At 37.4% G+C, this 115,343-nt stretch carries 105 protein-coding genes, 1 pseudogene and 1 riboswitch (1 of these 107 cut by a window edge); of the genes and pseudogenes, 29 read left to right on the top strand and 77 right to left on the bottom strand.

The features are described 5' to 3' along the window. Window positions 1-302 precede the first annotated feature (302 nt). The 4 genes from ACZ11_RS20225 to ACZ11_RS20210 all read right to left on the bottom strand — a co-directional run bounded on the left by ACZ11_RS20225 (window position 303) and on the right by ACZ11_RS20210 (window position 2,453). Window positions 303-680, bottom strand: coding sequence for a transcriptional regulator (locus ACZ11_RS20225; RefSeq protein WP_049668330.1), 378 nt, complete (start codon window positions 678-680; stop codon window positions 303-305). A 110-nt stretch (window positions 681-790) separates the two neighbouring features. Next, window positions 791-1,558, bottom strand: a complete 768-nt coding sequence (locus ACZ11_RS20220; protein ID WP_049668329.1) for an enoyl-CoA hydratase/isomerase family protein — start codon at window positions 1,556-1,558, stop codon at window positions 791-793. Window positions 1,559-1,721: 163 nt separating this feature from the next. Next, window positions 1,722-1,895 (bottom strand): 50S ribosomal protein L32, encoded by a 174-nt coding sequence (gene rpmF, locus ACZ11_RS20215; protein ID WP_010858320.1) that lies wholly within the window; start codon window positions 1,893-1,895, stop codon window positions 1,722-1,724. A gap of 24 nt (window positions 1,896-1,919) precedes the next feature. Beyond that, on the bottom strand, window positions 1,920-2,453 hold the full coding sequence (locus ACZ11_RS20210) for a YceD family protein (RefSeq protein WP_049668328.1): 534 nt from the start codon (window positions 2,451-2,453) through the stop codon (window positions 1,920-1,922). 198 nt (window positions 2,454-2,651) lie between these two features. On the opposite strand from ACZ11_RS20210, the gene ACZ11_RS20205 reads away from it, so the two are divergent. Beyond that, window positions 2,652-3,863: a nucleotidyltransferase gene (locus tag ACZ11_RS20205; RefSeq protein ID WP_049668327.1), complete on the top strand. Its 1,212-nt coding sequence runs from the start codon at window positions 2,652-2,654 to the stop codon at window positions 3,861-3,863. Between the two features lie 612 nt (window positions 3,864-4,475). On the opposite strand, the gene ACZ11_RS20200 is transcribed toward ACZ11_RS20205, so the two are convergent. Beyond that, window positions 4,476-5,522 carry a SepM family pheromone-processing serine protease gene (locus tag ACZ11_RS20200; RefSeq protein ID WP_082172853.1) on the bottom strand — a complete coding sequence of 349 codons (1,047 nt, stop codon included), beginning with the start codon at window positions 5,520-5,522 and terminating at the stop codon, window positions 4,476-4,478. Between the two features lie 118 nt (window positions 5,523-5,640). Here ACZ11_RS20200 and ACZ11_RS20195 point away from each other — a divergent pair, with 118 nt between their 5' ends. Next, complete coding sequence (locus tag ACZ11_RS20195) at window positions 5,641-6,540, top strand: hypothetical protein (RefSeq protein WP_236690913.1); 900 nt, start codon at window positions 5,641-5,643, stop codon at window positions 6,538-6,540. Between the two features lie 305 nt (window positions 6,541-6,845). Here the strand turns inward: ACZ11_RS20195 and coaD are convergent, their stop codons facing one another. From coaD to ACZ11_RS20175, 3 genes are all read right to left on the bottom strand, one after another. Further along, window positions 6,846-7,337 carry a pantetheine-phosphate adenylyltransferase gene (gene coaD / locus ACZ11_RS20185; protein WP_049668323.1) on the bottom strand — a complete coding sequence of 164 codons (492 nt, stop codon included), beginning with the start codon at window positions 7,335-7,337 and terminating at the stop codon, window positions 6,846-6,848. 47 nt (window positions 7,338-7,384) lie between these two features. After that, window positions 7,385-7,945, bottom strand: coding sequence for a 16S rRNA (guanine(966)-N(2))-methyltransferase RsmD (rsmD, locus tag ACZ11_RS20180; RefSeq protein ID WP_049668742.1), 561 nt, complete (start codon window positions 7,943-7,945; stop codon window positions 7,385-7,387). A gap of 125 nt (window positions 7,946-8,070) precedes the next feature. Beyond that, entirely contained in the window at window positions 8,071-9,498 is a 1,428-nt protein-coding gene (locus ACZ11_RS20175) for a hypothetical protein (RefSeq protein WP_049668322.1), read from the bottom strand. Window positions 9,499-9,554: 56 nt separating this feature from the next. Between ACZ11_RS20175 and ACZ11_RS20170 the strand changes: the two genes are divergently transcribed. Next, window positions 9,555-9,944, top strand: coding sequence for a DUF7147 family protein (locus ACZ11_RS20170; protein ID WP_049668321.1), 390 nt, complete (start codon window positions 9,555-9,557; stop codon window positions 9,942-9,944). 2 nt (window positions 9,945-9,946) lie between these two features. Here the strand turns inward: ACZ11_RS20170 and ACZ11_RS20165 are convergent, their stop codons facing one another. After that, window positions 9,947-10,225, bottom strand: coding sequence for a YlbG family protein (locus ACZ11_RS20165; RefSeq protein ID WP_049668320.1), 279 nt, complete (start codon window positions 10,223-10,225; stop codon window positions 9,947-9,949). Window positions 10,226-10,475: 250 nt separating this feature from the next. Here ACZ11_RS20165 and ACZ11_RS20160 point away from each other — a divergent pair, with 250 nt between their 5' ends. After that, window positions 10,476-11,375 carry a glycerophosphodiester phosphodiesterase gene (locus tag ACZ11_RS20160; RefSeq protein WP_049668319.1) on the top strand — a complete coding sequence of 300 codons (900 nt, stop codon included), beginning with the start codon at window positions 10,476-10,478 and terminating at the stop codon, window positions 11,373-11,375. Window positions 11,376-11,583: 208 nt separating this feature from the next. Here ACZ11_RS20160 and ACZ11_RS20155 read toward each other — a convergent pair whose 3' ends face one another. Together ACZ11_RS20155 and ACZ11_RS20150 are read right to left on the bottom strand one after the other, a co-directional pair. After that, on the bottom strand, window positions 11,584-12,636 hold the full coding sequence (locus ACZ11_RS20155) for a tartrate dehydrogenase (protein ID WP_049668318.1): 1,053 nt from the start codon (window positions 12,634-12,636) through the stop codon (window positions 11,584-11,586). A gap of 162 nt (window positions 12,637-12,798) precedes the next feature. After that, a complete protein-coding gene (locus ACZ11_RS20150) occupies window positions 12,799-13,245 on the bottom strand; it encodes a YlbF family regulator (RefSeq protein WP_049668317.1) in 447 nt (148 codons plus the stop codon). A gap of 87 nt (window positions 13,246-13,332) precedes the next feature. Here ACZ11_RS20150 and ACZ11_RS20145 point away from each other — a divergent pair, with 87 nt between their 5' ends. Then, complete coding sequence (locus ACZ11_RS20145) at window positions 13,333-13,833, top strand: PaaI family thioesterase (protein WP_049668316.1); 501 nt, start codon at window positions 13,333-13,335, stop codon at window positions 13,831-13,833. Here ACZ11_RS20145 and ACZ11_RS20140 read toward each other — a convergent pair. Together ACZ11_RS20140 and ACZ11_RS20135 are read right to left on the bottom strand one after the other, a co-directional pair. Further along, a complete protein-coding gene (locus ACZ11_RS20140) occupies window positions 13,814-15,289 on the bottom strand; it encodes a UDP-N-acetylmuramoyl-L-alanyl-D-glutamate--2,6-diaminopimelate ligase (protein WP_049668315.1) in 1,476 nt (491 codons plus the stop codon). The two genes, ACZ11_RS20145 and ACZ11_RS20140, sit on opposite strands and share 20 nt — an antisense overlap. 217 nt (window positions 15,290-15,506) lie before the next feature. Continuing rightward, a complete protein-coding gene (locus ACZ11_RS20135; protein ID WP_049668314.1) occupies window positions 15,507-16,628 on the bottom strand; it encodes a CAP domain-containing protein in 1,122 nt (373 codons plus the stop codon). Between the two features lie 145 nt (window positions 16,629-16,773). Between ACZ11_RS20135 and ACZ11_RS20130 the strand changes: the two genes are divergently transcribed. Both ACZ11_RS20130 and ytvI read left to right on the top strand, forming a co-directional pair. Further along, entirely contained in the window at window positions 16,774-17,139 is a 366-nt protein-coding gene (locus ACZ11_RS20130) for a YugN family protein (RefSeq protein ID WP_049668313.1), read from the top strand. Window positions 17,140-17,345: 206 nt separating this feature from the next. Next, on the top strand, window positions 17,346-18,410 hold the full coding sequence (ytvI, locus tag ACZ11_RS20125) for a sporulation integral membrane protein YtvI (protein WP_082172852.1): 1,065 nt from the start codon (window positions 17,346-17,348) through the stop codon (window positions 18,408-18,410). A 99-nt stretch (window positions 18,411-18,509) separates the two neighbouring features. On the opposite strand, the gene ACZ11_RS20120 is transcribed toward ytvI, so the two are convergent. The 7 genes from ACZ11_RS20120 to cyoE all read right to left on the bottom strand — a co-directional run bounded on the left by ACZ11_RS20120 (window position 18,510) and on the right by cyoE (window position 25,871). Then, on the bottom strand, window positions 18,510-18,971 hold the full coding sequence (locus tag ACZ11_RS20120) for a DUF420 domain-containing protein (RefSeq protein ID WP_049668312.1): 462 nt from the start codon (window positions 18,969-18,971) through the stop codon (window positions 18,510-18,512). 34 nt (window positions 18,972-19,005) lie between these two features. Beyond that, the gene (gene ctaG / locus ACZ11_RS20115; RefSeq protein WP_049668311.1) at window positions 19,006-19,935 is read right to left on the bottom strand and encodes a cytochrome c oxidase assembly factor CtaG; all 930 of its coding nucleotides are present in this window, start codon (window positions 19,933-19,935) and stop codon (window positions 19,006-19,008) included. Between the two features lie 932 nt (window positions 19,936-20,867). After that, entirely contained in the window at window positions 20,868-21,212 is a 345-nt protein-coding gene (locus ACZ11_RS20110; protein ID WP_049668310.1) for a cytochrome C oxidase subunit IV family protein, read from the bottom strand. Window position 21,213: 1 nt separating this feature from the next. Further along, window positions 21,214-21,840 (bottom strand): cytochrome c oxidase subunit 3, encoded by a 627-nt coding sequence (locus tag ACZ11_RS20105; protein ID WP_049668309.1) that lies wholly within the window; start codon window positions 21,838-21,840, stop codon window positions 21,214-21,216. Then, entirely contained in the window at window positions 21,840-23,723 is a 1,884-nt protein-coding gene (gene ctaD, locus ACZ11_RS20100; protein ID WP_049668308.1) for a cytochrome c oxidase subunit I, read from the bottom strand. The genes ACZ11_RS20105 and ctaD overlap by 1 nt, the downstream gene beginning before the upstream one ends. Window positions 23,724-23,764: 41 nt before the next feature. Beyond that, on the bottom strand, window positions 23,765-24,853 hold the full coding sequence (gene coxB, locus ACZ11_RS20095) for a cytochrome c oxidase subunit II (RefSeq protein WP_049668307.1): 1,089 nt from the start codon (window positions 24,851-24,853) through the stop codon (window positions 23,765-23,767). A 100-nt stretch (window positions 24,854-24,953) separates the two neighbouring features. Then, entirely contained in the window at window positions 24,954-25,871 is a 918-nt protein-coding gene (gene cyoE / locus ACZ11_RS20090) for a heme o synthase (protein WP_049668306.1), read from the bottom strand. A gap of 337 nt (window positions 25,872-26,208) precedes the next feature. Between cyoE and ACZ11_RS20085 the strand changes: the two genes are divergently transcribed. Then, the gene (locus ACZ11_RS20085) at window positions 26,209-27,132 is read left to right on the top strand and encodes a COX15/CtaA family protein (RefSeq protein WP_049668305.1); all 924 of its coding nucleotides are present in this window, start codon (window positions 26,209-26,211) and stop codon (window positions 27,130-27,132) included. Window positions 27,133-27,411: 279 nt separating this feature from the next. Here the strand turns inward: ACZ11_RS20085 and pyc are convergent, their stop codons facing one another. Genes pyc through ACZ11_RS20070 form a run of 3 tightly spaced genes read right to left on the bottom strand, consistent with a single transcriptional unit; the run spans window position 27,412 to window position 32,385 of the window. Next, window positions 27,412-30,846 carry a pyruvate carboxylase gene (pyc, locus tag ACZ11_RS20080; protein ID WP_049668304.1) on the bottom strand — a complete coding sequence of 1,145 codons (3,435 nt, stop codon included), beginning with the start codon at window positions 30,844-30,846 and terminating at the stop codon, window positions 27,412-27,414. A gap of 12 nt (window positions 30,847-30,858) precedes the next feature. Beyond that, window positions 30,859-32,043 (bottom strand): FtsW/RodA/SpoVE family cell cycle protein, encoded by a 1,185-nt coding sequence (locus ACZ11_RS20075; RefSeq protein ID WP_049668303.1) that lies wholly within the window; start codon window positions 32,041-32,043, stop codon window positions 30,859-30,861. Window positions 32,044-32,103: 60 nt separating this feature from the next. Continuing rightward, a complete protein-coding gene (locus tag ACZ11_RS20070) occupies window positions 32,104-32,385 on the bottom strand; it encodes a YlaN family protein (protein ID WP_049668302.1) in 282 nt (93 codons plus the stop codon). 182 nt (window positions 32,386-32,567) lie between these two features. Between ACZ11_RS20070 and ACZ11_RS20065 the strand changes: the two genes are divergently transcribed. Both ACZ11_RS20065 and ACZ11_RS20060 read left to right on the top strand, forming a co-directional pair. Next, window positions 32,568-33,068 (top strand): molybdopterin-binding protein, encoded by a 501-nt coding sequence (locus tag ACZ11_RS20065; protein ID WP_049668301.1) that lies wholly within the window; start codon window positions 32,568-32,570, stop codon window positions 33,066-33,068. A gap of 11 nt (window positions 33,069-33,079) precedes the next feature. Continuing rightward, entirely contained in the window at window positions 33,080-33,283 is a 204-nt protein-coding gene (locus tag ACZ11_RS20060; protein WP_049668300.1) for a YlaI family protein, read from the top strand. 348 nt (window positions 33,284-33,631) lie between these two features. Here ACZ11_RS20060 and ACZ11_RS20055 read toward each other — a convergent pair whose 3' ends face one another. The 5 genes from ACZ11_RS20055 to typA all read right to left on the bottom strand — a co-directional run bounded on the left by ACZ11_RS20055 (window position 33,632) and on the right by typA (window position 38,716). Continuing rightward, window positions 33,632-34,426 (bottom strand): ABC transporter permease, encoded by a 795-nt coding sequence (locus tag ACZ11_RS20055; protein WP_049668299.1) that lies wholly within the window; start codon window positions 34,424-34,426, stop codon window positions 33,632-33,634. After that, window positions 34,419-35,186: an ABC transporter ATP-binding protein gene (locus tag ACZ11_RS20050; protein ID WP_049668298.1), complete on the bottom strand. Its 768-nt coding sequence runs from the start codon at window positions 35,184-35,186 to the stop codon at window positions 34,419-34,421. Before ACZ11_RS20050 ends, ACZ11_RS20055 begins: the two co-directional genes overlap by 8 nt. Before the next feature lies 1 nt (window position 35,187). Beyond that, window positions 35,188-36,180, bottom strand: a complete 993-nt coding sequence (locus ACZ11_RS20045) for an ABC transporter substrate-binding protein (RefSeq protein ID WP_049668297.1) — start codon at window positions 36,178-36,180, stop codon at window positions 35,188-35,190. Between the two features lie 262 nt (window positions 36,181-36,442). Then, window positions 36,443-36,841 carry a YlaH-like family protein gene (locus ACZ11_RS20040; protein ID WP_082172851.1) on the bottom strand — a complete coding sequence of 133 codons (399 nt, stop codon included), beginning with the start codon at window positions 36,839-36,841 and terminating at the stop codon, window positions 36,443-36,445. A gap of 30 nt (window positions 36,842-36,871) precedes the next feature. Beyond that, on the bottom strand, window positions 36,872-38,716 hold the full coding sequence (typA, locus tag ACZ11_RS20035) for a translational GTPase TypA (RefSeq protein WP_049668295.1): 1,845 nt from the start codon (window positions 38,714-38,716) through the stop codon (window positions 36,872-36,874). Window positions 38,717-38,855: 139 nt separating this feature from the next. Here typA and ACZ11_RS20030 point away from each other — a divergent pair, with 139 nt between their 5' ends. Continuing rightward, window positions 38,856-39,041 (top strand): DUF5325 family protein, encoded by a 186-nt coding sequence (locus tag ACZ11_RS20030; protein WP_049668294.1) that lies wholly within the window; start codon window positions 38,856-38,858, stop codon window positions 39,039-39,041. A 55-nt stretch (window positions 39,042-39,096) separates the two neighbouring features. Here ACZ11_RS20030 and ACZ11_RS20025 read toward each other — a convergent pair whose 3' ends face one another. After that, on the bottom strand, window positions 39,097-39,891 hold the full coding sequence (locus ACZ11_RS20025) for an inositol monophosphatase family protein (RefSeq protein ID WP_049668293.1): 795 nt from the start codon (window positions 39,889-39,891) through the stop codon (window positions 39,097-39,099). 206 nt (window positions 39,892-40,097) lie between these two features. Continuing rightward, window positions 40,098-40,295, bottom strand: a complete 198-nt coding sequence (locus ACZ11_RS20020) for a hypothetical protein (RefSeq protein WP_049668292.1) — start codon at window positions 40,293-40,295, stop codon at window positions 40,098-40,100. Window positions 40,296-40,416: 121 nt separating this feature from the next. Here ACZ11_RS20020 and ACZ11_RS20015 point away from each other — a divergent pair, with 121 nt between their 5' ends. Beyond that, window positions 40,417-41,043 carry a YktB family protein gene (locus ACZ11_RS20015; RefSeq protein ID WP_049668291.1) on the top strand — a complete coding sequence of 209 codons (627 nt, stop codon included), beginning with the start codon at window positions 40,417-40,419 and terminating at the stop codon, window positions 41,041-41,043. A 301-nt stretch (window positions 41,044-41,344) separates the two neighbouring features. Here the strand turns inward: ACZ11_RS20015 and ACZ11_RS20010 are convergent, their stop codons facing one another. Then, on the bottom strand, window positions 41,345-41,632 hold the full coding sequence (locus ACZ11_RS20010) for a UPF0223 family protein (protein WP_049668290.1): 288 nt from the start codon (window positions 41,630-41,632) through the stop codon (window positions 41,345-41,347). A gap of 139 nt (window positions 41,633-41,771) precedes the next feature. Next, a complete protein-coding gene (locus ACZ11_RS20005) occupies window positions 41,772-42,728 on the bottom strand; it encodes an NAD(P)H-dependent flavin oxidoreductase (RefSeq protein WP_049668289.1) in 957 nt (318 codons plus the stop codon). A 151-nt stretch (window positions 42,729-42,879) separates the two neighbouring features. Here ACZ11_RS20005 and ACZ11_RS20000 point away from each other — a divergent pair, with 151 nt between their 5' ends. Then, complete coding sequence (locus tag ACZ11_RS20000) at window positions 42,880-44,349, top strand: aminotransferase class I/II-fold pyridoxal phosphate-dependent enzyme (RefSeq protein ID WP_049668288.1); 1,470 nt, start codon at window positions 42,880-42,882, stop codon at window positions 44,347-44,349. Between the two features lie 37 nt (window positions 44,350-44,386). Here ACZ11_RS20000 and ACZ11_RS19995 read toward each other — a convergent pair whose 3' ends face one another. Next, window positions 44,387-44,728 (bottom strand): helix-turn-helix transcriptional regulator, encoded by a 342-nt coding sequence (locus ACZ11_RS19995; protein ID WP_049668287.1) that lies wholly within the window; start codon window positions 44,726-44,728, stop codon window positions 44,387-44,389. A 173-nt stretch (window positions 44,729-44,901) separates the two neighbouring features. Between ACZ11_RS19995 and ACZ11_RS19990 the strand changes: the two genes are divergently transcribed. Beyond that, entirely contained in the window at window positions 44,902-45,498 is a 597-nt protein-coding gene (locus ACZ11_RS19990; RefSeq protein ID WP_049668286.1) for a class I SAM-dependent methyltransferase, read from the top strand. 37 nt (window positions 45,499-45,535) lie between these two features. On the opposite strand, the gene ACZ11_RS19985 is transcribed toward ACZ11_RS19990, so the two are convergent. The 7 genes from ACZ11_RS19985 to pdhA form a co-directional block, all read right to left on the bottom strand. Next, complete coding sequence (locus ACZ11_RS19985; RefSeq protein WP_049668285.1) at window positions 45,536-46,213, bottom strand: LrgB family protein; 678 nt, start codon at window positions 46,211-46,213, stop codon at window positions 45,536-45,538. After that, the gene (locus tag ACZ11_RS19980; RefSeq protein WP_049668284.1) at window positions 46,206-46,649 is read right to left on the bottom strand and encodes a CidA/LrgA family protein; all 444 of its coding nucleotides are present in this window, start codon (window positions 46,647-46,649) and stop codon (window positions 46,206-46,208) included. Before ACZ11_RS19980 ends, ACZ11_RS19985 begins: the two co-directional genes overlap by 8 nt. 210 nt (window positions 46,650-46,859) lie before the next feature. Next, window positions 46,860-47,642, bottom strand: coding sequence for an SDR family NAD(P)-dependent oxidoreductase (locus tag ACZ11_RS19975; protein ID WP_049668283.1), 783 nt, complete (start codon window positions 47,640-47,642; stop codon window positions 46,860-46,862). Window positions 47,643-47,909: 267 nt separating this feature from the next. Further along, window positions 47,910-49,325, bottom strand: a complete 1,416-nt coding sequence (gene lpdA, locus ACZ11_RS19970) for a dihydrolipoyl dehydrogenase (RefSeq protein WP_049668282.1) — start codon at window positions 49,323-49,325, stop codon at window positions 47,910-47,912. A 5-nt stretch (window positions 49,326-49,330) separates the two neighbouring features. Then, window positions 49,331-50,671, bottom strand: a complete 1,341-nt coding sequence (locus ACZ11_RS19965; RefSeq protein WP_049668281.1) for a dihydrolipoamide acetyltransferase family protein — start codon at window positions 50,669-50,671, stop codon at window positions 49,331-49,333. A 43-nt stretch (window positions 50,672-50,714) separates the two neighbouring features. Next, the gene (locus ACZ11_RS19960) at window positions 50,715-51,692 is read right to left on the bottom strand and encodes an alpha-ketoacid dehydrogenase subunit beta (RefSeq protein ID WP_049668280.1); all 978 of its coding nucleotides are present in this window, start codon (window positions 51,690-51,692) and stop codon (window positions 50,715-50,717) included. Window positions 51,693-51,695: 3 nt separating this feature from the next. Next, complete coding sequence (gene pdhA, locus ACZ11_RS19955; RefSeq protein ID WP_049668279.1) at window positions 51,696-52,811, bottom strand: pyruvate dehydrogenase (acetyl-transferring) E1 component subunit alpha; 1,116 nt, start codon at window positions 52,809-52,811, stop codon at window positions 51,696-51,698. Window positions 52,812-53,205: 394 nt separating this feature from the next. Here pdhA and def point away from each other — a divergent pair, with 394 nt between their 5' ends. Further along, window positions 53,206-53,763 (top strand): peptide deformylase, encoded by a 558-nt coding sequence (gene def / locus ACZ11_RS19950; protein ID WP_049668278.1) that lies wholly within the window; start codon window positions 53,206-53,208, stop codon window positions 53,761-53,763. 116 nt (window positions 53,764-53,879) lie between these two features. Here the strand turns inward: def and phnX are convergent. Then, window positions 53,880-54,666: pseudogene (phnX, locus tag ACZ11_RS19945) on the bottom strand (phosphonoacetaldehyde hydrolase). Here phnX and ACZ11_RS19940 point away from each other — a divergent pair. Beyond that, a complete protein-coding gene (locus ACZ11_RS19940; RefSeq protein ID WP_236690912.1) occupies window positions 54,645-55,193 on the top strand; it encodes a DeoR/GlpR family DNA-binding transcription regulator in 549 nt (182 codons plus the stop codon). The pseudogene phnX and the gene ACZ11_RS19940 overlap by 22 nt on opposite strands. A 401-nt stretch (window positions 55,194-55,594) precedes the next feature. Here ACZ11_RS19940 and ACZ11_RS19935 read toward each other — a convergent pair whose 3' ends face one another. Further along, complete coding sequence (locus ACZ11_RS19935; protein WP_049668277.1) at window positions 55,595-56,365, bottom strand: Cof-type HAD-IIB family hydrolase; 771 nt, start codon at window positions 56,363-56,365, stop codon at window positions 55,595-55,597. A gap of 447 nt (window positions 56,366-56,812) precedes the next feature. Between ACZ11_RS19935 and ACZ11_RS19930 the strand changes: the two genes are divergently transcribed. Then, a complete protein-coding gene (locus ACZ11_RS19930) occupies window positions 56,813-57,022 on the top strand; it encodes a DNA-dependent RNA polymerase subunit epsilon (RefSeq protein ID WP_049668276.1) in 210 nt (69 codons plus the stop codon). A 5-nt stretch (window positions 57,023-57,027) separates the two neighbouring features. Beyond that, a complete protein-coding gene (gene rnjA, locus ACZ11_RS19925) occupies window positions 57,028-58,695 on the top strand; it encodes a ribonuclease J1 (RefSeq protein ID WP_049668275.1) in 1,668 nt (555 codons plus the stop codon). A gap of 383 nt (window positions 58,696-59,078) precedes the next feature. On the opposite strand, the gene ACZ11_RS19920 is transcribed toward rnjA, so the two are convergent. Beyond that, window positions 59,079-59,912 carry a TetR/AcrR family transcriptional regulator gene (locus ACZ11_RS19920; protein ID WP_049668274.1) on the bottom strand — a complete coding sequence of 278 codons (834 nt, stop codon included), beginning with the start codon at window positions 59,910-59,912 and terminating at the stop codon, window positions 59,079-59,081. A 99-nt stretch (window positions 59,913-60,011) separates the two neighbouring features. Between ACZ11_RS19920 and ACZ11_RS19915 the strand changes: the two genes are divergently transcribed. Beyond that, the gene (locus tag ACZ11_RS19915) at window positions 60,012-63,101 is read left to right on the top strand and encodes an efflux RND transporter permease subunit (RefSeq protein WP_049668273.1); all 3,090 of its coding nucleotides are present in this window, start codon (window positions 60,012-60,014) and stop codon (window positions 63,099-63,101) included. 333 nt (window positions 63,102-63,434) lie between these two features. Further along, window positions 63,435-64,895, top strand: a complete 1,461-nt coding sequence (locus ACZ11_RS19910) for an IS1182 family transposase (RefSeq protein WP_049663941.1) — start codon at window positions 63,435-63,437, stop codon at window positions 64,893-64,895. 254 nt (window positions 64,896-65,149) lie between these two features. Here the strand turns inward: ACZ11_RS19910 and ACZ11_RS19905 are convergent, their stop codons facing one another. From ACZ11_RS19905 to ACZ11_RS19875, 8 genes are all read right to left on the bottom strand, one after another. After that, window positions 65,150-65,398, bottom strand: coding sequence for an LD-carboxypeptidase (locus ACZ11_RS19905; RefSeq protein ID WP_049668739.1), 249 nt, complete (start codon window positions 65,396-65,398; stop codon window positions 65,150-65,152). A gap of 18 nt (window positions 65,399-65,416) precedes the next feature. Next, a complete protein-coding gene (locus ACZ11_RS19900; protein ID WP_049668272.1) occupies window positions 65,417-65,914 on the bottom strand; it encodes a GNAT family N-acetyltransferase in 498 nt (165 codons plus the stop codon). A 324-nt stretch (window positions 65,915-66,238) separates the two neighbouring features. Further along, on the bottom strand, window positions 66,239-66,406 hold the full coding sequence (locus tag ACZ11_RS25370) for a hypothetical protein (RefSeq protein WP_236690911.1): 168 nt from the start codon (window positions 66,404-66,406) through the stop codon (window positions 66,239-66,241). A 55-nt stretch (window positions 66,407-66,461) separates the two neighbouring features. After that, on the bottom strand, window positions 66,462-67,256 hold the full coding sequence (locus tag ACZ11_RS19895; protein WP_049668271.1) for an alpha/beta fold hydrolase: 795 nt from the start codon (window positions 67,254-67,256) through the stop codon (window positions 66,462-66,464). Window positions 67,257-67,688: 432 nt separating this feature from the next. Beyond that, window positions 67,689-70,211 (bottom strand): bifunctional lysylphosphatidylglycerol flippase/synthetase MprF, encoded by a 2,523-nt coding sequence (mprF, locus tag ACZ11_RS19890; RefSeq protein ID WP_049668270.1) that lies wholly within the window; start codon window positions 70,209-70,211, stop codon window positions 67,689-67,691. Window positions 70,212-71,021: 810 nt separating this feature from the next. Continuing rightward, complete coding sequence (locus ACZ11_RS19885) at window positions 71,022-71,447, bottom strand: hypothetical protein (protein WP_049668269.1); 426 nt, start codon at window positions 71,445-71,447, stop codon at window positions 71,022-71,024. Between the two features lie 203 nt (window positions 71,448-71,650). Further along, complete coding sequence (locus ACZ11_RS19880; RefSeq protein ID WP_049668268.1) at window positions 71,651-72,355, bottom strand: response regulator; 705 nt, start codon at window positions 72,353-72,355, stop codon at window positions 71,651-71,653. Continuing rightward, window positions 72,356-73,957: an ATP-binding protein gene (locus ACZ11_RS19875; protein ID WP_049668267.1), complete on the bottom strand. Its 1,602-nt coding sequence runs from the start codon at window positions 73,955-73,957 to the stop codon at window positions 72,356-72,358. A 431-nt stretch (window positions 73,958-74,388) separates the two neighbouring features. Here ACZ11_RS19875 and ACZ11_RS19870 point away from each other — a divergent pair, with 431 nt between their 5' ends. Then, window positions 74,389-75,651, top strand: coding sequence for a dicarboxylate/amino acid:cation symporter (locus ACZ11_RS19870; protein ID WP_049668266.1), 1,263 nt, complete (start codon window positions 74,389-74,391; stop codon window positions 75,649-75,651). Between the two features lie 225 nt (window positions 75,652-75,876). Here the strand turns inward: ACZ11_RS19870 and ACZ11_RS19865 are convergent, their stop codons facing one another. From ACZ11_RS19865 to ACZ11_RS19850, 4 genes are all read right to left on the bottom strand, one after another. Beyond that, a complete protein-coding gene (locus ACZ11_RS19865) occupies window positions 75,877-76,356 on the bottom strand; it encodes a hypothetical protein (protein ID WP_049668265.1) in 480 nt (159 codons plus the stop codon). 6 nt (window positions 76,357-76,362) lie between these two features. Then, entirely contained in the window at window positions 76,363-77,025 is a 663-nt protein-coding gene (locus tag ACZ11_RS19860; RefSeq protein WP_049668738.1) for a potassium channel family protein, read from the bottom strand. A gap of 459 nt (window positions 77,026-77,484) precedes the next feature. Further along, window positions 77,485-77,937, bottom strand: coding sequence for a TlpA family protein disulfide reductase (locus ACZ11_RS19855; protein WP_049668264.1), 453 nt, complete (start codon window positions 77,935-77,937; stop codon window positions 77,485-77,487). Between the two features lie 461 nt (window positions 77,938-78,398). Further along, the gene (locus ACZ11_RS19850; RefSeq protein WP_049668263.1) at window positions 78,399-78,941 is read right to left on the bottom strand and encodes a peroxiredoxin; all 543 of its coding nucleotides are present in this window, start codon (window positions 78,939-78,941) and stop codon (window positions 78,399-78,401) included. 406 nt (window positions 78,942-79,347) lie between these two features. Here ACZ11_RS19850 and ACZ11_RS19845 point away from each other — a divergent pair, with 406 nt between their 5' ends. From ACZ11_RS19845 to thiW, 7 genes are all read left to right on the top strand, one after another. Next, the gene (locus tag ACZ11_RS19845) at window positions 79,348-79,890 is read left to right on the top strand and encodes a helix-turn-helix domain-containing protein (RefSeq protein ID WP_049668262.1); all 543 of its coding nucleotides are present in this window, start codon (window positions 79,348-79,350) and stop codon (window positions 79,888-79,890) included. A 17-nt stretch (window positions 79,891-79,907) separates the two neighbouring features. Next, window positions 79,908-81,014, top strand: a complete 1,107-nt coding sequence (locus tag ACZ11_RS19840; protein WP_049668261.1) for an ABC transporter ATP-binding protein — start codon at window positions 79,908-79,910, stop codon at window positions 81,012-81,014. Then, window positions 81,004-81,816, top strand: coding sequence for an ABC transporter permease (locus tag ACZ11_RS19835; RefSeq protein WP_049668260.1), 813 nt, complete (start codon window positions 81,004-81,006; stop codon window positions 81,814-81,816). The genes ACZ11_RS19840 and ACZ11_RS19835 overlap by 11 nt, the downstream gene beginning before the upstream one ends. Next, window positions 81,813-82,610: an ABC transporter permease gene (locus ACZ11_RS19830; RefSeq protein WP_049668259.1), complete on the top strand. Its 798-nt coding sequence runs from the start codon at window positions 81,813-81,815 to the stop codon at window positions 82,608-82,610. The genes ACZ11_RS19835 and ACZ11_RS19830 overlap by 4 nt, the downstream gene beginning before the upstream one ends. Continuing rightward, entirely contained in the window at window positions 82,607-83,680 is a 1,074-nt protein-coding gene (locus tag ACZ11_RS19825) for an ABC transporter substrate-binding protein (RefSeq protein WP_049668258.1), read from the top strand. The genes ACZ11_RS19830 and ACZ11_RS19825 overlap by 4 nt, the downstream gene beginning before the upstream one ends. A gap of 192 nt (window positions 83,681-83,872) precedes the next feature. Further along, window positions 83,873-85,069, top strand: coding sequence for an MFS transporter (locus ACZ11_RS19820; protein WP_049668257.1), 1,197 nt, complete (start codon window positions 83,873-83,875; stop codon window positions 85,067-85,069). Window positions 85,070-85,133: 64 nt separating this feature from the next. Then, window positions 85,134-85,241: riboswitch (TPP riboswitch) on the top strand. 101 nt (window positions 85,242-85,342) lie between these two features. Further along, window positions 85,343-85,840: an energy coupling factor transporter S component ThiW gene (gene thiW / locus ACZ11_RS19810; RefSeq protein ID WP_049668255.1), complete on the top strand. Its 498-nt coding sequence runs from the start codon at window positions 85,343-85,345 to the stop codon at window positions 85,838-85,840. 253 nt (window positions 85,841-86,093) lie between these two features. Here thiW and ACZ11_RS19805 read toward each other — a convergent pair whose 3' ends face one another. The 19 genes from ACZ11_RS19805 to ACZ11_RS19715 all read right to left on the bottom strand — a co-directional run bounded on the left by ACZ11_RS19805 (window position 86,094) and on the right by ACZ11_RS19715 (window position 108,769). Then, window positions 86,094-88,691: a VWA domain-containing protein gene (locus tag ACZ11_RS19805; RefSeq protein WP_049668254.1), complete on the bottom strand. Its 2,598-nt coding sequence runs from the start codon at window positions 88,689-88,691 to the stop codon at window positions 86,094-86,096. Continuing rightward, complete coding sequence (locus ACZ11_RS19800; protein WP_049668253.1) at window positions 88,675-90,420, bottom strand: vWA domain-containing protein; 1,746 nt, start codon at window positions 90,418-90,420, stop codon at window positions 88,675-88,677. The genes ACZ11_RS19805 and ACZ11_RS19800 overlap by 17 nt, the downstream gene beginning before the upstream one ends. Before the next feature lie 11 nt (window positions 90,421-90,431). Further along, window positions 90,432-91,307 (bottom strand): DUF58 domain-containing protein, encoded by an 876-nt coding sequence (locus ACZ11_RS19795; RefSeq protein ID WP_049668252.1) that lies wholly within the window; start codon window positions 91,305-91,307, stop codon window positions 90,432-90,434. After that, complete coding sequence (locus ACZ11_RS19790) at window positions 91,304-92,299, bottom strand: AAA family ATPase (protein WP_049668251.1); 996 nt, start codon at window positions 92,297-92,299, stop codon at window positions 91,304-91,306. The genes ACZ11_RS19795 and ACZ11_RS19790 overlap by 4 nt, the downstream gene beginning before the upstream one ends. 11 nt (window positions 92,300-92,310) lie before the next feature. Then, on the bottom strand, window positions 92,311-93,723 hold the full coding sequence (locus ACZ11_RS19785) for a hypothetical protein (protein WP_049668250.1): 1,413 nt from the start codon (window positions 93,721-93,723) through the stop codon (window positions 92,311-92,313). 11 nt (window positions 93,724-93,734) lie between these two features. After that, window positions 93,735-94,580 (bottom strand): ABC transporter permease, encoded by an 846-nt coding sequence (locus ACZ11_RS19780; protein ID WP_049668249.1) that lies wholly within the window; start codon window positions 94,578-94,580, stop codon window positions 93,735-93,737. After that, a complete protein-coding gene (locus ACZ11_RS19775) occupies window positions 94,577-95,512 on the bottom strand; it encodes an ABC transporter ATP-binding protein (RefSeq protein WP_049668248.1) in 936 nt (311 codons plus the stop codon). Before ACZ11_RS19775 ends, ACZ11_RS19780 begins: the two co-directional genes overlap by 4 nt. Then, window positions 95,512-97,905 (bottom strand): DUF7408 domain-containing protein, encoded by a 2,394-nt coding sequence (locus ACZ11_RS19770; RefSeq protein WP_049668247.1) that lies wholly within the window; start codon window positions 97,903-97,905, stop codon window positions 95,512-95,514. The genes ACZ11_RS19775 and ACZ11_RS19770 overlap by 1 nt, the downstream gene beginning before the upstream one ends. A gap of 635 nt (window positions 97,906-98,540) precedes the next feature. Further along, window positions 98,541-99,428 carry a LysR family transcriptional regulator gene (locus tag ACZ11_RS19765; protein WP_049668246.1) on the bottom strand — a complete coding sequence of 296 codons (888 nt, stop codon included), beginning with the start codon at window positions 99,426-99,428 and terminating at the stop codon, window positions 98,541-98,543. A 68-nt stretch (window positions 99,429-99,496) separates the two neighbouring features. After that, a complete protein-coding gene (cbpB, locus tag ACZ11_RS19760) occupies window positions 99,497-99,937 on the bottom strand; it encodes a cyclic-di-AMP-binding protein CbpB (RefSeq protein WP_049668245.1) in 441 nt (146 codons plus the stop codon). 251 nt (window positions 99,938-100,188) lie between these two features. Further along, window positions 100,189-100,428: a hypothetical protein gene (locus tag ACZ11_RS19755; RefSeq protein WP_049668244.1), complete on the bottom strand. Its 240-nt coding sequence runs from the start codon at window positions 100,426-100,428 to the stop codon at window positions 100,189-100,191. A 162-nt stretch (window positions 100,429-100,590) separates the two neighbouring features. After that, on the bottom strand, window positions 100,591-101,358 hold the full coding sequence (gene fadH / locus ACZ11_RS19750; RefSeq protein ID WP_049668243.1) for a 2,4-dienoyl-CoA reductase: 768 nt from the start codon (window positions 101,356-101,358) through the stop codon (window positions 100,591-100,593). Window positions 101,359-101,585: 227 nt separating this feature from the next. After that, window positions 101,586-102,398 (bottom strand): protein phosphatase 2C domain-containing protein, encoded by an 813-nt coding sequence (locus tag ACZ11_RS19745; RefSeq protein ID WP_049668242.1) that lies wholly within the window; start codon window positions 102,396-102,398, stop codon window positions 101,586-101,588. Next, window positions 102,391-102,843: an HIT family protein gene (locus tag ACZ11_RS19740; protein WP_049668241.1), complete on the bottom strand. Its 453-nt coding sequence runs from the start codon at window positions 102,841-102,843 to the stop codon at window positions 102,391-102,393. Before ACZ11_RS19740 ends, ACZ11_RS19745 begins: the two co-directional genes overlap by 8 nt. 141 nt (window positions 102,844-102,984) lie before the next feature. Further along, the gene (locus ACZ11_RS19735) at window positions 102,985-104,169 is read right to left on the bottom strand and encodes an iron-containing alcohol dehydrogenase (RefSeq protein ID WP_049668240.1); all 1,185 of its coding nucleotides are present in this window, start codon (window positions 104,167-104,169) and stop codon (window positions 102,985-102,987) included. A gap of 16 nt (window positions 104,170-104,185) precedes the next feature. Beyond that, window positions 104,186-104,947: a 3-hydroxybutyrate dehydrogenase gene (locus ACZ11_RS19730; protein WP_049668239.1), complete on the bottom strand. Its 762-nt coding sequence runs from the start codon at window positions 104,945-104,947 to the stop codon at window positions 104,186-104,188. Between the two features lie 11 nt (window positions 104,948-104,958). Further along, on the bottom strand, window positions 104,959-106,275 hold the full coding sequence (locus tag ACZ11_RS19725) for a GntP family permease (RefSeq protein WP_049668238.1): 1,317 nt from the start codon (window positions 106,273-106,275) through the stop codon (window positions 104,959-104,961). 64 nt (window positions 106,276-106,339) lie between these two features. Further along, window positions 106,340-107,860, bottom strand: a complete 1,521-nt coding sequence (locus tag ACZ11_RS19720; RefSeq protein WP_049668237.1) for a CoA-acylating methylmalonate-semialdehyde dehydrogenase — start codon at window positions 107,858-107,860, stop codon at window positions 106,340-106,342. Between the two features lie 15 nt (window positions 107,861-107,875). Next, entirely contained in the window at window positions 107,876-108,769 is an 894-nt protein-coding gene (locus ACZ11_RS19715) for an NAD(P)-dependent oxidoreductase (protein ID WP_049668236.1), read from the bottom strand. A 224-nt stretch (window positions 108,770-108,993) separates the two neighbouring features. Between ACZ11_RS19715 and ACZ11_RS19710 the strand changes: the two genes are divergently transcribed. Beyond that, a complete protein-coding gene (locus ACZ11_RS19710; protein ID WP_049668235.1) occupies window positions 108,994-109,608 on the top strand; it encodes a TetR/AcrR family transcriptional regulator in 615 nt (204 codons plus the stop codon). A 173-nt stretch (window positions 109,609-109,781) separates the two neighbouring features. Here the strand turns inward: ACZ11_RS19710 and ACZ11_RS19705 are convergent, their stop codons facing one another. The 3 genes in view from ACZ11_RS19705 to ACZ11_RS19695 are tightly spaced (at most 29 nt apart) and all read right to left on the bottom strand, a layout consistent with a single transcriptional unit that may run on beyond the window. Continuing rightward, entirely contained in the window at window positions 109,782-111,782 is a 2,001-nt protein-coding gene (locus tag ACZ11_RS19705) for an EAL domain-containing protein (RefSeq protein ID WP_049668234.1), read from the bottom strand. A 29-nt stretch (window positions 111,783-111,811) separates the two neighbouring features. Next, window positions 111,812-113,968 (bottom strand): RNA degradosome polyphosphate kinase, encoded by a 2,157-nt coding sequence (locus ACZ11_RS19700; RefSeq protein WP_049668233.1) that lies wholly within the window; start codon window positions 113,966-113,968, stop codon window positions 111,812-111,814. Next, window positions 113,958-115,343: the 3' portion of a Ppx/GppA phosphatase family protein gene (locus ACZ11_RS19695; protein ID WP_049668232.1), read on the bottom strand. Its footprint extends 168 nt past the window's final position; only the last 1,386 of its 1,554 coding nucleotides appear in the window; the start codon falls outside the window, past its right edge — the gene reads right to left on this strand; its stop codon occupies window positions 113,958-113,960. Before ACZ11_RS19695 ends, ACZ11_RS19700 begins: the two co-directional genes overlap by 11 nt.

Raw genomic sequence — 115,343 nt, 5'->3', positions numbered from 1 at the left:
GGATTGACTAAGTGTTTACGATAATATAAAAACCGAAACTTTAATCAGTGGTTTTTTGCCCATTGATTATCAGTCTTCACCAATCGGGTTTTTACAGACCGTTAATCTCACACCTAACTTATTTGCTATCACTAAATTTCAAGGTAGGAGCTTTGTAAGCTTTGTACCTGACGCTTCGCTTTCGGTACAGATAAATAATCGTCGAAACACTCAGTGCGGCATTATGTTTTCGTTCTAGTTTACATTTTCTTTTCTAAGTACTTCACTCTACAGCACTTTTAACTTTCGTCAGCTTCCTTATTTTAATCTTTCATTAAAGAATACCCTTGTTGCAACCATTTCACTAGTTTTTCATGCTCATTTTGTAATTCACGATGTCTTACTTCGAGACTTTGATACGCTTCTGTTAATTCATCAAAACTTGTTAATGCCAGTTTCAAATGACTTCGCATAGATTGTTGCGGCTGATTTCGCACAGCTAGTAGTGACTGACTATATTGACTACGTAATGTTTTATTCCAACGGAAACCACATGCTTGTTTTGTACGACCTAGTTCAGTAGCAGCCAACTCAAAAGCTTCTAGCTGTGTTTTGCCATTTTGCACATTATGCAACACGATTTCTGCTAATCTTTCATCGTCTTCCTTTGTCCATTGATCTTTTCTTTTTTTCAATTCCATAATCTATCACCCTCGCATTTTTTACTACTATATGCATGGGCGAGCAAAATAGAATCATCGAATTAAAAAAGACAGTGACTATGTTTTGTTATAATCACTGCCGTTATACATTATTTATTGTTTTTCTTCGTTAGGAAATTAGCAACTGCCTCGTGGTGAGCTTCACTTTCCCACAATTTCGCACATGTACGAACTTCCTCCATAACACGTTCATACATATTACGTTCGCGCCACTTACGAAGCTCAATTTCTTTATAAGCCTTATGAACAGAAGGATGAATTTTACGCATATGTTCGATAAAATCATTCAATGCCACTTCTTTTGAACCTTCAAAAACGCGCATTGCCCAACCAATCTCATATAGTAATTCTGCTGGATAAGGCTTCGCATCGACTAGCATCTTCATCGCACGATCATGGCGTAATCCTCGTTCAAATAAGTATGTACCGCCTCCCCAGCCGCTCGTAATTGCTAATGTCCCCTGTATAAAACCACACTTCGCATGATTTGCCACTAGACGAAAATCGCAAGCTGTTGCAATTTCACAGCCTCCACCAACCGCCGTTCCGTTAATTAACGCAATCGTCGGCACAGGCAATGTTGCAAGGTCGTATAGTATTTCACCCATCTTGCCCAACATCCCAAACGCCTCATCCTCTGTTTCAAGCAAATGGAATTCAGATAAATCGCCTCCCGAGCAAAATGATTTATCCCCTACACCCGTTACGACTAAAAAACGTACATCATCATGATTTCGAATATATGTAATGACTTCTTGTAACCCATCCATAACCTCATCATTCACTGCATTCCGTTTTTCTTCACGATTAATCGTAAACGTCATAGTGCCTTCTTTGTTATCAATTATATAAGCCATACTATTTCCCCCTTTGTCCCGATGGATAAATTGTATCATACAATTATTATAGTACTATATATCTTTTCGTAATTGCCCAAAGATTCCGTCTTTTATAAGCAACAAAAAGGCTAGTAAAGAGCCATGGTCTCTCTACTAGCCTTTTAAGTAAGCAAACACTGTATTATTTGCTAACTACTTCTTTACCTTTGTATTGTCCGCAAGCTTTGCAAACACGGTGTGATAATTTTGCTTCCCCACAGTTTGGGCAAGCTACCATACCAGGTACAGATAGTTTGAAATGCGTACGACGCTTTCTTTTTGCAGTTTTAGAAGTTCTTCTAAATGGTACAGCCATTGATGGCACCTCCTTACAGATCGTCTATTCGTCTGTTTGATCAAAATACTTAGCTAAATTAGCTAGTCTTGGATCCACTTTTTGTTCGTCAGCTTTTTTGTGTAGCTCAACGTCTTCATCCGTTGCGTAAGACCAGTTTTTGCCACCTTGCATTTGCCCTTCGGTATTTCCCTTAAACACTTGCATAGGTACTTCAAGAAGCACTAACTCCTCGAGAACCGGCTTCATGTCGATTACATCACCATCAATATAGTGAATATCTCCGTCATCTTCCCCTCGTTTTTCCTCGTCAATCCAGCTGAAAACTTCAACTGTCTCAACTTCGATAGGAAACTCAACATCTTCCCACGTGCGTGCACATGGCAATGTTAACGTCGCTGTCACAGTTAGCTGACATGTCATTTGCGATGCACCGAAAGTACATAGCCCTTTTACATGAACGGGCGAAATTGCTCGAATATCCTGGTTTCGCTCCATCACCTCGTCCAGTTGGACAAAGGCATCGATTGGCATCCCGTTTTGGCGGTATTTAGATAATTGATGAATTGACCATTTCATTCGTTTAATCACCTCGAGACAACAATGTTGATTATATAATGTGTAAAAATAGATGTCAAGATAATTTCTTGTCACCACAATAAAACCCACCTATAATTAAATATTATAAAAAGTGTATTTGCTCCAAACCGTTCTATATAAGAAAAAGGCGCCAAATAAGAACGAGAAGCAAATGATATTGATAAAGGGGGCTTAAATTTGCAAGCAGTCGGAATAGTTGTTGAATACAATCCTTTTCACAACGGACATGCCTATCATTTGGAACAGGCAAAAAAAGTAGCACAAGCGGATATTGTCATCGCAGTCATGAGTGGGGATTTTCTGCAGCGTGGTGAACCAGCCATGGTCGATAAATGGACACGCACAAAAATGGCTCTCGCAGGTGGTGTTGATATAGTCATTGAACTCCCCTACGTTTATAGTACCGCACCGGCAACTGATTTTGCAAAAGGTGCAATTTCGTTACTATCTGCAATCGGTTGCGATTCTTTTGCCTTTGGAAGCGAAGATGGTTCCATTCAACCCTTTATGAATACGTTTCAGCTCATTAATAGTCATCGCACTGAATATAACGCTCTTATTAAAGAAAGCCTTAAAACCGGTGCAAGCTATCCTAAAAGTCTACATTACGCCTATGAACAGCTTTCTCAAAAATTCCCTGCAACATACATTGACTTGGGCCAACCAAACAATATACTTGGTTTTCATTATATTGAGGCTGCTATAGCTCTAGGTAGTAACATTAAACCTTTAACGATCCCTCGCATTGTTGCAGGTTACCATGACGCTTTGCAAGAAGGTGCAACCATTGCTAGTGCCACAGGAATACGTAAGGCTCTAGCAACAACCAACACTCTACAAAGCGTGCAAGATTTTCTCCCTAAATCTTCGTTTGAGTATATAGCTGATTGGCATGGAACATATGGTGAATTTGCAAGTTGGGAAAGTTTTTGGCCTTTTTTACAGTTTACACTTATTCGCCACACACCACATGAACTTACACGCTACGCTGAAGTATCAGAAGGCATTGAGAATGCTCTAATCAAAGCAGCGAAAACGAGTCATTCATTCAGTAGCTTTATGGAGAAAATTAAATCAAAACGCTATACTTGGACGCGACTTCAACGTATGCTCACACACATTTATACTGGGTTTACAAAGGAACAGTTGCAAAGCTTTGACGCCCCATCTAGTATACGTTTACTTGGTATGAGTAAGAAGGGACAAGCCTATTTAGGAATGCATAAAAAAGACATACCTTTACCTTTAATCAGTCGTGTAGCAGCTATTGATGACGCTATGCTTGCTGTAGATATTCATGCAGCAGAGGTATACAATTTAAGTGTAGAACACGGAACAAAAGAGTATAGTCTTCCTAAAGATTATCAAACACCACCGATTCGTTTTTAAGTAACGAAAAAGGATGCCAGAAATTCTTCTAGCATCCTTTTTTGCTGTTGAAAAACAATTATGTCAATGAAATTAGTTAGCGGGCAAAGCGAAGGTTGAGTTCCGTTCGGGCAGACGCTTCCCTGGGGGCGTACGATGAGCCGCTTCGCTTCGCGACAGATCTCGGGCCAGGAGATGTTTTTTGCGCGAAAGCGAAGCGCTAACGTAGCGTCAGAGGCACGATGTTGGGCACCCAGTCATTGCCACTGGACGTGGCGTTCTTAGACGGAGTTCCTCTATAGCGGATGTTGGGACCGCCGAAAGAAGTTAATCGATAAACATTCACGTTTTATCAACCAACTTCAGAATTTTATCGACTAACTTTTGAATTTTATCGACTAACTTTCACGTTTTATCACCCAATTTTAAGTTTTTATCTACATCCACCTTCCAAAGAGCAAAAAAAAGGATTCATACACAAAACTATGTGTGAATCCTTTTACTTTGTTATGTCGCCAAGGATATCACCCTAATTATTAGGGTGTTTATTCCTGCGAAAGCGCGGAGGAAGCGATTCGACGCTCGCTCACAGGAAAGCAACGGAAATCAACCCCACATTACGATGATAAAACTTTATTTCGGCTGTAACTGTTTTAAATATTTGATTGCATCATCAACTGTTTTAACCGGAACTATTTTCATTTTTGTTCCAATATCTTTAGCAGTCTTTACTGCTGTAGCATAATTTGATTCCAGTTCAGGATATTTAGCTTTCATTTCTGGAGTAATTTCATCATCTGGTGCAAAAAAGATTTCCATACCATCGCGATCAGCAGCAATGACTTTATAGTCTATTCCACCAATTCTTCCAACAGAGCCATCAGCAAGCATTTCTCCTGTCCCTGCAATAGCATAGCCTTTCGTTAAATCTTCTTCGAGAAGTTGGTCTAAAATTTCTAAGGTAAACATTAGCCCAGCAGATGGACCTCCGATATCTTCAGTTTTCATAGACACATTTGGATTTGTTTCAATAGATTTACTTTCAGTATAAGTAATACCTAACCCTGCCCTTTTCTCTTCTGATTCAGGGATTTCCTTTAAGGTAATCGTTACTTCTTGTTCTTTTGTATCACGTATAAATTTAATTGTCACCTTATCTCCTAGTTGCTTCGGCTTTAAAAGATCAACCAGCATTTGTTGGTCTTTAATTTGTTGTCCATCAACTTCAATAATTTCATCACCAGCTTTTAATAAATTATCTGAAGCACCACTTTCTAGGACATTTAATACAAAAACACCGTTAAACAGAATTTTTGTTTGAAGGCCAGCCCTCTGAAAAGCAACATACTTTGCATTAAATTGAGAATCAGACATTAATTTAAACTGTCGAACATTATATTCCTCTTCGTCCTCCAATGGATTTCGAACTTGGTCAATATCCATTAGTTTTTGATATTTTTGAGTCTTCGCCCACAGATATGAAAAAGGCGTAGCTTGCTGCATAGCCACCGTCATTAAACTCAAGGATCCTTTATCATCGGTGTGGCTATTTTCAACGTTAACAAATTTACTAACATCATAAGCACTTCCTGGCTTCATGATATAAGCGTCTAGTCGGTACAACATAAAAAAACAAATCACGACTAATAACACTGCATAAATACTAATTTTTTTCTTCAAAGAAAAACACCTCCTAGGACGCTCGCAAAACCATACGTTCATGTTTTTGCCTTTTTTACATATATTGATTTTAGCATTTGCCTATGTGAATGACAAAAAGTTGAAACGAGATGATAACATGTATGCGATAATTCAAATAGCGATTTGCATAGTTCTTATTCTATTACTCTTGTTATTCCCACAAACTGCTCATAACGGTACTGATTTAGGTTTAAATCTTTTTATGGAAGCCCTTTTCCCGTATTTATTACCTTACCTTATTTTAACGCAGTGGCTTCTCCGTTTAACAGCTCCTATGCGAACGAAAACAAAAAGAGCTTCTATATACGTACAAGCCTACATTATTAGCGCACTCGGGGGATATCCATCTGGAGCAACAACAATTGTTTACTTAAAAAACAGTGGGCAACTACATCCAAAAGAAGCAAATTTTTTATTAGCCGTATGTCACGCACCAAGTCCTCTTTTCGTGCTAGGCTTTGTAAGCCTTGATTTATTAAACAGTAATACGTTTGGATGGATGTTTTTATGTTTACTACATAGTTTTAATATTTGTTGTTTAATAACTGGTTACTTCTTATTTCGTAAAACTGATCCTCCTAGCATCTCCATACACAATACGCCTTTGCATACAGCACCTTTTTCTGAAAGTATTAAAGAAACAGCACCGACAATACTATTAGTTGGAACTACAATTATTTTTTTCACTACCATCCAGACGATTGTCCAGCAAGGCTTAGATTCACTGCTACCTAAACTTCCCTATACAGCTGAGCTTTCTATAGCTGCAATTCTTGAGGTTACAAATGGTCTTAAAATGACCGTCTCAGCTTTTCCTAATCTTCCATATTTACCGTTACTAGTTGTTATGTTGTTAACAATGCAAAGTATAAGTATCCACTTACAAATTTTCGTAATTGCGAAATCAGCCAAGCTTTCCGTTCGACCATATCTAAAATTCCGCCTACTTAGCATAATCATTGTACCCACTATTTATGCTCTTTTTTTCTTAAAATAAATAATCACCTTTAGAGTAAAGATACGGTTAAGCATTTTATATTTTTTGATTAGAGTGAAACGAAAAGACTGGATTTAGGAGTAAGCATAGCAGAGGAACTCAATCCAATTCCTACTCCTATAACTTTCCTCAGATGTAACCAATAGCAGAAAATATTATGATAATTCTTAAATCCATTTTTTGTCAAATAAATAAAACCAGAACAAAATTCCACATTAAAAAAGCGCGAGAAATCAACATTTCTAAAATTGATTTTCTCGCGCTTTTGATGGCTTTGATCAGTTTTGCACCCAGCCTCTATTTTTTTATTTGTTAAAACCATACTTTTCTTTTAAAGCTTCTACAACACAAGCAGGAACAAGCTCGCTAACATCACTACCGTATTTCGCAACCTCTTTAACAATGCTTGAGCTTAAGAATGAATATTGATTTTTTGTCATGATGAAAAACGTTTCAATCGTTTCATCAAGAAAACGGTTCATCGAAGTAATTTGCATTTCGTATTCAAAATCCGAAACAGCACGTAAACCACGAACAATCGCTTTTGCTTTTTTTTCCTTAGCATAGTCTATTAATAGCCCCGATGAACTTTCAATACGTACATTAGGCAATGCCTTAGTAACTTCCGCCATTAAAGCCATACGCTCTTCTACCGAAAATAACGGTTGCTTGGATGAATTATTTAAAACAGCAACATAAACTGTGTCAAATACATCTGCCGCCCGTTTAATAATATCTAAGTGACCAAATGTCACCGGATCAAAACTTCCAGGAACTACAGCAATTTTCTCTGACAACTTGTTCTCCCTCTTCCTCTATGCAACGATTAATTTTCAGAGGGTGTTTAGACACCCTCTGAATGAAGATAAACGGATATAATCGTTCCGCCATATGTTTCTTGTCTTTTTAATACAAAGTCCCCAAATCTCTGTGGTAATTCTACTTCTTTTGCATGCTCACATAAAATAATGCCATCATGTTGAATTTTATCATTGTCGACAAGAACCTGCACTAAGTCATAATATTCTTTGTGATGATATGGTGGATCTAAAAATACTAATTTAAACGTAACATCACGTTTTAATAACGCTTTCACAGCACGCTTTGCATCTATACGAAAAAGCTCAGAGTAATCCTCGTAACGACATTTTTTTATGTTTTCCTGTAGTACTTGGAACGCCTTTGCATCCTTTTCAATAAAAACGGCGTGCTCAGCCCCTCTACTTAAAGATTCGATGCCTAAGCCACCGCTCCCTGCAAATAAATCGAGCGCTATCCCTCCATCAAAAAATGGACCAATAATATTAAATATAGATTCCTTTACTTTATCGGTTGTAGGTCTCGTCGTGTTCCCTGCAATTGCCTTTAAAGGCATCCCTTTACGTTCTCCTGCTACAACTCTCATAGGCAAATCACCGTGCTTTCTTTTTCCATAAATCAATTGCGCATTGGCGTAATTGTTGTTGCTGTTGTTGATTGAAGATAAAAGCATTTTTGCAGCGAAAGACGAACCTCCGCTGCAAAAAAAATTTATTCTTGTTCTTGTGTTAACATCTTAATATTGATACGACCATCACTTTTTTGTAATTCTACTAAAAATAATCGTTGTAGCCAAGCTTCTTCAACATAATAATTATTGGCAATTTTTATAATCGGTTCTGAAATTGTCGAATATCTATGTTGATTAAATACATAAAAACCTGGTTCTTTCGGGAATCGGAATGTGCGATTATCACTATTGATATAATATCCATTTTTACCTTCACCAGCAGTATAGCCTAGATAAGGTAACAATTTATCAGCATTATATAATACTTGCCCTTCATAAAGTATTACATGAACATCTTCTCTCACAACGTCATTCACATAAACACTTCGTTCATCCTCAAATAATAGTGGATATGTGCCATTTTCTTGGGCAGTATTCAACTTAAAATAGGACGTTTTTGCATTTAATACCTCAGATAAAAGATCGTCCATTGACGCAGGAGAAATCGGCTCTTCCCCAAGTTTATTCAAAGCTTCCTGCCATTCCGCATCTTGAGCAGTTGTCATATATTCTTTTAGCGTCTTCACGATTTTCTTCGCTTTATCTGAGCCAATCGTATCCTTCACTAAATAAGATGCCACCACTTCCGGTAACCATGTTGGTGAATCTTTAAACTTATATTGCGACTTTATTTGTGACAGTATAACTTCTTGTTCAACAGCTTGTTCAGTTAACTCTGGTAAAAATAAAAGTCGGTCATCATGTTCTTTCACTGGATTCTTTTCTTGAATAATAGCAATATGTTGATCATTCAAAAACTTAAAATTCTCCAATGATTTCAAGAAATTCTTCGAAATAGCTCCCGAGGCATAAATAGATAACACAGGAGTTTGCTCTTGTGCTTTTAAATTACCCGTTTGCCAGTAAATATCACGAACTGTACCATACCCACTAAACATTGTATAGTTAACAAGTGATAGTTTTTGCTGACCTACTAAAGGCAACCCCGTTATCCACTGACCAACAATTTTACTATCAGCTGAAATATGTACAACAGAATAAGATGATTCACCATTCGTTAATGTGGCGAAAACATTTTGGATGAGCATTTTATCTTTTAAGCCACCCTTAATCGGAATTATGTATGAAACAGATTGTGATTTAGTCTCTCCTTTATTAAAATATGAGACTTCTTTTGATAAGCGATCACAGCTTTTTTCGTTGTCGATAAAGCAACTTGGATTTACCGCATTTTCCGGCCACTTTATCTCCACTTTTTGGTTGGGTAAATTTTTAAAATGTTGACGAATATCCAAGCTATTTTCTCGATAGACAATTTCTATCTCTTGTGAATAATGGAATTCGCCATTGCCTGTTTCTAAGTCAGACGAATAAGCATGGTATTGAAAAAATAACGTTCCGGTAATGATTAGTGCTAGAATGGAAAAAAAACTCATTGCAAATTTCATGTGCTTGACCTCCCGCAGCATGATACTATGTGTATTGGAAAGGATGTGCAGTTTTTATGCCACAACAATTTATAGAATTAGGTGAGGGCTATGGTGATGTTTATGAGCTACTCGAAATCGTGAGAACCAATCAAGATCGCTTCCACCAAGCCTTTATACTAACATCCACTAAAGAAGAAAAAAAGGTTGCCTCTTTAGCAGTCGCTTTAAAACCAGTCGGCGAAAGTAAATTTATGCCGATTTATATTTGTCGAGAAGGCATCCCTTTTAATGAAGAGCAGCCTTCACAGCGACAAAAATTGTTTGAAGAAAGTATTAAACGACTAGATAGAAAAGCGGTTGTTGTAGAAATAAAGCACTCTTCTATATTTTCGGAATCAAAACTATTTTATCAATACTTAATTGGAATAATGAGACTTCATCACTATATTCCAGCGTTGACATAATATTAAAGACCTGCTTTATAGTCATAGTCATATTCTTTCGCTTTATCTGGTTTTGCATTTTCATACTCAGTTTTTACAAATGGACGATAAGACTTTACAACGTCTTTCACGAATGGAAGGCGTTGTAGTTTTGTTGTCATTGATTCAATTTCCTCTCGCTCGCAATAAATCACTACATATTTTTGCCTCCGAGAAATATAAAGAACATGACCATACTTTCGAAGAGACTTCGCATGTTTTAATTGATGGACGTAAACGATTAGTCCTTGGCGTTCGTTCATATTATTCCCCTCATTTCTTACATAAAAGAATACCATAGACCGGAAAATGATAGCAACAGAGTTTAGCTGACAGAACGCTCAATTTTCCGTTATAATGGAAAAGCATACAACGTTAACTAAGAGTTTTACATTCACTTATGCAAGCTATAGAATACTAGTTTAAGTTAGAACTTTTTGTTTGCTAACTGAAAATTAAAGTGTGAAATTGCCGGTACTATTTATATTAATTTAATTGTTAAGGAGGACGAATATGGGTAAGAAAACAAAGATTGCGCTTGCAATCGCAGCGGCAAGTGCAGCTGCTTGGGCAGGTAGTAAAGCTATTTCTAAACCTCAACAGCGAGAAGGTAAACAAGCATTACAATTTGATCACCCAATTATTCTCGCACATCGTGGCGGTGCTCATTTAGCACCTGAACATACAATGCCTGCTTTTGAAAAAGCCGCACAGTTAGGTGTTGACGGCTTTGAAATAGATATTCGCTTAACCAAAGATGAGGAAATTATCGTTTTCCACGATGATACTGTTGATCGTACAACAGATGGCTATGGACTTGTTGCAGACATGACTTTAGCAGAAATAAATGCATTAAACCACGGTTATCAATTTGAAGATTTAGATGGGGAATTCCCTTATCGAGATGAAAAAGTAGACGTTGTCACATTACGTGAATTACTAGAAACTTATCCGAATATGTTAGTAAATATTGACATTAAAGATGCACCGGATACGTATGAAGGAAGTTTAATGCCTTCTAAACTATGGCGTTTAATTGAGGAACTTGGGACTGAGAATCGAGTAGTTGTCACAAGCTTTTATGGTGAACAAATCGATCGCTTTAATTTATATGCACAAAATCAAGTAGCACTCGGTGCAGGTGAATCAGATGTTCGTAAAGCATTTGCTTCTTTCTCAAGCCAATTTGGACACTTATATCATCCAAAGGTAGATGTATTCCAGTTACCACCTAAATCAGGAGTAATCACACTAGAATCTCCGAAATTTATCCAGTTTTTAAACAACTTAAACATCCCTGTTCATTATTGGACTATCAATGACGTAGCAACAATGAACAAATTAATTCACAACGGTGCAAAAGGTATTATTACAGATCGACCTGATATTGCTGTAGAATTACTACAAAAATAAGAATAACGGAATGGAGCCTAATCTTCATTTTACACATTGATTGGTAAGGGCCTTCTACTAACAGCCCTTATCTTTCGTTTTTATATTTTATAATTTCTCTACCTATAAAATTAGCAGGTACCTCAGCGGATGTTTAGACGCTTAACCGCATTCACATCACCACCTATAGAGGCGGGAGACTTCCATAGAGAGAAGTTACTATTTCACATTATTGTAAATGACGTAATAACGCATCTGTTACATCACGTAATGTCGCTTTTCCTCCCAAATCGCCTGTTTTAATACCTTCTGCTAATGTTGCTTCTATCGCATTTAGCACTTTTGTACCAAGCTCATGATAGCCTAAGAAATCAAGCATCATTTTACCTGTCCAAATTTGTCCAAGTGGATTTGCTATCCCTTGTCCTGCAATATCAGGAGCAGAGCCATGAACTGGTTCAAACATTGATGGGTATTGTCGTTCTATATTTAAATTTGCAGCTGGGGCAATTCCGATACTCCCCATAATTGCACCACCTAAGTCGGTTAAAATATCCCCAAATAAATTTGACGCAACAATGACATCAAAGTTTTCTGGCTTCATCACTAAAAAGGCAGCTAAAGCATCAATATGATTAGATATTTGTTCTATGTTCTTGTAATCTTTACCAACTTCAGCAAATATTTCATCCCAAAAAGGCATACTGTACGTTATTCCATTAGATTTTGTGGCACTTGTAACATGCTGGCGTCGAGTTTTCGCCATTTCAAATGCATATCGCATTGCACGTTCTGTTCCCTTCCTTGTAAAAATAGCATTTTGGATAGCAACCTCATCCTGCCCACTATGTATTCTGCCACCACTCTCAGCATACTCTCCCTCTGAGTTTTCACGTACAACTACAAAATCAAAGCCATTTGGGTTACGTAAAGGTGAAGGCAAACCTTGAAGTAACTTTGCTGGACGCACATTAATAGATTGCTTCATCTCACGGCGGATTTTAATAAGTAGTCCCCATAATGAAATGTGATCTGGTACTAAATCTGGCATGCCTACAGCACCTAAAAAGATTTGATCGTAACCTTTTAAAATTTCAATACCATTATCAGGCATCATTTTACCTGTCTCTAAATAATAATCACAACCCCACGGGAATTCTGTCCATTCAAATTCAAAGCTGCCATCTAATTGAGCGGCTTTATTAAGAACTTCTATCGCCGCTGGTACAACCTCTTTACCAATCCCATCTCCTGGTATAACAGCAATTCTATACGTCTTCATTTGTTAATCCTCCTTTAATTTCTATAACGCCTATGCAATTACTATACAATTTTTCCTTAGTAATTACACCCTGAGGTTTATTACTGTCGTTAGTACAGTAAAAAAAGACTGTATAGAAACTCATCCGAGTTTGCATACAGTCTAAAAAAAGTATTACCTTGTTTATGCAGAGCAAGAGCAAGAACCGCCTGAGCCACATCCTCCACCACATGAAGAACCTGATGCAAAGAATGGATTACTTACAGGAACTTTTACCGCTTCTGAAACAGTTTTCCCTATAAGTAAGCTTATTTGATCAAGTAAATCTTGAAAATCGTTCTCAGCAATTCTTAAAGCTGAAACCTTTTCATTTAAATCGAGTGCGCGCTTTTGCTGACGAATCGATTTCATTATTGTATGATAGTCCGGATGATATTTTCCGAATCGTTGTACATCTTCGTACTGCTCTTTCATGCGATTAAATGCAAAAATAGCTTCGACTATTTGAACATCGCTATATACAGCATCATATGCTTGCTGTAGCATTTTCGCAGGCTCAGAGGAAACAATCATCTCACAAAGCTCATCGGCCTCATCTAAAATGATTGCCCAGTCAGAGGTCATCATCATTTTTAATTCCCCCAATCTCTTTCCCATCATAACAGATTTTATGGTAATTTTACATTATTGATATTTTTAAATGAAGGAGTTTTTTAATTGGTACCATCGTCTAAAGAAGAAATAGAACAATTACTTGCAGAGATTTTACAACATAGTACAGTTGAAGATGAGGAAGTTTTACTACATTTATTGTCTGGCCTTCGCGATAAACAACAAGGTATACATCGGCGTTATATTAATGCTGCCTTACACATGGTTGGCAAATTTGAGCCTGAAGTTAGTGAAGTTCGTATCCCCATTACACCAGTTATCCATAATACCATTAAGGTACCACACGGTGGAATTATTGCAACAATTGCGGATGCAGCAATGGGAGGACTTGCTTCGCGTTCAGTACCAGAAGGCTCTAATGTTGTCACAACAAATATGAATATTTCTTATATTGCTACAACAACCAACAAAGAACTAATTGCTCGTGGACGTTTCGTGCATAAAGGGCGTCAGACACTTGTGATGGAATGTGATATCGAGGATGAGACTGGACGAAAACTTGCTATTGCAACTGGTTCTTTCTTTGTCATTCAACGCCGTCCTTAGACATAAGATTTAAAAAGTAATCTCGAATACATTGTTGATCGGAAAAAGGGAGTTTTTGATTTTTTATTTGTTGGGTCTGTTCATGCCCTTTTCCGGCAACAAGTACAATATCACCTTTTTCCGCCTTCGCTAATGCTTGATGAATTGCAACTTTCCGATCTAGATAGATTTCATAATATTGCTGCTCAGTAAAACCAGCAATAATACTTTCATTAATTAAAATCGGATCTTCATCACGAGGATTATCAGTTGTTAAAAAAATAACATTCGCATACTTACTAGCTACTGCTCCCATTGCAAAACGTTTCGCCTTATCTCGATTTCCTCCACAGCTAAATACAAGGTAAAGGTTTTTCGAGCGATCCAAGGTTTGCAGAACAGCCTGTAATGCCTCTGCAGTATGTGCGTAATCTACGTACACATCAATACCAAATGGATTGTCTATTTTCTCAAGTCTTCCTTCTGGTAGCTTTAACAACCACATATGCTCTGCTATCTCTTCAATTGAGAAACCTAAGCGCCATAAAGTCATCAATGCAGCTACAGCATTTTGCACATGATATTTACCAACAAAAGGGATTTCCATAATATGCTCACTCGATGACGTTTGTAAACAAATTACTGTTTTCCCCAATGATTCACTGACAATTTGGATATGTAAATCATTATGATTATCAAAGCCAAATGAGCAGGATTTTTTCTTATCATATATACCAACAGAACGGCAAAAATTATCATCTCCATTTAGCACTAGTTTTTTCGATAAATCTGCTAATCTTTTTTTCGCACGCTTATATGCCTCAAGTCCTCCGTGATCTTCTAAATGGTCCTCCGATAAATTTAAAAAAACGCCACAATCGATATCACAATGATCAAGTCTATTTTGCTGTAATCCCATTGATGAAGCTTCTAAAACAACATGTGTAACACCATTTCGTACACATTGCTTTAAAATCGGATGTAACTCTTTTGCCTGTAATGTAGTTAATTGCTCATACACTGTTTGTTGTTTCTGCTCGTTGATGAAAAATCCTACAGTTCCAATAACTGCAACATTTTTATGTAGGGCTCTTAATAATTGGCTCACAAAATGACTCACTGTTGTTTTACCATTTGTACCTGTAATCGCAATGACTGTTAATGCTTCTGCGGGAAATGCTGAAAGCTTTGCACTCGCATACGATAAAAATAGAGATGTATTCGGAACCCAAACAAAAGGAATACTTTGATCGGTAATAGGCATTGAAATACTTTCCTCCGATACTACAGCGACAGCACCCCGAGCTAATGCTTCTTTTACAAAACGACTTCCCGATGTTTTCTTACCCTTACGTACAATAAAAATATCCCCAGGTTTAATTGCCTGAGCATAATCCTCGACGCCTGTAATCGTTGTGCGAATAGATCCCCCGGTTACGCTACATGGCCAGTCTTTTAATAGCTCAGCTAATTGCAAGCTTCATTCCCCCTTTCGGTTCTCTATCATATGACGGCGTATGTAACGGTGTGACGAAAAATGTAGGCGGTTATTATGCTTATCTTTGTCGTATCAATTATGCCTTTACCTCGGCATAATTGTAGCTGTCGCTACCAAAACACTTGGAAGTTAAAAATGAAAAAGACTGAAGATACACTTGATTTCGCCAAGTATATCTTCAGTCTTAAATTTCTATTTATTGTGATGATTCATCAATATTTTCTACTGGCTCCTCAGAGTCTTTATTCTCACTATCCAGCTCCTGAGAAGAAGCTTCTAAAAATATTTGCGTATAATAGTTTAAAAATACTCCAGATCCCACTGTCGTATATTTTTCATTTAAAATGACATTTCGATGCTCAGGTGAATTAAGCCAGCCATGCATTGCTTCGATCGCATCAAAATAATCGGTCGCAAGATTTTCATTCGCCTCACTATATTCGATTCCCTGTGTTTCTAATCTCTTTTTTAAATCTCCATTTGTTGGTGATTCATGAGCAAGGAAGTTATGAACCTTCATATCTTCACTGTGCACTTTTGCAACTTTCTCTAATGATTCATCAATCTTTAATGGAGTTAAATCATGTTGAACTCTTGTTACATTTATTAAATCGTCAAGCTGTTCAGCACTTGCTGCATTAATTTCCTGCTGTAAAAAGGAAGATGGTGGTGTTGGTATAACTAGCTCACCTTGATATGTCATTTCATACGGTTGATGGAGAACAAGGGTTTTACTATTAGTAAAGCGTATTCCTTGTAGCTCACCCGTTTCTCTATCTATATAAAGTTGTGCAAAAAGCCCATCAAATTTTACAAGCAGTCGTGTCTGCATATCTTCCTCACTCATCGAGAAAACGAAAATATTTTTACCGACATTCGCAGTTACTTCATAATCAATAATTGTCATTCGGTATATATCATCGCGCTTCTGACCAACCTTAAAAGGAGAAGCATCTAAATCTTCACCAGCAATGTAAACTTGCGTCACAATATTATTGTCAACACCTACCATGAAAAACTTGGAAGAATCGGAATTATAAATCCACCATTCATATCCAAAAGAGGAAGGTTCCTTACGTACCGGTTCACCATATTTCTCCAAAACTACCTTAGCTTCTTGACCGATTAATGTCGACATCCCGTCTTTTGGACGTGTCGTTGCTCCCATTTCAGGCTGCTTTAATTCGTTTTTGGGAATAATATTTGAATTAGCATTCGGGCCTTTTAGTGGCTCGTTTTCACGCGGTGTATTAAAAAACATAAAGCCAATTAACGCAATTGCACCACATACCATAAAAATGCGAAATAAAGCTTTCATAGATGACTCCTTCTTATCACATTATTCTATTTATTATATCAATTGTAATTGGGTTGACACAATGTTGTCATTGCAACAATGTCGAATATGCTCTATTATAAAAATGAGCGTATACTTTGTACGAGAACCTAAAGGAGGATTATAGATGTATTTCGAAAATACTAACCTTGAAAATTTAACAGCTGATCAAGAACTTATTGTAAGCGTCATGAAAAAAAATGGCTTAGAATGTGATGGCGGCTGGGATTACGAGCGTATGACATTTGATAAGCGTTTCGATACTCGTGAAGGTCGTTATTACCTACGTGTATTCTCATATGCTAAATCTGGTGATGTTGGTGCACACGATGCGATCTTAACACTAATGAAACCAGTACTTGGTAAGTACTACTATCCACACGGCGTTGAGTATGGTGATGATGAAGTTTATCCAGCTCATCTTGTAAAAAAATGTGAAGAAATCTTAAAAAAGGTTAAATTAGACCTAGAAGCTTTTAAAATTCATGCATAATTTTAGATAGTTATTTCACTTTGCATACATGTCGATTAAACATCGAAATTATTTTATTTTTTATTAAGGTTAACAGCAAATTGGCAACAGCATGCAGTGCAATAGCTAAATCTGAAAAGACTGGTAGTCCAGTCTTTTTTATTTTGAGTAAAAATCTTATTTCTTCTCATACTAACTATATCTTTTACATGATGTAGGTGAGATAAATGTTACAATTTTTCAAACACCCCTTTTTTCGCCATCCGATCATCGTTATAGCTATCGGAATTGCAATTCTCTGGTTTATATCCCTGTCATTACCCATACTGCTTGCCTACGTAACTGCATTATTATTGGAACCTGTCATCATACGAATTAGTAAACGGTTCCGAAAAAAACGCAAAATAGTCGCATCTATTTTTTTCTTGCTCTTCTCAAGCATGACATTACTATTATGTATTCTCATTATATTTATAAGCTGGAAACAATTTTCAACATTTATCGTTCATATTCCAGAGTACCTTAATCAGCTATCAGCACTATGGATTCAAATACAATCCAAGCTTTCCAACTTTACTTATCATTTACCCTTAGATCTTGTTATACAAATTCAACTTATGATAGCACGGGCTCTATCTTCAATCGAGAAATATGCTCTTTCTTTAACAAATTTGAATGTTTGGTCATCTTCACTTACGTATATAACTTCTCGTTTGTTTGATATTTTTGTTTATTGGATTGTATTATATATGTTTCTTTTAGAATTACCGAGTATTAACCGTAAAATATTTGCACCTATTTCGTTTCATTATCATCAAAAAATACTATTTATTGGAGAGCGAGTAAAACTTGCTTTATTTGGTTTTGTAAAAGCACAATTTTTAGTGGGTATTTGCATTTTTGTTGTAGCTTTTGGAACCTTTTATTTTCTTAAAACACCATTCCCACTTATTTTAGCACTTTTACTAGTCATTTTAGATTTCGTTCCTTTTTTAGATTCATTTATTTTACTTCTTCCTTGGGCTATATACAAAGCCTTTACAGGTGATTATATCTATGCTGTTGCGCTAGTCGCACTTACAATCATACAATTTTTAGTTCGACGTATGATTGAGCCCAGAGTTATTGGAAATAAAGTTGGACTCTCCTCACTAACAACTTTTATTGCAATGTTTATCGGTTTTGAAATGTTTGGATTTCCCGGTATTTTAATTGGTCCTTTACTCGTTGTTGTTTTCGTTTCCCTATTTAAACAAACATCCATAAAAAATCTCCCACCTTCTCAAAAATAAGGAGGGAGATTTTTTTTTATCAATTATGACTCGGCATAATTGCGTCCGGAATCGGCTTGTATTTAGGCCTGCGGATGTTTGTCCACCCACTAAAAATAGTTAAAATCCTAAAATTGCTTTAATGACAGATGTTGTTTCACCTGGTTCAAACATTATATACAGTAAAATGTATACTAAAACTCCGGTAATAGCTACGAAGAACCAGATAATACTTGTAATCGGTCCAATACGACGGTGAAGCTTTAGATTAGTTTTCAAACCAGAAATAATACTAACAATTCCAAATACTGCTCCAGTTGTTGCGAGAGTAATGTGGAAAATTAAGAAGAAAGTGTAATAAGGCTTTAAATCTTCTCCTCCACCAAACGCTGTGTTACCAATAAAGACTGTACGTGAAGCGTATATAATAAAGAAGATAAGTGCTGCAACTCCTGCTGCAAGCATTACTTTTTTATGTGCCTCAACTTTTCTTTTTATAATTAAGCCCCAACCAATAGCTACAAGTACTGCACTAATAACGATGAATGATGTACTTATAGTAGGCAAAATTTGCAATTCCATTTACAAAACCCCTTATACAAATTAAAATTTCTTTTTATAACTGATGTTGTTGTTGACTTTCCCATTTCTTTTGATGTTCTTTTAACGCATCAGCAGTAATTTTATCAGGATCCTTTTGTTCTGAACGATACCAATTAATAAAGATTGATCCAAGTAATACACCAAAAATAAGCTCTTGTAAAATCTTCATTAAAACACCGCCTAGTTGCTGATCGGCAACAGGTGTCATATTTGTAAAGAGCTCTGGTCCTGATAGAGATAAACTAGATAGTGTGGAAACCGGTACACAAAGTTCCATTGCTTTTAGCCACGCTTCACCATTTGTATATGTTTCATACATTGCATTTGGTGCAAATATAATTAATGCACACGCAGGTGTAATTAATACCGCATTAGCAATGATATAGGCTAGCTTATGCAAAGGTTTCATTTGCGAACTATTAGGCATCTTTTGTATCAAAGGCCAGTACATTAAAACTGCTGAAACAAATAATACAAATGTATATGTACCATGTAAAGTTTCGTTTAATTTAATGTAGTCTAGTACTGCAGGTAAATGGTAGAAAGAAAATAAACCAATAAACACAAATACCGCAACGACAGGGAGTGTAAGTACTTTAAATAAAGATTTAACAACTGGTGCTTCAATCGCAACTTTCCATAACCACCAAGGAATCCCCTTAATTAAGAAAATCGGTACAAGTAACAATAAAATAGCCATTTGCACCATATGCATCGTAAACATAATGTGCGCCATTAAATCTATTGGTGATCCTTTAATAATATAAATCGTTACCATTGCCAGTACAAAATAAATAGCCTCTTCTTTTTTCAAAGGCTCACTTACTTTAAAATCCTTGCGCCACTTTGTTGTGACTAGAAAATAGATGACTGTTATGAAAACAAGAACCCCTATTAAGTATGGGCTCCATAAAGCTTGGAAACCAAATATACTAAGTGGCATACAGAACGCACTCCTTTAACTTCAGTACTCCTATTATAGAACGCTTATACTTATTCTGCAATGAACGAAAGGTGAACAAATTACTATCTATAGTTTACCTTTCTTACAGGATTATCGTATCTATAGAAAAAATATTCAAAGTATATAAACCCAACATGAATTATATTATTTCTTGCTAGCTCATCATCATAACGTAGAGGTGATTTCCGTTCCAGGCTACTCGCTTTCCTGTGGGCGAGCGTCGAGCCGCTTCCTCCGCTGTTGTTGCTGCCGCTACGTTAGCACTACGCTTTCGCACAGAAAACATCCGCTCCGTGCAGGGTCTCGCCTGTCTCGCTTTCCCACGGGAGTCGAGTAGCCTTCCACTCCAATCAACAGTAGCGTAGAATTTTTATTAATTTTATCATTTTAAAAGTGGACGCTATGACAACGCACTATAATTGAAACAGAATATATTTATAACAGAGAGGTAATTGACATTGTTGCCGCTGACACTTTGTTTTCGCGCAGAAAACATTTGTTACTGTTGCTGCTTTCGCACAGATAAAACCCTTTTGCTAAAGTTGCGTTTTATCACTTAAATTAAACCGACATGTCAAAGAATACATGCTATGTGAATTAGTTGATTGGAGTGGAGACTGGGCGACTCCTCGGGGATCAGCGAAAAGAGGAACGAAGGCTAAAATCATCACATCCTGTGATAACGCCTTCGTGACCAACATCGTGTTGGCCCGAGACCCTGCAGCGAAGCGAAGCGGCTCATCGGACGCCCCCAGGAAAGCGCCCAGTCGGAACGGAAATCAACCACTCATTTTGCTCAAGAACCATAATGTGATGCCTTGGTTCTTACCTGCTCATCACTATATCCGTGAATTGAACCCAAAAAGAAAAGCACGTTCCTACGCTAGGTAGAGAACGTGCTTTTTTGGTGATTACCACCAAATAATTGTTAAAAATGCTAAGAAGAATGTAAATGCGATTAGTATACCCATCCACATGAAGAAACCAATTACACCACCGAAGTGTGTTTTTTTGTCTTCTAAGTGCATGAAAGAGTAAAGTTGAAGAACAACTTGTACGCCAGCAAGCAATAAGATGAGCGGTAAAATTAAGTATTTAGAAAAATCTGCTGCAACTACTGCGAATGCGATAAACGTAAAGAAAATCATAATCGCAAAGTTAATTACTTGTTTACGCATATGAACGGCATTATGGTGACGATCATACTCGTATTGCGCCTGAGACTTAGCAACTATAGATGTATCGTGTGATGACATATTATCCGATCACTCCCATCAAGTATACTACTGTAAAGATGAATACCCAAACTACGTCGATAAAGTGCCAGTATAAAGCAGCCACGAAGAATTTAGGTGCATTGTATAAGTTAAGACCACGTTTAGCATTACGAAGCATTAACGTAGTAATCCACACAAGACCTAATGTTACGTGGAAACCATGTGTACCAACTAATGAATAAAACGAAGTTGAGAATGCAGATTGGTTAAATGTAAAGCCAAGACCTACATAATGATTGAATTCATAAATTTCCAGACCTAAGAATCCAAGACCTAAAAGTACTGTTATACCCAACCAAGTTTGCATAGCTTTAAAATTAAAGTTACGCATATGGTAAATTGCATAAACAGATGTTAGTGAAGATGTTAATAATAACATCGTCATTGCGAAAGCTAAAGGTAATTCAAATAAACTTTGTGTTGTGAACTCCATGCCAGCAGGCCCTTTGTTCTTAAGCGCTAGGTAAGTAGCGAATAAACTTGCGAAAAGTACAACTTCACAGGCAAGGAAAATCCAGAAACCAACAACTTTATTTTTCCCTTCCATCGTAGCCTGTTCAGGATGATCTGGCCAAGTATGAGGAGTAAATTTAGTATTGAAATCCATTATTTATTTCCTCCTTTGCCGTAAAGATGTTCTTCAATTTCAAGAATTTCTTCTTTGTGTAAGTGGAAGCCGTGATCGTCCTTAACAGAACGGAAAATCATAGCACCAAATGTAATTGCAAGACCTGCAATTAAAACATAAATTGACCAAGGTTTATCTGCATCTGGATTATAAAGAGCACCGAATGCCGCGATAAACATACCTATAGAAATAACAAATGGGATAGCTGAGTTATTTGGCATATGAATATCACCGACTGGCTCAGCAAATGTAATTTCTTTATTACCTTCTTGTTTTTCAATCCACCAAGGATCTAAACCACGAACAAGTGGTGTTTGACGGAAGTTATAGAATGGGATTGGTTGTGGAATTGACCATTCTAATGTACGTCCATCGCCCCATGGATCGCGACCTGCTGGTTTGCCTTTGATTGACATTAAGCAGTTGATTACCATTAAGATAACCCCTACACCCATCATTAATGCACCGATTGTAGAGATATAGTTGAACTGATCCCAACCTTGACCTTCCATGTAAGTGAATACGCGACGTGGCATACCCATTAAACCTAAGAAGTGTTGAACGAAGAACGTTAAATGGAATCCAATAAAGAATACCCAGAAAGTAATTTTACCAAGTGTTTCGTTTAACATACGGTTGAAGAAAATTGGCCAGTAGAAGTGCGCTGAACCAAATAACGCTGTTACGATACCACCAACGATTACATAGTGGAAGTGAGCAACGATAAAGTAAGAATCGTGTAATTGATAGTCAAGAGGTGCAGATGCTTGCATTACCCCTGTAACACCACCCGCAACGAATGACGGGATGAAACCAAGTGCATAAAGCATTGGTGTTGTAACTTTAATAGATCCGCCCCAAATAGTTAAGATCCAGTTAAATACTTTCATACCTGTTGGAACGGCAATTGCCATTGTTGCAACAGCAAAGATTGCGTTAGCTGTTGGCCCAAGACCAACTGTAAACATGTGGTGAGCCCAAACCATGAACCCTAAGAAACCGATTAAAATTGTTGCGAATACCATTGAAGAGTATCCAAATAAACGCTTACGAGAGAACGCTGGAATAATCTCAGAGAATAAACCAAACGCTGGTAATACTAAGATATAAACCTCTGGGTGTCCGAAGATCCAGAATAAGTGTTCCCAAATAATTGTGTTACCACCCATTGTATGGTCAAAGAAGTTACCACCGAACATACGGTCAAATAACATCATTAATAAACCAATTGTTAATGGAGGGAATGCGAATAAAATTAATGCACTTGATACAAGTGCAGTCCAAGTGAATAATGGCATACGCATGAATGTCATACCTGGAGCACGCATTGTAATAATCGTAACAATAAAGTTAAGACCTGATATTAATGTACCTGCCCCTGATATTTGTAAACCGAGAACATAGAAATCAATACCATGTCCTGGGGAATATAAAGATAATGATGCATAAGACGTCCAGCCCGCATCAGGTGCGCCACCCATAAAGAATGATAGGTGAAGGAATAATGCACCTAGGAAGAATAACCAGAACCCTAAAGAGTTAAGGAACGGGAATGCTACGTCACGCGCACCAATTTGTAATGGTACAAGCATGTTCATAAATGCGAATAGTAATGGAGTCGCAGCTAGGAATAACATTGTTGTTCCGTGCATTGTTAATAATTCATTGAAAAAACCAGCTGAGATGAAATCGTTATTTGGTTTCATTAATTGAATACGCATTAATAACGCTTCAAAACCAGCGATAGCGAAGAACAATGTACCGGCTAATAAATACATTACTGCTAACTTTTTATGGTCAACAGTTGTAATGTAGTCCCAGACAGTTGCTCCAAAGCCCTTTTTCTGTGTGTATGAGCTCACAACTTTTACCTCCCTCAAAGTTTGTTACATAAAACTTAAAATTATTTCTCAACAGATAATCCCATGATATAAGTTGCTAGAGCTTGAATTTCTTCGTCAGTTAAGTCGCCATAAATTGGAGCAGTACCTTCTGCGTTCATCATTAAGTTACCTGGTTTGAATTGCCCAGGATCCTTAATCCAAGCTTTTAAGTTTTCTTCATTATGTTCTAAGAAACCAGCAACACGGTTACGGTCACCAAATGCAGTTAAGTTAGGGCCTTTTGAACCTGGACCGCTTGTACCAGATACAGCATGACAACCCATACAGCTCTGAGCAAATGTTGCTTCCCCAAGATCCGCTGAAGTTTTGTCAGGCATTTTTCCATCTGTTGCTTTCATTGAAGCTACCCATGTATCGAATGCATCTGGGCTTAATGCTTTAACTTTGAAGTCCATTAAAGCATGTGAAGGACCACATAACTCAGCACATTTACCATAGAATACGCCGTCTTTAAGGTCTTTTGATTCTTTATCGAATTCTAGATAGAACTTGTTTAAGTTATCTACGTTCGTATCCATTTTACCGCCTATAGCAGGAATCCAGAATGAGTGCTTAACATCGGCAGCTTTTAAGTTAAAGTAAACTTTTTGACCTGTTGGTACAACTAACTCTTGTGCAGTTACAATACCTTGGTTAGGGTATTCAAACTCCCACCAATATAATTTAGCAGTTACATTTACTGTAAGTGCTGTTTTGTCACCGTTTTCATCTACTTCGTCCATCGCAGCAACATCTGCAAATTTGTAAGTAGCAGTAACAACTGGTACAGCTAAGATTAGTAATAAAATAATTGGAATAACTGTCCAAATTATTTCAAGAGTGTGACTTCCTTCTACTTGCTTAGGAATAACGTTCTCGCCAACTTTTGAACGGCGGAATTTTAAGAATGCAAGTAAATAGATAACGGATACTATTACTACAACTAACGTCATAATCCCAGTAGCTAGCATTAATAGATTGAATTGTTCTTTACCTACTTGACCAGATGGTTTCAGTGTAGAAATATAATCTTCACCACAACCAGAAAGGAAAACCATCATCACTGCTAGTAGTGAAAAAAGACGCCACTTTTTAAGCCCTTTCATCATAGCTTAATTAAACCCCTCTTTCTTTGTTGTATTTTCATGTGTACCTAGGAAATAAGTTCTGTCTATATGAATTCTTTAGGAAAAGAAAGAATTCCTAAATTTAGCTAAACAACGCAAAAATTATGATGGATACAAATAGTATGGTCATATGATTCAACGAATAGATAAACATTTTATTTGCCCATTTCATATCATCTTTTGTGGTAAAGCCTTTAAAAGCTAGAATCAACCAGCCCAAGTTCAATGCAGTGGCAAGAATTAAGAAGCCAACCCCAAGCTCTGGTAAAAGGAATGGTAATGGTAATAATAAAAGAATCCAGAATAACATTGAGTACTTTGTACGTTTAAATCCTTTTACTACAGGTAGCATTGGTATATTAGCTGCACGATATTCCTCAGTACGCTTCATAGCAAGTGCATAAAAATGCGGTGGTTGCCATGCAAACATGATGAGGAATAAGGCAAGTGCTCCAGGACCTAATGCAGGTTCAACAGCTGCAAACCCAATAACTGGTGGAATCGCCCCTGAAATACTTCCTACAACCGTGTTACTAACATGCTTCCTCTTTGACCACATTGAGTACAGAACAACATAAGCAAATATCCCTAATAGTCCCCACATGCCGGCCGCAAACGATGCCGCAAATAACAAAATTTCACCTACAATTAAAAATGAGAGGGCAATGGTCAATACAAAATTCGGCTTAAATCTACCCGTTACTGTCGGTCTACCCTTCGTTCTTTTCATGATTGGATCAATATCCTGATCAATAAAGTTATTCATTGCGCCTGAGCCACCTATAATTAATGCTGCACCCAGCATGGTGAACAATATGACATCGAGCTCTTGCAAGAAGTGTCTACTAGTAAATTGAAATGCCAGCCACATCCCTGTAAACGTAGTGACAAGATTCGAGTTAACGATTCCAATTTTTATTAGTGCTAAGAAATCTTTTACAACAGATGTTGATGCTGGTCCACTATTTCTAGTAGCCGTCAGTGCACGACCGTTTGACATGATACCTTCTCCTTTCATTTTTGTAAGCATATTCCGCTACCAATTACTATAGCGAAATTTGCGATTGATTTCTAGACATTAAGTGAAATTTAGATGAAGTTGTAAAAATTAGCTTTGTCTAGAAAAATAATTAAAAACAACATATCTATAGTAAATCATTTTCTAAAATGAATTGTGAAGGTTAGAGTACGAAATTATGAACAATTTGTGAAATGGAATCAACATCTAATACTACCTACTCTTTACAAGTTGTTTTTTACCTGTATTTTCGATATCATCTAGTAGCAGAAACATTACTTTCATGTAATGTTCATAGACAAAGTAGGTGACTCATTTTATGCAACACAACAGGTATATGAAATGGTTTGCTGTTGCCGCTACAGTTGGAATGCTCCTTATTTTACTAGGTGGAGCACTTGTTACCAAAACAGATAGTGGCTTAGGCTGTGGTCGAAACTGGCCTGATTGCAATGGTTCTCTTATTCCAAAAGAAATTACACCAGCAGTCTTAATTGAATTTTCACATCGTCTTGTAACTGGGGTCGTATCTATTTCAATTCTTGCGTTAACAGTTTGGACATGGCGTAAACTCGGTCATATTCGCGAAGTAAAATTATTAGGTTTCTTAGCGATGTTTTTCTTAATCGCACAAGCTCTTATTGGGGCGGCTCAAGTGTTGTGGGGACAAGGTGATTTCATATTAGCGCTCCACTTTGGGATTTCTCTTATTTCCTTTGCTTCTGTTCTCCTTCTTTCTATGATTGTATTTGAAGTCGATCGGAAATTTGATGCCGATAACGTTTTTATTGGAAAAAAATTACGTTGGCATACGATTGCTGTCACAATTTATTCTTATTTAGTAGTTTATACAGGGGCGCTTGTTCGCCATACAGATTCTAGCTTAATATGTCCTGACTGGCCATTTTGCAATAACGAAACTCCATTCGCAGCTTTTAATAATATGTATGAATGGGTGCAAATGGGACATCGTCTAGCTGTTCTTACCTTTTTCATTTGGATTGCATACATAACTTGGCACGCTGTAAAAGAATATAAAAATCAACGTGTTATTTACTTCGGCTGGATTATTGCCTTTACTATAGTAATTTTACAAGTAATTGCTGGTATGTTAGTAGTCCTAACTAAATTGAATTTAATAGTCGCATTACTTCATTCATTATTCATTTCAATTCTATTTGGTCTACTTTGCTATATGGTAATGCTAGTTGCACGTAGCAATTATAATGAAAAAAACAAATAATAGTAGAAAAAGATTCGCCATATTTTTCGATGGCGAATCTTTTTATTTCCAAACGCTTCTACCTAATTAATATGTCAAAATATCGACAAGTTTATTATTAAAAAATAGTAATATTAATAGGTACATTCTCAAAATTTAAGAATGACATTTGTTAACACCTATGCCATGTAAATATGTTGATTGGGGTGACCCTACATTATAGTAAAGAGCCAATATAGCAAAATAAAAAAGGTTATTAGTGTGCTATAAAAGCCATCTAATAACCTTCTTTTTTATCAATTATTCAATTTCAATTAACAAATCACCTGTTGAAATGGCGTCGCCCGCACTTGCGTATACTTCTTTCACGATACCGTCTTTCGGTGCTTGGACAGTCGTTTCCATTTTCATCGCTTCGGTAATTAATAAGTGATCCCCACGTTTTACAGGGCTTCCTTTCGATACGACTACCTTTAATACCGTACCTGGCATCGTTGCGCCAATTTGATTTGGATTGCTTGGATCCGCTTTTAATGCCAGGGTACCATCTACTTCGACAGTCATATCTTGAATGACTAATTCACGGGATTGACCGTTTAGCTCAAAGTAAATAACACGCGTTCCATCGTGCTGTGGTTCACCAATGGAAACAAGTTTAATAATCAGTGTTTTTCCTTTTTCGATCTCAACTTCGATTTCTTCGCCTAGTTTTAACCCGTACAGGAATGTTGGCGTATCTAATACCGAAATATTGCCGAAGGAGTTCACTGTTTTTCCATACTCTTCAAACACTTTTGGATACAATGCAAACGCTAGCACATCCTGTTTCGTCACGGCACGATTTAATTTTTCCTCTAGTACTGCCTCTAATTGCTCGAAATTCACAGGCTCCAATAGCTCGCCGGGACGTACCGTAATTGCTTCGCGATCCTTTAGCACAACCTTTTGCAGTTCCTCTGGGAAGCCACCATGCGGTTGTCCTAAATAACCCTGGAAGAACTCAATCACAGAATCTGGGAAGTCGATAGTTTTCCCTCTTGTCAGTACAGAGTTTTCATCTAAATCATTTTGTACCATAAATAACGCCATATCCCCAACGACTTTCGATGATGGGGTTACTTTGACAATATCACCAAATAGAAGGTTTACGCGGGAATACATGTGCTTCACTTCTTCCCATCTGTCCCCAAGGCCCACTGCTTTGGCCTGTTGCTGCAAGTTACTGTATTGGCCACCCGGCATCTCGTGGACATAAATTTCAGAGTGTGGGCTAATCATGCCGCTTTCAAAATCCTTATAATACTTACGTACATCTTCCCAATAGTACGATAACTTTTCAAGAGCATCGATATCGGCACGAACCTCACGCTTACTTCCCTTCATTGCATAATACAATGAGTTTGCACTTGGCTGAGACGTTAAACCTGCCATCGAACCTAGCGCTGTATCAATGATGTCTACTCCTGCCTCGATCGCCTTGGCATATAAATAAATACCATTGCCACTTGTATCATGCGTATGCAGATGGATTGGTAGACTTGTCGTCTCTTTCAACTCGGAAATTAAACGATATGCTGCTTCTGGTTTCAATAATCCAGCCATATCTTTTATCGCTAAAATATGCGCACCTGCTGCTTCTAGCTCCTTTGCCATTTCCTTGTAGTATTGAACTGAATATTTTGCTCTTGTTTCATCAAAAATATCTCCTGTGTAACAGATCGCAGCTTCAGCAATTTTACCTGATTGACGTGCAGCATCAATGGCTACTTCCATACCTTTAATCCAGTTCAAGCTATCGAAAATGCGGAAAACATCAATGCCTGATGCCGCTGATTCAGCGATAAACTCACGAATTAAATTATCTGGGTAGTTTGTGTAGCCGACTGCATTCGCACCACGCAATAACATTTGGAATAGCACATTCGGTACTTGTTCACGCAGCTTGGCAAGGCGCTCCCATGGGTCTTCTTTTAAGAAACGATACGCCACATCAAACGTCGCGCCTCCCCACATTTCGAGTGAGAAGAAATCATGCATCATGCGCGCTGTCGCATCTGCAATTTCGAACATATCCTGTGAACGTACTCGTGTCGCAAGAAGTGATTGGTGTGCATCTCGGAAAGTTGTATCCGTTAATAGCACGTCTTCTTGCTCTAGAATCCATTTCACAAGCCCATCTGCTCCTTGGGCATCTAAAATTTGCTTTGTCCCCGCCGGAGGAACGATTAATTTATCGACTTTTGGGATACTCGGCTGTACAAAAATTGGTTTTGCCTTCTGCTCTACTCCAGGGAAGCCATTTAGCGTCACATTGCCAATATAGCTTAAGAGCTTTGTCCCACGGTCCTTGCGCTCAGGGAAAATAAATAGTTCAGGTATTGTATCGATAAAGCTTGTATCAAATTCACCCGTTAAAAATTTCTCGTGCGTCACGACATTATTTAAGAATGGGATATTCGTTTTCACCCCACGAATACGGAACTCTTTTAAATTTCGGTCCATTTTTGCTGCGGCTTCTTTAAACGTCATCCCTGTCGTTGAAATTTTCACTAGTAATGAATCATAGTACGGTGTTACTACAGCCCCTTGGAAGCCATTACCAGCATCTAATCGAACGCCGAAGCCACCGCTTGAACGATACACCATGAGCTTCCCTGTATCTGGCATAAAGTCATTAGCTGGGTCTTCCGTTGTGACACGTGCTTGAATCGCATAGCCGATCATTGGAACATCCGCCTGTTGTGGAATATGGATTTCCGCACTATGCAGACCGTGGCCTGCTGCCACTTTAATTTGGGCGTGCACAATATCGACACCCGTAATCATTTCAGTAATTGTATGCTCTACTTGAATACGAGGGTTGACCTCGATGAAATAAAAATCCTCGCCTGCAACTAAAAACTCTACTGTCCCCGCGTTTATGTATGAGACATTTTTCATTAATTGAACCGCCGCATCGCAAATTCGGCCTCTTAAATCTTCCGAAATTGAATTAGAGGGTGCGATTTCAACAACCTTTTGATGACGACGTTGAATCGAACAATCACGTTCATATAAATGAATGATATTGCCCTGTTGATCGCCAATAATTTGGACTTCAATGTGCTTTGGCTTAATAATAGCCTTTTCTACATATACCTCATCAGAGCCAAATGCTGCCTTCGCCTCTGATTTTGCACGTTCATAAGAGGAAGCTAGCTCCTTTTCTGTATGAACAAGGCGCATTCCACGACCACCGCCGCCTAGCGCTGCCTTAATCATAATTGGATAATTATACGCGCTAGCAAAAGCCTCTACCTCTGCTAGATTTTCTACTGGACCATCTGTACCAGGAATAACAGGAATGCCTGCAGCAACTGCTTGTTCACGCGCCTTCACCTTATCTCCAAACATATCTAAATGCTTGGAAGTCGGCCCAATGAAGACAATCCCCTCTTCTTCACATCGACGTGCAAATTCTACGTTTTCCGATAAAAAACCATAACCCGGATGAATCGCATCAACATTAGCATCTTTGGCAATCGAAATAATGCCCTCAATATCTAAATAAGCATCAATTGGTTTCTTGCCAGCTCCTACTAAATAGGCCTCATCTGCTTTAAAGCGATGGAAAGCCCCACTGTCCTCCCGCGAATAAATGGCTACTGTTTGGATATTCAACTCCGTACATGCACGGAAAATACGAATTGCAATTTCTCCTCGATTGGCTACGAGAATTTTTTTGATTGACTCCATTGATATCCCCCTTTATGATTGTGTCTTTTTCCTTTCTACCTTTTCAAACATAGAAACATTGATTAATATTCCCATTGCTAAAGATAGAATAATTATAGATGTCCCGCCATAGCTAATAAAAGGTAACGTTACACCGGTTAACGGGATTAACCCAGTTACACCCCCAAGATTGATAAACGATTGCCAACCAATCCAGCTCGCAATACCAGCCGCAATCATACGTGCTAGTGGATCTTTCGTACGCAACGCAATCGAAAATCCTTTATATACAATAAATCCTAAACCACCTAATACGATAAGAACTCCCCATATTCCTAGTTCCTCCATAATAATCGCCATAATAAAATCGGTTTGTGGTTCAGGCAAATACCCTAATTTTTGAATCGACTGACCGAGACCTCTTCCTTCTAAACCGCCTCCGCCAATTGCATAATAGCTATTGACAACTTGATGACCACTACCTTCTTCATAATTAAAAGGGTTTATGTATGATAGAATACGGCCTTGACGATTTTTTGTTAAAATATTTCCTTTAAACAACAATAGTATACCAAGGATAATTCCCCCAAATGCACCTAATACCCCAAAAAACTTCCAAAATGTTTTAAATGGAATACCGCTCGCTGCTACCACAGAAACAGCAATTCCACATAGAATAATACTTGCTCCCAAATCGGTTTCAAATGCTACACCAGCAACAATAAGAATCCAGAGGAATATTGGATAAAATATTTCTGTTGGTTGTAGCTTTTCAAGTGTATATTTTTGTCCTTTCCGATAAAAAGCAGCTGCAAAATATAAAATTATAAATAGCTTCGCATATTCAGAAGGCTGAAAGTTCCCAAAACCCGGAACGTGAATCCAACTTTTAGATCCTATTCCTGCTTCATCACCATTACCAGCAATTTTCACCCAAGTAAATAGCACAACAAGCACAGCCGTAAGTAGCAACATAACTTTTTTATTCGCATAATGCTTGTACGGGAAAATTGCTGCCCCTAAAAATCCAAGAAAAGCTACAATTAAATTGATTACTTGCTTGTGATAAAAGAAATCTGGATCTTGTCCTTTTATTACAATCGCTACCATTATACTTGAACTATAAATCATTACTAATCCAAATAAGCTTAATAATAGGACCGTAAAAAATAATGGGTAATCAAAATTTTGTGCATAACGTTTTAAGTATTGTTTCATTGGAAAACCTCATTCTAGAAAAAAAACTCAAATCGCAAATTGCGTTTGAGTTTTTTCTTTTTATTTGTCTGTATACGCGTCATGTAGTACAGAAAGTTCTTTCTCGAGTGAATCGAGAATTTCTTTACCTTTTTCGCGATCAACGAGTCCAAGCTTCACAGCAAAGTCAATTTCACGTGAAAGGCCGAACATTTGTGTATCTAATACTTCTTCATATAAAGGGCATTGTGGCATTGTTAAATGATCCATTTGTACTCGAATGAGGCGAGCAATTTTATCTGCATCAGCAACTAAAAGCTCCAAAGCCTTCTCTTGAAAAGAAGTTTGTGATTTAGTATCCATGAGGACGCCCCCATTATCTGATATTTCTTCGATTCTATCTTAATAAAGTTTATCTTTTAGTCGTTAAAAATGCAAGTGTCTACATTGGAAAATAGAGAAATCGAATTATATTTCTTTATTATCTCTAGTCATTAGCGTTATACTATTTCATGGATATACAAGATTTGAGGAGGATTTCTATTATGGAAACAATAATTCCTATCAAGGGTGCAGTTACATTTCAACTAACATTAGATCCCACTGTTTGGATTTTCGATGATCGTAAATTAGATTTAAAAACATACTTCGATGCGAAAGAAGTTGAGGAAGATTCGGATATTAAATATATGCGTGAAGTAGGTGCTCACTGGTCACGTGAGATTATGGAAGGAGCTACTTTCCCACCAACATTAAAATCAGAACGAAAATTTGACCGCAAAGGGATGGAAACAGGTACTTTCGGGATAGAATTAGGTCACTTCTTGAAAAATGCTGAAATCAAACCTGAAGCAACAACAATCGTCATTGAATGTGAAGATGGAAAAGAATATCCATTTACTATTGAAGAAGCTTATACATTAATATTAAAATATAGCCAAGATGGCAAGCCATTATTTGAAGATGGTCCTGTTCATGTGTTATTTAAAAACGGTTCAAATTTAGACAACCCTATCAAAAATGTATTAGCAATTCGTGCTGAGTAGGAGGGAATGCAATGCGCGTAAAATGCGTTATTTGCGATACAATTCACAATTTAGATGATAATTTACCGTTAGCAAAAAAATTACGTAATCGACCGATTCATACGTATATGTGTGGTACATGCCATGATCGTATTGAAGAAAATACCGTTGCACGCATTGAAACAGGAAATTTCCGTTTTTATCGTACTTCACCACAAATGGATAAAGAGTTTTAACAGCAACTGAAGGAGGCGTCTCATTATTTTTGAGACACCTCCTTTATAGCGTCGAAAAATAAAATGGTCAAGGATATTTTTGTGAATGTTGCAGTTCTTTAGATAAAGGTGATTCCAGGCTACTTACTCTAATCGAACGGAAAGACTTATAACAGTGATACTATTGTACCCATGGGCCGCTGACACTAGCGACAGCTACAAAGCACCCAGTCGGAACGGAAATCAACCCCGCACTTTGTCGAAGAGCCATACTTTATTTAATGGGACACCTTAATTTCATTGATATAAGAGTTTTTCAACAACATGGAAGGAGGTGACTCAATATATTTGAGACACCTCCTTTGTTGTTCAACCATTATTTTTTACAATCGCCTTCTCAATCAACTCGACAACCTGATACATAATTGTCGCAAAGAAAGCGATGATGAGAAGTGACATAAGGACAAGATTAAAATTAAACACCTGGAAGCCATAAATAATTAAATAACCAAGCCCTTTTGAAGCAACTAAAAATTCACCAACAATGACACCTACCCAGGAAAGTCCCACATTTACTTTCAAAGTAGAAATAATTGTTGGGAATGAAGCTGGTAAAATAACTTCTTTAAATATTTGCCATCTGGTTGCCCCAAAAGTTTGTAATACTTTGCTGTAGTTTGGATCAACCCCTTTAAAAGCTGTATAAACTACGATGGTTGTAATAATTATTGAAATCAAAGCACCCATCGCTATAATTGAAAAATAACCTGGACCAAGGGCGACTATTAAAATTGGTCCTAATGCAACTTTCGGCATGGCGTTTAAAATAACTAAATATGGATCTAGTACCTTCGATAGCATCGGTGACCACCACAATACGATTGCTATTAATGTACCTATTAATGTACCGGCAATAAAGCCAATAATCGTTTCAATTAAAGTAACACCAACATGCAGTGTTAACGTACCATCGCTCACTTTTTCTACTAATGTGTGCCATACCTGCGTTGGTGAACTAAAAATTAAACGGTCAATCCATCCAAATCTTGAAAGAAGCTCCCACCCACAAAAAAATACGAGTAAGATGATAAGCTGATATAATCGAACATAGCGCTTTTCTTTTTTTAACATTTGTAAATACTGTTTAAATAAAGTACTATCCAAGACTCTCCAGCTCCTTCCAAATCGTTTGGAATATATCTGAATATGTTGGATGCTGTCGAACATCAAAAGGTGAAAGCTCTTGTAACTCTGAAGGTATTTCAAATACTCTATGCAATGTACCTGGATTTGCAGAGAATAGAAATACCCGTTCACTCATTGCAATCGCCTCACCAATATCATGTGTCACAAGAACTGCAGTTTTTTGATAGGCCTTTAAGGTTTCAACAACCAAGTCCTCCAGTTTTAATTTAGATTGATAATCAAGTGCTGAAAATGGTTCATCTAACAATAAAATTTTAGGGTCCACTGCTAATGTTCTTGCCAGTGCTACCCGTTGACGCATGCCGCCAGATAATTCTCTCGGATAATTGTTCCCTACGTGCGGTAAACCAACTTCTCGCAGAAGTGCATTTGCAGTTACTTTATGCTTTTTATTACTTCGCTCCATGATTTTCAAACCAATTGTGACATTTTCTTCGATGGTTTTCCAAGGAAATAAATAATCTTGCTGAAGCATGTAGCCAATTAGAGACTGATTGTGAGGTGAAATTTCCTCACCTTCAATGTATACCTTACCTTCTGTAGACGAAAATAAGCCCGCAATAATTGATAATAACGTCGTTTTCCCACATCCGCTCGGTCCTATAAAAGAAACAAACTCACCTTCACGAATATTTAAATTAATATCACGTAAAACTTCCTTTGCTTGCGTATTCGAAAAATAGCTATGGTGAATATTTTCTACTTTTAAAAATTCCATATTACTCAGCTGCCTTTTTAGCAAAGGTTGTATTCACAAGCTTTTCATAATCCACCCGTTGAGGAAGTTCACCTGCTTCCTCCACGATCTTTTGCAAGTTATCCCATTCCCCCTTATCCAAAATAGGATCTGTAGCATAGGAACCTTGTGATTTATAACGCTCAACCACTGTTTCAATTAATCCAACATCTACATTTTCAAAGTATGGCTGAATAATTTTCGCTATTTCGGCAGGACTCGCTTTTTGTACAAAATCCTGTGCTCGTTTCAATGCATTTGTAAAGCCTTGAACTGTCTTCGAATTGTCTTTTAAATAGCTGTTTTTCGCCATAAACGATGTATAAGGTAATTGCCCAGATTCGGTACCAAACGAAGCGACAATATAGCCCTTACCTTCTTTCTCAAAGATGCTCGCTGTTGGCTCAAATAGCTGTACATAGTCCCCTGTTCCAGATGCAAAGGCTGTAGAAATATTAGCAAAATCAATGTTTTGAATAAGTTTTAAATCATTAGCAGGGTCAATGCCATGCTTTTTCAGGACAAACTCACCCGCCATTTGTGGCATTCCACCTTTACGTTGCCCTAAAAACGTAGATCCCTTTAACTGATCCCATGAAAAATTATCCATCTTTTTGCGCGCCACTAAAAATGTGCCATCTGTTTGTGTTAACTGTGCAAAATTTTGAATCGGGTCATTGGCGCCTTGGAGCGTTACATAAATAGAAGTTTCCGATCCAACTAAGGCGATATCAATACCATCAGAAAGTAACGCCGTCATTGTCTTATCACCACCTGCAATTGTTTGTAGCTCAACGGAAAGCCCTTCATCCTTGAAGTACCCTTTTTCAAGTGCTACATACTGCGGAGCATAGAAAATCGAGCGCGTCACTTCCCCAACTTTGACTTTTTCAAGCTCCGTTTTATTACATGCTGTCAAAGAAAGGGATAATAAAGCAATAACACTAACTAGTAAACCTTTTTTAAGCCAACGCATTCCATTTCCTCCTTGATTGATGAAAATAAGCCTATCGACATTAACTTATTCATACCAGAAGATTTAGGTGCCAATCAATTTAGGTTTGAGAGACACAATCGATTGAAAATGGGTTCCGTAACCAATCGTTTATATGTAGATGGCTTAAAACGATAAAATTTTTTACTATACCAAATAAAACAGCCTTAGCAAATTAATGCTAAGGCTGTTTTATTACTTAAAAACTCAATACAAGTTTCACGGTATAGGAGCCAAGCTACTCTCATTGATTGGCAGCTTGTTGCTCTTCTCTTTTTTCACGCCACATACGTGTTTTATATATAATCAAAATTAACGCCGCTACGATGAGACCCTCAATCATAGGTAGGAATAACGCGAAAAATGTCAACATAATACATCCCAGGAATAGGAACGCATAAATGACAATATTTTGAGATAGCTTTAACTTCTTTGCAAAGCCTAATTTATAGACAATTGCAGAAAGTACAAATACAAGAAGAAATACAACGAAGCCTGCAATGTCATAGCTCGGTAAATTTTCATATAAAAATCTTGTTATACCAGCCATTCTCTCATAAACCTTTGTTGTTTCCTCTGCATTTGTTGATGCAGCAACTTGAATAACATTTAGTTCACCCAATAAAGCGGACTTTATATCCAAGACTCCTCTTCCTTTCATGTCAGCGGAAAATTATTGTTCTGCGTTACGTAATTTTTTCGCCGCTTTCTCACGTTCGTTTTTATCTAGAATTTGTTTACGAAGGCGAATAGATTCTGGTGTGATTTCTAAGTACTCGTCATCACCTAAGTATTCAAGCGCTTCTTCTAGTGATAAAATACGTGGCTTTTTAATAACATTCGTTTGGTCTTTGTTTGCTGAACGGATGTTTGTTTTTTGTTTCATTTTTGTGATGTTTACAGTGATATCAGCGTCACGAGTATTTTCTCCAACGATCATACCTTCGTAAATATCTGTACCTGGCTCCAAGAACAGTGTACCACGGTCTTCAATTTGCATCATACCATAAGTTGTTGATTTACCAGTTTCCATTGAAACTAGTACACCTTGGTGACGGCCACCAATTTTTCCTGGTAATAATGGTTGATAGCAATCGAACGTATGGTTGATAATACCGAAACCTTTTGTCATCGACATGAATTCAGTTGTATAACCGATTAATCCACGAGCTGGTACTAAGAACGTTAAACGAACTTGACCACTGCCGTTGTTCACCATATCAAGCATTTCACCTTTACGTGTACCAATTGATTCAATAATTGAACCAACATTTTCTTCAGGCACATCGATTTGAACGCGTTCGTAAGGTTCACATTTCACGCCGTCGATTTCACGCACGATTACTTGTGGTTTTGACACTTGTAATTCGAAGCCTTCACGACGCATGTTTTCGATAAGGATAGATAAGTGAAGCTCCCCACGACCTGAAACTGTCCAAGCATCTGGAGAATCAGTATCTTCAACACGTAAAGATACGTCTGTTTGTAATTGAGCACGTAAACGCTCTTCTACTTTACGAGAAGTAACCCATTTCCCTTCACGACCTGCGAATGGAGAATTGTTTACTAAGAAAGTCATTTGTAAAGTTGGCTCATCAATACGTAATGGCGTTAGCGCTTCTGGGTGCTCAACAGGGCAAACTGTTTCACCAACGTTGATGTCTTCCATACCTGAAACGGCGATTAAGTCACCAGCTTTTGCTGTCTCAACTTCTTCACGTTTTAAGCCGAAGAAACCAAAGATTTTCGTTACACGGAAGTTTTTCACTGTTCCGTCTAACTTCATAAGAGATACTTGTTGACCTACAGAAATTGTTCCGCGGAATACGCGACCAATACCGATACGTCCAACAAAGTCATTATAGTCAAGTAAAGCTACTTGGAATTGTAATGGCTCTTCTGAGTTATCAATTGGTGCTGGAATAGCTTCGATAATTTTCTTAAATAGACATTCCATATCCGCTTCTTGCTTAGATGGATCAGCGTCTAAAGAAGCTGTACCATTTACACCTGAAGCATACACAACAGGGAAGTCTAATTGATCTTCATCTGCACCTAGTTCAATGAATAATTCAAGTACTTCATCTACTACTTCTAGTGGACGAGCTGAATCTTTGTCTACTTTATTAACAACAACGATTGGTGTTAAACGTTGTTCTAATGCTTTTTTCAACACAAAACGTGTTTGTGGCATACAACCCTCATACGCATCGACAACTAGTACAACGCCATCTACCATTTTTAAAATACGTTCTACCTCACCACCGAAGTCAGCGTGTCCAGGCGTATCAAGGATGTTGATACGAGTTCCTTCAAAGTTTACTGCTGTATTTTTAGCTAAAATCGTAATACCACGTTCGCGTTCAATATCGTTAGAGTCCATTGCACGTTCTTCAACACGTTCGTTTGAACGGAATGTACCTGATTGTTTTAGTAATTGGTCGACTAAAGTAGTTTTACCATGGTCAACGTGTGCGATAATTGCGATATTGCGAAGATCTTGACGTAAGTTTGTCATTATTCCACTCCATATTCTTTTTTCGAATGTTTAACTGTGATATTATAGCACAAGAAGGATAGAAATGTCCTTATTAGAATTTACATCATTCTAAAAAAATATATTTGCATTACAAATTTTTAATATAGGAGGCTCGGCTATGAATCGTGCAAAATTCGTAATGGGCGTTTACGCATTAGCGGCTGTTTTAGCAATGTGTTCTATCGGATATTCAGTGGCAGTTAGTAGTGTATTAGGTATAATAGCAGGCATTGTGGCTACTTGTGTCATCTTCATGACAGCCTTTAAAATGAAACGTAAACTGCGTGAGCAAGGTTTACTTTAATAAGAGTTGATTGCTAATGTAAGAAGGAGCCTGTCTAAAAATAGACGGCTCCTTTTTATTCATAAGGCACAATATAGTTTTCTAATAACTCTTTGTGTATAGAAGGATTGGCAATGATAAACGTATCCTGATGCAAGAAATCAAAGCCCTCTCCATGTAAATTAGTGGCAATAGCACCAACTTCCTTAGCTATAATCGTACCTCCAGCAATATCCCACGGCGATAATCTCATAGATACATAAGCATCTAGTTTACCACTGACAACAAACGCTATTTCCATTGCGGCCGAACCATATGATCGCGTACCACGTACTTTCCGAACCATTTCAATTACTTTTTCATGGTGAATATGTCGGTTTGGTGCTACCCAGTGGGCGTTTATACCAATGACCGATTCCTCTATTTTAACTGACTGCAATTTACGTAATGGTGAGTCATTGTACCATGCCCCTTCGCCTGCAATAGCATAAAATAAATCTTCACGCATTACATCAAATATGTAACCAAGTTTGCCTACCCCATTAACAAAAATACCGATAGAAATCATAAAATGACGATGTTGTTTCACAAAATTCATCGTGCCATCGATTGGATCAATAATCCATACAACACCTTCTAACGACTCTACTTTCTCTCCCATTCCCTCTTCCCCTAAGATTTTGTGGGTTGGATCGAAACCTCGTATTTTTTCGATAAAAAATAATTCTGTTTCACGGTCAATATTTGTGACAAGGTCATTTGCACTTGATTTTGTCTCGATAACTAGATTGTACGAAAAGGCCTCTTGAATACGGCTACCCGCTTCATATATAATACTTTTCGCAAATTGATCAATTTGTTGTAAATCCATAAAAACCCACCCTTCGATTATAAGAAAAGGCCCTATGCTTTTAGCCTACATAAAATATGTTTTTGTTAATAAGTAGCTCATAATTCTTCCCTGAAAATATTACTTTCCATTATGATATACTGTCTATTTTACCCTTTGTAGCAATAAAAATCACCTGCTGTCGGAATATTCAGCAAGTGATTTTTCAAATCGGTATAAAATTTTCATTACGCATAGGCGTGCAAGCTTTCAAGTTCCAGCTGAATTTCAGCCAAACGTTTTTTGCTTTTTTCAATTTCAATCTCATTTTTTTCATTCATTGCCGAGAATAGCGAGGCTAATTCATAATCTAATTCTAATTGTAAAATGTGTTCATATTGCTTTTCAATGTCGACTTTACGTATAATTTTTACGATTGGTTTCATAAAAATCACTTCCTTTTTTATTTTTTCAAAAACTTATCACATTCAATAAAGTGCTTGTTATAAGATTTTTTCCCATTTTCCTTATAAAATAAACCTTATAAATCGAAAGGAGTTAATAAAAATGCCGAAAATAAAGTGGACTAACAAAGACTTCAATGTTTTTCAAATAGACGGTTTAGAACAAAGAATGGATGCATTAAATGTATGTGTACGACCAAAATTCCAATCGCTTGGAGAGGATTTTTCTTCCTACTTTTCAAGTCATCTTGGAGAAGAATTTTATCCTCATGTTGCGAAGCATGCGCGTAGAACAGTAAATCCCCCAAATGACAGCTGGGTTGCCTTCGCTCCGTACAAAAGAGGTTATAAATCATTACCTCACTTTCAGATTGGTCTTTGGAGCACACATTTATTCATCGTCTTAGCTATTATTTATGAAGCTCCACAAAAAAATGTGATGGCAGAACGTTTAATTGCCAACAAAGCAATGTTACAGCAGCTTCCTGACGATTTCATTGTTTCTGGGGATCATATGTCTCCAGGAGCAATCTCCATGCAAGATGCAAAGGAAGACAAGCTAGATGAATTACTTATCCGATTACGTGATGTTAAAAAAGGAGAGTTTTTAGTAGGTCGTCATATTCCAAAAGATCAAGCTGTCAAACTGTCAGCGAGTCAACTTCATCAATTAACCGAAGAAACCTATAGCCGTTTACTCCCTATTTATAACATCATTGTTGGAAAATAAAGTTTGACGGATTGTGCTTCAAGCTTTGTGACATAATAACTAAATAAATTTCATTGACCAAACCTTATATTTATATATTGTGGAAATTTTACGTTATTATCCCTAGTAAACAAAAATTTGTTCGAGGAATATTCTTACAGATGGAAGTTTGAGGAGATTATTTATTTTTTCCTTTTTTCTAAAAATAGGAAAATGCTTTATTTTGTTTATGTAGTATATGAAACATGCTTATTTTTAACACAGAGATAGTGTTAAGTTATCAGATAAAAAAGTGGACGTGAGAATACTCACGTCCACTTTTTTATCTACGTTGCTTTGGTGCAACTTTAATAATTGTACCATCAGTTGCTTCTTTTGTTTGTTTCACAACAGGGTAACTGACATAGCCACTTGCTTCTTCAAATTCACGAAAAATTGTTTTTTCCTCGGCTTGCGAAGGGACAATTTCTTTAAAACGACGATATTTCGCCATCATTACTTCACGCTTAATGCCTTTTTCATAAGCTTGTTCTATTCCTTCAAAAAATTGGACAACATCAACAATTTCCTCAGTTGACCAATCAGTTGAAAACGGATAAGAGTATTCCATTGGACATAACCACCTTTATGTTACTGACCCGATACGAAAACATACATTTCTAAAAAAATGTAGACATCTCTACTGTGACACAATTTATATCTTTTGATTTTTTGTTTTTGTGTCTTCTTTATTCTCTGTGCCTGGTTCGTTAAGCCCATTTTACCCGAATACTTTCTGCTTCTGCAAGCATTCGAGTGATTAGCTCCTCGACTGTTGGAATATCATGAATCATTCCTGTAACTTGTCCAGCCCAGCCAATCCCTTCATTTTTTTCGCCATCATAAATAAAACGTTTATTTGCTTTCCCACTAATATAATCTTTTAAGGCCTCATACGTAGGTGTAGTTCGCTCAATTTCTAAAATCTTTTCCGTAAATTCACTGCTCAACGCTCTTGCTGGTGCACCTATAGAGCGTTTTATAACAGTCGTATCTGCCTCGGTGCTTGCGATTAAGGCTTCTTTATAAGCCTCAGAAGCATCAACACATTCCTTTGTCGCTATAAAACGCGTGCCCATTTCAATTCCCTCTGCTCCTAGTGCATGAGCTGCCATCCAGCCACGGCCATCGCCAATTCCACCCGAGGCAATAACAGGTATTTTCACACTATCTACAACCTGTGGCACAAGTACCATTGTTCCAATATCATCGCGTCCAAGATGACCTCCGCCCTCTTGCCCAACAACCATAACAGCATCTGCGCCCAGCTCTTCCGCCTTTTGAGCTTGTCTACGTGCAGCAACAAGTACTAATTTTTTAATATCCGTTCCTTCTAAAATATCAAAAATCGGTGCAGGATTCCCGCCAGTCATTGTAACAACTGGTACCTTTTCTTCTACTGCAACACGTACCATATCTTCATAACCAGTACCATACATACCAATTGCAAAATTTACGCCAAACGGTTTATCCGTTAATGTTCGTAGTTTATGAATCTCTGCGCGCAATAAGTCAGGATCTCGTAAACTCATTGCTGTTATTTGCCCTAGTCCTCCAGCATTCGACACCGCTGCTGCTAAATCCGCATATGCTAAATAGGCTAATCCCCCTTGAATAATTGGGTGTTTAATATTTAAAAGCTCCGTTACACGTGTATTCCAATTCATAGTATCTCCCCTTTCCTTCGATACTAATTTCTCGAAATTATCAAAAAATCCTTTTATTTTTATTTTTTTCTGTAAAGTCTATTTTTTCTTGCAATTTGGTGCTATAATTCATTTGTTTTCTTACATATTATAAAGTGAGGTGGTACCTGCGTTGTCACAATTAGAGACTCCATTGTTCGACGTATTACTTAAACATCGGAACAGACATCCAATTCAGTTCCATATTCCAGGCCATAAGAAAGGTCAAGGTATGGACCCTGCGTTCCGAGAATTCGTCGGCGACAACGTTTTATCAATTGATTTAATTAATATTGCTCCACTAGACGATTTACATTCACCGAAGGGCGCCATTAAAGAAGCGCAAGCACTTGCTGCCAAAGCCTTTGGTGCTGATCATACATTCTTTTCCGTTCAAGGTACTAGTGGCGCCATCATGACGATGATTCTGACCGTCGTCGGTCCAGGTGATAAGATTCTAGTACCACGGAATGTTCATAAATCAATTATGTCGGCGATTGTTTTCGCTGGTGCAATCCCGATTTTTATTCATCCTGAAGTAGACAGTGAATATGGTATTTCTCATGGAATATCGCCTGAAGCTGTTGAAAAAGCTTTAAATGCTTATCCAGATACAAAGGCAGTTCTTGTTATTAACCCAACGTACTTCGGCTTCTCAGCTGACTTAAAGCGTATTGTCGAAATAGTCCATAGCCGCAATATTCCGGTAGTTGTCGACGAAGCACATGGTGTACACATTAAATTTCATGATGATCTTCCATACTCCGCTATGGAAGCTGGAGCTGATATGGCTGCAACAAGCGTACATAAGCTTGGTGGCTCTATGACTCAAACATCTATTTTAAATGTTTGTGAAGGACTCGTTTCTGCAAAACGTGTACAAGCTGTCCTGTCGATGCTCACAACGACATCGACATCTTATCCATTACTTGCTTCTCTTGACACAGCACGACGTCAGCTAGCAATCCATGGTTATGATTTAATTGATGATGCGCTTCGCTTGGCAAAGGATGCACGTAAACGCATTAACCAAATTCCACATTTAAAATGTGCTGGTAGAGAAAAATTAAATTCATCAGCGACTTATGATATGGATCCTTTAAAGCTATTAATAAGTGTTAAAGATTTAGGTATCTCTGGTCATCAGGCTGAAGAATGGCTTCGTCACAATGCAAATATTGAAGTAGAATTATCGGATCTATACAATATTTTATGTTTAGTGACACTAGGTGATACGAAAAAGGAAATTAATCTCCTCGTCAATGCCCTTAGCCGTATGTCAAAAGCATTCGATTCAGAAGCTGCTATTACTGAAACAATGGTCAATGTACCAGAAATTCCTGCACTTGCAATGTCACCACGTGATGCATTTTATGCAGATACTGAAGTTGTTCCTCTTGCAGAAGCGGATAATTGTATTTGTGCAGAATTCGTTATGGTATATCCCCCAGGTATTCCGATTTTTATTCCCGGGGAAATAATTACTCAAGAGAATATTCGTTATATTCAGATGAATATTGAAGCCGGGTTACCTGTCCAAGGACCGGAAGATACAACATTAAAAACAATTCGCGTCATCAAAGAACGCAAACCTATTATTTAATGCAAAGCTACCTCAAAGAGAGGTAGCTTTTTGTCGATTAATAATAATAATAGAACCAAGTAGAAAGCATACCAAATACTGGAAAAACAAGCCACCAATGCCTCCACAAAAAATCCCCAACAGTTTTATGATCCGATTCATTAGAATCAGAGGAATCAGAGGCTACTTGTGTATGATATTTTTCTTCACCTGTAATAAGCTGGTCTAAAGAAATTTTATATAAATCACTTAACCTTCTTAAATTATCAATATCAGGATAGCCCTTTCCTAACTCCCACTTTGAAACAGATTGCCTTGAAATATTTAAAAAACACGCGACATCATCCTGTGTATACTTATGTTGTTCTCTCAATTCCTTTAAACGGTTTTCTAAATTCATTGATTTTCACCTCCAACTTATAGGATTTTGATCAAATAATAATGGATTATTACACTTTTTTCTAGAAGTTATCATTTGCTAATTCGCAACGCATAGTTGCTTTCAAAGAAAATGAGCAGAAAATTCGAATCTAGAGCATATTTTTCTTACAATATTTAATGAGGAGTGATGGAATGAACACATGGGATCAACGATTTAAAACACCCGAATATGTTTATGGTGAGCAGCCAAATACATTTATAGAAGACTATGTACACTATTTAAAGGATTATCCAAGTGTGGCTGCATATGCCGAAGGTGAAGGTCGAAATGCTGTATTTTTAGCTTTACAGGGACATACGGTAACTGCCTTTGATTATGCGGAAAGCGGTCTTAAAAAAACAGAACAGCTCGCAGAAAAACATAATGTATCAGTTCATACAAAGCTAACTGACTTACTACAAGATGAACTGCCAGAAGAAATGTTTGATGCTGCTATTATGGTGTTTGGACATTTTCCAGCTGAACAGCAACAAGAAGTGTTTAAGAGGATTGTTAATTCTGTAAAACCTGGCGGTCGTATTATGATGGAACTTTATTCAATTTATCAACTACCTTACGCCTCCGGTGGCCCAAGACAGCTTGATTTTTTATATAATCCTTTGGATGTTCTAAAATGGTGTCAACCTTATAAAATCATCCATTTTTTCACAGGTGAACAAATGCGAAATGAAGGTATACTCCACACAGGACTTGCTCATACCATTCAATTTATTATCGAAAAAAGTTAAAAAGACTATATACAGATTTTTCTGTATATAGATTTTTTTACAAAAATAAATAAACAAATAGTGGACATAAAAATGCACCTATAATTGCAGTTAAGGCCATAGATAACGAGCCTACTGATAATTCTTGTTCTCCGTATTCTCTTAATTTAACAAGTCCAACGCCATGAGAAGCACTACCTACTGCAACACCTCTACTAACGGCTGAATCAATTTTGCCGTATTTAATGACTAACGGTCCAATAATAGCGCCTACAAACCCTGCTAGCATTACAAATACAGCTGTTAATGGTGGAATACCGCCAATTGACTCACTCACCTGCATACCTACAGGTGTCGTTAATGATTTAGGCAAGGCCGTCAGCAGCCAGCTTTTATTGACGCCAATCCATTTCAGCATAACAAATATTGTCGCTAAGCCCGTAATCATAGCGATAAAAATACCGGACAAAATAGCATACTTATATTTCATAATGATCTCACGCTGATTATATAGAGGATAAGCTAGGGCTACGACTGCTGGACCTAGCATTTTTTGAAGCCATTGTCCTCCCTCCATATAAGTAGAATATGGAATATTAAAGACTAATAACACAACAGCACTGACGATAGTTGTCGTCACTAGCGGAATCATTAAAGGATGTGGGTAACGTTGATAAAGTTTTGTAAATAACACGAACAAGACAACGGTGCCAACGACAACAATAATTTCAATCAACAGTTAATTTCCCCTCTCCTTCTTCTACAATGGCTTCTGTTTCTTTTTTAGCCAGCTCTTTTTTCTCAACCATTTGACTAAGTAATCCTGTAACATAAATAGAGATAAGCGTACTTGCTATAACGGCTAGCATTATCAAGAGGCCAGTTGTTGAAAAAAGTTCAGGGTAGTCAATCACTCCTACTGTTGCAGGAATGAAGAACAAGGTTAATACGCCAATTAAGAAGCCTGCCCCATCTTGAATGTATTCTACTTTAATTATTTTAAAATTGAGCGAAAGCGCTAATAATAGTAATCCAATTACACTTCCTGGAAGAGGTACATGTAGTAAAGCCACAATACCGACACCCATGTAATAAAAAATATTGAGTATCCCAATCTGAACAATAATACGAACAACTTTCTTTAACATCAAAGTAATATTTTCGTTCAACATTTCGCCACATTTCACCCCCTATAACGTCCATTCTACATCTGCAGGAATTTTCTGTCTATTATAATTTTAGGAAAACAATAGAAAAAAGGATAACTCCAAAACACTTTGAGCCATCCTTTTTCTATACATCAAATAAAGAGGTTGTCTAAAAACTGCTCTACATTCATTTTTTAGACAACGCTAAATAAGCTTTTCTTCAAAAATATTACTCTATAATGCGTGTCCAGAACCACCATCAATATTAATAGAAGTTCCTGTCACATAACTAGCTGCATCTGATACTAAAAAAGTAATGACATTTGCCGCTTCTTGAGCATCCCCTACCCGACCAAGCGGAATCGCTTGACCTACTTTGCGAGAATAGTTTTCCCACGTAAGCTCTGGCTCTTCTTCTTTCCACTTCTTCTCTATTTGATCACTACGAATAAGCCCAATACAAACAGAATTCACACGAATATTATCTTTACCTAAGTCTTTGCTCATAGCTTTCGTTAATGCAAGTCCGGCAGCACGACTTACAGTAGTAGGAAGTGAGTTTGCTGGTGGTGTTTTAGCCATTACCGCGGTCACATTAACTATTGCACCGCCACCAACCTTCCGTAAATGAGGTGCAGCATATTTTGAACAATTAACAGCACCAAATACTTTTAAATCTAAATCAGCTTGCCATAGCTCACTACTAACCGATTCAAATGGATTAGCTGAAGCTGTGCCTGCATTATTTATAAGAATATCAAGTCGACCAAAATGCTCTACTGCTCGTTCAATTAAGTACTTACAATCTTTTTCCTTTGTAATATCAGTCGGTACAATTAATACGTCCTCGCCTGTTTCGTTTTTAATACAGCCAGCAGCCACTTGAAGCTGTTTTTCACCACGAGCACAAAGTACAACCTTTGCTCCCTCTTTGACAAGCTGCATCGCTGTATAATAACCAATTCCCTTACTTGAACCTGTAATAACTGCTACTTTCCCCTTTAAGCCTAGTTCCATTGTTATCACCTCAGTTTTTTGTTCAACTTCTCTTTTTCATAAACATCATTATCATTTTCAGACATCTAGCAGTCAATTTCGAGACTATCTGGCACTTCGCTAGATTTATTTTAAACCTTTACTAAGTCAATCCGGCATTTAATAGATTCCTAACCGAATTATATTTTTCGAATATTCATTCGATATAATTACTTTATCAAAATTACAAGTAATATACAAAAAAACGGCTACAAAGCAAATGCTTTATAGCCGTTTTCATAAACTTTATTATTTTTTAGCTACAATATGGATTGGGTTGCCAAGTAATACTTCAGCAGCTTCCATTGTAATTTCACCTAAAGTTGGGTGAGCATGGATTGTTAATGCGATATCTTCAGCAGTCATACCGCCTTCAATTGCTAAGCCCATTTCAGCGATCATATCAGATGCACCAGCACCTACGATTTGAGCACCGATTAATAAGCCATCTTCTTTACGAGCAACAAGCTTTACGAAACCTTCTGTTTGGTTTAATGCAAGTGCACGACCATTAGCTGCGAATGGGAATTTCGCTGCAGTGTATTCAATGCCTTCAGCTTTTGCTTCGTCTTCGTTATAACCAACCGTTGCCATTTCTGGATCTGTGAAGCATACAGCAGGAATAGCTAAATAATCAACGATTGATTTTTCACCAGCGATTGCTTCAGCAGCAACTTTACCTTCGTAAGATGCTTTATGAGCAAGTTGAGGACCTGCTACAATATCACCAATTGCATAGATGTTTGGAATATTTGTACGACATTGTTTGTCAACATTGATTAGACCACGTTCACCGAATTCAACACCGATTTCAGCAAGGCCCATTTCATCTGTATTTGGACGACGACCTACAGTCACTAATACATAGTCAGCTTCAACTTTTTTCTCTTCTCCGCCAACTTCATAAGTTACTACTACGCCGTTTTCTGTTTCTTCAACGCCTTTTGCAGATGCGTTTACTTCCATTTCAACGCCTTTCTTTTTAAGGCCTTTTTTCACGATTTGTGTCATTTGTTTTTCGAAGCCAGCTAAGATATCTTTTCCACCTTCGATAATTGTTACTTGTGAGCCAAGATTAGCATAAGCTGAACCTAACTCTGTACCAATATAACCTCCACCGATAACTACTAATTTACCTGGTACTTCTTGTAAAGAAAGTGCGCCAGTAGAATTTAGTACGCGATTAGAGAATTTAAATGTTGGAATTTCAACAGGGCGAGAACCTGTTGCGATAATTACATTGTTAAATGTGTAAGTTTGAGCAGATTCACCATTGATGATACGCACTGAATGAGTGTCAACGAAATAAGCTTCACCTTGTACAATTTCAACTTTATTACCTTTAAGTAAGCCTTCAACACCGCCAGTTAATTTTTTAACAACGCTGTCTTTAAATGCTTGTGCTTTTGAGAAGTCTAATTTCACGTCAGAAGCGATGATACCCATGTCATCTGAATGTTTAGCATGCTCAAAACGGTGACCTACTGAAATTAATGCTTTTGATGGGATACAACCTACGTTTAAGCACACACCACCAAGTACATTTTTTTCAACGATTGTTACTTTTTGGCCAGTTTGAGCTGCACGAATTGCTGCTACATATCCTCCAGGACCTGAACCAATGACAAGAGTATCTGTTTCGATTGGAAAATCTCCTACTACCATTTTTGTTACGCCTCCATTAATAATAATTCTGGTTCACTTAACAAACGCTTTAAATGATTTAAAGCATTTTGCGCAGTGGCTCCATCAATCATACGATGATCAAAGCTCAATGATAATGCTAACACAGGTGCGGCTACAATTTCACCATTTTTTATTACAGGTTTTTCTGAAATTCGACCAATACCTAGAATTGCTACTTCAGGATGATTAATTACTGGAGTAAACCATTGTCCTCCTGCAGAGCCGATATTCGTAATCGACATCGAAGCGCCCTTCATTTCATGTGGTGCAAGCTTGCCTTCACGTGCTTTAGTCGCTAATTCATTAATTTCATTTGATACTGCAAAAACAGATTTACGATCTGCGTGCTTAATAACTGGTACTAATAAGCCTTTTTCTGTATCTGCTGCAATACCAATATTATAATAATGCTTCTGAATAATTTCTTGTGTTGCATCATCTAATGAGCGGTTAAATTCTGGGTATTCGCGTAAAGTTGAAATAAGTGCTTTAACTACATATGGTAAGTACGTTAATTTGACACCTTTTTCAGCAGCGATATCTTTGAATTTTTTGCGATGTGCTACTAGAGCTGTTACATCGACTTCATCCATTAGTGTAACATGCGGAGCCGTTTGTTTCGAGTGAACCATCGCTTTTGCAATCGCTTTTCGAATGCCCGACATTTTCTCACGTGTTTCTGGGAATTCACCTTCAAGGACTACTGGTGCTGCTTGTGCAGTTGTTTCTTGCTGAACAGCTTCTTCATTAGCCACTGGTGCTACTTCAGCCTCTACAGCGCCTCCACCTTGTAGGAAATTCTCAATATCTTGTTTTAAAATACGGCCATTTTTGCCTGTACCTTTAACTTCACGAATATTAACATCATGCTCTCGTGCAAATTTACGTACTGAAGGCATTGCAATAATACGCTTATTCTCATCAGCTACTGCTACAGCTTCAGTCTTTTCAATAGCTTTCTCTGGAGCCTGCTCATCTTTAACAGGAGCCTTTTCTACTTTCTGACCATCCTCAGCTGTTGCTTGAACTTGAGCCTCTGTTTTCGCTTCAGCATGATCATCACCTTTTAGCTTTAAGTCTTCATAGCCAGGTGCATCAAAGCGGATTAAGACATCACCAACAACCGCTACTGTGCCCTCTCCTACTAAAACTTCCTCTACTGTTCCCTCAACCGGAGAAGGGATCTCTACCACTGCTTTGTCATTTTGCACTTCACAAAGAATATCATCTTCTTTTACTGTATCTCCAGCTTTAACGAACCATTTCACGATTTCGCCTTCGTGAATACCCTCGCCTATGTCCGGTAATCTAAATTCAAATGCCATGTGTACCCATCCTTTCTATTTACAGTTCCTTCTAGAAGCTACATTAGAATGTTAAAACTTTTTTAGCTGTTTCCATTACATCTTTATAGTTTGGTAACCAAACACCTTCAGCTTGTGGGAATGGGTACACAGTATCCGGTGCAGCCACACGTAGTACAGGTGCTTCTAAGCTTAAAATCGCTCGTTCTGTAATTTCAGCCACAACATTTGCAGCGATACCTGCTTGTTTTTGAGCCTCTTGTACAACGATTGCACGACCTGTTTTTTCAACTGACGCAATAATTGTTTCAATATCAATTGGTTGGATTGTACGTAAATCAATAACTTCTACAGAGTGACCTTCTTTTTCTAGCTCCTCTGCAGCCTTTAAGCTTTCGTGAACCATTAAACCATAGGCAATGATTGTTAGATCTTTACCTTCACGTTTTACATCCGCTTTACCTAGTGGAATTTCGTATGCTTCCTCCGGTACCTCTTCACGGAATGAACGATATAATTTTAAATGCTCTAAGAAAATTACTGGGTTATCATTTCGAATAGATGAAATTAGTAAGCCCTTAGCATCGTATGGTGTAGATGGTACAACAACCGTTAACCCTGGTTGTGCTGTCATTAAACTCTCTAAGCTATCTGAGTGCATTTCTGGTGTGTGTACACCACCACCAAATGGAGAACGGATTGTTACTGGTGCATTATAAACACCACCGCTACGATAGCTCATACGCGCTAATTGACCACTAATTGAATCCATTACTTCATAAACGAAGCCGAAGAACTGAATTTCAGGAACTGGACGGAAACCTTGAAGAGAAAGTCCGATTGCTAAGCCACCAATACCTGACTCTGCTAATGGAGTATCGAATACGCGGTCAACACCAAATTCTTTTTGTAGGCCTTCAGTTGCGCGGAATACCCCACCGTTGACACCTACATCTTCCCCGAATACAAGAACGTTTTCATCATTCTTTAATTCTGTACGAAGTGCATCTGTAATTGCTTGAATCATTGTCATTTGTGCCATAGGTTATTTCGACTCCTTCTCTTTGTAGATTTCATACTGTTCTTTTAAATTTGATGGCATTTCGCCTTTATACATGTTTTCCATTAACTGTGTTACTTTTTGTTTTGGAGCAGCGTCGGCTTTCTTGATCGCCTCTTTAATTTCTTCTTTTGCACGCTCAATAACAGCCTCTTCTTTTTGCTCATCCCATAAGCCTTTCGCCTCTAGATATTTACGGAAGCGTACAAGAGGGTCTTTTTGTGCCCATTCATTATCTGTATCCGATGTACGGTAACGCGTTGGGTCATCCCCTGCCATTGTATGAGGACCATAGCGATAGCACATTGTTTCAATTAAAGTTGGACCTTCGCCATTAACTGCGCGCTCACGTGCATCACGTGTTGCTACGTAAACTGCTAGCGCATCCATTCCATCAACTAAAATACTTGGTAAGCCTGCTGCTACACCTTTTTGAGCAATTGTTTTCGCAGCTGTTTGTAATTCACGAGGTGTTGAAATTGCAAATTGGTTATTTTGAACAATGAAGATTGCTGGTGATTTAAATGCACCTGCAAAGTTAATGCCTTCATAGAAATCCCCTTGCGATGAACCACCATCACCTGTATAAGTTACAGCTACAGCTTTTTTACCGCGTTTTTGAATACCAAGCGCTACACCTGCAGCTTGAATATATTGTGCACCGATAATGATTTGAGGCGCTAATACGTTTACACCTTCAGGAACTTGGTTCCCCATAAAATGACCACGTGAGAATAAAAACGCTTTATCTAAAGGTAAACCATGCCATACGATTTGTGGTACATCACGGTAACCTGGTAAAATCCAGTCTTCTTTTTCTAATGCAAAGTGCGAAGCAAGTTGTGAAGCTTCTTGCCCAGCCGTTGGAGCATAGAAGCCTAATCGACCTTGACGGTTAAGAGAAATAGAACGTTGGTCTAAAATACGTGTATAAACCATACGCGTCATTAACTCAACTAACTCCTCATCAGATAACTTTGGGTCTGCCTCGTCATTTATAATTTCGCCTTCTTCATTCAAGATTTGAAACATTTCAAATTTATCTTCTATTTCAGTTAGCGTTTGTTTAGCGTCAAAAATATTATTGTTTTTCTTGCCCATTTGTCACATCTCCCTTTCAGCTGTATTAAAATAAATCACCATTTCAACTAGTACAACTTATTCTTTGCACTCAGTATACTGAATAAAATACTGTCGGTCAATCATATAATACGCGTATTAACAAAGATTTTTTCTAACATAACGATTAAATATCCCTGTTTCATACTGTACCATCAATCAAGAAGAACTGTATTATAACAACATATCCGTAGTACACAATTATTCAGTTCCATTACACGATTACCAATAGTAGAATGCCCCAGTTCTAGACAATCTAATAGCTTTAGAAAAATTTTTTAAGTATATTCAAATAAGGTCTTTTTTCATGTGATTGTTTTAAGACGTGATGTATACTTATAAGTAAGCACTACAAAGTTGAAAGGAAGATTCATATATGATTTTAATGGATGATATTATTCGCGAAGGTCATCCGACTTTACGCACAAAAGCTGAGGAGGTCAAATTCCCTTTAACTGATGAAGTAAGACAGCTAGCAGAAGACATGCTTCAATATTTAATAAGCAGCCAAGATCCTGAACTTGCAGATAAATTTAATTTACGCGGCGGCATTGGATTAGCTGCCAATCAAGTAAATAGCCTACATCGAATATTTGCCCTCCATTTAACAGATGACAACGGCGAACAATTAAGTTTTGTAGCTATCAACCCCAAAATAGTTAGCCACTCTGTAGAAAACACGTACCTTCCAGCAGGTGAAGGCTGCCTTTCTGTTGATCGCAATGTTCCAGGCTATGTACCCCGTCATGCTCGTGTTACAGTTAAATTTAAAACAATTGACGGTGAAGAGAAAAAATTGCGACTTAAAGGCATGCCTGCTATAGCCTTCCAACACGAATTAGACCACCTTAACGGCATTATGTTTTACGATCGCATCAATGAAAAAAATCCATTTGCGGATATTCCAGATTCTACACCTTACGAGCGCGATTAGGAGTAAAGAACGACAACAAACCCCTGCAGTTATTATAAACTACGGGGGTCTACTTTCTTTTCAGCCTCGCTGTGATCTTCTACCCTTCACTTTCAACTATCAAATACCCCATTTTTTTAGGCTATTTTTATTCCTTGCTCTAAACGTTCATTAATTTTTTCCAGCAGTGCAGGCAGCTCTTCCATCGTTCGAATCGTATAATGAGCACCTGTTTCTTTAAATATTCGCGCTGTTTTTTCAATAGTTATTTGCTGCTCTTCTTCAGATAAAGCCATAAACTCTTCTTCAGATAACCCCATCTCAGAGCTTCCAACAATAACACCAACAGCCCAGACACCTGCATTTAAAGCCACTTTAATATCTGAGGTTGTATCACCAATCTTCACAACTTGATTCGTCGCCTCAATACCTAATGCTTCCATATTTTTAAAAATCATATATGGGTATGGACGTCCTTTATCTCCTACTTGAGTAGGTATTACTAAAAAATCAGGTTCATAACCTTTTGCTGCAGCATGTTGAGTCACTACCTCCATCATAGAGTCTGTATACCCCGTCGTAGAGCCAATACGAATACCCTCTTCCCTTAATCGATGCACTGCTTCTTGTACATGCTGTATCGGATCTGTGTAAGTAGCTAACGACTCCATTAGCTTTGATTCAAACTGCATATATAAAGCTAGGACATCCTGTTCCGTAAAATCCCGGCCATATTTTTGGTTCCAAGCCTCACGAATTCTAGGCATTTCGAGCATTGTACGAATATGATCGATTTTCAGCATGCCCATCGGTTTACGCGCTTCCTCTAGCGTTGCCTCGATTCCCGCATCTTCAAAAACTGTCAGGAAAACATTCACAGAAGCAAAGACCAAAATCAACAGTTGTACCTGCTTGCAAAAACATGCGCTTCTTTAGTACAAGATGGAGAATGTATTTTTATTGATAGTGGAACAACCACATACCAAATGACACAATTTTTATTAGAGAAAGAAAAATTAACTGTCATTACAAACTCACTCCCAGTAGCCTTTGATTTAATTGGCTCCAATATCGAAGTGATCATCATCGGAGGTAAAGTTCGTCACTCCGAAAAATCTGTAACGTCTAATGACTTCCTCTTCCGCTTCGATCACCTTAATATTAATAAAGCTTTTATTTGTGCTAGCGGAGTATCGATTGAAAAAGGAATTTCAGATTTCAATTTAGAAGAAGCTATTACCCGAAAACAAATTATAAATATTTCTCAAACTGTGTATGTAGCGGCAGACTCTTCAAAATTCAACAAAGATGTAGCAATTCAAGTTTGTGCAGTAAATGAGGTAGATATGATTATTACAGATTACGCACTCTCTAAAGACACTATCAATCATTTCACGGATAAAGGTGTACAACTGAAAATAGTAAAAACAAACATTGAAGACACTGAATAATTTACTAAATAAAAAAGCAACTAGCTGCAATCATTCTTACAACTAGTTGCTTCTTAGTTTCTTCAATTAATTGCGCCTTCGTCCGGAATCGGTTTTGTGCCTAGGCCTGCAAGTGTTTTTTGTGCGAAAGCGGAGTGCAAAGTAGCGTCAGCAACACGGTTTTGTCTGGGCGAAAGCGAAGCGGCAACAGCACGATGCAGATCAGTTAGCCGTTATCGCATGAATGCGATGATTTTAGGCTAACACCCTTTATGAATTCCTTTCCGATTACGTGACATCTGCCGGAGACTTAACTTATTTCAACGGATGTCTTTTGTACCGAAAGCGTAGCGACAGATACAGATGTTTTTTGCGCGAAAGCGTAGCGTCAGCAGCAGATGTTTGGACCCAGCTGAAATAAGTTAAATAATATTTAATTGGCGCATGATTTTAGCAAGACCGTCCTCATCTACATGCTCTGCTATATGAGTAGCAACAGCCTTTACTCTTTCATGTCCATTCCCCATCGCAACACCAGTCCCAACAGCCTGCAGCATTTCAATATCATTGATACCATCCCCAAAAGCAATGGCATCATTTAATGTCAGCCCCATTTTCTCAAGGACCTTTTCAATACCCGCAGCCTTTGAGCCTCCCTTTGGTAAAACATCACAAGAATAGCGATGCCAGCGTACAAACTGCACGTTCGGGAATGCTTCACGATATAAATGTTCATCTTTCTCTTCCATAAAAATAAGTGTTTGATATACTTCGTTCTGCATATAATAAGTTGAATCTATATTTGGATATGGGTATTTTAATGTATTTAAACTTTCTGAGATCATTTCGTTATTTCCAACAGATGCTATCATTCGCTGGGCGTCTAAAAATACAACAGGTTCATGTCGCGCATTACCAAAGGCAATGATTTTGGATAGCTCGTCTTTCTCAACACCATTTGTATAGACAATCTCACCACGATAAACAACATATTGCCCATTAAATGTCACATACGTATTAATATCTAGCTCTTCTAGTAAGGATTGAATCATGAAAGGTGCACGTCCAGTTGCAATCGCTATCTCATATCCATTACGACGAGCCTCCAAAAGCGCTTCTTTCGCAGAAGCAGGTAATATTTTCTCACTATTATAAAGTGTACCATCTACATCAAAAAATAATATTTCCTTCATCATATAGTCCCCTTCATTATGTATTATTTCGCAAGGTTAATGACTTTACAGAGGCAATACTTTTCATTACAATGATCCTAAGGAGTGATGTGCCATGCTGAAGAAACTCAAACGTAAATTGTTGAAGCAACTTCGCGGCATACTCGGAAAAAAATCAATTGCCTAACATTTGCCCTTCATTATTTGAAGGGCTTTTCTTTATTTTAGAGTAACTGCGTGATAATATAAAGGAAATGCATTTATTTGGCTATGCGCAACCACTGTCTCATTGCTTATTTCAATTACATCTTATTGTAATTACGTCTGGATTGTAACACTGAGATACAAGAACTTCAAACGCCCAATTTCTTCCTTTGTATACTAGAAATTGCTGTTTTTTCTTGTAGTACGTGTGTGGTATTAGTCAAAGGTGCAAGAAAATTGTACGCAATAAAAGGAGAGCAAACTATGATTTACAAAGTTTATTATCAAGAAAAAGCAAATGAAATTCCAGTTCGCGAAAACACTAAAAGTCTGTACCTTGAAGCTGCTTCAGAACGCGAAGTACGTGAAAAGCTAAAAGACCGTAACTACAACATCGAGTTCGTTCAACTGCTTGAAGGTAACTATTTATCCTACGAACAAGCAAGTCCGAACTTCATCTTGGAGGAAATTTAACAAACATGAAGTTTGTTAAAAATGACCAAGCAGCTGTTTTCGCGCTCGGCGGACTGGGCGAAATCGGCAAAAACACTTACGGCGTTCAATTTCAAGATGAAATCATTTTAATTGATGCCGGTATTAAATTCCCAGAGGACGACTTACTCGGCATTGACTACGTTATTCCGGATTATACGTATTTAGTACGCAACGTCGACAAAATTAAAGGATTATTTATTACACATGGACACGAAGACCATATTGGTGGTATTCCCTACTTATTACGTCAAGTAAATGTCCCTGTCTACGGCGGTAAGCTTGCACTTGGTTTATTACGCAATAAGTTAGACGAGCACGGCTTACTACGTACAACAAAGCTTATTGAAATTAAAGAAGAGGATGTTATTAAGTTTAGAAAAACATCTGTTAGCTTCTTTAGAACAACACATAGTATTCCAGATGCTTACGGAATCGTTGTAAAAACACCACCTGGTAACATCGTGCATACAGGTGACTTTAAATTTGACTTTACACCTGTAGGCGAGCCAGCCAACTTAACAAAGATGGCTGAAATCGGCCGTGATGGAGTACTGTGCTTACTTTCAGATAGTACGAATGCAGAAAAGCCAAACTTCACAATGTCAGAGCGTACAGTTGGAAAAAGTATTGATGAAATTTTCCGTAAGGTGGATAGTCGTATTATTTTTGCAACTTTCGCATCTAATATTCACCGTTTACAACAAGCAACTGATGCTGCAGTAAAATACGGAAGAAAAATTGCCGTCTTCGGACGTTCAATGGATAATGCCATTACAATTGGTCGTGAACTAGGTTATATTAATGCACCAAAGGATACATTTATTGATGCCCAAAGCATTAATCGTCTTCCAGCCAACGAAGTAATGATTTTATGTACAGGCTCTCAAGGTGAACCGATGGCAGCCCTTTCTCGTATTGCCAATGGTACACATCGTCAAATCCAAATCCAGCCTGGTGACACAGTTATCTTCTCTTCTTCGCCAGTACCAGGAAATACAGTAAGTGTAAACAAGATCATCAACTTACTTTTCCGTGCAGGGGCTGAAGTTATACATGGTGCACTAAATAATATCCATACTTCTGGTCACGGTTCTCAGGAAGAACAAAAATTAATGCTACGCTTGATGAAGCCTAAATTCTTTATGCCGATTCACGGTGAATTCCGTATGTTGAAAATGCATACTCATCTAGCAGAAGATTGTGATGTTCCGCTTGAAAATACATTCGTTATGGAGAATGGTGACGTGCTAGCATTAAGTGCCAACGAAGCACATGTAGCAGGTCGTATTCCTTCAGGAGACGTTTATATTGACGGTAATGGTATTGGAGATATCGGCAATATCGTATTACGCGATCGACGCATTCTTTCTGAAGAAGGTTTAGTGATTGTTGTTGTAAGCGCGGATATGGAAAACCAAAAAATTGTTTCCGGTCCAGACATTATTTCACGAGGCTTTGTTTATATGCGTGAGTCAGGTACGATGATTAATGAAGCACAAAAAATGCTAAACCGTCACCTGAACGAGACAATTCAAGGCAAAACTCCTCAATGGACTGAGCTGAAAAATGAAATTACTGACGTTTTAGGACCATATTTATTCGAAAAAACAAAACGTCGCCCTATGATTTTACCAATCATTATGGAGGTTTAACCTCATTACAAAAGACTACGCAAAATTGCGTAGTTTTTTTATTTTCATTTTTTCGAAACCTCTTTGTTCTTTTTTTCGTATATAGTATAACGACTCTAAAATCCTTTTAACGACAATAAGATTCGAAAGTAAATTAGAGTAGTTCAAGAAATAGCTACTTAAATGGAATCATTTCCCTATTAAGTACTATTAGAAACTCTTCAATCCCTTCTAATCACCTAGACTAATACATAATTGCCGCTAACACTTCAATTTTTCGCACAACATTCTTTAACCTTAACCAATTTCGCAGTGTCATAATTTTAGCTTTCGCACAGAAATTACTGAATGAAAATAAAAATAGGATCGCTCACCCGTTAAAGTGTGCAATCCTATCCATATGTCTATATATTAAAGTATTTACCTATTTTATAAGCCACCCAACGATAATCTGGCTGCAAGCGTATGTTTTCAATTAAACCTTTTAAAATCGCTTTACTATAGGTTGGATTTTCGACTTGAAATTTTAATAATTCAAGTGACTCACATTCTATCGAGTCTTCTAAGCCATCTAGATGTTGTTCGATCAATTCTAGCAAAGATTCCTGTGAAACTTCTTCATCAAAAGGTTCTGCCGTTAATTGAACAAGCTCTTCGGTAATAAAAGGTATCGTCGTATGCCTTGCAATAATTTCCGTCTTTTCAGCTAGAGATTTCGCCAATTGATCTAAATCGAGTGGTATATCGGAAAAAATAAAAAGTTCCGAATAACTTTTCATAAATCCTTTAATGCAATACATAACATCGTATTTTGTGTCATGAAGTTCATCCTGATATAGCTGCTCAAGCATATAGATGATCGACTTAGACATCTCGACATCATAGGCAATTATTTTCTGAAACAATTCTTTTTTTGTAAGAAGTACTTTCTCATTAAAAAACACACGGGCAGATGCAGCATGATTTTTAAATGCTTGAAAAATACTTTTGTAAAATTCAACCAAAATGATATCTTTACTAAGTGAACTTCTGACTACTTGGTCAACGTCAGTGACAAACTGTTGTAGATAATACTCTACCATAGAAATTAGAAGCTCGTCTTTTGTTTTGAAAGATAAATAAAATGCACCTTTTGATATTCCACATCGTTCTGTAATTTGCTGTACAGATGTAGCTTCGAAGCCTTGTTCCGAGAATAGCTCCAACGCTTTTTCCATAATAAGTTGCTTTTTTAACATACTTTTAATTCTCTCCTAATGTATTTCATTGACAAATGACCGATTAGTCATTAGTATAAATAACGAAATCTAGTTAGTCAATAAAGGGTAGGTGTGAAGGTGAAAGGTTTAGTTAATTTCGTATTGAAAAACAAATTGGCAGTGTGGTTATTAACAATTATCATCACTGTCTCTGGTATTTATTCAGGTACAAAAATGAAAATGGAATCCATACCTGACATTTCTATACCATATTTAATTGTAATGGGTGTTTATCCTGGTGCAACACCTGAACAGGTTATGAATGAGCTTTCCATACCATTTGAAAAGTCAATTGAAAGCTTAGAAGATGTAAAAGCGGTTTACTCATCATCCTCTTCAAACGTAGCACAAGTTCAAGTGGAATATGACTATGGAATTGATATGGATGAGAAAAAACGCCAATTAGAGTCCGCTTTAGAAGGTATGAAATTACCTGAAGGTGCTCAAAAACCGACAGTTATGGCAATTAGCATGAATATGATGCCTGTTGTCGCTTTATCGGTTAGTAGCTCTAAGGAAGATATTGTTGGATTAACTTCAACAGTAGAAAACATTCTACTTCCTAAAATCGAAAAAATTGATGGCGTTGCTTCAGCAACTATCAATGGTCAGCACATTAATGAAGTATCATTTAAATATGATAAAGCAAAAATGGCTGAACTTGGCTTAACAGAAGATTCTGTCAAGCAAATGATCCAAGCAAGTGATATGTCACTTTCACTTGGTTTATATCAATTCACTGTAGGTGAACAGGCCGTTTCAGTAGATGGTAAAGTTAAATCTATCGATGAATTAAAAGATTTAATGATCCCTGTTACACCTTCAGCTACAAATCCTTCACCATTCGTTCGCTTAGGCGATATTGCAAAGATCGAAGTCGAAGGTAAAGTACAATCCGTATCACGTACAAACGGCAAAGATGCGATTGCGATTCAAATCGTTAAAGCTCAAGATGCAAATACGGTAACAGTCGTAAATGCAGTGAAGGATTTAATGAAAGACGAAGAAAAATCATTAGACGGCCTAAAAGTGGATATCACACTTGACCAAGGTAAACCGATTGAAGATTCAGTCTTCACAATGATTGAAAAAGCAGTATTCGGTGGAGCAATTGCCGTATTAATTATTTTACTATTTTTACGTGATTTCAAATCAACAATTATTTCGATTATTTCTATCCCAGTTTCAGTATTCATGGCATTACTACTATTAAACTGGATGGATATCACATTAAATATTATGACTCTCGGCGCGATAACCGTGGCGATTGGTCGTGTAATCGATGACTCCATTGTAGTTGTTGAAAATATTTATCGACGTATCCATTTAAAAGATGAAAAACTAACAGGTCGCGCTCTTATTCGTGAAGCGACAATTGAAATGTTCAAACCAATCCTTTCTTCTACATTAGTAACTATAGCAGTATTTGCTCCACTAATGTTTGTAGGCGGTATGGTTGGTGAATTATTCATGCCATTTGCGTTAACAATGTCGTTTGCGCTAGGTGCTTCATTAATAGTGGCGATTACAATTGTTCCAGCTTTATCTCACTTCCTATTCCGTAAAAAAATATATGGTGAGAAAAAAGAAAGTCAACATAAAGAAGTTGGTAAACTAGCTCTTTGGTATAAAGGTGTATTAGCGAAAGCATTAAATCATAAAATCATTACATCCGTTATAGCGATTGTATTGCTTGTTGGTTCTCTTGCTTTAACACCACTTATTGGTTTCAGTTTCATGGGCTCACAAGAAGATAAGGTTATGTACTTAACGTACACTCCTGGTACAGGCGAGCTAATGAAAGATACAGAAGCAAATGTTGCAAAAGTAGAAAAAGAATTAATGAAACGTGAAGATGTCAATATTTTACAAGTTTCAATCAATGACCCTAAACACGTTGATCCTTCAGCGATGATGATGGGTGGCGGTGCTGGTGGTGCCTTAATGTACCTCATCTTCGATCCAGATATGAAGGACTTCCCTGAAGCACGTAAAGAAGTTGAAGACTATGTAACTAACATTGGTCAATCAGGAGAATGGAAATCTCAAAACTTCTCATCAATGTCGTCGTCTTCAAATGAAGTAAGTTACACATTATATAGTGAAGATCTAGATAAGCTTCGCAAAGCAGTGAAACAAGTAGAAGGCGCATTAAAAGAAGTTGATGGTTTAGAAGAAATTAAGTCTGATAATGAAGATCCATTTGTTGAGCATGTCCTAAAAGTAGAGCAAAAGAATGTTCTTCAATACGGATTAACTACTGCTCAAATTGTAATGGCTTTAAATCAAAATACATCATCAGAAGTTCTAACTAAAGTTCAGTATGATGGTGAAGATATTGATGTTATTGTACAACATGAAGAAAAAGCTGCAGCTAAATCTCTTGATGATGTATTAGCTACTAAAATCCAAACAGCTTTAGGCACAACAATGACAATCGGTGAGTTAGTAAAAGTAGAAGAAGGTACTACATTAAACTCATTATCTCGCTCAAAAGGTGAATATTTCGCAAAAGTTTCTGGTACGATTATCGGTGACGATATTTCAAAAGCAACTTCAGCTGCTGATAAAAAAATCGATAAATTAGATTTACCTAAAGGTGTAACGACTGGCGTTGGAGGCGTTGCTGCAGACATGCAAGAAACGTTCACACAGCTCGGAATTGCTATGTTAGCTGCGATTGCGATTGTTTACTTCATCCTAGTAGTAACATTCGGTGAAGGTTCAGCACCATTCGCTATTCTGTTCTCCCTACCATTCGCAGTAATCGGTGCATTTGTCGGCTTGTACGTCACAAATCAAACAATCTCTGTTTCTGTTATGATGGGACTATTAATGCTGATAGGTATCGTTGTAACGAACGCCATCGTATTAGTAGACCGCATTATCCACATGGAACGTGACGGACTTGTTATGCGCGAGGCCATTTTAGAGGCTGGTGCAACTCGTTTACGTCCAATCCTAATGACTGCCATAGCAACAATCGGTGCGATGATTCCAATGGCACTTGGTAATGGTGGCAGTGGTCTAATTTCAAAAGACTTAGCAATTACAGTAATCGGTGGTCTACTATCTTCAACTTTATTAACATTAGTAGTTGTACCAATCGTTTATGAAATGCTATCTAAAATGTTAAAGAAAAACCGAAAAGACGTTAAAGATAATTAATAAATACAAGTAAAAAGGGCTCTCCATTAAAGGAGGTCACTGAAAAAGTCCATATCTTCTTACATTGCGAGGTATTCAACGATTAAATCGTTGAATACCTCGCTTTTTTCATTTGGCACTGTGACTCTACTGTTGTTTTCCGAAGCATTCCGCTCGCTTTCCGCGGGCGAGCGCCGAGCCTCCTCCTACGCTTCGCTTCGTGCGGGGTCTCGTCTGTCTCGCTTTCCCGCAGGAGTCAAGCGATGCTTCTCCAAACAACGCAATGTATCACACTATTATTTTAGTCTCGCTTTCCTTTATAATGAAAGAATTAATGTGCAGGTGGTGCCCCCGATGATTTCAAATCAAGAAACCCTTAATTTAAGTCCATATATGGCGATCTACGATATTGTTGTACCAAAAGATAATATACTTCGCCAAATCAATGAACTTGTTGATTTTTCATTCATTTTAGAAGAGTTAAAAACAAAATATTGTTTAGACAATGGACGTAATGCCATTCCTCCAATTCGCATGTTTAAGTACTTATTATTAAAAGCGATTTATGATGTATCAGACGTCGATCTTGTAGAGCGTTCAAAGTACGATATGTCATTCAAATATTTCTTGGATATGGCGCCAGAAGATCCAGTCATTGATTCAAGTTCGCTTACAAAATTTCGTCGGCTTCGTCTCCAAGACGTAAGCTTATTAGACATGCTCATTGGGAAAACAGTTGAGATCGCATTGGAGAAAAAAATCATCAACAGTCAAACGATTATTGTGGATGCCACACATACAAAAGCACGTTACAACCAAAAAACACCTAAAGAATTTTTACAAGAGAAATCAAAACACGCTCGAAAAGCTGTCTACAAAATTGACGAATCGATGAAAGACAAATTCCCCGCAAAGACCACTTCTAACGAAGTAAAGGATGAATTAGCTTACTGTAAGGAAGTTATTTCAGTCATTGAAAAGGAACCACAAATTGCACAAATGCCAGCTGTCAAGGAAAAGCTGAATGTTTTAAAAGAAGTCGCAGAAGATTTTCAAGAACATCTAAATTACTCTTCTGATGCGGATGCGCGAAAAGGGCATAAGACGTCGGAATCTTCTTTCTTCGAGTACAAGACACATATCGCGTTGAGTGATGAAAGTATTATTACAGCGGCTGTCATTACAACAGGTGAAAAAAACGATGGGAAATATCTTCAAGAGTTAATTGAAAAAAGCACACAAGCAGGTATGAAAATTAATACAGTTATTGGAGACGCAGCTTACTCTGAAAAGGCAAACATCGAATATACTAAAGAAGAGAAAATCGCACTTGTGGCAAAGTTGAACCCTATTCTTACACAAGGACCACGAAAAGAAGAAGACAAGTTTGAGTTTAATAAAGATGCTGGAATGTTTGTTTGTAAGGCCGGTCATCTCGCGACAAGAAAAGCACGTACTGGTAAAAAAGGAACGAGTATGAGTCAAAGTCAGACATATTATTTTGATATTGAAAAATGTAAAGTATGTCCAATGAGAGAGGACTGTTATAAAGAAGGCGCAAAAAGTAAAACGTATTCTGTCACAATTAAGTCGGATGCACATGCCGAACAAGAGGCATTTCAAAATACGGAAGCTTTTAAGCAATTAGCCGCAAATCGCTACAAAGTAGAAGCGAAGAATAGTGAATTAAAAAACGGACACGGGTACGATACGGCATCGACTGCGGGTCTATTTGGCATGAAAATTCAAGGTGCTACAACGATATTCGCCGTCAATTTGAAACGGATATTAAAGCTACTAAACGAAAATGAATAAGGAATAGAGACAGAAATAAGGCACTTCCTGTTCAAAACTGAACAAGAAGTGCCTTATTTTTATCTGAAAAAGGTTCGTTTTTATGAAAACGTAAGTTTTTCAGTGCCCTCCCATTGAAGGAGGCCCTTTTTTCTATGTATTGATATCATCACCTTAGCGTGAGTTGATTTCTGTTACGACTGAGTGACCAACTTCATGTTGGCCCAAAGCCTCCGGCGGATGTCACAGAATCGGAAAGGAGTTCTTAGGGGATGTTAGCCTAAAATCATCGCATCCACGTTTGGATCACGTAATAATTCATTCAATTCCTCTGCACGCTCTTTAGGAGTGCCAGAGCGATAGATATCAGCTTTGCCCGTCAGACTACCTTCAATTAGATTAATATTTTTTTGTTCAAGAAAAGCTTTTGCACGCTTATATCGAGAAGTCGCATTGACGGATGCGGGTGAAGATGGTGAAAAAATACCGATATTTATACTTCTAGCGTTTCTTCTAAAATTCATATACACACACCCTTTGTATTACAATAATTTCGCCATAAAATATTCATCAATGTACTCACCATCAACATATAAGGAATGTCTTTTAGTCCCCTCAATTTCAAACCCCTTTTTTTCATATAACGCTACGCCAGCAGTGTTGTTCGCCATTACTGTCAGCTCCAAGCGATGCACGCCCTTTTCTTTTGCCCAATCGTCTAGGTGACTAAATAATGCAGTACCAATCTTTCTTCCTCTAAAATCACTATGGATGCCAACGACAATATAGGCTCGATGCGAAACTCTAGATGGCATATTATTACCTTGTACAATTAAATAACCAACTACATTCTTTTCTATTTCAGCTATAAATAAAGCCGAATGACTGTTATTATTAATATTCTCAATAAATTTTGTAAATTGTTCAGTCTCTAACTTTCGTTCACCAGGCCCGAATAACATAAAATTAGACTCTTCCGCATTTTTTATGACAGCTATGACCTGTTCAGCATCTTCACCCATTGCCTCTCTTATTAACATTTTATTAACTCCCTTCTTTATCGATTATACCTCGGCATAATTCCGTGACATCCGCCGGAGGCTTTGGGCCAACAGATGTTTTTTGCGCGAAAGCGTAGTGCTAACGCAGCGGCAGCAGCACGAAGCTGGTCACTCAGTCGCGTGTTGTTGTTGCTGTCGCTTCGCTTTCGCACAGATAAATTGCCACAGGACGTGGCGTTCTTAAACTGAGTTCCTCTATTTCAGCGGATGTTTTTTGTACCGAAAGCGTAGCGACAGGTACAGATGTTTTTTGCGCGAAAGCGTAGCGTCAGCAGCAGATGTTTGGACACCCGCTGAAAGAAGTTAAAATTTAGTGACGTGTATCATCAAATCTTTCGTATTCATTTGAATTTCACCACCGATAGGAAACGTAAATATTGGCTGTTGTCCAAAATCAACATCATATAGTACCGGTATATTTCTTAAACTTGGATGCTTATCTAAAATAAAATGTAATTGCTCATCTGTCATATTTGAAGCTCTTTGGAAACCTCCTATCGGAATACCTCCCCTGCTTTAAAAAAGTTTAAATAAATCCATGCAAGATTGTCTTTCTAATCCGTTCAGCTATCTCATTTGGATTGGTGAGAGGTAAAAAATGATAGCTATTAGGAATAATCTCAACTTGTGCATTCGGTTGTCTTTCTTGAAATCTATCTAACTTCTTATGTAGCAAATTATCCGAATGTTCATCTGCCAATAGTAATAACACTGACAAAGGAATTTCATTTTCTATACAGTAATTATTTTTTTCAACTGCTTTTGACAAATCATTTAAAGCTTTTACATTGCTGTGATGGTAAAAGATATTATTTTTTTCAACAAAATTATGAAGGAAATAATTATGCAAATATTCTTTATTTTCGGCAGATAAGTCCCCCATATTCTTTACTTCTTCATGTATAGCCTCCTGTAAATCTTCTAATCGTTCAATGATAGGTAATTGTATTTCTGCTTTATCATCAGGATGATATTCGCCTATAAAATAATATCCACCGTCTAACAATGTTAATGATTTAACATAATCAGGATAGTTAGTATAAAAATTTTGAATGATCCATGCACCTATTGAATTTCCAAGAAAATGAGCTTTAGTAATTTTTAGATACTCCATAATTTCCTTTATCGTATTGTTATACGACCGAAATGAAAAATCATTATCTAGTTGACCATTATGGCCCGGTAAATCGATTGCTATAATATAGACTTCTGGTAAGATGCTGGCTAATGCTGCATACATTTCTTTACGTTCACCAAGCGCAGGTATCGCAATTATTACCTCTTTATTCTGAAATGCATTGTATTGTATATAATTTTTCAATGTACTATACCTCCCCCTAATTCACTTACAGTTTGAGCCTTTCTCCGCCTCGTAAAGGTTCTATATAAAAAATTTAGGTACTAATCACCACTTAACTCAAAACTAAAATTTTCTCTATTATTACAAAGCTTTAATGGAAAATCAAATGCGAAATTACATTTTTTTCATATTCTTTTGTTCATAATGTTTCAGGAGATGTTTGTTGTTTATCAGCGATTCCGGCCCTTTTATCAGCGATGTCCACTGTTCTTCCGACTTTCCAACTATAAAAACCCATAAAAAAAGATGCATCGCAAAGTATTTTTGCAATGCATCTTTTTTTGTATAGACTGTGCGACCAATGCGTTTAATTATGCTGGCAACACAGACTTCTTAAAATTATTATTTAACTTCCTTCACATCATTAAGCAAGCAGAGTGAGAACTTGGCTATCTATTTTCTCTTTTTACTAATTAATAAAGTGACTTGTGCCATTGTAAATGGCAATGAAGATTTCTTTCGATATGCTATATACTTTGGCTCCCAAAAATCTGCATATTTTAATTTAAAGTTTTTTAATCCTTTAAAATGATAGAAGTGCTGCCCATGTAAAAATATTTGTGCTGCAATTTTTTCACTTAAAAAGGAATACCTAGACTTTCCGACATTTGACAATGGCGACATGCCCATATTAAAAACACGGTAGCCTTCTGCTTTTGCCCATTCAAAAAGCGAGAGGAAAATGAAATCCATCGTTCCAGATGGTGCTCCCGGCTTAAAACGCATGAGATCTACTGAGACTCTTTCGCCATTATCGTACATTGGCATGACACTAGCAAAGCCAATTACTCCTTCTGTACCACGTAAAACGGCAATATTTGAAGTGTTTAAATAGTGTTCATTAAAAAAGCCAAGAGAAAAGCCTTTTTCTGCCCTTCCCTGCAACCATTTCGTTGATACTTCTTGCAATTCATTCATTAATTCCCGTGAGTAAGGAGGGTTTACTATTTCAACTGTAAAATTTTCTCGTTCAAATTTATTTTTTACAGCTCGACGTCCCTTCATTCCCTTACCAGCAAGTGAAAACTTATCTAAGTCTACAAAAGCTTCCTCGCCAAGCTTAAAAAAACTATACCCATGCTCATGTAACGGAGGAAAAATTTTATTATTAATTTCATAAAAGACTGGTGTATAGCCATGCCTATCCGCCATTTCCAAAAACTCCTGAATAGCAGATAAAAAATCAGATTCATTTCCCACTGGATCTCCTAGTACAACAGTCTTATCAGCATAGATTTGATAAGAAAATAAAACTGTACCTTCTATATTCCAATGTACAAATTTGTCATGTAAAAAAATCAAATGTGAATACTCCGTCCCTTTATAGGTCATCAAATGATTTTTAATTCTCTCTTCTTGCTCACTTGATAAAAGCTTTTCCATTTTCTTAGGTGCACGGATAAAATAACCTATATAAAAAATGACAATTGCTATTAGGATACCAATTACTGCACTATAAAATAAGTCTCGGTAATCGGTAATGATGTATTCCTGCAAAGCTGCAGGAATATGAAATTTGGCAGTAGGTAAGTTCACATAACCAATCAATATATACATTACTGTAATGATTGTCACTGCAGCAATGTCAAATAAAACTATTCCCCATGTTAAAACGTTACTCTCACGGTAAAATTGTTTTTTTGAGGCGACTAAAAGCACTGCGACAATCAGTAAAAAAATAGCTTCTTCATAGTCTAAGCCTTTAAAAATTGAAAATAGTGCAGAACTACTTAGCACAATAAGGCAAAGCTGATATGCCCTTTTTACTTTATATTTAATTCCCCTACATAACCCTAAAAGAATAAAGCCAGCTGCAACAGTCATTTGATGAGAGACATGCATGATTGGCGAAGATAAAAATTCCTGAGCTATTTTTAATCTACTTAAAATACCTGGCGCCGAAGCTGATAGCAATAATACAATGCCGGAGAGAAATACCAATATCGTTAATGACATGTGACTAAGCTTCTGAAAAATAACATTTGGTAAGTCGTCCCATGATTGATTCCAACGATTCCAATACTCTTTTACAAATAAAAGAGCAGAAACTAAAAAAGGAAGCACAAAGTATCCAACTCGGTACAAAATTAAAAGAAAAAGCACTTTTTCATCAGCGATTCCTAAACTTTGAGTCCCCCATAAAAAAACAAGGTCAAATGAACCAACTCCACCAGGGATCATACTGACAATGCCCGCACAAGAAGCAATTAAAAATATGGGAATTAAATTGGATAATTCTATTGGGATCTTCAAAATAAAAGTTAATATCCAGATAACTAAAAAGACTGCAACCCATTCAGTTACGGAAGTTGTTATCAGTTGAAAAGAGATCTTGGGATTTATAGAACCTGCTTTTTTATTGCGAATAATGAGCATAGCAATAAATATCGGAACATATAAGCTGACAAGAATAACTGCTATCTTTAACCATCTTACTTCTTTTAGCAATGGGAAGTCCCAAAAGAATAAATACATAATCCACGCTAACAGTGAAATCCCCGTTAAATAAAAGAGTGTTACAGAGGCTATGCTTTTTAACAAGTCTTCCTTATCCTCTTTATATTTCGAATAGAAATAATTACGCAGAAATACACCAACTAGACCACCAAAGCCAATAAGATTTGAGAAGGTATTCACAATAAATGAATGATTCAGCAAAATACGTTTATTTATTTTGATTCCTAATATTTTCACTAAAATAACATCATAAAAAATCATTGGTGTAATGGCACAGAAGGTGATAAAAAGAATAAATAAGAGCTCCCATAACTGCAATTCACTCACTTCTTTCCGAAGTAAATGAACATCTATCCCACTTATCGTTTGTAGAATTTCATAAATCGCTATTGCTAAAAGCGCTACTGGAAATAGAATTTTCAAAAATTTAAATAGCGACTCTTTTTGAACGTTGAACATATGTGTTAAACCTACTCCCCATTAGCTTTCTAAAATCCACTATATCTTTAATTTCCATAATAAATCCTCCGAAGAATAACATACCATTATTGTAACGGATTCTCTGCTATATGTATCGTCAAAGTAAATTACCTATCGGGATAAAGCACCTCTTACTGAGTCTATTTGCTGCATCCCAAACTCTAATCCATATTGGTGTGAAAGCAAATGATGCTTCTAATATCCCCTTAGTTTCTATGGTTGCCCTATAAAAGATGTATTAAACAGCGTTATAAGACACTCATTTCAGAATCCGTGACATCTGCCGGAGGCTTTGGGCCAAAATAAAGTTGGTCACTCAGTCATCTGTTGTTGCTGTCACTTCGCTTTCGCTACAAAAAACTTGTGCTGAAGAAACATTTCCTCTTGTTGGACGATCAAATCTCGTTGTTCAGGTAAAATTAAATTTTAATGATATTTATGCAAAGTTTTAAACATGCTGTAGCTGGTGATCCAATTGATAAACACTGTTAAATCAACGATGTATAAAATTCTGTATACACAATAACTCGTGATTCAATCAAAAAGGCAGTAACGACAAAAGTTTGCTCTTTGTCGTTACTACCTAATTCTTATGGCTATCTTAATTATGTTTTGGAGAAGCCTCTCCGCGTAGCCAAACGTTCTTGCACTAGGGCATTTCCAACAGCTTTGTCCGACTATTATTAAAAAGTTTAATGAAAAAGCTCTTTAAATAGATGGGTGTAGGCGTAGTTGGGCTTGAGATCATAAATGACCTCCTCCCTCTGTACAACAGCCTTTACTATCTATTTAACAACCTTCTTCTAAAATTTTTTTATTTTTTTTTGTAAAAATTATCTTCGCTATATAAAGAATGCCCGTTAACACTAGTAAAACAATAGACTGCATGACTGTGTTCATCATAATGTATATCGAATCTCCATCTACTTCACCGAGAGTCGTTTCTTTATTAGGGTCTATTATTAAAATATAGGAAATAATGAAGGACAACAATGAAGCTACATAAGCCCAAAGCACATGGCGCGAAAATTTAAGTTTGAATTTACTAAACCAAAGAATAATATTGATAGATGCAATAATTAAAGGGAAAATCGTAATGTCAAAAATAAATGTTTCAATGGTGTTACTTAGCATTAATAAATAAATGATTTGAATTAAACAAATAACGATAATATTTGTAGTAGCTACAATGAACCAATTTTTGTGTTTATACATTTCTTCACTCTTTTACTTTTTTTGTTTTCATACTACTTAAACGATATATAAAGGTTTTCTCCATTATTTATGCAGTATTTCTATCAGATTTTATACGCTTTTTGCTGTTTTACAAGGATGTATAAAAATTGCATACATCATTTCAGGCTTGTTCTTATAGAAGTGTTGTATTAATGGGCTTTATTATACTTCGATAACTTAAGCTAAATATAATATCGATGGATAGGACGTCCCACACTTCCATATTGTATATCCACCTTTAATAAACTTTGTTTTTCTAAAAAATCCAAGTAACGTCGAGCTGTTACACGGGCCGTTCCAATGAAGTTGGACACTTCTTCCGCTGATACTGCCTCGTTACTTTCTTGAATATAGGCAAGTACCTTGTCTAATGTCGCTCTGTTAAAACCCTTTGGTAGCTCGTCAATTATTATTGTCTCAGTGATTGGAGGAACAACTATTTGCTCAGGGATACGTTGCTGCATTAGATGATCCACATCATGCTGTGTTAAATCTTGCATACCACTTATTTTCTTTCTATAAGCTTGATAATTCTTTAAAGTTTGTTCAATTCTTTCAAACGTAAAAGGTTTCATAATATAATCATAGACACCTAGGTGTAATATTCTCTGCACAGTAGACATATCATTCGCAGCAGTTACGGCAATAACATCAACTGGAATATGTTCTTCACGAATTTTTCCTAGCGTAATAATGCCATCCTGCTCAGGCATAAAAATATCCATAAAGACAAGTTCAGGGTTTAATTGCTTAATCTTCTCTATCCCTTCTATCCCATTACCAGCATAGCCTATCATTGAAAATCCTTTGATTTGCTCAATAAATTGCCTGTTCACTTCTCGTACCATTGGATCATCTTCAATTAATAACACATTTATTACATCCATCTACTCTTCCCCTAACTCAAATAAAATTAAGAAGCTTGTCCCTTTCATAAATTCACTCACTACTTCAATGTCGCCATTACCTTTTCTTACAATTTCATGTATTAAATGCAAGCCGATGCCGCGATTCTCACTTGCCTTTGTAGAAAATCCATTTTCAAACATACGAGCTTGCACCCCTTCAGACATCCCTACTCCATTATCAGAAACAGCAATTGCTAGCACACCGTCATGCTCATCTACAGAAATCGCTACATATTTATCATTCTTTGAAAGAACATTTAGCGCTTCAAAGGCATTTTCAATTAAATTTCCTAACAATACGACAAAATCATGGTGGTCTAATAATGGTGGGAAGCGTTTAAAATGACTTTTCCGATCAATTTCTACTTGTATGCCTAATTCCTTGCCATAACTAACTTTACTTAGCAATAATCCTGAAATATTTTCATTATGAAAGCGTTCATTCAAAAACTTCGTTAAAGAAGCTTCATTTTCGGTAGTAGCAGTAACGTATTCAAGTGCTTGCTTTGTATGTCCCAATTGCAGAAGTCCTGCAATTGTATGAAGTTTATTTTTATGCTCATGTGTTTGTACGCGCAGTGCTTGAACAAAAGCTTTTACACCTGTTACCTCTTCCGCAAGCTTTTTCACTGCTGTTAAATCTTTAAACATAGCAACTGCTCCAACTAACTCACCATTCACAATAATTGGGACACGATTACTCAAAATACTATGATGATTGATGTAAAGCTCTTGATTGTATACTGGTGTTGCCGTTTCAACAATTTCAGGTAATCGTGTGTCAGGCAATACATCATAAATCTTTTCTCCGATACAATCCTCTATCTTTCTAGTAACCCCTAATATATCAGCTGCTTTTTCATTAAAAATTGTAATATTCATTCCTTTATCGACCGCTATAATGCCTTCATGCATAGCATTGAACGTTTCTGTTCTTTCCACATACATCTTGGCAATCTCATGAGGCTCAAGCCCAAACATCTGCTTTTTAATATGTCGGCCAAGTGTATATGCCCCCCAAATACTAAAAACAAGCGATATTAGAATGGTAATAAAAATTTCATGCTCATAATTTTGTAACATTTCTATAAATGTTGGCAATGAATACCCTACAATGACTATACCTACTTGTTCTTTTTTGTCATCAATAATAGGGACAAAAGCTCGAATCATTACACCCACTTCCCCTTGTGCCTTCGATACATAATAATGCTCACTAAAGGAAGCATTTAAATCCTGTGATTCACTACGCTTCCCTATTTCTTTACTGACTGGGTGAGATAGTTTAATACGATCCATATTCATTACAACAATATACTCTGCTTTATTAACAACACGAATTCCATCTACTATTTTATTAACATTTTTCGCCGCTTCTTTAATATTGTCATTTTTCAAATGCATACTGATTTCTGGCACATTTGATACAGTCCGCGCAACGAGCATAGCACGCTGACCGAACTCCTTTTCTTGCTCAGTTATGAGGTTTCCAAGTATAAAAATGCCACCAAGTAAAAAGGAGAATGCAATGATTAAAAATGTCACTATCAGGATTTTGCCGTTTACAGGCATTTTTATCATTTTAATTCCTCCCTTTCCAAATCTGCATTCACTATTAGAGAAGCTTACTGGGCAGATTTTACTCATGCTCAGAATGTCACTTCTATGATATGCTTTTAAGATTATCTTCAAAAAAATCTTTTGACAACACTTTTAGTTGACATAAGTAGGAGAAAGTCATGAACTTAATGAACAATATTACGAAAAATTGACATAAAACAAAATTTTCTTTCATTAATTATTTTTGTATTATAACAATATCGAATTGTTCACAGAGTATCATAACAGCTTGAGTTATTGAAAACACTACGTTTTATTTAAAATATGGATGAATGTACTTAATGAACGATATGTTTCTTATTTTCTAAATCTCTTTTTCCTAAAAGGATTCGCTATGATAATTCTAGTGAAAACGATATCAAAGAGAAAATTTAGAAAAGAGGTAGCATAAAGTGAAATTACTGAAAAATCTGACCGTTCAGGTTATAGCTGCGATCATTCTTGGGGTGATTGTTGGAGCTATCTTCCCTGAGTTTGGTGCAAGCCTTAAAATTCTGGCAGACTTATTCATTAAGCTAATTAAAATGTTAATTGCTCCTATTATCTTCTTAACAGTAGTAATCGGAATCGGTAGTATGGGAGATATGAAAAAGGTTGGAAAAATCGGAGGCAAGGCGTTACTGTATTTCGAAATTGTCTCTACCATTGCCTTAGCAATCGGTATTGCTGTTGCATTAATCGTTAGCCCTGGTTCAGGTTTAGATACATCAGGTGCTGCCGAAGCCGATATCTCAAAATATACAACTGCTGCAGCAGAGTCTGAGCAAGGCTTAGGTGCTTTCATCTCTAGCATTATTCCTGAAAACGTTGTAGGTGCACTTGCAACAGGACAATTACTTCCTGTGTTATTCTCAGCAATATTGTTCGGCCTAGCCGCTGCTTCTATTGGCGCACCTGCAAAACCAGTCATCACATTTTTTGAACAAGTGGCAGAAATTTTCTTCAAAATCGTAAGTATGGTGATGAAAATATCTCCAATAGGTGCTTTTGGTGCAATGGCCTATACGATTGGTAATTTTGGTTTGAAATCGTTAAGCAACTTAGGTCTATTAATGGCTGCAGTATACATTACGATGTTCTTATTCGTAGTCTTTGTTTTAGGAACGATCGCAAAATTCTTCGGCTTCAACATTTTTAAATTTATCGCTTATATAAAAGATGAGATTTTCTTAGTAATTGGTACTTCATCATCTGAATCTGCCTTACCATCTATGATGCGTAAATTAGAAAACTTTGGTTGCTCTAAACAAGTTGTTGGATTAGTAGTACCAACAGGTTATTCCTTCAATCTTGATGGAACGTCAATCTATCTATCAATGGCTGCATTATTTATTGCACAAGCATACGGAATGGACTTGACTTGGATTCAAATCATTACACTTCTTGGGATTTTAATGATTACATCTAAAGGAGCCGCTGGTGTAACAGGTTCTGGTTTTATCACATTAGCAGCAACACTTGCTGCTTTCCCAATGATTCCAGTCGAAGGGATTGCGCTATTAATTGGTGTTGACCGCTTCATGTCTGAGGCACGCGCCGTAACAAATTTAATTGGTAACGGTGTTGCTTGTGTAGTCATATCGAAATCTGAAAAAGAGTTTGATATAGAAATGCAAGAACGTGCACTTCAAGGAAAAAATACTATTGTGTCCTAAAATCAAATGCGCTAAATCGCTCGTTTACAGCCGACAAGCGCTGGAGAGCCTCAAAGCAAAAGTAAACGTTCCGCCACTTTTGCCCGAGGGATCGAAGCCGAGGATGTAGCGCTTAGCCTAGAGGGCTACTATTTCTCGGTTATCTACAGGCAAAAAATCTATATTTTCCTTAACTACAAGAAAGGGTAGTGATGACAGCTAGTTGCTGTTTTCACTACCCTTTTTTTATTTAACATATTGTTCAAGTAAGCGTTGCGTATTTGTTGATTGTTCAAGTGCTTTTTTCTCTTTTGCCCAATATATCAAATATTGCTGATCACCAACATTAAAAACCATCTGCTGTAATTCTTCACTTAGATCAGAGCTAATAGCGACCTTTAAAATATCTACCTCATATAAAGGCTTTCCTTTAATTTCGTAGACAATATGATAGAGTGGCTTTTCTTCAAATATAGCTCGTTCTTTTTTGCTTAGTTTCTTAACATGGCTTAGCGGATAGTTCTCAATATAGGCTGTTGCATCCTGACCTGTTGCTCGAAATAAAGATTGTTTTCCTTTAAATAGCTCGATTGCATCAATTTCAGCAGCGTGATCTAAAACATGAGAAATAGCCTCTTCCTCATTTTTGTCGCGAGACTGCAATGTAAAAGCGCCAATTAGAATAATTGCGGCAAATATAACTAGTTTCCATCTTCGTTTATTCATTTTTCATTACCCATTCAATGCCTTTTTGACAAAGCGGTTAATATCTACATCTGCACCAATAACAAGCATAATATCGCCTAGCAAAATTTTATCACTCGCCTGCGGAGATACAATGATATCTGCACCACGCTTAAGACCTACAATATTAATCCCGTACTTTGCACGAATATCTAAATCCATAATGGAGTACCCTGCAATTGCATCATTGGCCTTAAGCTCCATAATTGAATGTTCATCCGAAAGCTCCAAATAATCAAGCACTGTATTAGACAGCATATTATTGGCAATACGAATCCCCATATCTCGCTCAGGATGCACGACAAAATCTGCACCAATTTTACGCAGTACTTTTTCATGGTAATCATTCTGGGCTTTGACAGTAATCTGCTGCACACCGATTTCTTTTAAAATAATCGTCGTCAAAATACTAGCTTGAATATCTTCACCGATTGCTACGATAACATGCTCAAAATTACGAATACCTAATGAATTTAATACCGATTCATCTGTCGAATCTGCGATAACGGCCTGTGTAGCAATGGAAGCAAACTCATCCACACGCTCTGAGGAATTATCTATCGCCATAACTTGTGCACCTTGACTCATTAGTTCGCGAACAATACTTCCTCCAAAACGTCCAAGACCAATGACAGCAAACTCTTTTTTCATCATTAAAAATCCCTCCGAAAAATACTATACCATTATTGTAACGTATTCTCTGCTATATGTATCGTCAAAACAAAAGACTATTCGACAATAAAAGCCAATCCTTGGACAGGACCGTTCTGCTTAGTGGCTCTTTTGCTCGGGTGTCGTCTAGGTTTGATTGGTTTGATTGGTTTGATCTCTTTTTCGCTCTGGTCACTTTGAGAAATGATCAGGTGAGAGCCGAAACTGCTCGGGTTATCTTTGAATGTGATCGGGTGAACCCCAATACCGCTCGGGTTGTCCGTGGAAGTGATCAGGTCGATCTCTTTTTTGCTCGGGTCACTTCTCCATCCTCTTGCTCTTTTGTTTCAATCAACTCTCTTCGCTCTAGGTAAGTCGCTTTTTCCGAGCTCCAAAATAATCCCATTTTTCATAAAAAAGACGAGGAATAAAATATCCCCCGCCTCTTAATCTGCTATTTTATGCGTTGCGCATTTCATCTAAAACGCGATTCACACGTTTTTCAAGCATTTTCATACCGCTTCCACCAGCTTGCATGTGACGAAGCTGACCATCTTTATCGAAAACAAAATATGCAGGTACGTATTGGTTTTCAAATGCATCCGTTAGCTTTAATTCGCTATCTACAAAGATTGGTTGAACAATGTCATGCTCTGCTGCTACCGATTTGATTGTTTCTAAATTTGTATCTTCCTCAGAACGTGGCATATGCACTGCAATAACGTTTAACTCATCTTTGTATTGATCACGGAAATTGTTCACATCCGGCATTGCTTCTTTACATAAATGACAACTAACTGACCAGAAGTGGATTAATGTTGGTTTTTCGCCTACTAAATCCGCTTTTGTTACTTCACCATTTAACCAAGTCGTTGCACCTGCAAGTTCAGGCATTTGTTCACGAAGTTTCATAAAACATTCTCCTTTTTTCTTTTCTAGGACTATTATCAAAACGTGTGGTTGATTTCCGTTCCGGCTGGGCGCTTTCCTGGGGGCGTCCGATGAGCCGCTTCGCTTCGCTCCAGGGTCTCATCTGTGACGCTAATCCCCAAGGAGTCGCCCAACCTCCACTCCAATCAACTTATTTACATAGTAGACGTTTTAACAAAAGTCACCCACAATTTTTGGTGATGAACCTTTTTCTATATCAAGTTTAAAAAAATCCCCACAAACTCGCTGTGGGGACTCTTTATTTTTGAATGATCAATTTCACCAAGCCTCGAATTCAGTTCAATGCCTGACAAAAAAACTCTACATCAATTATGCCTCGGCATAATTGCGTCCGAAATCGGCTTTGTGCTTGCACAAAGAACTCCTTACCGATTCCGTGACATCCGCCGGAGGCTATAATTTCTTTCAGTTGCTGAAAGAAATTATAGAGTTGCTTGACCTGGGCGCCAGTTTGCTGGGCAAAGACCACCAGTTTGTAAAGCTTGAAGTACACGTAAAGTTTCGTCTACATCACGGCCGATGTTGTTATCGAATACTGTTTGGTATTTTAATTCACCTTCTGGGCTGATGATGAATAAGCCGCGTAGTGCGATACCTTCTTCTTCAATTAACACACCATATTCTTGTGAAATTTGGTGATTAGTATCTGCTGCTAATGGGTATTTTAACTCACCAAGACCATTTTTAGTGCGGTCAGTGTTAATCCAAGCTAAGTGAGTGTGGATTGTATCAGTAGAAACACCGATTACTTCTGCATCTAAGTCTTCGAACTCATCGTAACGATCGCTCATTGCAGTGATTTCTGTTGGACATACGAAAGTGAAGTCCATTGGATAGAAGAAAAGAACTGTCCATTTGTCTTGTGCTTTAATATCTTCTAATGATACTTTACCAAATGATTTGTCTGGAAGTACTGCTTCCATTGTAAAGTCAGGTGCTTGTTTACCTACCATGCGTTCTGCCATTATAAATCCCTCCGATTAAATATGTAGTGTATATATTCCATTCGCACCAGCGAACTCGTCTTCTACGATAACAGAGTAATCGTAGTTTTTCAAACAAGTAAACTTCACAAAAGTGCTCATCAAAAATTGTCTGACAAATTTCCGTCAAATCCCAAAATGGAATAGCTGCTACAGCATATTTATTAGCTATTTTTAACATTTTTATTCTTATTTAAACAAAATTTTTCTATTCGATATTTATGAATAATTTCTAAAAATTTCATCTACTTTTTTTTAATAAAAAACGATTGCAAATTCTTTATTATTATGTATAATTGTAATGGTTTTAGTAAACTAAAAGTTTCGTTAAAGTAAACTTCATATTTCAAAAGTTTATGATTGCTAAACTTCTTCTAGGAGGGAAAAGATGCAAATTGGAGCAAAAATTAAAGCGCTTCGTTTAAAAAAAGGTCTTACCCAAGAGGAACTTGGAGAACGTACAGATTTAAGTAAAGGGTATATCTCTCAATTAGAACGTGATCTAAATTCACCTTCTATTGAAACTCTTTTTTCATTATTAGAAGTTTTAGGGTCAACACCTAAGGAATTTTTCGATGATGAAGCACCTGAACAAAAGGTTGTATATACAGAAGAAGATCAATCCACTTATACAGATGAAGAAAAAAAATATGAAATTCAGTGGCTCATTCCTACTTCAAATGAAAAAGAGATGGAGCCTATTTTCTTGACACTTGCTGCTGAGGGGGAATTCAAACAGTTTGAGCCCTCACTCTCGGAAACATTTATTTATGTTGTCGAAGGGCGTATTCGTCTCGTTTTAGGAGCTGAACAATACATAGCGAGTGAAGGCAATGCTCTCTATTTTGACGCGACAGATCATCATCAAATTTTTAATGCACATGCTGATGAAACAAAAATTTTACTTGTCGCAACTGATTCATATTTATAGCTTAAGGAGGCACATCTATGACAACGAATTCGATTATCCGCTTTGAAAACGTTTCAAAGTCTTATAATGACGGCACGGTCGTCTTAAAAAACATTAACTTGGAGCTAGAAAAGGGAAAATTCTATACACTGCTAGGTCCTTCTGGTTGTGGTAAAACAACTATTTTACGTATGATTGCTGGATTCACAGAACCAACTACAGGAAATATCTATTTTCATGATAAAAAAATCAACTCAGTACCAGCAAATGAACGCCAAGTAAATACTGTTTTTCAGGATTACGCGTTGTTTCCTCATTTAAACGTCTTTGAAAACGTCGCATTTGGACTTCGCATAAAAAAACTGCCTGAAAGTGAAATTAAAAACCGTGTGGCTGAAGCATTAAAATTCGTTAACTTAACAGGCTATAGCAATCGTGAAATTTCTGAGATGTCTGGTGGTCAACGTCAACGTGTTGCTATCGCTCGTGCGATTGTAAATGATCCTGAAGTAATTTTACTTGATGAGCCTCTTTCTGCTTTAGATTTAAAGCTACGTACAGAAATGCAGTATGAGCTACGAGAGTTACAACAACGCCTTGGGAAAACATTTGTCTTTGTTACGCACGATCAAGAAGAAGCACTTGCCATGAGTGATGAAATATTTGTTTTAAGCGAAGGTGAAATTCAACAATCTGGTACACCAGTAGATATTTATGATGAGCCAATTAACCGCTTCGTTGCTGATTTTATTGGTGAATCAAATATTGTTCCTGGCGTGATGATTGAAGATTTCAAAGTAGAATTTGCTGGTAAAGTTTTTGAATGTGTTGACCAAGGTATGAGACCAAACGAAAAAATTGATATTGTCATTCGACCAGAAGATTTAGAAATGACAACAATTGATAAAGGCAAACTTGTCGTGAAAGTTGATACTCAATTGTTCCGAGGGGTGCATTATGAATTATCCACTTACGACAAAGATGGGAATGAATGGCTTGTGCATTCATTGAAAAAAGCTGAAGTAGGGACAGAAATTGGTTTAGACTTTGATTCAGAAGCAATTCATGTAATGCGCTTAAATGAAACAGAAGAAGAATTCGATAAACGTTTAGAGGCGTACGGGGACGACGAAGATGCAAACTAAGACTTCAAAATCAGCCTTATTTCCTTATGTTTTATGGATTGCACTTTTTGTTATCGCGCCGATTGCACTCGTTGTTTACTATTCCCTACTAGACATACATGGCAATTTCACGCTCGATAACTATAAAGCATTCTTTACTTCTGTCTATTTAAAAATGACATTAAGTTCATTCTGGTATGCGTTTTTAATTACGTTCTTTACGTTACTTGTTTCGTATCCAACAGCCTATTTTTTAACGAAGACGAAACATAAACAGCTTTGGCTTTTACTAATTATTATTCCTTCTTGGATTAATCTTTTGTTAAAAACATATGCCTTTATTGGGATATTCGGCTTGTACGGCCCATTAAATGCATTTATTGAAGTATTTGGTTTTGATCCGAAGCAAATGCTATTTACTGACATTAGCTTTGTATTCGTATCCGTTTATATTTTTATTCCATTTATGATTTTACCGATTTTCAACTCATTGGATCGTTTAAATCCGGCTCTTGTTTATGCCGCACGTGATTTAGGGGCATCTGCTTTTACTACGTTCCGTCGCGTGATATTACCGTTAACAATGGACGGTGTTAAATCAGGTATTCAAGTTGTATTTATTCCTGCATTATCACTTTTCATGATTACTCGTTTAATTGCAGGAAACCGTGTTATTACACTTGGTACAGCTATTGAACAACAATTCCTTGTGACTCAAAACTGGGGAATGGGTTCAACAATTGCTGTGTTCTTAATTTTATTCATGGTCATCGTTATGTTAATTACAGGACAGAAAAAGGATAAAGGAGGTCGCGTACGATGAAAAAACTATCTGCTACAGCAAAAGTATATTTAGCGATTGTTTTTATCGTTTTGTATGCACCTATCTTCTATTTAGTCTTCTATTCGTTCAATAGTGGCGGATCGATGAATAATTTTGAGTCCTTTACTTTAGAACATTATAAAGCCGTGTTTGAGGATTCACGCCTACTCGTAATTCTAATTAACACAGTCATTGTGGCATTACTCTCTGCATTGATTTCTACAATCATCGGGACACTAGGAGCTATTGGCATTGTCACTGTTAAAGATTCAAAAATGCGCAATACACTACTTTCTTTAAATAATGTGTTAATTGTTAGCCCGGATGTTATTATCGGTGCAAGCTTTTTAATTTTATTCACAATGATTGGTATTAAATTAGGCTTTACTTCTGTGTTAATAGCACACGTAGCGTTCAGTGTTCCAATTGTTGTACTGATGGTCTTACCGAAACTATTAGAAATGAACAAATCTTTAATCGATGCTGCATTAGATTTAGGAGCAACGAAAAAAGATGTCATGATGCGAGTTATTTTACCGTATATTCAACCGGGGATTTTTGCGGGATTCTTCCTTGCCTTAACGTATTCTCTTGATGATTTTGCGGTAACATTTTTCGTGACAGGTAACGGCTTTAGTACTTTATCTGTTGAAATTTACTCTATGGCTCGTGCCGGTATTTCCTTAACGGTTAACGCTATTTCTGGTTTAGTATTCTTTGTAACAGTTATCGTCGTAGTTGGCTATTACTTCATTACAAGCCGTGCTAGTAAAAGAACGGGGGGAACTCAATGAAGCAATTAATTCAAGCAACAGTCGCAATCCTTGTCGTTTCCGCCCTTTTGTTCTATGCTGCTGACGCCCTAAGTGCCAGCGGGGGGAAAAGTGGTAAAGATACGTTAACAATCTTTAACTGGGGAGAATATATTGACCCGGATTTGCTGAAGCAATTTGAAAAAGAAACAGGCATTCACGTCATCTATGAAACGTTTGATTCCAATGAAGCAATGATGACAAAAATTCAACAAGGCGGTACAGCTTACGATATTGCAGTCCCTTCTGAATATATGATTGAAAAAATGAAGGAAGAAAACTTACTTATTCCTTTAGATAAAACGAAAATCCCTAATTTTAAAAATATCGATCCTTATTTTTTAGATTTACCATTTGATGACGACAATAAATATTCCGTTCCATATTTCTGGGGAACAGTCGGCATTGTCTATAATCCAAAGCTCGTTGGAAATCTAGACTTCTCATCTTGGAAGGACTTATGGGATCCTTCGTTAAAACGTAAAGTCTTTTTAGTAGACGGTGCACGTGAGGTAATTGGTATGGGCTTAAACAACCTTGGCTACTCTCTCAACTCTTTAAATGACCAGGAGTTGCGTAAAGCTACTGATAAACTAATCACATTGGCGCCAAATGTTAAAGCCATTATCGGAGATGAAATAACACCGCTGATGGTTAATAATGAAGCTGCTGTGGCACTTACTTGGTCTGGTCAAGCAGCAGACATGCTGTCAGAAAATGAAGATTTAGACTTCGCTGTACCAAAAGAAGGCTCAAACTTATGGTTTGACAATATGGTTATTCCAAAAACATCAAAAAATATTGATGGTGCACATGCCTTCATTAATTTTATGTTGAAAGCTGAATCAGGTGCTAAAAACGCTGACTATGTAGGCTATTCTACTCCTAATATTGCAGCAATGAAGTTAATGGATAAAGAAGTTGTATCTGATGAGCGCTTCTATCCTTCAGAAGAACAGCGTAAAACATTAGAAGTTTATAAAAACCTAGGTCCTGATTACTTAGGCAAATACAATGAGCTGTTCTTAGAATTTAAAATGAGTATTCGATAAACGAAAAAAGCTGTTCTCACGTTAGTAACGTTGAGAACAGCTTTTTTCGTTTAGCTGAAGGTAAACTTCTGTTGAAAAACTTAACAAAGAATCCACTTAACTTTACTAGTAAATCTCAGACTTATAGTCAATAGCAAACGAACAAGCCTTATGGTAGACTGTAGTATATTTGATTAAAGAAAGGGGTATTCGATGACCCAGCAGAAGTCTAATAAGGCGGCTTTGTATATTTTAATGTTTAATATGTTTATCGCAATGGGGAGTATCGGTATTATTATTCCTGTCATGCCTGAGTATTTAAAACTATTTGGTGCTGCAGGACAAGTACTTGGCATGTTGATTGCAACGTTCGCCTTAGCACAATTTGTTTTTTCTCCAATTGCTGGGAATCTTTCCGATCAATATGGTCGTAAAAATCTCATTATTTTCGGTCTTATAGTTACAGGACTTGCACAAATTGGTTTCGGACTATCTACAGATGTGTGGATGCTCTTCTTGGCACGCTTTTTAGGTGGTCTTGGATCTGCATTTGTGGCACCTCCTATAATGGCATTTGTGGCTGACGTCACAACGTACGAGGAACGCGGAAAAGGTATGGGGATGATAGGGGCAGCAATGTCCTTTGGTTTTATGATTGGACCAGGTATCGGTGGATTCCTCTCAAAAGTTAGTTTACATTTTCCATTTTATACTGCTGGATTTGCAGCTATCTTAGCAGCTATTTTATCGTTCTTTTTATTGCCTGCTACAAAACCGAACACAGCGAAAAAGGCGCAAAAGCATGATAATCTTGTAAAGCAGATGGCCCGTTCAGTCCGAATGCCTTATTTTGTCATGCTAATTATCATGCTTGTATTCTCTTTCGGAATTGCTAACTTCCAAACAACATTATCATTATTTGTTACAGAAAAGTTTAATTACACACCTACTGATATCGCCATTATATTAGTAATGGGCGGCGCTTTTGGTGTTGTTGTACAGATGTTTGTTATTACACCGCTGTTTAATCGCTTCGGCGAAATGAAAGTAGTGTTAGTCAATTTATTTATTGCAGCCGTTTCGATTTTCTTAATATTATTCGCATCTGGGTTTGCACTTATTTTAATTGTAGCGACAATCTTCTCTACAGCTACGACATTGATTCGTCCAGCTGTCAACACACTGATTTCAAAGCTTGCTGAAAATGAACAAGGCTATGCAGCTGGTCTGAACAATGCGTATATGAGTCTCGGTAATATGATTGGTCCAGCTTTAGCAGGTCTGTTATTTGATTGGAATATGAACAGTCCTTATATTTTCGGGTCTATTATTTTAATGGCTTGCTTCTTCATTGCCCTTATATGGACAATGAAAAAAGCACCACACCTTATGCATCCTGATTCAAATTAGTCTGAAAAGTTATTGACTATTTTTAGTAGTGTGCTACATTATTTATGAGAAAAATTAATAAATTAATTACCACTAGGGGAGTCTTTAAAAGGCTGAGACGTATATGTTCATATACGGACCCTTTGAACCTGATCTAGTTCACACTAGCGGAGGGAAGTGGCGACACTTGCTTCTTAATATGAAAATGCAAGGCCGCTTCCTATTGTTTTTAGGAGGCGGCTTTTTTGTCGGGTTTATCAGCGATTCACTAAATACTAAAAAGGAGTGGAAATTATGTCAATTCGAAAATTAACAATCATGGCCTTGTTAGTAGCAATTGCCGTAGCAGGTTCTACCTTCGTTTCAATACCAATGGGCATTGCGCGTGCCTACCCTGTGCAGCATGCCATTAATGTTATCGGTGCTATCATTCTTGGACCTGTGCCTACCGTTATGGTCGCCTTTGTCACAGCAATCATTCGTATTTTAACAGGCACAGGCTCATTACTAGCTATACCTGGAAGTGTTATTGGTGCTATATGTGCATCTCTCGCCTATAAATACAGCGGCAAGCAATGGCTAGCAGGTGTCGGTGAAATGTTCGGTACAGGTATCATCGCCTCACTCATTGCAGTACCTTACGCACATTTATTAATGGGGACATCTGTTGCTGCTTTATTTTTCATGCCAGCCTTTTTAACTTCAAGTACTATTGGTGCTATCTTAGGCATTGTCGTTGCCAGTAACTTGCGTAAAACAGTATTTGTAACTAACCGTAATTCTCTTCTATAAATCATAAATCCTTTTTGAAGGGATGAGAGATTTATCGGAATAAATTTGTGTTTTATCGGAACAATTTTGAAATTTATCGGAATAATTTCAGACTTTATCGGAATGTTTCATCGATTTATCGGAACATTTTAGAAAATACAGTATATCTGACCGCACTAATAGTTTGCAGTGTCTCAACTTTTGATGATAGCCATAGAATGACAAAAAAACGATGGCTCATTGCTAAAAAGCGATGAACCATCGTTTTAAATTACTAAGGTCGTTTTTTCATGCCCTTTAATATCTGGGCAACATTTGTGTCCTCTGCCTGTATTGGTTTTTCCTCGACAAGCTGCTCTTTTTTCTTCGGCCTAGTTAAGAAGCTCCAACCAAAGCGTCGAATAGTAATATCAATGAAGAATAATAGCATCCCTGCTAATAAAAGCCATGTTGCAATATTTTGGCGTTCCTCACCTTTTTTAGTAAATTCACGGAACACTTCACTCGGTTCTTTCAAAACGGAGCCACCTGTTTGCTTTGCTAGTTCTTTGACTAACTTATCATTCACTGGGCGTAATTCATACTCAGCACTATAAGGTACACTTAAGCCTGCCTGGTAAATAGCCTGATCTTCATCGGCAATGCGGAAGAAGATTAGTCCTGGTTCTGCTTGTACGACTGCTCGAACTTGTGATGCTGAAATTGTTTCAAGCTGAGTTTCAAGTTCTTCACCCGCTTCATTGACAGCAACAATATCTAAGAACGCCGCTTCATTTGTTGGGTCAGTGATGACAAATGAACCGTCTGATTCTAGCCGTACATCATAGGCAACATCGTTATAGCTTGGTAGCATTTTTGAAATAAGCGTTTGCCAAAATGTGCCCCAATTTTGCCATCTTGCCCAGTCCCCCGTCCATTTTCCTGTCGAATCGGAAGTAAAGGCGAATGTTTTACCAAGGCCATATTGCCATTCTGCAAGTACTGGATCTTCCTTCTCACTTTCTGCAATAACAGTGGCCCCCTGCTTCGCTGTCGTACCTATATAAGCATTCATTTTAGGTACACCATTTGTAAATAGCGTATTCCAGCCAGATGCATTAAATATAGTTGGATAAAATGGGTTGTCCTCAATATATGTGCGTGAAATCATGGCAGTTTCACGAGATAAAATAGAGGGGATCGTCTGTTCATCAACAACATCGTAGAAACGCCCACTACCCATCTCACTAAGTGCTTCAAGTAAGTTGGCATCAGCATCCTGACCAATTGCAACCGTTGAAAGAGTAATGCCATTTTCTTTTCCTTGTGCAATTAAGTCTTCGTAGTTCCCTGGCTGTGACTGACCATCAGTTAATAAAATAATATGCTTACGCTGTAGCTTTAAATCAGCTAAATTTTCATAAGCTTTAGCAAGCGATCCATATATTTCGGTACCCCCCCCTGGCGTTACAGATAAAATTGTATCCACTGCTTCTTCCTTATTGCCAAGTGGTCCTGTCTCAATAATTTCCCAAGGTCGATCATCAAAGGCTATAAACCCGAGCGTATCCTCATCTCGTAGCATTTCAATTGAACGAGCGGCTGCCTCCTTAGCTAGCTCTAGCTTTGCTCCAGACATACTTCCAGAGCGATCAAGTACGATTTCAAGCCCTAATGATGGCAATTGCTCTTTTCCCTTAATCTCCATTTCTACAGGTAGTAAAGTTTCGATTGGTGTTTTAAAATAGCCACCTAAGCCAAAGCTATTTTCACCACCGACCATTGTAAAACCGACACCGAAGTTTTTCACTGCCTGCTCAATGACACTCATTTTTGCCTCACCTACTAAATGCCCTGGCACATTATCAAAAATGATGGCATTGTATTGTAAATAACTAGAGAGTTCATTTGGCAGACTGTTAGCATTTACAACATCATAGGCAATTGACTGTTTGCCAAGCGCTGCTGCAATTGGTGATGCCGTATCATAGCCATTAACAATTAGTAAATGTGGTTCACTTTGCACCATCGTGACGCTTGTTAATTTATTATTTTCAAAAATTGCATCCTGTTCAACCTGTACGAGTGCCTCATATTTTACAAGCCCTTCAGCCGTTGCTGAATGTTTATACGTAAAAATATTTGAACCTTCAGCAAGCTCCACTGCCTCACGATGAATAAGCTTATCGTTTTCGTATAATAATAGCTCTCCTCGTTCTGCTGCAGTTGCATTTATTTCAGTGACTAACTGTTGCTGTTCACCTACATAAGCAACTTGTGGTGTGACAAAGCTTTTCAGGGATACATCCTTAGCAACAGGTTTGTTAAATGGCACTACATCCACACTAATATTTGACCCTTTAAATTTCGATGAAAATTCTAAGGCATCTCCTTTTGTTTCATTGCCATCCGTTAAGAGCACAAGTCGCGTTGCTTTTTTCGGATCTACAATACCTGAAGCGAGCTGTAGGCTTTGTTCAATATTTGTTTGATCTGTTGCTTTTATGGCTGTAAACTTCGGCACTTCCTTTAAAGAATCCGATAATATGGCTTCCGTTTGTAATGTCGATGAAAAAGAATAAATCCCTGCAAGCTGGTCATCTTTTTTCGACTGCAAACTTTCTGCTATAAAATTGGCCATCTCATCATCTGTACCATTCATTGAAGCAGAACGGTCAACTAAGAATAATACTTGTTCTTCCTTTACAGGCAATAAAATATAGGGCCCTGCAAGTGCAAACACTAAACAGCATATTGCCACAATTCGAATACCTAGTACGACGATATGACCTTTTTTTAGTCGCTGACGCTCACGCCAATAGGTCCATCCAAAATACATAAGCAATGGAAGTAAAAGCAACAATGCTAATGGCATATCAATTCGTAAATCCACGTCGTCGTTGCACCTCCCACTCTAAAACAAGTAATACTAAGATAATAAGGATAAACCAAGGTACGAACGAGGCTTTCGATATTTCTTCCTTACCATTGTCCGGAAGCTCTCCAAGCGCATAGCTTGTCCCTTTTTCAATCACACGCTCTTGCGCTTGAAGCTGTACGATGAAGCGCTTTTCTTCATCATTTGAGCGAGCTGTATAAATTCCTGGCTTCATAGGAGCTGTTAATAAACCATTCGTAATGGATGATAAAAACTCGTCTTCCTGTGAATATATACTCCAATCACCCTGCGTTATAGCAACTGCACGTTGCTCATTTGGAGTGAAAATGCCAAGTGAACCAATTGATTCTGAAAGCTCCTGTTCAGCACTCCATAAAAATAATGGGAATGAAGGATGTAACGGCCAATCTGTATCTGCAATATCAGCTAATACAACAATATCCCCTTTAGGTGAACGCTGAATAAATGGCTGGTCTCCGACTGATGCAATCGTTTTATAGTCATTGAATCCAGGATATAACGCACTGACGTAAATATCTTTTAGCTCACCAAATGCAAACAATGCATCACTTGTTATACCGACTTCCCCAGTAGCTTCAACCTTCTCAACGTCATCCCGACCAAATAATACAATTGGCTTGTCCATCTTTTCGAGTAACGCCGTCTGATTTGTCACCAACGTGGCATCCCGATTGTCAGCCATTTGTGAAGATGGAACAATTTTTACACTACTATTAATCGTTTGCAAACCTTTTTGAATGAGTTGATGCATACTTTGATCGACAACTATTTTTGAAGTAGTTGTTTGTAGCAATACTGTTTGTGAATTATCAACCGCATAATCGTCCTTAGCATCTATTTTGGCAGTCATAGTATCTTCTAACGGTAAGTCTTTGAAAGTTTTTGATATAGCTTCATTTGGAGGTACTGCAACACTCTCCGCGACTATCTCCTTACCTTTAACATTTTCAATCGAAAGTGTTACATTTTGTTCTTGATCCGTATCATTTTGTAATTGAACAAGCGCCATAGCAGATTGTCCATCTGTAGTAGCAGCAAAACGTGTAATTGCGATATTTGTTAAATCCTTTTCAGACCCTTTTACGATCCACTTCACCGTATCTTTTTCCATCGGTAATTGCTTTTTATCGAGCGAATCTGTAAAGACATAAATAGATGTTGGTGTATTACTGACAAAAGCCTGTGCCACATCTAGAGCCTTATTCATTTGAGCTGTCTCATATGTTACTTGTAACTCTTGAATGGCTTTTTCAATATTTTTAGTATTTGTTTCCTGCTGTAATATAGCTTTTGGCGTATTCCCTGTTGTAATGAGTGTCACAGGTCTTCCATCAAGCTCATTGACCAATGACAGCATTTCTTTTTTATGTGTATCAAATGTTGACTGCCCTTTTCCGGCTAACATTGTTGCAGAAGTGTCCACAATGAAAACTGTCTGAGCACCAACGATCGTTGACTTTTTAACATAAGGATTCATTAATGCCAGTACAAGTAAAAGAAGAGCTAGTAGTTGTAAATAAAGCAGTGCATTTTTTTGTAAATGTTTTAAGTATGGTGACACACGTGTTTCTTGCATAATTTCCGACCAAAAAAGTGTTGAGGATACGGTTTGATCGGTATATTTCTTTCTAAAGAAATAATATAGAAGGACACTGACCGGGATGATGGCCGTCCAGCTAAAAAGTAATTGACTAAAGCCCAATACGGCTCACCTCACCTAATCCAATGTGCTTTTAATAATTGTTGGAAGATGGCATGCTGTAATCCATCCTCTACTTTAAGCTGTAATTGTCGAACACCGAAGCGCCGACAAATTGCTTCAAATTCCTCTTCATGTAATAAACGTCTTGCCGTATATGTGTCCAAAACTTTAGAAGACATCGTAACATTTACATCTCTGCCTGTTTCACGGTCAAGTAAACGTACATCACCCATATATTCTGGTGATATTTCTTCTTGCGTAACTATTTGCAAAATACGTACATCCCCTGCAAAACGTGGTAGCCTTTTTAAAAGTTGCTCCCATTCTTCGATTGGCTCAAGTCCGTCCGTCACAATAAATAGTACTGTACTATCCTTGGGCAATACTTTTAAAGCTCCCTGTGCGAAGCTATTTGTATAAGTTGCTTGCTCAATTTCTGTAACTACCTGTAAAAAAGCGCGACGATACATGGCACCTTTACGACGAAACGGTGGCTTCACCTCATCCTGTATAAAAGAAAATGATAAGCGATCATCGCGACCGAGTACCATTAGGCCAAGTGAGGCAACAATTTGCCTGGCAAAAATCCATTTTGCTTGCTCGCCCATAGATTTAGTTGTATCTAACAAAATGTGCACGCGCATTTCTTGTTCGTCTAAAAAACGTTTGATGAAGTATTTATCAGTTCTCGCAAAGACGTTCCAATCCACCTGACGTACATCATCACCTAAATGATATTCACGAAAATCTGAAAAATCGAGTGATGCCCCGAAGCGTTGCGAACGGTGCGAGCCCTTGTGCTGCCCACGTAATTTGGAGGCCGTTGCCACTTGGAAGCGACTGATTTTCGCTAACCAATCCTCAGGCAATAATAATTTTTGTGTCACCTGCTAACACCCTGCTGTACTTTTTCTAAAATGACATCAATCACATCGTCTGCTGTTTTGCCTGAAGCCTCCCCTTCATAATTCAACAGCATACGATGGCGTAACACTGGCTTAGCCACAGATTTAATATCTGCTACAGAAACGTGGAAACGTCCATTCATAAGCGCCCTTGCCTTCGCTAATTTGATTAAACTTTGTAAACCTCGAGGGCCGCTACCATACATCGCATATTGCTTAACCTCATCAATGGCATCCACTCTCTCAGGATGTGTGGCCACAACAAGGTCCGTCGCAAATTCGAGCATTTCATCGGCAACGAGTACTTCCTTGACCATTTGCTGCGCTTCAATAAGTGCTTCTGTATCCATGATCTTTTGTAAACCAATTTCCTTAGCGCCTGTTGTACGCTTCATAATTTCCATTAATTCACTTTTCTCAGGATACGGCACAAGAATTTTACATAGGAAACGGTCCATTTGTGCCTCTGGTAAAGGGTATGTTCCCTCCATCTCAATTGGGTTTTGTGTTGCTAATACGAAGAATGGTCTTGCCATCTTCTTTGTATCTCCCAAAATTGTTACAGTTTTTTCACCCATTGCTTCAAGCATTGCACTTTGTGTTTTAGGTGTTGCTCGGTTAATCTCATCCGCTAATACCATTTGGCTAAAAATCGGACCAGGCTGGAACGTAAACTGCTGCTTGCCATCAGCTGTGCGTTCAATCATACTTGTTCCTGTAATATCCGCCGGCATTAAATCTGGTGTAAATTGAATTCGCGAAAATGATAAATCTAGTACTTCAGAAATTGTACGGATTAACATCGTTTTCCCTAAACCCGGTAGGCCCTCTAATAATGCATGCCCATCAGCAAGGACTGCGTATAATGTATAATCAATTGCTTCCTCTTGTCCGACGATAAAACGATGAATTTCTTCCTTTACTTGTTGTAATTTCGTACTCATTTCAACATAATGTTGCTCTGTAAATGCCATTCCTTTTCCTCCTACTGAGACTCAATTGACGTGAAATAAGATTGCACGACATTTTGCAAATCTTTCGGTAATTGTAAACGCTCTGAGCTTTCTAAATAGCTATCTTTATAGGAGCCTATAACTTCCTCATATGGGCGGATAGAACCTTTAGTAATCGGGCCATTTCCTTGTTGCTCTGATACATTTGATCCATCTCCTAATGCTCCACCATCAACTGAAGTCTGACTAGAGCCACCAATTCTATTTGGTGTCGTTAATAAATCCCGGCCGCCTTGACCTTTGCCTGCACCTTGACCTGTACCTTTGCCATTTCCTTGCCCTTGTCCTTGACCTTGACCTTGCCCTTGCCCTTGACCACTGCCTTGTCCCTGCCCTTGTTGATTGCTTTGATTCGATCCTTGTTTCTGACCATTTCCACTAGCCTGTTGGGATGCATTTTGGGAATTAGTTTGGCCTTGTTGACCTTGCTGATTACTTTGCTGCGAATTCGCTGATGGGTTGGTATTAGGATTATTTTGCTGATTGTTGTTGGCACTATTGGCACTCGCAATAGCATTTTGTAGAGTATTGCTTGCAGGTTTTCCAAGCTTACTCATAGCTGTCTGAGTAGTATTTGCATTTTGCGTTAGCTCCTGCTGCATTTGGGCGAGCTCCTTCAATTGCTCCACTTCTTCCTTCGATAAGCCTTTGTCGTCAGAAGCGCCCTCCTTACTAGCCGTTTGCTTATCCTTTAATTGTTGTTCCTTTAAAGCAAGCTCCTTTTGCTTTTTCACGACTTCGCGTAATGCCTCTTCAGCTGTTTCTGTCTTTTTTAACGTATTTTGCAATTCTTTTAATTGCTCTTTCACTTCTTTTGTTTCAGCTTTTTTCTCTAATTTAGCAACTTCCTTCTTTACGTCTTCAATGACAGCTTTTTCTTTTTCCACCTCAACTGCTTCAATTTGTGAAGCTGCTGGGAACATATAAAGAATTGCCAGTACGACAGCTGTTCCAAATAATCCAATCAATGCTTTTGGACGGAGCAAATTTTTGTTTCGAGCCTTAAAATCAGCAAACGCCTTTTCAACATTCTCGATCGCTTTCGTTAGTAGAGATTGAACGAGTGGGTCCTTATCGTCCTCGAACGATAAGGCTGTCACAAGCTCATTGTGAGAAAAATAATCATCCAGTGTATGCAATGCTTCCTTTTCTTTTACACGCTTCCACCACATAAAGAACACTGTTGCTAGTATGACAACGATAAAGGTAGCAAGAGCAGTTTGGCGATAATACGGCCAAACAAAGAGCCTTGAAACGAAGAAGAGGGCAGCACTCGAAAGCAATGCCAAAAACAAACCGTACTGTGCAATCGGAATGTTTCTTTCTACCGTTAAACTCGTCTTTGCACGTTGAATATATTTTCGTAATTGCTTACGACGCTCCATAACATTCCTCCTTATCGATTACTTTTCATATTGGCACGTAATTTTTTAATCGCAATTGTTAAACAAATAACAATGATCAATGAATAAGTTATTAAATAGCTAATCCATACAGGTAATTCCACCCCCGAAACTTGCACTAAAGCATCTCCCATAGATGATGAAGTAAGCGTAAGCATTAATGCACCTGGGTTAATAGAAGCCCAGAAGTAAGCCATATAGGAAGTACTAGTACCTACGGCATTACCCATCTGATTGAAGGCCATTGATAAGAAGAAGAAAAACGCTGTAATGCCACCTAAAAAGATGATCGTGCCGTACGTAGAAATCATCGCAACAATTGTTCGCTTTGTAATGGTTGAAAACATAACACCAATGCTACCAATTGCTACAACTGTTAATAAATAAAATAAAAATATCGAGATTAATTGAGACGGTGATACGCCTCCAAATAAAAATACTAAACTATACAATGGTAACCCTGCGATAAGCATTAATACTAAAAATGCTACCGAGGATAATAATTTCCCAATGATGATTTGAGTAGAGCTTTGTGTCGTTGTTAATAAAATATTTAATGTTTGCTTTTCTCTTTCACTACTAATTGCACCGGCAGTTAAGCTAGGTGTAATGAAAAGAATAAGAGCCATTTGTAATATTGTTAAGACAGCAAACATCATAAAGCTTATTTCTGGTTTAAAGAAACCCTTGCCTGTGAATTCAGTTGTTATAAGCAAAAATCCTGCGATAAAAATACAAATAACCGCTAAATAAAACATTAAACCCGAAAAGCTTTTAAAAGAACGGAAGCGTAACTTCAATTCTTTTACGAATACCGGATTATAAAATCGTTCCATCATTGATTGTCCGCTCCCTTCGTAATAGCCATAAAGACATCCTCTAAATCTTTTTCCTCTTCACTTAATGCATAAATAGGTAAATTCGCAAGTATCGCCTTTTTCAATAGTGCTACCTGATCGTCATCTGCTCCTCGGTAATTAAAGGCTATCTCTAAGCGATTATCCATTACATCTATAGAAGAAATCAGTGGATCCTCCTCCAAAAATGCACGTACCTCGTTTAAACGATCCGTTGCTTTTACTACGATACGCTTCTCCCCCTGTAGCTGTGCTTGAATGGAAGCCACATTGCCATGAGCGATAAGCTTACCATTATCAATCACACCGATTTCATCACACATTTCTGCAAGCTCAGGCAAAATATGTGATGAGATTAATATCGTTTTTCCCATAGATTTTAAATTCCGTAAAATATCTCTCATTTCTACTCGGGCACGTGGATCCAAACCTGAAGCAGGTTCATCCAAAATTAATACTTTAGGATCGTGGATAAGTGCACGCGCCAAACATAGACGCTGCTTCATCCCACGTGACAGTAAATCAACATATTCATTACGTTTATTCGTTAAATTTACGAGCTCTAGCAGCTGTGGAATAAGTACTTTTCGTTCAGCTGCCCCAATGCCGTAGCTAGCACCGTAAAAGTCTAAGTATTCGTCTACTTTTAGTTGATCATAGACGCCAAAGAAATCTGGCATATAACCAATTTGTTTTCGGACTTCCTTCGGTTCCTTAATAACGCTTTTCCCATTGATAATGGCATCACCTGAAGTTGGAGATAGCAAGGTTGCTAAAATCGAGAATGTAGTCGATTTACCTGCCCCGTTGGCACCTACAAAACCAAAGACAACCCCTTCCTCTAAAGATAGATTCAAATGATCTAGTGCTGTAAAGGAGCCGTATCTTTTCGTTAAATCACGAATTTCAATCATTATTTCGCCACTCCCTTCAGCTCTACATCTGGTAATTTTGTTTCCTCACCTGTTTGATCTGGTCCGAATTTAATCTCAATCAGCAATTCATCATTATCATTGAAGTATTTTTTTATGTTATCTGTAAACACCTGTTTCGCATCTACCAATGGCTCATAAGTTTTCGTCTCGTTATTCCAAATCGATAGTTGCATACGTTCAATATCCTTATTTGAAACTGTTAATTCGTTTAATGTTTGAACTGAATTCATAAACTTATCTGGCATCGCAATGGATACTTCATATAACCCATCAGATAAGCGCCAACTATTTAACTGTTCATCTATTTTTTCAGCATACAAATTAGGAGATAGTGGGTTTACTGAATACGTAAAATTGTTGCGTTTCATCGTAAATGGACCTGATAGCTCTACTTTGCCATCAAATGGCTGAACAAAATAGGAAATCGGAGACATACTGGCACCTGTTTCTAGCTCAACCCCAGCAATTGCTTGGTCTGCCCATGCTGTAATGACAGGTTTTTTATCATTTTCTACAAGCGGTATCGCCATAGATTTCATACGCTCAATACGTGAAGGATTTACGTCTTCCTTCTTTGTTGGATAATTATTAAAATTGTAACCTGTAAAATCAGATGGTTTTTGAAGAACCGTTGCTTTTAGCTCTGTGTCGACTTTTAGTGTACCGTTCGCTTCAATGTCGCCAAGTTTAACTTCTTTAATGCCAGAGATTAAAGTAACGTCCTTTAGGGCAAACGGGAAATTGTTCTTAATTGTCCCAGTTAGCTTTTCATTTTTTAACGTAATATCAATATCCATCTTCCCAATATTTTGTGCTGCTGACTTCCCTGCAAACGACTGCACAGACCAATAGCTTAAATCACGTAGTGTTAACGTTGAACCATTGGCATTTTCCTTAATATAGGACATTTCATGTAAATCCCCCATTTGCCCTGCAAACTCATTAAAACTTCGCAGCGCGAATGCACTAGTATTCTTATCTGCATTAACAACAAAATCACCACTACGATTTGTTAAAATGGACTCTACATAATAACCATTTACACTACTATCTTCATTTACTTTAAAAAATGCAGATTGTTGAATTTGCGGTTGCCCAATTCGATCTTTTGCACCAAAAATAAATAGAGCAATAGATAACACAATTGATATCACAGGAATTATCCACCATGCATGCTCACGTTTGTCTATTTTCTTTAAAATGAAATATAAAATAGGTCCGATAATTAAAATATATAAAATAATAACTATTAGCATATAGCTAACAGATACTTCAAACGAAGGGAATAATTCATTTATGTTACGTAGGTCAAATGAAATTTGATCCACCGGTGACTGTCCGTTAATCATCACCCCTTGTTGTGACAGCTTTTGAATATTTATCAATTTTGCCACTAGTGCAGGGTAGCCATCCATAGACGCAAGAGGTTGATCCCCTAAAGAAAAGGCGGTTTGAATAATTTCTCCACTGCCTACTTTTTTCTTAGATGCTAAAACCTTATTGTTATCTGTTAATACAGGAACACTTCCTTGCTTTTCAGTTGCCCCATAAATAGAAATAGGTTGTGTAAAGGTTTTTCCGCCTGATAACTTTGATAGGCTATCTGCAGAAACGGATGTCATTTGCTCGGATAATGCTAATGGTAAATAATCCTTGAAAATACCTGCTGTTGCATTTACTTGATCAGCAGCCCCTACTAGTAATGTTCCGCCATTCTGTACCCAATTTAGTAAGGACTCTTGTTGCTTTTGCGATAAATCAGCAATGGCAATTTCATCGATGACGATTACATTCGCCATTGCAAACCCTTGTGTATCCTCCGGCAGTGTATAATCCTTGATTTGATTTAAATTGAAAACTTCAACATTATTTTGAGGAGCTAATTGAGATAGCCTTAAAAATGCTGATAAACGATCACTTTTATCCGTTAATGTATAAATAAAAACTGATGAAGGATCTAAAAGGTTACTTTGCAGCTGCTTTGTTCCTTTATAAGCAACCTTTTTTCCTTTTTCTATACCTCCATCAAAAAACGCAAAAGCTTTTGCATTCGAGTTATAGTTATCAATACCTTCTAGATAAATATCAAACGTTTTCTCTTCTCCTGCCGCTATATCTATTGGCAGTACTTGTGCTGTTGCAGCTTGATAGGAAGAGGAAGCATTGATGACCATATCTCCAGAAAAATCTGCTCCATTATTTTTTACCGTTACTTGAAGTGGCACAGCTGATTGATATTTAGCTTTACCTGCAATCCCTACCTTAGCCTGGACATCTAATGTAGCTACTGCACTTGCCCGCTCCATTGGTAGTATAAAGCTAATAACAAGCATGAATAATAGTATGAGTGCCGTTATTTTCGTTTTTTTCAAAAACTCAACCCCTTTTTATGTAAATTGTTGGCTACATAATTATACGTTTTAAATTGCATTTTGTTCCATTTCTTACGACATCTTCATGAATATTCATAAACTCTTAAGAATTAACTAATTACCATAGTTAGGGATGATATTACGTATGCATGTAAGTTGATTGGAGTGGAGGCTAAGAAAGAGGACTCACACACGGTTTTGTGTATGAATCCTTTTTGCTCTTTGGAAGGTGCATGTCGATAAAATCAATTATACCTTGGCATAATTGCGTCCTGAATCAGCTTTGTGCTTGCACAAAGAACTTCTTTCAGCTGATGTTTGGACATTCGCTGAAAGAAGTTAAAAGTTGAGTGATAAAACGTGAAAGTTAGTCGATAAAATTCAAAAGTTGGATGACATTTTTTTAAACCTATGTCATGCGGATAAATTGATTGGAGTGGAGACTGGGCGACTCCTTGGGGATTAGCGTCACAGATGAGACCCTGGAGCGAGCAACGCGAGTGAAGCGGCTCATCGGACGCCCCCAGGAAAGCGCCCGGTCGGAACGGAAATCAACCCCACGCTATGGTGAGATTAAGAATCGGATAAAAAAAACAGCCCCAAGTGAATCACTTGAGACTGCCTTAATATTATTCTTATTTCGTATAATCAAACAAACATCGCGCATGGTCTTGCACTACCTCTACAAAGGCCTCTACTTGTCGTAACTCAAATGAAGATTCATAGCCAATTAACCAAGTATCACGCGTTAAACCAAATTCTTTTTCATTATTCGTTAATGCAATTTTATTAATACCATCATGGTCATTTAAAGTAATGGAAGGTAAAATAGCATAACCAATGCCGTTCAATGCCATTTGCTTACAAATTTCAATCTGATCAACTAAAATTTGCTTTCTTGGGTTTGAAGCGAAATGCTGCTGCCACCATTGTTGAATTTCCTGATAGTAATTGGAATCACTTTTAAATTGAATAAAAGGTCGGTCAGTCGTTAAGACATCTTCTATAGTTTTCAGCTCTTTATCTACTAAATAAAGGGTGTCACGAAAAAGGTGAATTTTTTCCCCTTTCCAATCAACCTGCCCACGTACAATTCCTATATGAGCCTCACCCTCATAAAGCGCTTTTACAATTTCAGAGCTCCAGCCTGTCATAAGAGAGATTTTTGCCTCAGGATATTTCGATACAAATTCCTTTAATATTATCGGAAGCCAGTTTTGGCCGACAATCGATGCACAGGCGATTTTCAATGTCCCGTTTACTTTCGTCGTTAATGATTGGATTGTTTCAAAAATCTCTTCTTTTTTGCTGAGCATTTCAGTTGCATAGGCAATAATAAGCTCTCCAGCAGGTGTCGCCGTAAGTCCTTTTTGCGAACGAATAAATAACTGCGCACCCCAGTCCTTTTCAATAGTTTGCAGCCGTTGAGAAAGTGCTGGTTGAGATAAAAATAAACGTTCTGCTGCTTTACGCATATTACGTTCCTCTGCTAGTACTTTTAAAATTTCAGCCTCCGTTGCCATCAATCAGTAAACCTCCGATACAAGCAAAGAGGGCCTCATGATTTTCATCTGAGTCCCCTCTTAAACTACTACTCTTTTTGATAAATATATTTTTTCAATTGCTTTAATATAACACGTCTCGTTAATATTCCCGCAAATGTTCCTTCTTCGTCCACAACACATAAAAAGGCGTGATTAATAACTAAGTCGAGAGCTCGCTGAAAAGTATCCGTCAACTTTAATACAGCAATATCTTTCTCCATTATTGTATTCACTTTAATATCGGGTAACTTTTCATATTCAATATGTTCTAGTCCAAGAATGGATTCAGTAATCATTTTCATACTTAGTAAACCTTGAAGTCGATATTTCAAATCTAAAACAGGTATCGATGAATACCCTGTACGTGTAAGTACTAGGAGTGCATGTTCCGCGCTATTTCCACTTTGTACATGCGCAACCTTTTCAGATGAAATAATAAAATCACTAATTGGCATTGCTAATAAGTCTTTGCTGTTAGTTGAAATCATGAACTTCTTCTCCTTTTCTGTCCTCGCTTTGCAGAACAGGATGATTCCCTTTTATCATATCATAACTATTCCTTTTATGACCACGACAAGACCGAGAAGAGTTTTTTAGAAGCAACGAATTATTTTAGCATTTTGAACAAAACTAAGTATGGAAAGTGCATATATAACGGGGATTATATTTGAGGACGATGGAGAAATATCTTCATTCAGCCATATTATAAAATATGAACTGAATGAAGATATTATTTTAATTAATATCCTGCTTTACTCCAGTAATAAAAAATCATTATCCCTAAAAAAAGTAAAAAAATGATATATACCCAAACAACTGGATTGAGCATTGTCGCATACTCTTCAACGGTTTCTGAAATCGGCGTATCATTTTCTGATTTCCGTTGGGACGTCATCTTGGCAATTTTCAGCGTTGACACAAGCGAAATGGCAGAAATAATCGTAATGGCAATAAGAGCCGGTATTAACCACATACCCATAGGCAAAACTCCTTTCTTTGCCCTTAGTATGCGTCAACCCGGCTCTCCATTATGCAAAGATTTTTGTTATGAATTATGCCTCGGCATAATTGCCGCTGTCGCGCAGAAAACACTTGCCGCTGTCGCTATGCTTTCGCTACATAAAACACTTGCTTAAAGAAGTTAAAATGGATACTGATTGAGCCATTGCCCTCCATCAAGCGTCACACATTCACCGTTCATATAACTTGCTTTATTAGACATAATAAATGTAGCTAAATCTGCAATTTCTTCAGGAGTACCGGTACGACCTAATGGAACTGAGTCTAGTGTACGGGCAGCTGCAGCCTCTGACTCCCAGAGCTTTTCTGCACCACCTGTACGCTCAATTGGACCAGGAGCAATCGCATTTACTCGAATGCCATATTGTTTCCCCCATTCAACAGCTAGTGTTCGAGTCAATGACAATACACCTGCTTTAGCCGCCGCAGAATGAATAACACCAGCACCTGCATTCCATGCGTAAGTTGCAACCATATTAAGAATAGATCCCTTAATATTATTTTGAATCCAGTACTTACCGACTGCCGAAGAACAATAGAATGTCCCATTTAAAACAATATCAACAACAGCTTTCCAACCATTTGGTGATAAATCCTCTGCACGCACTATAAAATTACCAGCCGCATTATTCACAAGCCCATCAACTTGTCCAAACTTTTCAATAGCAAATGCTAGCATTGCCTCAGCATGTTCAGGCACTCGAACATCCATTTGGAATGTTTCAATCGTTTTTCCGGCCTCTAAAATAAAGGCCTTCGCCTCCGCTAATCGCTCCTCGCTACGACCTGTAATAACAACATTTGCCCCTTCCGCAACGAATTGCTTAGCCATATAAAGCCCCATTCCATTTGATCCGCCAGTAATAATAATTGTTTTCCCCTGCAACATACGATTTCCCCCTCTGAAAAAATGAATGATGATTCATATAAATTTTACTATATTTTCTCGTATATGTCATATTAATTCTGCAAAACAACATGAAGTAGTTCTACTAGCAGTGATTCTTAAGTTGAGGGGTATTCGCTTTACTTTCTCGGGTAAATCAATGGCGTGCACTGGTATCCGCTTTGCTTCCAAGGGAATTCCACCGTCCCGCGCAGGGATTAAAGACTTGCTTATTGATTACTTGCTCTAGTGGCTTCCTTTGCAATATTAACTTTCCAAAAAATTATGGTGGTGCTATCTCTGACACCATTTTTTTTGATATTCTTTAACATTGACCTGATGCTCTGTTGATCCTCAGAGTTGAAGAAGGAATTATAAATGTTAATAGGGTTAGAGTATGGTTCATGAGGACATTCAAGCAAGCCATCTGTGGTAAGAAAAAGGCGATTTTCTCCTTTTCTTAGTTCTTTAATTCCAACACTATAACAAGGGACGTCCTGTTCAAAAGTATTGACTTGTCCTATCCATTCGTAAAATTGCCTTTGATTTAATTGAAACTGACCTAATGCAGCCAATTCTTGATGAAATAAAAAAAGAACACAGTCTCCAACTGAAAACCACCATACATATTTATCTTTTCTTACGACAATTAAACACGCAGTTTCTCCAGTAATATTCCTGCAACTAGACAAGAACTCTTTAGATTGAAATAAAGTTAAAATCTTCTCTTCAAGCCTTTTAAAGGTTTGATAGTTTGTCGGTAATGATAATAAATATTTAATTTCATCTTTATAATAAAAAAATTGCTCGATAATTATTTGAGCACTCTCAGATGTATTGTGAGCATCCAGTATTACAGAAAATTCCCAATCTTGCTTTTCATCGAGCCATACTAAACAACCATCTTCGTTTTTATATTGTCCTGCATCGGAGTTTCCACCATATCGCCCAACAATAACATGTTTAATTTGATAAACATTTGGATGATCTACGAAGTCATCTTGGCTACCTATCCAACTAAAATCTTCTATAGAATCACTCATCTGCATTATTCTCCAGATATGATCTAATACGTGTACAAACTTTAACAACTTCGCTATTGTCGCCCATCGGAGCATCTTCCCAGTCATAAACATCATTTGGTCCCCAATACTGTTTGGGGGTATTAGGATATCGGGGAACTAAATGCATATGCAAATGTGGCACTGAGTTTCCAGAGACCAATGCATAGATATGCTCTGCCTTTTCACACTCCATAATTGCCTTACTAACTCTAGCCATAATAACACCAAATGCTTGTGCCTCTTCTATAGTCATATCTCCGAGAGTAGGGGCATGTCTCTTTAAATCTATCATGATATGACCTAAATAATTGGGCGCTCCATCACTGTCTATATGCCCAACATAAACATATTCGTCTTCATAAATCATAACCCCTGAAGCTTGTATGTTGCCGGCATGTTTATTGCAAATAAAACATTCCTCCATTAATCCCCACTCCTTTGTTCGAATTTTCAAAATTATAACACACCCATTTATTAATTGGTATATTTTTCCGGAAAAATAAAAATAGAGATACAAATTACATATAATTTGTATCTCTATTTTAGACAGTTTCTTTTCAAATTCCTAAAACTCATAATGATAAGCAATTTTATAAAGCTCCATTAGCTCTCCCTGAGTTGGAACCTTAGGATTATTTCCAGGGCTACCGCTGGCAATTGCATCAGCTGTCATTTTTGGAATAGCTGCATAAAAGGCTTGTTCATCAATTCCCCATTGTTTTAAATTCCCTATCTCCATCTTCTTGCACATTTCCTTAATCGAATCTATAGCTAAATCGGCAAGCTCCTCTTGAGATAACTGCTCATTCTCTTTATTAAAAAATTTACCTAAATCCGCCAGCCGATCGACACAAGTATCCTTTGAAAATTCTAAAACCGCTGGCAGGAGCATGGCATTTGAAATACCATGTGGCACATGGAATAGCGCTCCTATTGGACGAGACATGCCATGTACTAAAGCGACAGAAGCATTTGAGAATGAAAGACCTGCTTGCATTGAACCTAGCGACATCGCTTCCCGAGCTTCAATATCATTACCTTGCTCATAAACTTTTAAAATATTATTAACGATTAACTCCATGGCTGATAGTGCAAGTACATTCGAGTAAGGATGTGCTAAACGAGATAAATAACTTTCGATGGCATGACTTAATGCATCGATACCAGTCGCCGCAGTGATAGAGGGTGGAGATGTAACCGTTAAAATCGGATCTACAATAGCGATGTTTGGCATAAATGCAGGCTGCTTAATCATCATTTTCACATCATTTTTCGTATTAGTAATGACGGTTGCATCGGTTGCTTCTGAGCCAGTTCCTGCTGTTGTCGGTATTGCGATATGTGGAATCGGTGCTTGCTCTGCAATTTTTGCCATTTTCATATAATCGCCAATATAGCCATCATTCGTTGCAACTACTGCGATTGCTTTTCCTGTATCGATACAGCTTCCGCCACCGACGGAAATAATAATATCGCAACCCTCAGATTGTAAAATATGAAGTCCTTCTGCTACATACGTATCCACTGGTTCCGTTGTTACACCTAAATACGAAACCGCTTCCAATCCACTAGCTCTTAATAAAGCGCTACATTGATTAACAAAGCCTAAGCTATCCATTATTGGATCACTAATGATAAGAGCCTTAGTCCCCATTTTTTTTGCATATACGCCTACTTCTTCAAAAGAATCTCGTCCATAAACGATCGTTCCTGGCGAATGAACCGTATAGATTGTTTTTGTTTGAATCATATCTAATCCCCCTAAGCTATTGTGCTGTATAACCACCATCCAAAATTATTGCTTGACCTGTTATACCCTTTGCCATATCACTAGCTAAATAAAGCGCAAGTCCTGTAATTTCTGATACATCTAGTAAGCGTTTTTGAGGAACGAGTGGATAAAGCACCTGCTCGAGCACTTCCTCTACTTGAATGCCTCTTGTCTTTGCCAAATCCGTAAACTGATTACGTACTAATTCTGTGTCGACGTACCCTGGACAAATCGCATTAACTGTTATCCCCTCAATTGCAACCTCTAGTGCCGCCACTTTCGTTAGACCGACAAGTCCATGTTTGGCTGCATTGTATCCGGCCTTACCAGCAAACCCAATAACTCCATTAATAGATGCCATATTAATAATGCGTCCGAACTTATTTTTCTTCATATGTGGTAAGACATATTTTATTGCTATAAAAGGTGCAACAAGCATCACTTTTTGCATGGATTCGAAGATTTCTGTCGCGAAATCCTCTATTAGAGAAACGTGCTGAAACCCTGCGTTGTTGATTAAAATATCTATTGTCTTAAACTTTTCAACAGTAAAGTCAATCGCATCACATATTGCCTGTTCATTCGCAACATCACATGTGTATGCAGTTAATTGCGGATTGTGTTTAATTGCCTCCGCTAAAAGCTGTTCATTAATATCTGTTATTACTACATTCGCTCCCTGCTCAGCAAACGCTAGTGCCATGGATAACCCGATACCACGGGCTGCTCCAGTTATAAAAACTGTTTTTTCTTTCACGCAATACCCTCCTACATTCCAAGTGAGAATAATATGATAGCGATCAACGTACCTACGATAGGTATAATGACGGTTAAAGCACCAAATGGCATATAAGCATCTTTATGCTTTTCATTACATACCGAATTGATGGTTGTTACTACATAACCACCGTGTGGCAATGAATCGAGAGAGCCTGATGCAATAGCAATTGTACGGTGCAATGCCTCCGTATCAACTCCCATGTCAATATAGTGTGGAGCAAGTAAAGGCAATGCAATTGTTTGTCCACCTGAAGCCGAGCCTGTTAAACCTGCTATTACAGCGATGGCTAACGCACCGCCAATTAACGGACTTCCAGGAATATTAGTCATAACGTCAACAGTTGCTAAAAATGATGGTGTAGCTTTCACCACACCTCCGAAACCAACTACAGCTGCCGTATTAGCGATAGCTACAATAGCCCCCATAGCACCAGCTGTTAGTGTCGCACCGACAGACTTGGAATATTTATAGCTCACTAGATAAGCCATAATACATCCGCTTGTTAATGCTACAATTAAGGCTGAAGTTCCTAGAGATTCGTGGAACACAAAGGAAATGCCTAAAACTACTACTAGTGGTACGATACTTAAAATTGGACTTGGAAGTTTACGAGATTCGTCAACAACTGGATCAGTAGATCGGGCAATAAATATCTCTCCTTTTTTTACTGCACGTTTGATCATCCAATTTAGCCATAGTGATCCACAAGTAGCCATAAAAATTGCCACAATTAAACTTACTACCCATCCAGCATATGGCGTTGTACCAAGGTACGGAATAGGAATCCAGTTTTGAATTTCCGGTGAACCTGCTGAGGTCATCGTAAAGGTTACAGAACCTAAGCCAAGTGCAGCAGGAATAAAGCGACGAGGGAAATTAGCTTGCTTGAATAAACTGATAGCCATTGGATATACAGAAAAGGCTACGATAAACACTGAGACACCACCATACGTTAGTACTGCTGCTGCAGCTACTACTGCATAGGCTGCATATTTCACTCCAATTTTTTCTACAATCCATTTAGAAACACTATCAGCTGCTCCCGTATCTTCCATTACCTTTCCGAAAATGGCTCCTGCCATGAACATTAAATACCATGAACCAACGAATCCAGTGAACCCATCCATATAACTTGTTAAGAAGTTAGCTTGATTCTCATCAGCTGTTTGTGGAAAAAATGCTAGACCATTCGTTATCGCTGCTATCAATGCAGTCAATGGTGCTGAAATCAGTAAATTTACGCCCCTCATTGTTAAATACACAAGTAAAGCTAAACTACCAAAAAGCCCAATGTATTCTAACATCCAAATCCCCCTCTTATTCTTTTAGAAAGAAAGAGCTGTAAAAGAATACAGCTCTTCATATGAACTAGTCGTTATTACTTGGGAATGCAAACGTAGATGCCGTCGATGCTTGACCTGCCATCCAACGCTCCGATATTGTTTTTGTTTTTGTAAAGAAGCGTGCCTGATCTGGACCAAACATATGCCCCTCTCCAAAACGAGAACCTTTAAATCCAGCAAAGTTATGGTAGCCTACTGGAATAGGAATTGGGACATTTACGCCAACCATCCCAACATCGATTTCTGTTGTAAATTTTCGAGCTGCTAAACCGTCATTCGTAAAGATTGTTACCCCATTTCCGAGCTCATGCTTATTAATAAGTTGGATGGCTTCGTCCAATGAATCAACACGTACAACATTTCGAGCCGGGCCGAAAATTTCTTGTTCATAAATTTCCATGCCTGGTTTTACGTTATCTAGCAATGTAGGCCCTACAAAGAATCCTTTAGATTCTTTGACAATATCAAGTTCGCGACCATCACAAATAACAGTTGCACCTTCAGACTCTCCTCGATTGATAGCAGCAATAATTGCTTCCTTCGATTGCTGAGAAATAACAGGACCAAAATCTGTCTCTGGATCTGTATATGAACCTATCTTCAAGTTAGCGATTTTTTCCTTTAAAATTTCAACGAGACGATCTGCAGTATCCTTTCCAACAGGCATAATCGTAGAAATAGCCATACAACGTTGAGAGGCTGCTCCATAAGCTGCTCCGATAAATGCATTTGCTACCTGGTCAAGATCTGCATCTGGCATAACAACCATATTGTTTTTTCCTCCACCTAGGGCTGTGACACGTTTACCATATTTCGAGCCTGTTTCATAAATATATTTGGCAACTGGTGTCGATCCAACAAAAGAAATTGCTTGCACACTCGGGTTTTCTAATAGTTCATTAACTGCATCTTTATCCCCATTTACTACCGTCCAAATGCCATCTGGTAAACCAGCTTTTTTCCAAAGCTCGCTAACATACAAGGCAGTCATAGGAACACGTTCGGAAGCTTTTAAAATAACTGCATTACCGACAGCAACTGCCATACTCGTTTGCGCTAAAGGCACCATAATTGGGAAGTTAAATGGTGAAATAGCCGCTACAACACCTAATGGATATTTTGCAGAGTAAGCATTAATGTCACCGCCAACATTGACTGAATACTCCCCCTTCATTAAATGAGGTGCATTGATAGCTAAGTCAACAGACTCCAAACCACGTGTAACTTCACCTTTCGCATCCTCAATAGTTTTACCGCTTTCTGTACAAATGATTTTTAAAAGCTCCTCCATATTTTCAGTAATAAGATTACGGAACTTTAATACAATCTCAGCACGTTTAGCTACTGACGTATCTCTCCATTGTGGAAATGCTGCCTGTGCCTTATCGATTGCCTCCCGAGTTTCTTCTACAGTTGCTAGTGGCACCTTGGCAATCACCTCACCCGTCGTTGGATTGTATACAGAACCAAAGCGACTACTTTTTCCTTCAATGAGTTCCCCACCAATGAAATGTGTTAATGTTTTAACCTCATGTGCTGTTGTCATATTTATTGTCCTCCTTTAAAATTGTTCAATTTTACATTCTTCTTTTAAACTTAAATAAGCCGCAGACATATCATTTTCTCCATATCCTTGCTGAGATATATCACTATAAAGATCTACTAATTTATTCCCGATTCGAAGTGGTACCCCTGCTTCTTCTGCCATATTTTTCGCTAGCTTCAAATCTTTTAATAATAGATTTGTAGAAAAACCTGGCTGATAGTTGTCGTTTTTCATATATTCTAAAAAATTACGTTCATAAATACGGCTTTGACCATAACTATTACTTAATACTTCATACAGCGTATCTGCATGGATACCCATCTTTTCGCCAAGTACGATTGTTTCAGCGACTGCCTCTGTATAGAATCCAATCATTAAATTATTGAGTAATTTTATTCGTGTACCTACACTTGAAGACGTACCAAGATGATAAATGTTTTTTCCTACTATTCGGAATATTTCAGACCCACTTTGATAATCACCCTCTTCACCACCAACCATTATCGTAAGTGTTGCATTAATAGCACCTATAACACCTCCACTAACAGGTGCCCCAAGATAACGTAACCCCATTGATTGCGCTTCCTTATGTAAGGATTCATTCAATTCAGGATTTACTGTACTAAAGTCTATTAATAAACTTCCTTTTTTAGCATGATGCATTATACCCTGTTCAGATCTATATACTTGTTCCACTACTTGTGGTGTCGGCAAGCTCGTCATGATAATATCACTTTGCTCAGCAACTTCCTTGGCTGTCGCAAGTCCAACTCCACCTTCATTTTTAAATTGCTCCATTGCTTGTGAATTAGTATCAAAGCCAAAAACCTCATAGCCAGCCTTTAATAAATTTACTGACATCGGTAACCCCATATTGCCTAAGCCGATAAAACCTAATTTCTCCGTCATTATTGACCTCCCCCGTTCCTTGAAAATCCAATGAACACTAGCCAAACTCTACTCTTTTATCGTAACATTAATAACATAATTCATTAATTGACCATAGTCATTGACCGCGGTCAATTAAATGATAATAAAAATAAATCCTTTACGTCAATCAAAAAATTTTATATTTTCAGAATATTTTTCAGAAAAGTATGTTAGAATACGTTAACTCGAAGGGATTGTCCAGTATGAATTCATTGACGAGCCGTCAAAAAAAGGCATTAGAAACACGTGAAAAATTACTCAAAGTTTCATTAGATTTATTTAATAAACATGGATTCGAGCATGTATCTGTTGAGCAAATTACTAAAGCATGTAATGTATCAAAGGGAACGTTTTACACCCATTTCCCATCCAAATACGATGTTATTTTAGAAAAATTTAAGGAGCTAGATAGTTTTTATGGCTCTGTGGAAAAAAATATTGATCGTTCATTGCCTGCAAGTGAAAAAATTTTATTGCTATATCAAGAACAAATGAAGTATTTAACAAATGTTGTTGGAAAAGATTTATTACGAACAGTGTATACTGCTGCGATGACAAATCAAGTGGAACAAGATCATTATTTAATAAATCCACAAAGAATGATTTTCCAAATTATGAACACTTACATTGAAGAAGGTATTCAACTTGGAGAGTTTCGTCACGATATAGAGGTTAGTCAAATTCAAGTAATTATTCAACGTTGTATGCGTGCGAATGTTTATGATTGGTTAATTCATAATGAAGACTTCGATTTATCAGCGGAAATGTCGCAATTTACAGCTATTGTGTTAGATGGATTAAAAGTTAAAAATAAATAGCTTATTTTAAAAGGGTGTGCTTGGGTTGTATCTCCGTTCATTCGGGTTGACCGAAGATATAATCCGGTTATGTCCTTTTTGGTTATACTTCGTTTTGCTAAGATATCCTCTAAATTGTAAAAAAAGTAGTACTCCATCCAATCTATGATGAAGTGCTACTTTTTTTGTTTTCATTAGCTAACAAAATATTTATTAACAATGGTTTCTACAGGTAATGGCTTGTTATATAAAAAGCCTTGGCCTTTTTGGCAATAATGACGTTTTAGGAAATCAACCTGTGATGGTTCCTCGATCCCTTCAGCGATGACCTCTAACCCCAAATTATGGGACATTGAAATAATGGCCTTAATAATTGCCTCATTTTTATCATCTTTCGTAATATCAGCTATAAATGATTGATCAATTTTTATAATGTCTATCGGATAACGCTTTAAATAGCTTAAAGATGAATAACCAGTTCCAAAATCATCAACTGAAACATAAACACCTAGTTGCTTCAATTCGGTTAAAATTGAAAATGTTTCATGGACATTAGTCATAGAGCTTTCGGTAATTTCCACCTCTAATAATTCAGCTGGCACATCATATTTTTTCAAGGCAGTTTTAATTTTCCGAGCAAAGTTTTCTTTTCTAAATTGTTTTGGTGATATATTGATGGCAATACGTACTGGTCGATAGCCCTTCATCTGCCACTCTTTTTGATAGCGACACACCTCTTCAATAATCCAATCACCTATCTCAATTATTAAGCCTGATGCCTCTGCAATAGGTATAAACTGTGCAGGAGACACAAAGCCAAATTTCCGATTATTCCATCGTAATAACGCCTCAAAGCTATTGATGCTGTTATCCGTTAAATCCATTTGTGGCTGTAAATGAATACTTAGCTCATTAAATTCGATAGCACGACGTAAATGGGCCTCCATCAGAGCTTCATTTGGAAAAATAGTTGTCATATCTTCACGATAGTAACGGTAGTGTGAACGCCCATGCTCTTTTACAGAAAACAATGCTTTATCTGCTTTACGTACAAGTGTTTCTAAATCCTTGCCATCTGCTGGACTGAGTGAGATACCAATAGACACGCTAATAAAATATTCCTGCTCATCAATCATGAATGGCTGTTTTAATGCGTCTAAAATAGCATTAGCCGTATGCTCAATTTTGTTGACGGTTGCATCTTTTAGAACAAAAATAAACTCATCGCTATTATAACGATAAAGCGAGCATTTGGAGTAACAGAGCTCACGAAGTCTATGACTAAACATTCGCATAAGCTCATCACCCTTACTTTCACCAAGGGATTCATTAAACTTTTTAAAGCGATCAATATCCACTAAAATAATAGCCACTTGCTTATTTTGATTTTTATCATTTAAATGCTGAAGCCAGTGCTCCTTAAAAGCCTTGCGATTCCAAATACCCGTTAATTCATCCATTAATGCTAGGTAATAAAAGGCCTCATGGTCATTCATAAATGAAGTGGCATCTTTCACAAATAAATGTACACCTATAATTTCACCATTAAAGTACGTTGGATGCGTTCTTAAATAAAATGGTTCTTTACTTAGCAATTGACGTTTAAACATGCATTTGGGCATACCAAATGCTGAGCCCTCAATAGTTTTTGCAAATAATAATTTAAATTCGTTGATATACTTATTCTCTAATAATGAAAAAATATTTTGACCTATCAAGCTTTGATGTTCTTTTGACAATAGAGAAGTGGCAACAACGTTTTGGTGAATAATGCAACCTTGTAAATCAGTTGTTAATACCGGACTTATGTGCTGTTCCACAAATTGCAAATACGGTTCTACTTCATTCTGTTTCTCTCGTAGAATAACTGCTATAACTGATTTTTCTAAGGGCTGTACACGAACAGCAAATGTTTTTACTTTATGCTCCGTACATTCCTTTAAACTTTGGTCTATATTGAACTCTTGTTGTAATATATTCGATAATTGCAGCCAGCATTGCTCCGTAAAAAATTGTTCTGCGTTGGTGGCTTTCACATCTTGTAGCTTAATAAATGACGGTAGCTTTTCGTTAAAATTAACAACTTCAAACGCTTTTGTATCAACTTTTCTCAAACATACGACAGCATCAAATGGGTTAAGTTGTATGAATTGATAGTCCGCAAATTGCGCTACACTCTCTTTATATTTTTTCATTATATCCCTCACTAAGTAGCGTGTTTGCTTTATTCTTCGTCTAGCGTAGGTTTTAGTGCATCCTTTAGGAAAATTTCCTGACTATTAATCGGATCTTCACCACGGTCAAACTCTTTATAATGATATTTTCCATTGGAGTCTTGAATACGAGCTTTTGCCGTATCCTCAAGTTGTGTATTCATGATGTTAATAATACGAGCTTTTGCTTCGCTTGCATATACAGGGAATAAAATTTCTACTCGTTTAATCATATTACGAGTCATCATATCTGCAGAAGATAAGTATACTTTATTTTCACCATTATGATGGAACCAATAAATACGAGAATGCTCAAGGAAACGCCCAACAATACTCGTTACTGTTATGTTTTCACTAATTCCAGGGATTCCTGGTCTTATACAACAAATACCACGAATGATAAGCTCTACTTTCACACCTGCAATGGACGCCTCATACAGCTTCATCATTAAGTCTTTGTCCGTTAGTGAATTCATTTTAGCTCGAATAAAACCATTCCCATGCTCCTTATGACAAGCAATTTCTTCATCCATTAATTGGATAAATTCATCTCGAATATCGAACGGCGCTACGACTAAATGATTAAAAGTTGGCTTTTCTGTATAACCGCTTAAATAGTTAAAGAAGTTAGTAGCATCAATACCAAATTCCTTTTCTGTCGTTATTATACCCATGTCTGTATAGATCTTTGCAGTTGCATCATTATAATTCCCTGTTCCAAGATGTACAAAACGTTCAATTTTTCCATTTCGACGGCTTACAACAAGCGTTATTTTCGAGTGTGTTTTTAAGTTATTCATACCGTAAATGACTAGGCAGCCAGCTTGCTCAAGTTGCTTTGCCCAAAGCACATTATTTTCTTCATCAAAACGTGCCTTCAATTCAACTAACACTGTTACCTGTTTCCCATTTTCCGCCGCGAGCTTTAATGCTTGTATAATAGGTGAATTACCACTAACACGATATAACGTTTGTTTGATTGCTAAAACGTTCGGATTAACGGCCGCTTCTGAGATAAAATCTACAATCGGCGCAAACGACTCATATGGGTGATGGAAAAAGATATCTTGTTGCAGAGCTTTTTCAAAAATATTTTCATCCGATTGTAAATCTAATGGTGGCTGTGGAATAAAACTTTCATATTCTAAATGTTCTCGACCAACAGATATTCCTTTTACAAATGAGAACATAAATGTTAAATCTAGCGGTCCATCTATATGAAAGACATCTGTTTCTTCAATTTCAAATTCATCAAGTAAGTATGTAAGAACTTCCTCGCTCATCTCGCCCTCACGAACTTCTAGACGGCTGCCTACACCCCATTTGCGTTTTTTCAGCTCTTTTTCTATTTCTACAAGTAAATCTCTTGCACCTTCCTCATGAATCGTTAAATCAGCATTACGTGTCAAACGGAAAGCCTGTGCTGATTTGACACTGTAACCATAAAAGAGCTTTTCGATATGCGCTACAATCACGTCTTCTAATAAGACAATTACTGTCTCTCCGTCAGCTGATGGTACTTTAATATAACGATCTAAAACAGACGGAACTTGTACGATCGCTACCTTTTCACGATTTTCTAAGTCTGCTTCATCTTGCTCTAATAAAACAAGTAAATTTAAAGTTTTACCTAGCAAAGTTGGAAAAGGACGATACGCATCTACAGCTACAGGTGTTAAAACAGGGAAGATGGTTTCTGCAAACATTTCATTGACGAATGCTTTCTGTGTACTATTTAAGTCTTTCATGTCTGCGATATGTACATTATGTTGTGGTAATAAATCATATATTAAATGTCTATAAACTTCAGTTTGTCGGCGCACTAATGCCTGAGTTCGCTCTGCAATTTTCGCTAATTGTTCTTTTGGTGTTAAGCCTGACTTATTTTCAGGCTTATGGAAACCTGCACGTACCTGATCCTGTAGACCCGCAACACGCACCATAAAAAATTCATCTAGATTCGAGCTAAATATTGCTAAAAACTTCAATCGTTCTAGCAGAGGATTATTGACATCCTCTGCTTCCTCTAAAACTCGTTCATTGAAGGCTAGCCAGCTTAATTCACGATTATTATAGTATTGTGGCTTAGCGATTTCCTCTAGTAAACGACTTTGTGTTTCTGTTAAATCCCCTTCACTTAACTGATTCTTCGTAACTTCAGTTGTCATAATTGTTCAACCCTTCTTCAATAAAGTTTATTTTTATAGGTATTTTTAGTGCGCGTTCTAGATGTTTTTTATGTCGATTTGCTTGATATTTTTCAGCGGCCGCATTGTGTTTCACATAGATGTTAAGTTGAACATAATCCTCTTTTGTTTGCATTTTAATGGTACGTACAATCTTTCTTTTAGATACATTTAACGCATAGACAAATTTTAAAAGTGCGCCAAAGTCTCGTATTTTACGATATTCCTCACGACTCATCCATTCTGTAAAAGGAGCTACGAATCGCTGATAATAATCTTTATTTTTATACGAGGCTAAGAGTGCTAATTTCACACGTTCCTTATGATTTAGCCCATCGATAGATTGGTTCGCAATTAAATAAAAGGTATGCTGGCTCGCCGAACTTAACTCAATATACTCCCCTATATTAAAAACCTTTGCTGCTTTCGCCAATAATTCCAAATCTTTTGGATTATGTTGTAAATAACCAAAGTGGCAGCATTCACGGTACAATTGATCCGTTAAACGCGTCAAATAGTCCACTTCTTTTTCAGTTCGACCATACTGACGAGCCAATCTTTTAGCGTTTCCCTCAAACACATTGTTCTTATCAAACGCACTTTTATCTGTTTGTAAAATACGCTGTATAATGAGTCCTTCTCGCAAACCCTTTTTTGTTATCTGGAACAATTTACTGCCGACAACCTCCATTAACACATTGAAAACCTCTAGTGCAGGAGCGATGATATCCGCACGATCTGCCGAAAGACCATCTAACTGTTTCAATTCATTAAAACTTAAATTACCTATAAACAGACTGAGCTCATCTAAATTTTCCTTAGTCATTTCGTAGCCATGTACACTTGCTATTGGATATGCATGTTTTTGCTGATGAATTTGGGCAATATTTCGAGCACTACCACCAATTGCGATAATCGGTAATCCGATATCCTGGATCCATGGAAGTGATTTGAACTGTTCTTTAACGAAAGCAATGAGTTCCTTTTTTTCACTTCCATTCATAATCTCGCCCTTTACAAAACGTTGCTTTAAAGAAACTGTACCAAAAGGAAAACTATAAGACTTCTGTAGTTCTTTATTTTCAAAAAGAGTTATTTCTGTACTACCACCACCAATATCGATAGTTACAGCAGACTTCGTGCCTGCTGAATGCGCTACAGCAACAAAGCCATAATATGCCTCTTCTTCTTCAGATAAAAGCTCTATATGAATGCCTGTCCGTTTTTTCATTAAAGTAATAATTTCTGCTCTATTTGTTGCCTGACGGATAGCAGCTGTTGCAGCAGCTTTAACATCAGTCACTTCAAAATCATCGAGCATTGCTTTAAAAGTCAATAATGTTTCTGTTAATACTTG

The sequence above is a fragment of the Lysinibacillus xylanilyticus genome, from assembly GCF_001183605.1.
In the GTDB taxonomy this organism is placed as follows: domain Bacteria; phylum Bacillota; class Bacilli; order Bacillales_A; family Planococcaceae; genus Lysinibacillus; species Lysinibacillus xylanilyticus.
The sequence above is the reverse complement of the archived record's forward strand: the minus strand, read 5'-3'. Positions and strand labels throughout refer to the sequence as shown.

Coding starts and splice junctions, on each gene's coding strand:
- ACZ11_RS20225 (WP_049668330.1), bottom strand. CDS start 680: ATGGAATTGAAAAAAAGAAAAGATCAATGGACAAAGGAAGACGATGAA.
- ACZ11_RS20220 (WP_049668329.1), bottom strand. CDS start 1,558: ATGGCTTATATAATTGATAACAAAGAAGGCACTATGACGTTTACGATT.
- rpmF (WP_010858320.1), bottom strand. CDS start 1,895: ATGGCTGTACCATTTAGAAGAACTTCTAAAACTGCAAAAAGAAAGCGT.
- ACZ11_RS20210 (WP_049668328.1), bottom strand. CDS start 2,453: ATGAAATGGTCAATTCATCAATTATCTAAATACCGCCAAAACGGGATG.
- ACZ11_RS20195 (WP_236690913.1), top strand. CDS start 5,641: ATGTATGCGATAATTCAAATAGCGATTTGCATAGTTCTTATTCTATTA.
- rsmD (WP_049668742.1), bottom strand. CDS start 7,945: ATGAGAGTTGTAGCAGGAGAACGTAAAGGGATGCCTTTAAAGGCAATT.
- ACZ11_RS20175 (WP_049668322.1), bottom strand. CDS start 9,498: ATGAAATTTGCAATGAGTTTTTTTTCCATTCTAGCACTAATCATTACC.
- ACZ11_RS20170 (WP_049668321.1), top strand. CDS start 9,555: ATGCCACAACAATTTATAGAATTAGGTGAGGGCTATGGTGATGTTTAT.
- ACZ11_RS20165 (WP_049668320.1), bottom strand. CDS start 10,225: ATGAACGAACGCCAAGGACTAATCGTTTACGTCCATCAATTAAAACAT.
- ACZ11_RS20160 (WP_049668319.1), top strand. CDS start 10,476: ATGGGTAAGAAAACAAAGATTGCGCTTGCAATCGCAGCGGCAAGTGCA.
- ACZ11_RS20155 (WP_049668318.1), bottom strand. CDS start 12,636: ATGAAGACGTATAGAATTGCTGTTATACCAGGAGATGGGATTGGTAAA.
- ACZ11_RS20150 (WP_049668317.1), bottom strand. CDS start 13,245: ATGATGATGACCTCTGACTGGGCAATCATTTTAGATGAGGCCGATGAG.
- ACZ11_RS20135 (WP_049668314.1), bottom strand. CDS start 16,628: ATGAAAGCTTTATTTCGCATTTTTATGGTATGTGGTGCAATTGCGTTA.
- ACZ11_RS20130 (WP_049668313.1), top strand. CDS start 16,774: ATGTATTTCGAAAATACTAACCTTGAAAATTTAACAGCTGATCAAGAA.
- ytvI (WP_082172852.1), top strand. CDS start 17,346: ATGTTACAATTTTTCAAACACCCCTTTTTTCGCCATCCGATCATCGTT.
- ACZ11_RS20120 (WP_049668312.1), bottom strand. CDS start 18,971: ATGGAATTGCAAATTTTGCCTACTATAAGTACATCATTCATCGTTATT.
- ctaG (WP_049668311.1), bottom strand. CDS start 19,935: ATGCCACTTAGTATATTTGGTTTCCAAGCTTTATGGAGCCCATACTTA.
- ACZ11_RS20110 (WP_049668310.1), bottom strand. CDS start 21,212: ATGTCATCACACGATACATCTATAGTTGCTAAGTCTCAGGCGCAATAC.
- ACZ11_RS20105 (WP_049668309.1), bottom strand. CDS start 21,840: ATGGATTTCAATACTAAATTTACTCCTCATACTTGGCCAGATCATCCT.
- coxB (WP_049668307.1), bottom strand. CDS start 24,853: ATGATGAAAGGGCTTAAAAAGTGGCGTCTTTTTTCACTACTAGCAGTG.
- cyoE (WP_049668306.1), bottom strand. CDS start 25,871: ATGTCAAACGGTCGTGCACTGACGGCTACTAGAAATAGTGGACCAGCA.
- ACZ11_RS20085 (WP_049668305.1), top strand. CDS start 26,209: ATGCAACACAACAGGTATATGAAATGGTTTGCTGTTGCCGCTACAGTT.
- pyc (WP_049668304.1), bottom strand. CDS start 30,846: ATGGAGTCAATCAAAAAAATTCTCGTAGCCAATCGAGGAGAAATTGCA.
- ACZ11_RS20075 (WP_049668303.1), bottom strand. CDS start 32,043: ATGAAACAATACTTAAAACGTTATGCACAAAATTTTGATTACCCATTA.
- ACZ11_RS20070 (WP_049668302.1), bottom strand. CDS start 32,385: ATGGATACTAAATCACAAACTTCTTTTCAAGAGAAGGCTTTGGAGCTT.
- ACZ11_RS20065 (WP_049668301.1), top strand. CDS start 32,568: ATGGAAACAATAATTCCTATCAAGGGTGCAGTTACATTTCAACTAACA.
- ACZ11_RS20060 (WP_049668300.1), top strand. CDS start 33,080: ATGCGCGTAAAATGCGTTATTTGCGATACAATTCACAATTTAGATGAT.
- ACZ11_RS20050 (WP_049668298.1), bottom strand. CDS start 35,186: ATGGAATTTTTAAAAGTAGAAAATATTCACCATAGCTATTTTTCGAAT.
- ACZ11_RS20045 (WP_049668297.1), bottom strand. CDS start 36,180: ATGCGTTGGCTTAAAAAAGGTTTACTAGTTAGTGTTATTGCTTTATTA.
- typA (WP_049668295.1), bottom strand. CDS start 38,716: ATGACAAACTTACGTCAAGATCTTCGCAATATCGCAATTATCGCACAC.
- ACZ11_RS20030 (WP_049668294.1), top strand. CDS start 38,856: ATGAATCGTGCAAAATTCGTAATGGGCGTTTACGCATTAGCGGCTGTT.
- ACZ11_RS20025 (WP_049668293.1), bottom strand. CDS start 39,891: ATGGATTTACAACAAATTGATCAATTTGCGAAAAGTATTATATATGAA.
- ACZ11_RS20020 (WP_049668292.1), bottom strand. CDS start 40,295: ATGAAACCAATCGTAAAAATTATACGTAAAGTCGACATTGAAAAGCAA.
- ACZ11_RS20015 (WP_049668291.1), top strand. CDS start 40,417: ATGCCGAAAATAAAGTGGACTAACAAAGACTTCAATGTTTTTCAAATA.
- ACZ11_RS20010 (WP_049668290.1), bottom strand. CDS start 41,632: ATGGAATACTCTTATCCGTTTTCAACTGATTGGTCAACTGAGGAAATT.
- ACZ11_RS20005 (WP_049668289.1), bottom strand. CDS start 42,728: ATGAATTGGAATACACGTGTAACGGAGCTTTTAAATATTAAACACCCA.
- ACZ11_RS19995 (WP_049668287.1), bottom strand. CDS start 44,728: ATGAATTTAGAAAACCGTTTAAAGGAATTGAGAGAACAACATAAGTAT.
- ACZ11_RS19990 (WP_049668286.1), top strand. CDS start 44,902: ATGAACACATGGGATCAACGATTTAAAACACCCGAATATGTTTATGGT.
- ACZ11_RS19980 (WP_049668284.1), bottom strand. CDS start 46,649: ATGTTGAACGAAAATATTACTTTGATGTTAAAGAAAGTTGTTCGTATT.
- ACZ11_RS19975 (WP_049668283.1), bottom strand. CDS start 47,642: ATGGAACTAGGCTTAAAGGGGAAAGTAGCAGTTATTACAGGTTCAAGT.
- lpdA (WP_049668282.1), bottom strand. CDS start 49,325: ATGGTAGTAGGAGATTTTCCAATCGAAACAGATACTCTTGTCATTGGT.
- ACZ11_RS19965 (WP_049668281.1), bottom strand. CDS start 50,671: ATGGCATTTGAATTTAGATTACCGGACATAGGCGAGGGTATTCACGAA.
- ACZ11_RS19960 (WP_049668280.1), bottom strand. CDS start 51,692: ATGGCACAAATGACAATGATTCAAGCAATTACAGATGCACTTCGTACA.
- pdhA (WP_049668279.1), bottom strand. CDS start 52,811: ATGGGCAAGAAAAACAATAATATTTTTGACGCTAAACAAACGCTAACT.
- def (WP_049668278.1), top strand. CDS start 53,206: ATGATTTTAATGGATGATATTATTCGCGAAGGTCATCCGACTTTACGC.
- ACZ11_RS19935 (WP_049668277.1), bottom strand. CDS start 56,365: ATGAAGGAAATATTATTTTTTGATGTAGATGGTACACTTTATAATAGT.
- ACZ11_RS19930 (WP_049668276.1), top strand. CDS start 56,813: ATGATTTACAAAGTTTATTATCAAGAAAAAGCAAATGAAATTCCAGTT.
- rnjA (WP_049668275.1), top strand. CDS start 57,028: ATGAAGTTTGTTAAAAATGACCAAGCAGCTGTTTTCGCGCTCGGCGGA.
- ACZ11_RS19920 (WP_049668274.1), bottom strand. CDS start 59,912: ATGTTAAAAAAGCAACTTATTATGGAAAAAGCGTTGGAGCTATTCTCG.
- ACZ11_RS19910 (WP_049663941.1), top strand. CDS start 63,435: ATGATTTCAAATCAAGAAACCCTTAATTTAAGTCCATATATGGCGATC.
- ACZ11_RS19905 (WP_049668739.1), bottom strand. CDS start 65,398: ATGAATTTTAGAAGAAACGCTAGAAGTATAAATATCGGTATTTTTTCA.
- ACZ11_RS19900 (WP_049668272.1), bottom strand. CDS start 65,914: ATGTTAATAAGAGAGGCAATGGGTGAAGATGCTGAACAGGTCATAGCT.
- ACZ11_RS25370 (WP_236690911.1), bottom strand. CDS start 66,406: ATGACAGATGAGCAATTACATTTTATTTTAGATAAGCATCCAAGTTTA.
- mprF (WP_049668270.1), bottom strand. CDS start 70,211: ATGTTCAACGTTCAAAAAGAGTCGCTATTTAAATTTTTGAAAATTCTA.
- ACZ11_RS19885 (WP_049668269.1), bottom strand. CDS start 71,447: ATGTATAAACACAAAAATTGGTTCATTGTAGCTACTACAAATATTATC.
- ACZ11_RS19880 (WP_049668268.1), bottom strand. CDS start 72,355: ATGGATGTAATAAATGTGTTATTAATTGAAGATGATCCAATGGTACGA.
- ACZ11_RS19875 (WP_049668267.1), bottom strand. CDS start 73,957: ATGATAAAAATGCCTGTAAACGGCAAAATCCTGATAGTGACATTTTTA.
- ACZ11_RS19865 (WP_049668265.1), bottom strand. CDS start 76,356: ATGAATAAACGAAGATGGAAACTAGTTATATTTGCCGCAATTATTCTA.
- ACZ11_RS19860 (WP_049668738.1), bottom strand. CDS start 77,025: ATGAAAAAAGAGTTTGCTGTCATTGGTCTTGGACGTTTTGGAGGAAGT.
- ACZ11_RS19855 (WP_049668264.1), bottom strand. CDS start 77,937: ATGAAACTTCGTGAACAAATGCCTGAACTTGCAGGTGCAACGACTTGG.
- ACZ11_RS19850 (WP_049668263.1), bottom strand. CDS start 78,941: ATGGCAGAACGCATGGTAGGTAAACAAGCACCTGACTTTACAATGGAA.
- ACZ11_RS19845 (WP_049668262.1), top strand. CDS start 79,348: ATGCAAATTGGAGCAAAAATTAAAGCGCTTCGTTTAAAAAAAGGTCTT.
- ACZ11_RS19840 (WP_049668261.1), top strand. CDS start 79,908: ATGACAACGAATTCGATTATCCGCTTTGAAAACGTTTCAAAGTCTTAT.
- ACZ11_RS19835 (WP_049668260.1), top strand. CDS start 81,004: ATGCAAACTAAGACTTCAAAATCAGCCTTATTTCCTTATGTTTTATGG.
- ACZ11_RS19830 (WP_049668259.1), top strand. CDS start 81,813: ATGAAAAAACTATCTGCTACAGCAAAAGTATATTTAGCGATTGTTTTT.
- ACZ11_RS19825 (WP_049668258.1), top strand. CDS start 82,607: ATGAAGCAATTAATTCAAGCAACAGTCGCAATCCTTGTCGTTTCCGCC.
- ACZ11_RS19820 (WP_049668257.1), top strand. CDS start 83,873: ATGACCCAGCAGAAGTCTAATAAGGCGGCTTTGTATATTTTAATGTTT.
- thiW (WP_049668255.1), top strand. CDS start 85,343: ATGTCAATTCGAAAATTAACAATCATGGCCTTGTTAGTAGCAATTGCC.
- ACZ11_RS19790 (WP_049668251.1), bottom strand. CDS start 92,299: ATGGCATTTACAGAGCAACATTATGTTGAAATGAGTACGAAATTACAA.
- ACZ11_RS19785 (WP_049668250.1), bottom strand. CDS start 93,723: ATGGAGCGTCGTAAGCAATTACGAAAATATATTCAACGTGCAAAGACG.
- ACZ11_RS19780 (WP_049668249.1), bottom strand. CDS start 94,580: ATGATGGAACGATTTTATAATCCGGTATTCGTAAAAGAATTGAAGTTA.
- ACZ11_RS19775 (WP_049668248.1), bottom strand. CDS start 95,512: ATGATTGAAATTCGTGATTTAACGAAAAGATACGGCTCCTTTACAGCA.
- ACZ11_RS19765 (WP_049668246.1), bottom strand. CDS start 99,428: ATGGCAACGGAGGCTGAAATTTTAAAAGTACTAGCAGAGGAACGTAAT.
- cbpB (WP_049668245.1), bottom strand. CDS start 99,937: ATGATTTCAACTAACAGCAAAGACTTATTAGCAATGCCAATTAGTGAT.
- ACZ11_RS19755 (WP_049668244.1), bottom strand. CDS start 100,428: ATGGGTATGTGGTTAATACCGGCTCTTATTGCCATTACGATTATTTCT.
- fadH (WP_049668243.1), bottom strand. CDS start 101,358: ATGTTGCAGGGGAAAACAATTATTATTACTGGCGGATCAAATGGAATG.
- ACZ11_RS19745 (WP_049668242.1), bottom strand. CDS start 102,398: ATGAGTGATTCTATAGAAGATTTTAGTTGGATAGGTAGCCAAGATGAC.
- ACZ11_RS19740 (WP_049668241.1), bottom strand. CDS start 102,843: ATGGAGGAATGTTTTATTTGCAATAAACATGCCGGCAACATACAAGCT.
- ACZ11_RS19735 (WP_049668240.1), bottom strand. CDS start 104,169: ATGATTCAAACAAAAACAATCTATACGGTTCATTCGCCAGGAACGATC.
- ACZ11_RS19725 (WP_049668238.1), bottom strand. CDS start 106,275: ATGTTAGAATACATTGGGCTTTTTGGTAGTTTAGCTTTACTTGTGTAT.
- ACZ11_RS19720 (WP_049668237.1), bottom strand. CDS start 107,860: ATGACAACAGCACATGAGGTTAAAACATTAACACATTTCATTGGTGGG.
- ACZ11_RS19715 (WP_049668236.1), bottom strand. CDS start 108,769: ATGACGGAGAAATTAGGTTTTATCGGCTTAGGCAATATGGGGTTACCG.
- ACZ11_RS19710 (WP_049668235.1), top strand. CDS start 108,994: ATGAATTCATTGACGAGCCGTCAAAAAAAGGCATTAGAAACACGTGAA.
- ACZ11_RS19705 (WP_049668234.1), bottom strand. CDS start 111,782: ATGAAAAAATATAAAGAGAGTGTAGCGCAATTTGCGGACTATCAATTC.
- ACZ11_RS19700 (WP_049668233.1), bottom strand. CDS start 113,968: ATGACAACTGAAGTTACGAAGAATCAGTTAAGTGAAGGGGATTTAACA.